The sequence below is a fragment of the Streptosporangium sandarakinum genome (assembly GCF_013409935.1).
Classification (GTDB): domain Bacteria; phylum Actinomycetota; class Actinomycetes; order Streptosporangiales; family Streptosporangiaceae; genus Streptosporangium; species Streptosporangium nondiastaticum.
Genome location: NZ_JACCCO010000003.1, coordinates 690,273 through 803,552, shown reverse-complemented (window position 1 = coordinate 803,552; position 113,280 = coordinate 690,273). Strand labels below are relative to the sequence as shown.

The 113,280-nt window shown below is 72.0% G+C and carries 104 protein-coding genes, 4 tRNA genes and 2 pseudogenes (2 of these 110 running past the window's edge); 48 read left to right on the top strand and 62 right to left on the bottom strand.

Annotated features, from left to right (window positions below; all coding sequences use genetic code 11):
* Positions 1-248: the 5' portion of a glutamine--fructose-6-phosphate transaminase (isomerizing) gene (glmS, locus tag HDA43_RS29985; RefSeq protein WP_179827615.1), read on the bottom strand. 1,573 nt of this gene lie to the left of the window's left edge; only the first 248 of its 1,821 coding nucleotides appear in the window; it begins with the start codon at positions 246-248; the stop codon falls past the left edge of the window.
* A gap of 11 nt (positions 249-259) precedes the next feature.
* Entirely contained in the window at positions 260-535 is a 276-nt protein-coding gene (locus HDA43_RS29980) for a hypothetical protein (RefSeq protein WP_179827613.1), read from the bottom strand.
* Positions 536-686: 151 nt separating this feature from the next.
* On the opposite strand from HDA43_RS29980, the gene HDA43_RS29975 reads away from it, so the two are divergent.
* The 9 genes from HDA43_RS29975 (at position 687) to pcp (ending at position 6,307) form a co-directional block, all read left to right on the top strand.
* Positions 687-2,642, top strand: coding sequence for an N-acetylmuramoyl-L-alanine amidase (locus tag HDA43_RS29975; protein ID WP_179827611.1), 1,956 nt, complete (start codon positions 687-689; stop codon positions 2,640-2,642).
* 163 nt (positions 2,643-2,805) lie between these two features.
* Positions 2,806-2,877: transfer RNA gene (locus HDA43_RS29970), tRNA-Gly, on the top strand.
* Between the two features lie 24 nt (positions 2,878-2,901).
* Positions 2,902-2,972: transfer RNA gene (locus HDA43_RS29965), tRNA-Cys, on the top strand.
* Positions 2,973-3,046: 74 nt separating this feature from the next.
* Positions 3,047-3,118: transfer RNA gene (locus HDA43_RS29960), tRNA-Gly, on the top strand.
* Positions 3,119-3,130: 12 nt separating this feature from the next.
* Positions 3,131-3,202, top strand: a tRNA-Val gene (locus tag HDA43_RS29955).
* Between the two features lie 231 nt (positions 3,203-3,433).
* A complete protein-coding gene (locus HDA43_RS29950) occupies positions 3,434-4,306 on the top strand; it encodes a hypothetical protein (RefSeq protein ID WP_218912683.1) in 873 nt (290 codons plus the stop codon).
* 60 nt (positions 4,307-4,366) lie between these two features.
* Positions 4,367-5,290 carry a hypothetical protein gene (locus HDA43_RS29945; protein WP_312873610.1) on the top strand — a complete coding sequence of 308 codons (924 nt, stop codon included), beginning with the start codon at positions 4,367-4,369 and terminating at the stop codon, positions 5,288-5,290.
* A 22-nt stretch (positions 5,291-5,312) separates the two neighbouring features.
* Positions 5,313-5,690: a thiol-disulfide oxidoreductase DCC family protein gene (locus tag HDA43_RS29940; protein ID WP_179827609.1), complete on the top strand. Its 378-nt coding sequence runs from the start codon at positions 5,313-5,315 to the stop codon at positions 5,688-5,690.
* Entirely contained in the window at positions 5,687-6,307 is a 621-nt protein-coding gene (gene pcp, locus HDA43_RS29935; protein WP_179827607.1) for a pyroglutamyl-peptidase I, read from the top strand. The genes HDA43_RS29940 and pcp overlap by 4 nt, the downstream gene beginning before the upstream one ends.
* Positions 6,308-6,324: 17 nt before the next feature.
* Here pcp and HDA43_RS29930 read toward each other — a convergent pair whose 3' ends face one another.
* Entirely contained in the window at positions 6,325-7,368 is a 1,044-nt protein-coding gene (locus HDA43_RS29930; RefSeq protein WP_179827605.1) for a hypothetical protein, read from the bottom strand.
* 195 nt (positions 7,369-7,563) lie between these two features.
* Positions 7,564-8,997, bottom strand: a complete 1,434-nt coding sequence (locus HDA43_RS29925) for a glutamate--cysteine ligase family protein (protein WP_179827604.1) — start codon at positions 8,995-8,997, stop codon at positions 7,564-7,566.
* A gap of 279 nt (positions 8,998-9,276) precedes the next feature.
* On the opposite strand from HDA43_RS29925, the gene HDA43_RS29920 reads away from it, so the two are divergent.
* Complete coding sequence (locus HDA43_RS29920) at positions 9,277-11,172, top strand: S9 family peptidase (RefSeq protein ID WP_179827603.1); 1,896 nt, start codon at positions 9,277-9,279, stop codon at positions 11,170-11,172.
* A 241-nt stretch (positions 11,173-11,413) separates the two neighbouring features.
* On the opposite strand, the gene HDA43_RS29915 is transcribed toward HDA43_RS29920, so the two are convergent.
* A complete protein-coding gene (locus HDA43_RS29915; RefSeq protein ID WP_179827602.1) occupies positions 11,414-11,992 on the bottom strand; it encodes a TetR/AcrR family transcriptional regulator in 579 nt (192 codons plus the stop codon).
* A gap of 93 nt (positions 11,993-12,085) precedes the next feature.
* Here HDA43_RS29915 and HDA43_RS29910 point away from each other — a divergent pair, with 93 nt between their 5' ends.
* Positions 12,086-12,682, top strand: coding sequence for an MFS transporter (locus HDA43_RS29910; RefSeq protein WP_246424756.1), 597 nt, complete (start codon positions 12,086-12,088; stop codon positions 12,680-12,682).
* 164 nt (positions 12,683-12,846) lie between these two features.
* On the opposite strand, the gene HDA43_RS29905 is transcribed toward HDA43_RS29910, so the two are convergent.
* The 6 genes from HDA43_RS29905 to HDA43_RS29880 form a co-directional block, all read right to left on the bottom strand.
* Positions 12,847-13,785 (bottom strand): MBL fold metallo-hydrolase, encoded by a 939-nt coding sequence (locus tag HDA43_RS29905; RefSeq protein WP_179827601.1) that lies wholly within the window; start codon positions 13,783-13,785, stop codon positions 12,847-12,849.
* Complete coding sequence (locus HDA43_RS29900) at positions 13,782-14,999, bottom strand: Cmx/CmrA family chloramphenicol efflux MFS transporter (RefSeq protein ID WP_179827600.1); 1,218 nt, start codon at positions 14,997-14,999, stop codon at positions 13,782-13,784. Before HDA43_RS29900 ends, HDA43_RS29905 begins: the two co-directional genes overlap by 4 nt.
* A 643-nt stretch (positions 15,000-15,642) precedes the next feature.
* Positions 15,643-16,392: a ZIP family metal transporter gene (locus HDA43_RS29895; RefSeq protein ID WP_179827598.1), complete on the bottom strand. Its 750-nt coding sequence runs from the start codon at positions 16,390-16,392 to the stop codon at positions 15,643-15,645.
* Between the two features lie 102 nt (positions 16,393-16,494).
* Positions 16,495-17,202 carry a polysaccharide lyase beta-sandwich domain-containing protein gene (locus tag HDA43_RS29890; RefSeq protein ID WP_179827596.1) on the bottom strand — a complete coding sequence of 236 codons (708 nt, stop codon included), beginning with the start codon at positions 17,200-17,202 and terminating at the stop codon, positions 16,495-16,497.
* Positions 17,199-18,131: an RNA-guided endonuclease InsQ/TnpB family protein gene (locus tag HDA43_RS29885; RefSeq protein ID WP_179827594.1), complete on the bottom strand. Its 933-nt coding sequence runs from the start codon at positions 18,129-18,131 to the stop codon at positions 17,199-17,201. Before HDA43_RS29885 ends, HDA43_RS29890 begins: the two co-directional genes overlap by 4 nt.
* The gene (locus tag HDA43_RS29880; protein ID WP_179827592.1) at positions 18,082-18,450 is read right to left on the bottom strand and encodes a hypothetical protein; all 369 of its coding nucleotides are present in this window, start codon (positions 18,448-18,450) and stop codon (positions 18,082-18,084) included. Before HDA43_RS29880 ends, HDA43_RS29885 begins: the two co-directional genes overlap by 50 nt.
* A 317-nt stretch (positions 18,451-18,767) precedes the next feature.
* Between HDA43_RS29880 and HDA43_RS29875 the strand changes: the two genes are divergently transcribed.
* Positions 18,768-19,862 (top strand): GntR family transcriptional regulator, encoded by a 1,095-nt coding sequence (locus HDA43_RS29875; RefSeq protein WP_179827590.1) that lies wholly within the window; start codon positions 18,768-18,770, stop codon positions 19,860-19,862.
* Positions 19,855-20,895, top strand: a complete 1,041-nt coding sequence (locus HDA43_RS29870; RefSeq protein ID WP_179827588.1) for a Gfo/Idh/MocA family protein — start codon at positions 19,855-19,857, stop codon at positions 20,893-20,895. Before HDA43_RS29875 ends, HDA43_RS29870 begins: the two co-directional genes overlap by 8 nt.
* 173 nt (positions 20,896-21,068) lie before the next feature.
* On the opposite strand, the gene HDA43_RS29865 is transcribed toward HDA43_RS29870, so the two are convergent.
* The gene (locus HDA43_RS29865; protein ID WP_179827586.1) at positions 21,069-21,941 is read right to left on the bottom strand and encodes an arginase family protein; all 873 of its coding nucleotides are present in this window, start codon (positions 21,939-21,941) and stop codon (positions 21,069-21,071) included.
* A 74-nt stretch (positions 21,942-22,015) separates the two neighbouring features.
* On the opposite strand from HDA43_RS29865, the gene HDA43_RS35550 reads away from it, so the two are divergent.
* The gene (locus tag HDA43_RS35550; RefSeq protein ID WP_179827584.1) at positions 22,016-22,546 is read left to right on the top strand and encodes a CGNR zinc finger domain-containing protein; all 531 of its coding nucleotides are present in this window, start codon (positions 22,016-22,018) and stop codon (positions 22,544-22,546) included.
* Positions 22,547-22,549: 3 nt separating this feature from the next.
* Here the strand turns inward: HDA43_RS35550 and dmpG are convergent, their stop codons facing one another.
* From dmpG to HDA43_RS29815, 9 genes are all read right to left on the bottom strand, one after another.
* Positions 22,550-23,560, bottom strand: a complete 1,011-nt coding sequence (dmpG, locus tag HDA43_RS29855; RefSeq protein ID WP_179827582.1) for a 4-hydroxy-2-oxovalerate aldolase — start codon at positions 23,558-23,560, stop codon at positions 22,550-22,552.
* On the bottom strand, positions 23,557-24,465 hold the full coding sequence (locus HDA43_RS29850; protein WP_179827581.1) for an acetaldehyde dehydrogenase (acetylating): 909 nt from the start codon (positions 24,463-24,465) through the stop codon (positions 23,557-23,559). Before HDA43_RS29850 ends, dmpG begins: the two co-directional genes overlap by 4 nt.
* Entirely contained in the window at positions 24,462-25,772 is a 1,311-nt protein-coding gene (locus tag HDA43_RS29845; RefSeq protein ID WP_179827580.1) for a carboxylesterase family protein, read from the bottom strand. Before HDA43_RS29845 ends, HDA43_RS29850 begins: the two co-directional genes overlap by 4 nt.
* A complete protein-coding gene (locus HDA43_RS29840; protein WP_179827579.1) occupies positions 25,769-26,752 on the bottom strand; it encodes an amidohydrolase family protein in 984 nt (327 codons plus the stop codon). The genes HDA43_RS29845 and HDA43_RS29840 overlap by 4 nt, the downstream gene beginning before the upstream one ends.
* A 115-nt stretch (positions 26,753-26,867) precedes the next feature.
* On the bottom strand, positions 26,868-27,410 hold the full coding sequence (locus tag HDA43_RS29835; RefSeq protein WP_179827578.1) for a 3-hydroxyanthranilate 3,4-dioxygenase: 543 nt from the start codon (positions 27,408-27,410) through the stop codon (positions 26,868-26,870).
* The gene (locus HDA43_RS29830; protein WP_312873609.1) at positions 27,407-27,847 is read right to left on the bottom strand and encodes a RidA family protein; all 441 of its coding nucleotides are present in this window, start codon (positions 27,845-27,847) and stop codon (positions 27,407-27,409) included. The genes HDA43_RS29835 and HDA43_RS29830 overlap by 4 nt, the downstream gene beginning before the upstream one ends.
* 35 nt (positions 27,848-27,882) lie before the next feature.
* Positions 27,883-28,620 carry a 2-keto-4-pentenoate hydratase gene (locus HDA43_RS29825; protein WP_179827577.1) on the bottom strand — a complete coding sequence of 246 codons (738 nt, stop codon included), beginning with the start codon at positions 28,618-28,620 and terminating at the stop codon, positions 27,883-27,885.
* Positions 28,617-29,426 (bottom strand): 2-keto-4-pentenoate hydratase, encoded by an 810-nt coding sequence (locus HDA43_RS29820; protein ID WP_312873608.1) that lies wholly within the window; start codon positions 29,424-29,426, stop codon positions 28,617-28,619. The genes HDA43_RS29825 and HDA43_RS29820 overlap by 4 nt, the downstream gene beginning before the upstream one ends.
* Positions 29,427-29,452: 26 nt before the next feature.
* Positions 29,453-30,886 (bottom strand): 2-hydroxymuconic semialdehyde dehydrogenase, encoded by a 1,434-nt coding sequence (locus HDA43_RS29815; protein WP_179827564.1) that lies wholly within the window; start codon positions 30,884-30,886, stop codon positions 29,453-29,455.
* Positions 30,887-31,061: 175 nt separating this feature from the next.
* Here HDA43_RS29815 and HDA43_RS29810 point away from each other — a divergent pair, with 175 nt between their 5' ends.
* Together HDA43_RS29810 and HDA43_RS29805 are read left to right on the top strand one after the other, a co-directional pair.
* Positions 31,062-32,393, top strand: a complete 1,332-nt coding sequence (locus HDA43_RS29810; protein ID WP_179827562.1) for an MFS transporter — start codon at positions 31,062-31,064, stop codon at positions 32,391-32,393.
* Positions 32,394-32,423: 30 nt separating this feature from the next.
* A complete protein-coding gene (locus HDA43_RS29805; RefSeq protein WP_312873607.1) occupies positions 32,424-33,389 on the top strand; it encodes a LysR substrate-binding domain-containing protein in 966 nt (321 codons plus the stop codon).
* On the opposite strand, the gene HDA43_RS29800 is transcribed toward HDA43_RS29805, so the two are convergent.
* Positions 33,304-33,771, bottom strand: coding sequence for a hypothetical protein (locus HDA43_RS29800; protein WP_179827560.1), 468 nt, complete (start codon positions 33,769-33,771; stop codon positions 33,304-33,306). The two genes, HDA43_RS29805 and HDA43_RS29800, sit on opposite strands and share 86 nt — an antisense overlap.
* Positions 33,772-34,155: 384 nt before the next feature.
* Between HDA43_RS29800 and HDA43_RS29795 the strand changes: the two genes are divergently transcribed.
* Complete coding sequence (locus tag HDA43_RS29795; protein ID WP_179827558.1) at positions 34,156-37,908, top strand: S8 family serine peptidase; 3,753 nt, start codon at positions 34,156-34,158, stop codon at positions 37,906-37,908.
* Between the two features lie 65 nt (positions 37,909-37,973).
* Here the strand turns inward: HDA43_RS29795 and HDA43_RS29790 are convergent, their stop codons facing one another.
* Positions 37,974-38,930 carry a helix-turn-helix domain-containing protein gene (locus HDA43_RS29790; protein WP_246424755.1) on the bottom strand — a complete coding sequence of 319 codons (957 nt, stop codon included), beginning with the start codon at positions 38,928-38,930 and terminating at the stop codon, positions 37,974-37,976.
* 356 nt (positions 38,931-39,286) lie between these two features.
* Here HDA43_RS29790 and HDA43_RS29785 point away from each other — a divergent pair, with 356 nt between their 5' ends.
* On the top strand, positions 39,287-39,835 hold the full coding sequence (locus HDA43_RS29785; protein WP_179827556.1) for a GNAT family N-acetyltransferase: 549 nt from the start codon (positions 39,287-39,289) through the stop codon (positions 39,833-39,835).
* Between the two features lie 119 nt (positions 39,836-39,954).
* A complete protein-coding gene (locus HDA43_RS29780) occupies positions 39,955-40,245 on the top strand; it encodes a YiaA/YiaB family inner membrane protein (protein WP_179827554.1) in 291 nt (96 codons plus the stop codon).
* Between the two features lie 144 nt (positions 40,246-40,389).
* Here HDA43_RS29780 and HDA43_RS29775 read toward each other — a convergent pair whose 3' ends face one another.
* Together HDA43_RS29775 and macS are read right to left on the bottom strand one after the other, a co-directional pair.
* The gene (locus HDA43_RS29775) at positions 40,390-41,040 is read right to left on the bottom strand and encodes a response regulator (RefSeq protein ID WP_179827552.1); all 651 of its coding nucleotides are present in this window, start codon (positions 41,038-41,040) and stop codon (positions 40,390-40,392) included.
* Between the two features lie 115 nt (positions 41,041-41,155).
* Entirely contained in the window at positions 41,156-42,283 is a 1,128-nt protein-coding gene (gene macS / locus HDA43_RS29770) for a MacS family sensor histidine kinase (RefSeq protein WP_179827549.1), read from the bottom strand.
* A 330-nt stretch (positions 42,284-42,613) separates the two neighbouring features.
* Here macS and HDA43_RS29765 point away from each other — a divergent pair, with 330 nt between their 5' ends.
* Both HDA43_RS29765 and helR read left to right on the top strand, forming a co-directional pair.
* On the top strand, positions 42,614-43,849 hold the full coding sequence (locus HDA43_RS29765; protein WP_179827545.1) for a glycosyltransferase: 1,236 nt from the start codon (positions 42,614-42,616) through the stop codon (positions 43,847-43,849).
* 90 nt (positions 43,850-43,939) lie between these two features.
* Entirely contained in the window at positions 43,940-46,087 is a 2,148-nt protein-coding gene (helR, locus tag HDA43_RS29760; protein WP_179827544.1) for an RNA polymerase recycling motor ATPase HelR, read from the top strand.
* A gap of 96 nt (positions 46,088-46,183) precedes the next feature.
* Here helR and HDA43_RS29755 read toward each other — a convergent pair whose 3' ends face one another.
* Positions 46,184-46,843: a DsbA family oxidoreductase gene (locus HDA43_RS29755; protein WP_179827542.1), complete on the bottom strand. Its 660-nt coding sequence runs from the start codon at positions 46,841-46,843 to the stop codon at positions 46,184-46,186.
* 417 nt (positions 46,844-47,260) lie between these two features.
* Here HDA43_RS29755 and cpt point away from each other — a divergent pair, with 417 nt between their 5' ends.
* Positions 47,261-47,791, top strand: coding sequence for a chloramphenicol phosphotransferase CPT (cpt, locus tag HDA43_RS29750; protein ID WP_179828801.1), 531 nt, complete (start codon positions 47,261-47,263; stop codon positions 47,789-47,791).
* Between the two features lie 183 nt (positions 47,792-47,974).
* Here the strand turns inward: cpt and HDA43_RS29745 are convergent, their stop codons facing one another.
* On the bottom strand, positions 47,975-49,429 hold the full coding sequence (locus HDA43_RS29745; protein ID WP_179827540.1) for an OmpA family protein: 1,455 nt from the start codon (positions 49,427-49,429) through the stop codon (positions 47,975-47,977).
* Between HDA43_RS29745 and HDA43_RS29740 the strand changes: the two genes are divergently transcribed.
* Positions 49,416-49,559, top strand: coding sequence for a hypothetical protein (locus HDA43_RS29740; RefSeq protein WP_179827538.1), 144 nt, complete (start codon positions 49,416-49,418; stop codon positions 49,557-49,559). The genes HDA43_RS29745 and HDA43_RS29740 overlap by 14 nt on opposite strands.
* A 157-nt stretch (positions 49,560-49,716) precedes the next feature.
* Here the strand turns inward: HDA43_RS29740 and cutA are convergent, their stop codons facing one another.
* Complete coding sequence (gene cutA, locus HDA43_RS29735) at positions 49,717-50,058, bottom strand: divalent-cation tolerance protein CutA (protein ID WP_312873606.1); 342 nt, start codon at positions 50,056-50,058, stop codon at positions 49,717-49,719.
* A gap of 99 nt (positions 50,059-50,157) precedes the next feature.
* Positions 50,158-50,652 carry a hemerythrin domain-containing protein gene (locus HDA43_RS29730; RefSeq protein WP_179827536.1) on the bottom strand — a complete coding sequence of 165 codons (495 nt, stop codon included), beginning with the start codon at positions 50,650-50,652 and terminating at the stop codon, positions 50,158-50,160.
* Between the two features lie 537 nt (positions 50,653-51,189).
* On the opposite strand from HDA43_RS29730, the gene HDA43_RS36795 reads away from it, so the two are divergent.
* The 6 genes from HDA43_RS36795 to HDA43_RS29700 all read left to right on the top strand — a co-directional run bounded on the left by HDA43_RS36795 (position 51,190) and on the right by HDA43_RS29700 (position 56,205).
* Entirely contained in the window at positions 51,190-51,540 is a 351-nt protein-coding gene (locus tag HDA43_RS36795; RefSeq protein WP_376770530.1) for a trypco2 family protein, read from the top strand.
* A gap of 168 nt (positions 51,541-51,708) precedes the next feature.
* Positions 51,709-52,017, top strand: coding sequence for a hypothetical protein (locus HDA43_RS29725; RefSeq protein ID WP_179827534.1), 309 nt, complete (start codon positions 51,709-51,711; stop codon positions 52,015-52,017).
* A gap of 25 nt (positions 52,018-52,042) precedes the next feature.
* Positions 52,043-53,359: an HlyD family secretion protein gene (locus HDA43_RS29720; RefSeq protein ID WP_179827533.1), complete on the top strand. Its 1,317-nt coding sequence runs from the start codon at positions 52,043-52,045 to the stop codon at positions 53,357-53,359.
* A 64-nt stretch (positions 53,360-53,423) separates the two neighbouring features.
* Positions 53,424-55,082 carry a hypothetical protein gene (locus HDA43_RS29715; protein ID WP_179827531.1) on the top strand — a complete coding sequence of 553 codons (1,659 nt, stop codon included), beginning with the start codon at positions 53,424-53,426 and terminating at the stop codon, positions 55,080-55,082.
* Between the two features lie 105 nt (positions 55,083-55,187).
* On the top strand, positions 55,188-55,508 hold the full coding sequence (locus tag HDA43_RS29710; RefSeq protein ID WP_179827529.1) for a hypothetical protein: 321 nt from the start codon (positions 55,188-55,190) through the stop codon (positions 55,506-55,508).
* Between the two features lie 484 nt (positions 55,509-55,992).
* Positions 55,993-56,205, top strand: a complete 213-nt coding sequence (locus HDA43_RS29700) for a hypothetical protein (RefSeq protein WP_179827528.1) — start codon at positions 55,993-55,995, stop codon at positions 56,203-56,205.
* 146 nt (positions 56,206-56,351) lie between these two features.
* Here the strand turns inward: HDA43_RS29700 and HDA43_RS29695 are convergent, their stop codons facing one another.
* From HDA43_RS29695 to HDA43_RS29685, 3 genes are all read right to left on the bottom strand, one after another.
* Positions 56,352-57,080: a hypothetical protein gene (locus HDA43_RS29695; protein ID WP_179827526.1), complete on the bottom strand. Its 729-nt coding sequence runs from the start codon at positions 57,078-57,080 to the stop codon at positions 56,352-56,354.
* Positions 57,081-57,206: 126 nt separating this feature from the next.
* Positions 57,207-58,538: a helix-turn-helix transcriptional regulator gene (locus HDA43_RS29690; RefSeq protein WP_246424754.1), complete on the bottom strand. Its 1,332-nt coding sequence runs from the start codon at positions 58,536-58,538 to the stop codon at positions 57,207-57,209.
* A gap of 151 nt (positions 58,539-58,689) precedes the next feature.
* Positions 58,690-60,012: a sensor histidine kinase gene (locus HDA43_RS29685; protein ID WP_312873605.1), complete on the bottom strand. Its 1,323-nt coding sequence runs from the start codon at positions 60,010-60,012 to the stop codon at positions 58,690-58,692.
* Positions 60,013-60,490: 478 nt separating this feature from the next.
* Here HDA43_RS29685 and HDA43_RS35545 point away from each other — a divergent pair.
* Positions 60,491-60,595 (top strand): annotated as a pseudogene (locus HDA43_RS35545) (helix-turn-helix domain-containing protein); the annotation flags it as partial.
* Positions 60,596-60,728: 133 nt separating this feature from the next.
* Here HDA43_RS35545 and HDA43_RS29680 read toward each other — a convergent pair.
* Together HDA43_RS29680 and HDA43_RS29675 are read right to left on the bottom strand one after the other, a co-directional pair.
* Positions 60,729-61,562: a class I SAM-dependent methyltransferase gene (locus HDA43_RS29680; RefSeq protein WP_179827522.1), complete on the bottom strand. Its 834-nt coding sequence runs from the start codon at positions 61,560-61,562 to the stop codon at positions 60,729-60,731.
* A 290-nt stretch (positions 61,563-61,852) separates the two neighbouring features.
* Complete coding sequence (locus tag HDA43_RS29675; protein ID WP_179827520.1) at positions 61,853-62,323, bottom strand: NUDIX hydrolase; 471 nt, start codon at positions 62,321-62,323, stop codon at positions 61,853-61,855.
* Positions 62,324-63,155: 832 nt separating this feature from the next.
* On the opposite strand from HDA43_RS29675, the gene HDA43_RS29670 reads away from it, so the two are divergent.
* A complete protein-coding gene (locus HDA43_RS29670; RefSeq protein WP_179827518.1) occupies positions 63,156-64,265 on the top strand; it encodes a PIN domain-containing protein in 1,110 nt (369 codons plus the stop codon).
* Between the two features lie 851 nt (positions 64,266-65,116).
* Here the strand turns inward: HDA43_RS29670 and HDA43_RS29665 are convergent.
* On the bottom strand, positions 65,117-65,578 hold the full coding sequence (locus HDA43_RS29665) for an ATP-binding protein (protein ID WP_179827516.1): 462 nt from the start codon (positions 65,576-65,578) through the stop codon (positions 65,117-65,119).
* 256 nt (positions 65,579-65,834) lie between these two features.
* Here HDA43_RS29665 and HDA43_RS29660 point away from each other — a divergent pair, with 256 nt between their 5' ends.
* Positions 65,835-67,070, top strand: coding sequence for a helix-turn-helix transcriptional regulator (locus tag HDA43_RS29660; protein ID WP_218912681.1), 1,236 nt, complete (start codon positions 65,835-65,837; stop codon positions 67,068-67,070).
* Here HDA43_RS29660 and HDA43_RS29655 read toward each other — a convergent pair.
* Together HDA43_RS29655 and HDA43_RS29650 are read right to left on the bottom strand one after the other, a co-directional pair.
* Positions 67,054-68,469, bottom strand: coding sequence for a replication initiator (locus HDA43_RS29655; protein WP_179827514.1), 1,416 nt, complete (start codon positions 68,467-68,469; stop codon positions 67,054-67,056). The two genes, HDA43_RS29660 and HDA43_RS29655, sit on opposite strands and share 17 nt — an antisense overlap.
* Positions 68,470-69,157: 688 nt before the next feature.
* Positions 69,158-70,678 (bottom strand): recombinase family protein, encoded by a 1,521-nt coding sequence (locus HDA43_RS29650; protein ID WP_179827512.1) that lies wholly within the window; start codon positions 70,676-70,678, stop codon positions 69,158-69,160.
* A 29-nt stretch (positions 70,679-70,707) separates the two neighbouring features.
* On the opposite strand from HDA43_RS29650, the gene HDA43_RS29645 reads away from it, so the two are divergent.
* On the top strand, positions 70,708-71,136 hold the full coding sequence (locus HDA43_RS29645) for an aldo/keto reductase (protein ID WP_246424752.1): 429 nt from the start codon (positions 70,708-70,710) through the stop codon (positions 71,134-71,136).
* A gap of 60 nt (positions 71,137-71,196) precedes the next feature.
* Here HDA43_RS29645 and HDA43_RS29640 read toward each other — a convergent pair whose 3' ends face one another.
* Together HDA43_RS29640 and HDA43_RS29635 are read right to left on the bottom strand one after the other, a co-directional pair.
* Positions 71,197-71,733, bottom strand: coding sequence for a hypothetical protein (locus HDA43_RS29640; protein WP_179827508.1), 537 nt, complete (start codon positions 71,731-71,733; stop codon positions 71,197-71,199).
* A 296-nt stretch (positions 71,734-72,029) separates the two neighbouring features.
* A complete protein-coding gene (locus tag HDA43_RS29635) occupies positions 72,030-73,172 on the bottom strand; it encodes an ROK family protein (protein ID WP_218912680.1) in 1,143 nt (380 codons plus the stop codon).
* A gap of 104 nt (positions 73,173-73,276) precedes the next feature.
* Here HDA43_RS29635 and HDA43_RS29630 point away from each other — a divergent pair, with 104 nt between their 5' ends.
* The 6 genes from HDA43_RS29630 to HDA43_RS29605 all read left to right on the top strand — a co-directional run bounded on the left by HDA43_RS29630 (position 73,277) and on the right by HDA43_RS29605 (position 78,200).
* A complete protein-coding gene (locus HDA43_RS29630; protein WP_179827506.1) occupies positions 73,277-74,005 on the top strand; it encodes an amino acid ABC transporter ATP-binding protein in 729 nt (242 codons plus the stop codon).
* A 21-nt stretch (positions 74,006-74,026) separates the two neighbouring features.
* The gene (locus tag HDA43_RS29625) at positions 74,027-74,944 is read left to right on the top strand and encodes a glutamate ABC transporter substrate-binding protein (RefSeq protein WP_179827504.1); all 918 of its coding nucleotides are present in this window, start codon (positions 74,027-74,029) and stop codon (positions 74,942-74,944) included.
* A complete protein-coding gene (locus tag HDA43_RS29620) occupies positions 74,944-75,588 on the top strand; it encodes an amino acid ABC transporter permease (protein ID WP_179827502.1) in 645 nt (214 codons plus the stop codon). Before HDA43_RS29625 ends, HDA43_RS29620 begins: the two co-directional genes overlap by 1 nt.
* Positions 75,585-76,409 carry an amino acid ABC transporter permease gene (locus tag HDA43_RS29615; RefSeq protein WP_179827500.1) on the top strand — a complete coding sequence of 275 codons (825 nt, stop codon included), beginning with the start codon at positions 75,585-75,587 and terminating at the stop codon, positions 76,407-76,409. The genes HDA43_RS29620 and HDA43_RS29615 overlap by 4 nt, the downstream gene beginning before the upstream one ends.
* Positions 76,410-76,533: 124 nt before the next feature.
* Entirely contained in the window at positions 76,534-77,457 is a 924-nt protein-coding gene (locus HDA43_RS29610; RefSeq protein ID WP_312873669.1) for an asparaginase, read from the top strand.
* Entirely contained in the window at positions 77,454-78,200 is a 747-nt protein-coding gene (locus HDA43_RS29605) for a copper homeostasis protein CutC (protein WP_179827498.1), read from the top strand. The genes HDA43_RS29610 and HDA43_RS29605 overlap by 4 nt, the downstream gene beginning before the upstream one ends.
* A gap of 71 nt (positions 78,201-78,271) precedes the next feature.
* On the opposite strand, the gene HDA43_RS29600 is transcribed toward HDA43_RS29605, so the two are convergent.
* Positions 78,272-79,543 (bottom strand): erythromycin esterase family protein, encoded by a 1,272-nt coding sequence (locus tag HDA43_RS29600; protein ID WP_179827496.1) that lies wholly within the window; start codon positions 79,541-79,543, stop codon positions 78,272-78,274.
* Positions 79,544-80,022: 479 nt separating this feature from the next.
* On the opposite strand from HDA43_RS29600, the gene HDA43_RS29595 reads away from it, so the two are divergent.
* Entirely contained in the window at positions 80,023-80,679 is a 657-nt protein-coding gene (locus tag HDA43_RS29595) for a carboxymuconolactone decarboxylase family protein (protein ID WP_246424751.1), read from the top strand.
* A 436-nt stretch (positions 80,680-81,115) separates the two neighbouring features.
* Here HDA43_RS29595 and HDA43_RS29590 read toward each other — a convergent pair whose 3' ends face one another.
* Complete coding sequence (locus HDA43_RS29590; protein ID WP_179827495.1) at positions 81,116-81,511, bottom strand: nuclear transport factor 2 family protein; 396 nt, start codon at positions 81,509-81,511, stop codon at positions 81,116-81,118.
* A 342-nt stretch (positions 81,512-81,853) separates the two neighbouring features.
* Between HDA43_RS29590 and HDA43_RS29585 the strand changes: the two genes are divergently transcribed.
* Positions 81,854-82,423, top strand: a complete 570-nt coding sequence (locus HDA43_RS29585; RefSeq protein ID WP_179827494.1) for a carboxymuconolactone decarboxylase family protein — start codon at positions 81,854-81,856, stop codon at positions 82,421-82,423.
* Positions 82,420-83,967 (top strand): NAD(P)-binding domain-containing protein, encoded by a 1,548-nt coding sequence (locus HDA43_RS29580; RefSeq protein WP_179827493.1) that lies wholly within the window; start codon positions 82,420-82,422, stop codon positions 83,965-83,967. Before HDA43_RS29585 ends, HDA43_RS29580 begins: the two co-directional genes overlap by 4 nt.
* A gap of 114 nt (positions 83,968-84,081) precedes the next feature.
* Here the strand turns inward: HDA43_RS29580 and HDA43_RS29575 are convergent, their stop codons facing one another.
* From HDA43_RS29575 to HDA43_RS29540, 8 genes are all read right to left on the bottom strand, one after another.
* The gene (locus tag HDA43_RS29575) at positions 84,082-85,218 is read right to left on the bottom strand and encodes a carboxylate-amine ligase (RefSeq protein WP_179827492.1); all 1,137 of its coding nucleotides are present in this window, start codon (positions 85,216-85,218) and stop codon (positions 84,082-84,084) included.
* 124 nt (positions 85,219-85,342) lie between these two features.
* Complete coding sequence (locus HDA43_RS29570) at positions 85,343-85,759, bottom strand: DUF6176 family protein (protein ID WP_179827491.1); 417 nt, start codon at positions 85,757-85,759, stop codon at positions 85,343-85,345.
* Between the two features lie 82 nt (positions 85,760-85,841).
* Entirely contained in the window at positions 85,842-87,353 is a 1,512-nt protein-coding gene (locus tag HDA43_RS29565) for an alpha/beta hydrolase family protein (RefSeq protein ID WP_179827490.1), read from the bottom strand.
* A 58-nt stretch (positions 87,354-87,411) separates the two neighbouring features.
* Complete coding sequence (locus HDA43_RS29560) at positions 87,412-88,119, bottom strand: SRPBCC domain-containing protein (RefSeq protein WP_179827489.1); 708 nt, start codon at positions 88,117-88,119, stop codon at positions 87,412-87,414.
* Positions 88,120-88,171: 52 nt separating this feature from the next.
* On the bottom strand, positions 88,172-89,461 hold the full coding sequence (locus HDA43_RS29555) for an MFS transporter (RefSeq protein WP_179827478.1): 1,290 nt from the start codon (positions 89,459-89,461) through the stop codon (positions 88,172-88,174).
* Entirely contained in the window at positions 89,458-90,921 is a 1,464-nt protein-coding gene (locus HDA43_RS29550; protein ID WP_179827476.1) for a JmjC domain-containing protein, read from the bottom strand. The genes HDA43_RS29555 and HDA43_RS29550 overlap by 4 nt, the downstream gene beginning before the upstream one ends.
* Positions 90,918-92,153: a hypothetical protein gene (locus HDA43_RS29545; RefSeq protein ID WP_179827474.1), complete on the bottom strand. Its 1,236-nt coding sequence runs from the start codon at positions 92,151-92,153 to the stop codon at positions 90,918-90,920. Before HDA43_RS29545 ends, HDA43_RS29550 begins: the two co-directional genes overlap by 4 nt.
* 8 nt (positions 92,154-92,161) lie before the next feature.
* The gene (locus HDA43_RS29540; protein WP_179827472.1) at positions 92,162-93,316 is read right to left on the bottom strand and encodes a YcaO-like family protein; all 1,155 of its coding nucleotides are present in this window, start codon (positions 93,314-93,316) and stop codon (positions 92,162-92,164) included.
* Positions 93,317-93,673: 357 nt separating this feature from the next.
* Here HDA43_RS29540 and polX point away from each other — a divergent pair, with 357 nt between their 5' ends.
* The 3 genes from polX to HDA43_RS29525 all read left to right on the top strand — a co-directional run bounded on the left by polX (position 93,674) and on the right by HDA43_RS29525 (position 98,644).
* Positions 93,674-95,356 (top strand): DNA polymerase/3'-5' exonuclease PolX, encoded by a 1,683-nt coding sequence (gene polX / locus HDA43_RS29535; protein WP_179827470.1) that lies wholly within the window; start codon positions 93,674-93,676, stop codon positions 95,354-95,356.
* 225 nt (positions 95,357-95,581) lie between these two features.
* Positions 95,582-96,721 (top strand): sulfite oxidase, encoded by a 1,140-nt coding sequence (locus tag HDA43_RS29530; protein WP_179827468.1) that lies wholly within the window; start codon positions 95,582-95,584, stop codon positions 96,719-96,721.
* Positions 96,722-97,042: 321 nt separating this feature from the next.
* Positions 97,043-98,644 carry a wax ester/triacylglycerol synthase family O-acyltransferase gene (locus HDA43_RS29525; protein ID WP_179827466.1) on the top strand — a complete coding sequence of 534 codons (1,602 nt, stop codon included), beginning with the start codon at positions 97,043-97,045 and terminating at the stop codon, positions 98,642-98,644.
* 8 nt (positions 98,645-98,652) lie between these two features.
* Here HDA43_RS29525 and HDA43_RS35540 read toward each other — a convergent pair whose 3' ends face one another.
* On the bottom strand, positions 98,653-99,324 hold the full coding sequence (locus tag HDA43_RS35540) for a TetR/AcrR family transcriptional regulator (protein ID WP_312873604.1): 672 nt from the start codon (positions 99,322-99,324) through the stop codon (positions 98,653-98,655).
* Positions 99,325-99,544: 220 nt separating this feature from the next.
* Here HDA43_RS35540 and HDA43_RS29515 point away from each other — a divergent pair, with 220 nt between their 5' ends.
* A complete protein-coding gene (locus tag HDA43_RS29515; protein WP_179827464.1) occupies positions 99,545-100,468 on the top strand; it encodes an aldo/keto reductase in 924 nt (307 codons plus the stop codon).
* A gap of 84 nt (positions 100,469-100,552) precedes the next feature.
* Here HDA43_RS29515 and HDA43_RS29510 read toward each other — a convergent pair whose 3' ends face one another.
* From HDA43_RS29510 to HDA43_RS29470, 9 genes are all read right to left on the bottom strand, one after another.
* Positions 100,553-102,163 carry a monocarboxylic acid transporter gene (locus HDA43_RS29510; RefSeq protein WP_179827463.1) on the bottom strand — a complete coding sequence of 537 codons (1,611 nt, stop codon included), beginning with the start codon at positions 102,161-102,163 and terminating at the stop codon, positions 100,553-100,555.
* Positions 102,160-102,507, bottom strand: coding sequence for a DUF485 domain-containing protein (locus HDA43_RS29505; RefSeq protein WP_179827461.1), 348 nt, complete (start codon positions 102,505-102,507; stop codon positions 102,160-102,162). Before HDA43_RS29505 ends, HDA43_RS29510 begins: the two co-directional genes overlap by 4 nt.
* Before the next feature lie 207 nt (positions 102,508-102,714).
* Complete coding sequence (locus HDA43_RS29500) at positions 102,715-103,839, bottom strand: MFS transporter (protein ID WP_179827459.1); 1,125 nt, start codon at positions 103,837-103,839, stop codon at positions 102,715-102,717.
* 111 nt (positions 103,840-103,950) lie between these two features.
* Complete coding sequence (locus HDA43_RS29495) at positions 103,951-104,229, bottom strand: hypothetical protein (RefSeq protein ID WP_179827458.1); 279 nt, start codon at positions 104,227-104,229, stop codon at positions 103,951-103,953.
* A gap of 462 nt (positions 104,230-104,691) precedes the next feature.
* Positions 104,692-104,844 carry a hypothetical protein gene (locus tag HDA43_RS29490; RefSeq protein ID WP_179827456.1) on the bottom strand — a complete coding sequence of 51 codons (153 nt, stop codon included), beginning with the start codon at positions 104,842-104,844 and terminating at the stop codon, positions 104,692-104,694.
* A 100-nt stretch (positions 104,845-104,944) separates the two neighbouring features.
* Positions 104,945-106,444 carry a sodium/solute symporter gene (locus tag HDA43_RS29485; RefSeq protein ID WP_179827454.1) on the bottom strand — a complete coding sequence of 500 codons (1,500 nt, stop codon included), beginning with the start codon at positions 106,442-106,444 and terminating at the stop codon, positions 104,945-104,947.
* A complete protein-coding gene (locus HDA43_RS29480; protein ID WP_246424749.1) occupies positions 106,441-107,043 on the bottom strand; it encodes a hypothetical protein in 603 nt (200 codons plus the stop codon). The genes HDA43_RS29485 and HDA43_RS29480 overlap by 4 nt, the downstream gene beginning before the upstream one ends.
* Positions 107,040-107,801, bottom strand: coding sequence for a LytR/AlgR family response regulator transcription factor (locus HDA43_RS29475; RefSeq protein ID WP_179827452.1), 762 nt, complete (start codon positions 107,799-107,801; stop codon positions 107,040-107,042). Before HDA43_RS29475 ends, HDA43_RS29480 begins: the two co-directional genes overlap by 4 nt.
* A gap of 118 nt (positions 107,802-107,919) precedes the next feature.
* The gene (locus HDA43_RS29470) at positions 107,920-109,116 is read right to left on the bottom strand and encodes a sensor histidine kinase (protein ID WP_179827450.1); all 1,197 of its coding nucleotides are present in this window, start codon (positions 109,114-109,116) and stop codon (positions 107,920-107,922) included.
* A 216-nt stretch (positions 109,117-109,332) separates the two neighbouring features.
* On the opposite strand from HDA43_RS29470, the gene HDA43_RS29465 reads away from it, so the two are divergent.
* Positions 109,333-109,542, top strand: a complete 210-nt coding sequence (locus HDA43_RS29465; protein WP_179827448.1) for a hypothetical protein — start codon at positions 109,333-109,335, stop codon at positions 109,540-109,542.
* Between the two features lie 185 nt (positions 109,543-109,727).
* A pseudogene (locus HDA43_RS29460) lies at positions 109,728-110,877 on the top strand (RNA-guided endonuclease InsQ/TnpB family protein); the annotation flags it as partial.
* A 288-nt stretch (positions 110,878-111,165) separates the two neighbouring features.
* On the opposite strand, the gene HDA43_RS29455 reads toward HDA43_RS29460, so the two are convergent.
* From HDA43_RS29455 to HDA43_RS36145, 3 genes are all read right to left on the bottom strand, one after another.
* Positions 111,166-111,627 (bottom strand): HIT family protein, encoded by a 462-nt coding sequence (locus tag HDA43_RS29455; RefSeq protein ID WP_179827446.1) that lies wholly within the window; start codon positions 111,625-111,627, stop codon positions 111,166-111,168.
* 35 nt (positions 111,628-111,662) lie between these two features.
* On the bottom strand, positions 111,663-112,235 hold the full coding sequence (locus HDA43_RS29450) for a thioredoxin domain-containing protein (RefSeq protein WP_179827444.1): 573 nt from the start codon (positions 112,233-112,235) through the stop codon (positions 111,663-111,665).
* A gap of 341 nt (positions 112,236-112,576) precedes the next feature.
* Positions 112,577-113,280, bottom strand: partial view of a DUF3618 domain-containing protein gene (locus HDA43_RS36145; RefSeq protein WP_179827442.1) — the 3' portion only. 25 nt of this gene lie beyond the right edge of the window; only the last 704 of its 729 coding nucleotides appear in the window; its start codon lies off the right edge, out of view; its stop codon occupies positions 112,577-112,579.

Below are 113,280 nucleotides of genomic sequence, written 5' to 3'. Positions count from 1 at the left end.
GCGTTGGCGTCGCTGGGCGCGCCGTGGGTGGCCCAGCGGGTGTGCCCGATGCCCAGGGTCCCCTTGAAGCGCGCGGGCACGACGGCGGCCAGGTCGCCCACCCGGCCCTTGACCTTGCGCATCTTCAGGCCCTTGTTGGAGACCACCAGGCCGGCCGAGTCGTAGCCGCGGTGCTCCAGCCGCGCGAGACCCTCCAGCAGAATCGGCGCCGCGTCCTTAGGCCCCACGTAGGCCACGATCCCGCACATGTGTCCGCTCCTTACCCGTAGACGATCCGGCGCAGCTGGCGCAGGGTGAGTTGGGGTGCCGCGACGCGCCGGGCGGGCAGCTCGGCGGCGATCCGGGGGAAGATCTGGTCGTTGACCAGCCCCTTGGCCTTGAGCTCGGCGTGACGGCGCCGGACGAACTCCTCGACGGGCTCGGAGAAGTAGGCCAGCACGTCCGCCACGACCCGCGCCGCCTCGCCCGGGCCGAGGGAGCTCGTCCGGACCAGGTGGGTAATCAGCTCCTCATGGGACTGCCATGCCGCGGCCACAGGGCAGGACCATACGCATAATCAACGTCAATTACCAATTTTCCTGCCCGGTTTCGGGCAGAGATCCCGCCCTCAGCCGTACGGCGCCCGCACCCTGGGACGGTGAGTAGTCTCTCATAACCCTGGGTAGCCAACTGGCCGGAGGAACACCATGCGCCGTCTGACGGGCCCCGCCGTCCTTGCCGCCCTGACCCTGCTGGTCCCGCCGCCCCCGGCGGGAGCGTCGTCCCCGGCCGGCCGGCAGGCGGCCTTCGCCCGGGCCGCGCTGAGGTACGGCGTGCCGGAGAGCGTGCTGCTGGCGGTCTCCTACCTGGAATCCCGGTGGGACGCCCACGACGGCCTGCCCAGCGTGTCGGCGGGTTACGGCCCGATGCACCTGGTCGACCCCTCCGCGGGCGCCATGGCGGCCGCGGCCGCCACGCAACCGGCCGGGGACGCCGGGGACACGGCGCACCCGTCCGGAGACGCGGCCCGGGAGTCCGTCGGGGACGAGCGGGCCGCCGCGCCGCGGGCCGTACCGCCCGCCGACACCCTGCACCGGGCCGCGGAGTTGACCGGCCTCGCCCCCGCCGAGCTCCGCCGGGACCCCTCGGCCAACATCCTGGGCGGCGCCGCGCTGCTGGCCGACCACCAGCGGCGCGCCGGCGGGCGGCCCGGGGCGGACCCGGCGGGCTGGTACGGCGCGGTGGCCCGCTACTCCGGCGCCACGGACGCCGGGACCGCCGCGGCGTTCGCCGACGAGGTGTACGCGACGATCCGTTCCGGCGCCGCGCGGGTGACCGACGACGGCGAGCGGGTGGTCCTGCCCGCCGACCCCGCCGCGACGCCGGAGCGGGGGCCCGGGGAGACCGGACTGCCCGCCGCCCCGGCGTCCACCGCCCCCGACTGCCCGCCCGCCCTGGCCTGCGAGTGGCTCCCGGCCGCCTACCGGCGGCTGAGGAAGGGCGGCCACGGCAACCACGACCGCTACCCGGGGACCCGCCCGATCGACTACATCGTCATCCACGACGGGGAGTCGCCCTACGACGTCATGACCCGGCTGGTCAAGGACCCCACCTACGTGAGCTGGCACTTCACCCTGCGCTCCAGCGACGGCCACATCGCCCAGCACCTGCGGGCCGACGACGTCGGCTGGCACGCGGGCAACTGGTACTTCAACTCCCGCTCCATCGGCCTGGAGCACGAGGGCTACCTCGCCAGGGGGGGCGCCTGGTACACCGAGGCGATGTACCGGGCCTCGGCCCGCCTGGTCCGCTACCTCGCCCGCAAGTACGACGTCCCCTTAGACCGGGCGCACATCCTCGGCCACGACAACGTGCCCGGCGCCACCCCGGCGACGGTGCAGGGCATGCACGAGGACCCCGGCCCCTACTGGGACTGGGACCACTACTTCACGCTGCTCGGCAGCCCGCTGACCGGTGTCCGCGGCCGGGAGGTCTCCCTCGTCTCGGCGGCGGCCGGGGCGCGCCCGGCGAACTCGGCGCGCTCCGTGATGATCAAGCCCGACTACGCCGCCAACACGTCCTTCTTCAGCGGCTGCGCCAAGTCGGGCCGGTGCCGCCGCGGGTCCGGAACGGTCTGGCTGCACGTCCGCCCCTCCCCCGCCTCGCCGCTGGTCCGCGACATCGGCAAGCACCCCACCGGCGCGTCCACCTACAGCGTGTACGACCACGCGGGACGGGCCTCCACCGGCCAGCGTTACGCCTTCGCCGGCCGCCGCGGCGACTGGACCGCGATCTGGTACCTCGGGCAGCGGGCCTGGTTCTACGACCCGGCGGGGGCCCGCAGGTCCGTGCCCGCCTCCGGCCCCCTGGTGACGCCCCGCCCCGGCCTCGCCTCCGTCAAGGTGTACGGCAGGGCCTACCCGGAGGCGTCGGCCTACCCGCCGGGCATACCGGTGCAGCAGCCGGCCCCCCTGCAGTACACCCTCCCGGCCGGGCAGTTCTACAGCCTCGGCCTGACCCGCCGCGCCTCCTACCTCCACACGGGCGGCTTCTCCCCGGCGTCCCACCGCGTCATCGCGGGCCGGACGCGCTACCACCAGATCCAGTTCGGCCACCGGGTCATGTTCGTCCGGGCGGAGGACGTCACGGTGGTGCCCGGCTGAGGGCCGCGCGACAGGGCCCGGGGCGCCCCGGGTCCGGCCGGGAGCCACCCGGAAATCCGCGCTCCGCCCCCCGATCATCGCCTGGTTGTCCCCCGGTTGCGCGCAAGCACGCTCCGGAGGCGCTAGAGTTTTCTCGTGCCCCGGACGACAGGCCGGGGAGCACGCGGAAGTGGCTCAGTGGTAGAGCATCACCTTGCCAAGGTGAGGGTCGCGGGTTCGAATCCCGTCTTCCGCTCGGCAGACCCTCAGGGGTCTGACTGGTGGAGTGGCCGAGAGGCGAGGCAACGGCCTGCAAAGCCGTGTACACGGGTTCAAATCCCGTCTCCACCTCGGCGCGCGGACGCCGGACCCGCGAGGATCCGGTAAAGTAGCGCATGTGTCCCGGCCCGCAAGCCGGGGAGCACGCGGAAGTGGCTCAGTGGTAGAGCATCACCTTGCCAAGGTGAGGGTCGCGGGTTCGAATCCCGTCTTCCGCTCTGGTTTTCCGAGGACGATTAGCTCAGCGGGAGAGCGCTTCCCTGACACGGAAGAGGTCACTGGTTCAATCCCAGTATCGTCCACCGACAGAGATCCCCGGGTCCCCGACCCGGGGATCTCTTCGTTCTCCCGGCCGTTCCCGCCGCCGATCACCCGCTTCGGACCTGCCGTTCCTGCCGTCCCGCCGCGGTTCTCCTTCCGGGTTCCCCGCGTTTCCGGTACGCGCCGGAGATCGGCAGGAGGCAGCATCGGTACATAACCCAGAATCCACTCATCGCTTATGCTCTTTTGACCATCGCGAAAGGGGCGAGCCTGTGCTGCGTGTGGTGGTCGATCCGGAGGTACCCGCGGACGTCGCCGACCTCATGCGGCGGAACGGCCCGCTGCTCTCCCGCTACCGGACCGGCTGGAACCCCGAGCCGAGCGGTCCGCGCGTCCCCGTCGCCGCCCTGATCCCCCTCGGGGCGCTGACGGTCCTGACGGTCCTCGTCACGCTGCTCACCGGCGCGACCGGGCTGTTCCTGGCCACCCTCTGCACCGTCTACCTGATGGTCCTCGCCTGCGTCCACCTCGCCAGGAAGCCCCTGCCGGCCGACTCGGTGGAGCGCGTGCTGTACCGGCACTCGCGGCTGTACCAGGGCCGATTCCTGGTCCTGGAGGACTTCGACGTCCCCTCGCGGGCCCTGCTCGGCCGGGTGCAGCAGGCGATCGACCGCATCATGGGCTCGCGGGTCAACGCCATGGGCATGCTCGACAGCGTGCGCAACTCGGTGATGCTGCCCGCCGAGGAATGGGAGATCGCCCGGCTGCTGACCAAGCTGTCGGCCCTGCGGGCCAGGCACCGCCACCTGGCCCGCGGCGGCCGGACGCCGGAGGTGGCCGCCGCCATGGCGCCGCTGGAGCGGGCGCTGGCCGCCAGCGAGGCCGCCGTCGTCGCCCGCGTCGAGGCCCTGGAGCGCTACGCCCGCCACGTGGCGCGGGCCGACCGCGCGCTGGCGTCGCGGGGGCAGATCGAGGCCCTGCTCGCCCACCTGCCGGAGTACGAGCAGCTCGTCGCGGAGACGGGCGCCGCCCGCTTCTCCGCGCCGGAGATCGGCACCCTGAGCGAGGACGCCGCCCGGCTGCAGCAGGCGCTGCGCGACAGCGTCCGCTCCGCCCACGAGGCGTTCCGGTATCTCGAAGGCTGACCGGCGTCCCGGCGGCCGAGGCGGACGAGACGATCCCCACCGTGCGAAGGGAGTGAGCCCGTGCAGCGGGTGACGGTCGACCCGGAGGTGCCGGCGGAGGTGGCCGAGCTGTTCCGCCGGAACGCCCGGCTGCTGTCCCGGGTCAGGGCCGGCTGGCAGCCCGCCCCCGTACCGGCCCGCGAGGAACGCAAGGCCCGCGCGCCCAAGGTCCGCGTCGTCGTCCTGTCGGGCGTCCTGCTGGGCCTGCTCGCCATGAACATCGGGCGGCTCCCCTTCTTCCTGATCGGGATGCTCGCCTTCGTGGCGCTGATCGGCACGCTCGCCTCCCAGCAGTTCCCCGAGGGCGGCGAGGAGGATGACGACGCCGACGACCACGAGATCGCCCGGCACGCCCACTGGTACGAGGGCCGCTACCTCCTGCCCGAGGACTTCGACGACGCCGCCGGGCCGCTGCTGGAGCGGACCGGGCAGGCCGTCGACACCGTCATGCGCTCGCGGGTCAACGCCCTGGGCATGCTCGACGACGTGCGCAACTCGGTGATGCTGCCCGCCGAGGAGTGGCAGATCGCCCGGCTGCTGGCCAAGCTGTCGGCGCTGCGCGGCGAGCACCGCGACCTGCTGTACGGCGGCGGCACCCCGGAGGTGGCCGCCGCCATGGCGCCGCTGGAGCGGGCGCTGTCCGCCAGCGAGGCCGCCGTCGTCGCCCGCGTCGAGGCCCTGGAACGTTACGCCCGCCATGTGACCGAGGCCGAGCGGGCGCTGCGCGCCCACGAGCAGATCGAGCTGCTGCGGGAGCGCCTCCCCCGCTACGAGGAGCTCCTGGCCGAGACCGGCGCCGACTCGGCGGCCGTACCGGAGATCGACCGGCTGGCCGGGGACGCCGGGCGGCTGGAGCGGGCGCTGCGCGACAGCGTCCGCTCCGCGCACGAGGCGTTCCGCCACCTCGACGGGCCGCCCGGGGACGGGCCGCCCGTTCTCGGATGATTCGTCTGGGTATGGTCACCGCATGACGGAACAACCGGTGCTGGTCTACGACGGCGACTGCGGCTTCTGCACATCCTGCGTCCGGTTCGCCGAGCGCCGGATCGGGCTCCGGGCCCGTGCCGTACCCCTGCAGACGGCCGACCTGGCCGCGCTCGGCGCCACCCGGGAGCGCGCCGAGCACGAGGTGCTGTGGGCCGAGGACGGCAGGCTGTACGGTGGGGCGCAGGCCGTCGCCAGGCTGCTGGTCTCCGCGGGCCCGCCGTGGAGCGCCGCGGGGTCCCTGATGCGCCTCCCCCTGCTGCGGCAGGTGGCGGGGTGGGGCTACCGGCTCGTCTCCGCCAACCGCGGCCGCCTGCCCGGCGGCACCCCCGCCTGCTCCGTACCGGAGGTACACCGATGACCGTCCTGCTCACCGGTTTCGAGCCGTTCGACGGCGACACCGTCAACCCCTCGTGGGAGGCGGTCGGCCTCGTCCCCGGGGTGCGGGCCGTACAGGTGCCGTGCGTGTTCGGCGCGGCGGTGGAGCGGCTGCGGGAGGCCGTCGCCGAACACGACCCCCGGGTGGTCGTCTGCGTCGGGCAGGCCGGCGGCCGGGCCGACGTGACGGTCGAGCGGGTGGCCGTCAACCTCGACGACGCCCGCATCCCCGACAACGCCGGGCGGCAGCCGATCGACGAGCCGGTGGTGCGCGGCGGGCCCGCCGCCTACTTCGCCACGCTGCCGGTGAAGGCGTGCGTGGCCGCGGCCCGGGCCGTCGGGGTGCCGGCGAGCGTGTCGCAGAGCGCCGGGACGTTCGTCTGCAACCACCTCTTCTACGGCCTGATGCACCTGATCGCCACCGAGCGGCCCGACATCCGCGGCGGGTTCGTGCACGTGCCGTTCGCCCCCGGGCAGGTCGCCGACCGGGCCGCGCCGTCCATGCCGCCGGCCCTGGTCGCCGAGGCGCTGACCGCGATCGTGACCGCCGCCTCGTCCATGGACGGCGACCTGCGCCTGGTCGGCGGCTCCCTGCACTGACGGCGCAGGCCCCGGAGTCAGAGCGGAACGCCGTACACCGCGCGGCGGCGCGCGAACTCGGTCACGCTCCACAGCGTCCCGCGCTCGCGGACGCAGGTGAGGTCCTCCGGGCCCACCGGGTAGGACCGCCTGGTGACCGTGTCGCCGGCCACGATCAGGACGCCGTTGCGCGTCGAGCCGGCCGCCTGGCTGAGATACCAGGTGCCGCCGTGGGAGAGCGCGCCCTGGATCCTGGGCTCGGGCAGCAGGTAGGCGTCCTGGGCCGCGGCGACGCCGCCCGCGTCGGCGCGCAGCCCGCCGCCGGGCGCGAGCGGCCAGCGGGCCACCCTGCCGGGCGTGCCGGGGGCGTCGACGTACTCGCCGCCGACCAGGGTGTGCACCGGGCCCGTCCGGTCGACGGAGGCGAAGGAGAACCGGGCGTCGCCCGTCGCGGTCCAGGCGCCGGTCTGCGGCATCACGTAGCGGTAGCCGAAGGCGTTGTAGGTCGCGCCCTTCCTGCCGATGGTGGTCTTGGAGTCGCCGTTCACCTCGTAGATGTGCCGGGTGTCGAAGACGCGCAGGCCGCGGCCGGTGTCGGCGACGTACAGCAGGTCGCCGTACCAGGCGACGCCGCCGGCGTGGATGTCGATGGGGGCGATCCCGCCGTCGGGCCGGGCCGTCACGAGCAGGACGTGCCGGTAGCGCAGCGCCGCGGCGTCGAGGAAGGACAGCCGGACGCCGCGCTCGGGCTCGTTCGCCGGCTTGAAGTACCAGCTCACCACGAACACGTCACCACGGGTCCCTGCGTCGGAGGAGCTGGTCAGGCCCTGCGGGTACCAGTCGGTGGCGGCGTTGTCGGCGTCGTCGAAGCAGTACCAGTCCACCGGCCGGGGCCGCATGCCGGTGAACGCCCCGGCGCCGGACGCCCCCTTCCTGACGGCGACCCGGTTGGCCTTGGCCAGGACGGTGGCGAGGGGCACGCGGTCGAGCCGCTCGCCCAGCGCGCGGGCGCCGGCCGGCAGGTCGCCGTCGTTCCGCCTCAGCTCGAACGGCTCCACGGCCGTGGTCTTCATCGCACTCATGGGGGGGGCGTTCCTCCTCCGGTCGCCGCCGGGCCCGGCGGGTCGAGACGTGGAGTTCACGAGTATGCCGAGATCCGGATCATTCGGAAGCCCCCCTGTCCCGAAGCCCCCTGCCCCGGGGCCCTGACGGCCGGATCCGCGCGCCGCGAGTGGCCTGCCGACGGCCGCGGGGACCCGGAGCGGCGGCGGAGGGCGTCACAGCGGCCAGGTGTGCACCGGCTCCCCGGTCAGCGCCAGCTCCTGGTAGCGGGTCACCATGCGCGCCCGCGCCGCCGGGTCGGTGCCCAGCTCGGCGAGCTTCTCACGCTGCCAGACCGCGCCGGTACGGCGCCGCCCGGCGCGTTCCCGGATGACGTCGAGCGCCCGCTCCGCCTCCCGCGCCTCGACGCCGGCCCGCGCCAGGCCGTCCGCGGCCACGGGCAGCAGGTCCTCGACGAGCCGGTGCGCGGGGACCTCCCCGTCCCGGCCCGGCCAGGACATCGGGGCGTCCAGGCCGCTGATCGCGGCGCGGTAGAAGTTGCGGTAGGCGCCGGCGAAGGGTGACTCGTGCACCGGCTCGTCGGCCATCGCCAGGGTGAGGCCGAGCATGAAGGCGGCGTTGGCCACCATGTCGGCGGGGGTCGGCCCGGCGGGCAGCGCCCGCATCTCCACCCGCAGGTGGCCGCCGTCGGCCGGGTCGTAGACGGGCCGGTTCCACAGCCACACCATGCCCTGGTGCAGCCGGAGCTCGGCCAGCTCCGGGGCCCCGCCCGCGGTGTCCGGGGCGTCGGTGAGCACCGGCACCACCGGCTCGTACTCGCGGACGCACATCTCGAACAGCTCCTCGGCGCCGCCGACCCACCCGGAGCCGAAGGCCACCCGCCGGTCCCTGCGGTCGAGCCGCTCGACGTCGCGGTCGTCGGCCGCCTCCTCGAACAGGGCGATCCTGGTCTCCTCCCACAGCCGCCTGCCCAGGAAGCCGGGCGAGTTGCCGCTGACCGCGAGGACCGGGCCGACGGCGAGCTGGGCGGCGTTGTAGACGCGGGCGAAGTCGGCCGGGGCCGTACGCAGGTGGACCTGCCAGGAGGTGTTGGCGCTCTCCAGGATGACGCCCTCGACCTCCAGTTCCAGCTCCTCGGCGCCGCTGATGCGCACCCGGAACGGCTCGGCGCGCAGCCGGCGCATGCCCCGGGTCATCGCCCGGTAGCGGGCCTCGTCGCTGAGCGCCTCGTGGGTGAAGTCGAACTCGCTGAGGGAGGGCAGGATCCCGATCGCCACGGACCGGCCGCCCTGCGCCGCCGCGGCCTTGTCCACCAGGTCCATGGTCTCGCGCAGCTCGGCGGCCATCGCGGTGAAGGGCCGCCCGGCGAGCGGCAGCGGGGTCAGGTTGACCTCCAGGTTGAACCGGCCCAGCTCCGACACCAGCCGGCCGTCGGCCGCGGCCTCGCGCACCTCCCGGTTGCGGTGGAGCGGCCGCCCGTCGGGGGTGGTGAGGAACAGCTCCAGCTCGGCACCGATGGTCAGCGGGCCCTCGCCGAAGCCGGGCCGGGCCAGCGTCTCACGCAGCGTGGCCACCTGTTCCGCCAGCCGCTCGCCGAAGCGGACGAACTCCGCCTCGGAGAACCGGTCCTTGTCGAGTTGCTGGCCCATCGCACCATCCGATCAGTTGGTCCTCGTGACCCCCTCCTACTCTCCCAGGTGAGGGCTTCTAATCAGCCGAGCGGGTGGGGGATGGATCACAATCCGCGACGGGGGCGGGCGGCTCACCGCGGCCCGGCGGCGTCCGCACCGGCCACCCGCCGGTCACCCGGCGGTCGCATCGGACGGGGACGGGGTCGCGCCGGGTTTCCTTGTCCGCTCCCCGACGACACCGACAAACCACCTCAACGTTCTCCAAATGCGGTGATCGCGGTGATAACGTCCCAGGTCATGCGTCTTGACGACCTCGCCCTGCTGCACGTCCCCGGCAGCATCGCCCTGCACGACGACCTCCTCCTGGTCGACGTCGCCCGCCCCGACCTGGAGGCGGACGCCTACCGCGGAAGCCTGTGGCGGGTGCCGCAGGACGGTCCGCCCGTCCCCTTCACCCACGGCGACCTCGACACCGCCCCCCGCGTCTCCCCCGACGGCGCCTGGGTGGCCTTCCTGCGGGCGAAGGAGGGCGGCCGGCCGCAGCTGCACGTGATGCCCGCCCACGGCGGCGAGCCGCGTCCGATCACCGACCTGCCGCTCGGCGCCGGCGCACCGGTCTGGGCCCCCGACTCCCGCCGGATCGCGTTCGTCGCGCGGGCCCCGGAGGAGGGCCGCTACGGCACCGAAGAGGGCGTGGACGCCGCCGCCGAGGCGCCGCGCCGCATCACCGGCCTGAGCTACCGGCGCGACGGCGTGGGCTTCACCTTCGACCGGCGGTCGGCGCTGTTCGTGGTCAACGCCCTCGCCGACATCCCCCAGCCGGTGCGCCTGACCGACGGCCCCTACGACGTCGACACCCCTGCCTGGACCCCCGACGGCGAGCACCTGCTGGTCTCGGCCCCCCGCGACCTCGACGGCGACAGCCTGCACACCGACCTGTACGCGGTCCCCGCGGCGGGCGGCGCGCCGGTCCTCGTGGTGCGCGGCGAGGGGCGCGCGAGCCACCCGGTGGCGCTTCCCGGCGGGGAGGTGCTCTACCTCGGCACGGCCTTCTCCGGCATCCACTCCGTCGCCCGCAACACCGGCCTCTACCGCGCCCCGCTGCGGACCGGCGGCGAGCCCGCGGCCGGGACGCGCATGACCGAGGAGGAGTCCGTCGACTGCGAGGCGCTGGAACCCGTACCGGTCGAGGACGGCGTCCTGGTGGCGGTGCGCACGCGCGGCGCCACCGAGCTGCTGCTCGTCCCGGCGACCGCCGAGGACATGCCCCTGGAGAAGCTCGGCCGGGTGCTCGGCGAGCGGGCGGCCGTCAGCGCCTTCACCGCGCACGGCGGGCGGATCGTCGCGGTGGTCTCCACGCCCGAGTGCCCCGGCGAGGTGGTCACCCCCGAGGGCAGGCTCGCCGACTTCTCCGGGCCGCTGGCCGGGGTGCGCCCGCTCCAGGAGATCACCGCGGTGGCGCCCGACGGCTACCCGGTCCACGGCTGGCTCGTCCTGCCCGAGGGCGAGGGGCCGCACCCGGTCCTGCTGAACGTGCACGGCGGCCCCTTCTACCACCACGGCTGGGGTTTCTTCGACGAGACCCAGGTCTACGCCGGCGCGGGGTACGCGGTGGTCCTGCCCAACCCGCGCGGCTCGGGCGGGTACGGCCAGGCCCACGGCCAGGCGGTCATCGGAGCCTTCGGCACCGTGGACGTCGATGACGTCCTCGCCCTGCTGGACGCGGCGCTGGAGCGGCCGGAGTGCGACGCCGGGCGGGTGGGCGTGATGGGCGGCTCCTACGGCGGGTTCATGACGAGCTGGCTGGCCGCCCACCACGGGGAGCGGTTCAGGGCCGCCTGGAGTGAGCGGGCGGTCAACGCCTGGGACTCCTTCGCCGGCTCCTCCGACATCGGCTGGTTCTTCGCCGACGCCTACTGCGGCCCCGACCTAGAGGTCCAGCGCGCGATGAGCCCGCTCTACCACGCCGACAAGATCGACATCCCGTTCGCCGTGGTCCACTCCGAGGAGGACTGGCGCTGCCCCGTCGAGCAGGCGCAGCGGATGTACGTCGCCCTGCGCCGCAACGGCGTCCCGGCGGAGTTCCTGCTGTTCCCCGGTGAGGGCCACGAGCTCACCCGCAGCGGCCGCCCCCGGCACCGCATGCAGCGGTTCGAGGCCGTCCTCGAATGGTGGTCGCGCCACCTGTCGTAGGCAGTTCCCGGCGGTTCGTCCCGGCGGAGCCGACGCGGGCCCGCCGGCCGTGGACGCGAAAACGTGTCCACGGCCGGCGGGCCCGCCGTGTCTCGTCACGGCGATGTCCGCCCGCGGCCCCGACCGGTTCGCCCCGCCGCCGCGACCGGTTCGCCCCACCGTCGCCGCCACCGCGACCGCAGCCGCAACCGCAACCGCAACCGCAACCGCGACCGCGACCGCGCGAGGGTGGCCGGCGTGTCTAGCCGGTGAGGACGGACAGGACGGATTTCGTGACCGTGTCCGCGGCCTCCTCCGAGGCGAGGCGGCCCGCGCGCACCTCCTCCGCGGCCCCGTGCAGGATGTACTGCACGACGCTGACCAGCCAGCCGACCGGCAGATCCGCGCGGAAGACGCCCTGGTCCCGGCCGCTGCTGATGAGTTCGGTCATCCGGCGGACGGGCTCGGCGTGAAGCTCGTGCACCCGCCCCGCGGGAAGGACCTCCGCGGCCGCGGCCAGCAGGGCCGCCGACTCCGCCACGACCTCCCAGCTCGACGCCAGCAGGCGGGTGACGGCCCCGCGGGCGTCTCCGGCCAGGTCCACGGCCGCGAGGGTCTCGTCGCCGGCTCGTATCGCGTCCCTCAGGGCGGCCTCGACCAGGTCGGCTCGCGTACGGAAGTGCCCGTACACCGTCATCCGCCCCACCCCCGCGGCACGCGCGATGTCGTCCGTGGTCGCGCTCGGGTCCGCGCTCAGCAGGGTGCGCGCCGCGGAAACGATTCGGGCGATGCTGCGCTCGGCGTCGGCTCGGCGCCTGGGGCGCGCGGATGGTGCGGTCATGTCTCCAGCTTAACCCGTATGCATACATACGAGTTACGGTCTACAGTGAAAGCTCATACATGGTAGTACGAGTTACATGTATGGAGGGCTCCAATGACCCAACCGACGGCGGCGGAGACATCACCCCGTCCCGCCCACCCGGCGAGGTGGCGCATCCTCGGCTTTCTCGGCGTGGCACAGCTCATGCTGATCCTCGACGTCACGGTGGTGGCCATCGCGCTGCCCCACATGGAGACGGACCTGGGGCTCAGCCGCGAGGCGGTGGCCTGGACGGTCAGCGCCTACACCCTCACCTTCGGCGGGCTGATGCCGCTCGGAGGGCGGATCACCGACCTGCTCGGCGCCAAGCGCGTGATGCTCGCCGGCCTGCTGGTCTTCACCGCCGCATCGCTGGTCACCGGCCTGGCCGGCTCCGCGGGCATGCTCGTGGGCGGTCGCGTCGCACAGGGCGTCGGAGCCGCGCTCCTCTCCCCCGCCGCCCTGTCCCTGGTGGTGTCCCTGTTCGACGGGGAGGAGCGGAACAGGGCACTGGGCATCTGGTCGGCGCTCGGCGGCGGTGGCGCCGCGCTCGGCGTCCTCCTGGGCGGCCTGCTCACCGCCGGCCTCGGATGGCCCTGGGTCTTCCGCATCAACGTCCCCATCGGCCTGGTGATCGCCGCGGTGCTCACCCCCGGCCGCCCGGGGCGGTAGGCCGAGGAGTCCGAGGGGTGCACGGCGCCGCCGGCCCCCCGCCTTTCCCGCGCTCCGCGGCGCGGCGGGGTCCGGCACGGGAAACGGGACGGCGGGCGCCGTACCCGGCGAGCCCGCGGCGGTCCGCGTCCCGGGGCGTCCGACCGCCCCGGGACGCGGACCGGTCAGGCCAGGCAGGTCAGCGGCCTGCCGCCGTTGTAGGCGATCATGTCCGACAGCGCCGCGGCGAAGTCGATGGACTCGCCCCGGGGCAGGCCGTCCAGCTCGGCGTAGGCCCGGTGCAGGTTGCCGACGATCCGCTCGGGGTCGAGCAGCCCGCCGTACTCGCCGAGGCCGGTCTCGCGCGCCGCCTCCAGCGGCGTCAGGCCCGCCGACCGGCCCAGCTCGGCGGTGGCCATCACGAACCGCAGGTAGCCCCGCACCCGGTCGATCACCTCCGGCCCGCACACGTCGCCGTGCCCCGGCACGATCGTCCGCGCGCCCAGTGTCTCCAGCTCGTCCAGCGCCTCGATGGACCCCGTCACCGATCCCATCATCACGAACGGCGTGCCCCCGTTGAACACCAGGTCCCCGGCGAACAGCAGCGACCGCTCGGGGATCCACACGATCGAGTCGTTGGTGGTGTGCGCGGGACGGCCGACGTGGCGGACCTCGCAGCGCAGCTCATCGGAGTACAGGGTGACTCCGTCGGCGTAGGTCAGGAAGGGCGGGCTGACCTCCGACCGGCCCCAGTCGACCGCCGTCCAGGCCGTCGTCCGGTACGCGGGGACGCCCTCGGCGAGGATCGTCTCCCGGGTCCGCTCGTGCCCGACGATCGTCGCCTCGGGGAAGGCGAAGTTGCCGAAGGTGTGGTCACCGTGGTGGTGGGTGTTGACCAGCGTCGTCACCGGCAGGCCGGTGACCGACCTGATCGCCTCGCGGTAGGCCAGGGTGCGCCGCTCGGTGGCGCAGGAGTCCACGCAGATCACCCCGTGCCGCCCGACGAGGAAACCGGTGTTGTTGATCCACCAGCTCCCGTCGGGCTGGACGTAGGCGTAGACGCCGTCGGAGACCTCCTCGACGCGGGCGGAGGGCAGCGGATGGTCGTGATGCGATGAGCTCATGACGGGGATTCTCCGCCCTGACGCGCCCGGAGATCACGAAGATCCCCGGAATCGTCCCGGGCGGGCGACCGGCGGCGCCGTACGGCCAGGGCCGCGCCGGCCGTGACGAACGCCAGCGCCACCAGCAGCGCGCTCACCCACAGCGGGGAGCGGTAGCCGAGCCCCGCGCCGATGGCGGCGCCACCCAGCACGGGACCCACGGCCGCGCCCACGTTGAGGGCGGCGGTCGCGAACGAGCCGCCCAGGGAGGGCGCCTCGACGGCCTCGTAGAGCGCCCGGGTGATCAGTGTGGAGCCGACGGCGAAGGACAGCGCGCCCTGGACGAAGACGAGCACGAACACCCAGGCCGGCGCGTCCGCGGTCGCCATGAGAAGCAGCCAGCCCACGGCCAGGGCCAAGCCGCCGGGCACCAGCAGCCGCATCGGCCGCTCGTCCGACACGCGGCCGCCGACGGTCACACCGGCGAACGACCCCAGGCCGAACAGCGCCAGGAAGACCGGGACCCATCCCGGGCCGAACCCGCCGACGTCGGTGACCAGCGGCGCCAGGTAGGTGAAGGCGCAGAAGGTCGCGCCGTTCACGAGCGCGCCCAGCGACAGGGTCACCAGCAGCCGGGGACGGCGCAGCGCCCGCAGCTCCCGTCGCGCGCCGGGCACGGCCGCGTCCGGCGGCGCCGCCGGGACCGAGCGCAGGATCGCGAGGACGGCCGGCGCCGAGACGGCGGCCACCGCCCAGAACGCCGAGCGCCAGCCCCACATCTGGCCGAGCACGGCGCCGGCGGGCACGCCCGCGACGCACGCGAGGGTGACGCCGCCCAGCAGGACGGCGGTGGCCCGGCCCTTGGCGGCGGGCCCGGCCAGGCCGGCCGCCGTCGCGAGGCCCACGGCCAGGAACCCGGCGTTGGCCAGCGCCGCGACGACCCGGGTCGCCAGCAGGACGCCGAAGTCGGTGGTGACCGCCCCGGCGACGTGCACGAGCGTGAAGGCCACCAGGAAGACCAGCAGCGCCCGCCGTCTCGGCCACCGCAGGCTGAGGACGGCCGTCAGCGGCGCGCCGACGATCATTCCCACGGCGAAGGCCGAGGTCAGCGTTCCGGCGGCCGGGACGGAGACTCCCAGGTCACCGGCGATCTCGGGGATGAGCCCCGACAGCATGAACTCGGACGTCCCCTGGGCGAAGACCGCCAGCCCGAGCATGTAGATGACGATTGGCATACGAGAACTCACAACCGTGTCGTGGTCGGAATGGTGCGAAGCGGCTCCGGAGTCCTTCCGGAGCCCCTCCGGAGCGGTTCCGGAAGGACTCCGAAGCGACCTGAAGCGGCTTCGAAGCGATGAGGGCGCGGCGAGCCGCCGCGGCGGCCACGGCCGGGCGCCGCTCGGAGCGGCAGGACCGGCCGGCCGCGCGGGATCACCGCGTGGAAGGACCTGGAAGCACCCGGGGAGGAGGCGTCACCGCGCGTGACCGCGACGGCGGGCACGGCGACGCGGAACCCGGGAGGAGGAAGCCCGTACGACGGATGTTCAGCGGCGGATACGGCGAAGGAGCGCGGCGTCTCGGATGCGACGGCGCTTCAGCACGGGATCACGGTCGGCCACCGAACAACCGGTGGCTAGCGTCTTGACGCCTCGGGGCTGGACATGGACCGCATCCTAGCCCCGCCGCGAACACCCCGTCCATCGCGCCGATCACCCATCGGGGGACCGCCACCGGTCCGGGCGGACGCGGGGTGCGAAGCCCGGCCCGCCGCGCCGCGGCCGTCCGGGCCCACCGGTCCGGGTGGACGCGGGTGCGGGTTCCGGCCGCGATCCCGGCACCCGCGACCACCGCCGCTCCGGTCCCGGACGGGGTGCGGCGTCAGAGACGTTCGATGACGAAGGCGGTGAGGAAGCCGACGGTGGTGATGAGCCCGGTGAGGACATGGGTCCGCTCGAACGCCTCGGGGATCATGGTGTCGGCGATCATCGCGAGGATGGCCCCGGCGGCGACGGCGGTGATGAGCGCGACGGGGGCCGGGGAGGCGTTCTGCAGGGTGAGATAACCGACGCAGGCCGCCGCGGCACTGGCCAGCGCGATGCCGCCCCAGACGCCGAAGACGTACCGGGCGCCGCGGCCGGCCCGCTTCATGCCCGCGGCGCTGGAGAGTCCCTCGGGGACGTTGGAGATGAAGATGGCGGCCAGCACCGCGACGCCGACCTCGCCTCCGTGCAGCAGCGACAGGCCGAGCACGACGGACTCGGGGACGCCGTCGAGCAGTGCCCCGACGGCGATGGCGGCGCCGCTGCCCGGCGACTCGCTCTCACCGGCCTGCTGGTCCCCGGAGCGCTTGCGGTGCCGGGCGCCGTGCCGGGACAGCAGGGCGTTGGCCGCGACGTAGGCCACCGCCCCGGCGAGGAACCCGGTCATGGCCGGGACCAGCCCTCCGGAGCGTTCGGCCTCGTCGACGAGGTCGAACGCCAGCGCGGAGATCAGCACGCCGGCGCCGAAGGCCATGATCGAGGCGATCACCCGGGGCGGCACCCGTACCGTCCAGGCGACCGCCGCCCCGATGACCAGGGCGCCGCCGGCGACCAGCCCCCACAGCCCCGCCTCGACCCACTGCGGCACGGTGCTCTCCGTTCCCGCGCCGGCCGGGCGCCGGCGCGTCCTCGCGTCGAAGGTCGCTACCCACCCTTCAGCGGAGATACCACCCGATCAGCGACCACCCGGTCACGCCTGCCGCAGGCGCGCCTGCACCGGCCGGCCGTCCACGGTCTCGAACCGCACCGCGGTCGCCTCGCCCCGCACCCGCGCCTCGCACGGCTGGTCGCCGTCGGCGCGCCAGCGTCCCCGCAGCGTCACCCGCATCAGGTGCGGGTGGCTCGGGCTGGTCAGCCACGGCCGCGACCAGGGGCTGTAGTGGCCGACGTAGCGGCCGCGCTCGTACTGGTCGGGGTCGATCCCGCCATAGAGCCGCAGGTCGGGGTCGCACACCGCCAGCGCCAGCCCGTCGTCCCCGTCGGCCCTGACGAGCACCATGGAGGGCGTGTCCACTTCGCGCACGGGCCCCTCGGCGTCCTTCAGAGGCGCGGAGACCGCGTAGCCGGTGATCCCGGTGGCCCGGTCGCGCACCACGTGCGCGGCCGTGTCGGCGCGCAGCACGGTGTACGGCGCGGCCGCCGGGTCGTCCATCGCGGCGGCGAAGGCGGCCATCCGCTCGGGGGTGGCGCCGACCACCATCGCGTACTCGTACCCGCCGTCGCGGGGTGAGACGCCGTGCCTGATCCAGGCGGTGGCGAAGTCGCCGGTGATCGGCGCCTCGGTCGCGTTGTCGCGGGAGGTCTGGGCCGGCCGGGTCAGGCCGATCCGCTGCCCGGGTGCCAGGTATTGACGCGCTCCCCGGCCTGAAGGTCGGAGATTCAGCCCGCGCCGCGTCACGCGGCACCTCTGCGGCTTCCTGCTTCGTCGACCTGAGCCACCACGATGGGTGGTCTTACCGGGTCTCCACAGGCGTTTCGCCTGTCCGCCCGTCCGGCGACCAGGATGTTGATCGCCGCGTTCACGTCCCGGTCATGGGCCACCCCGCAGGCGCAGATCCACGACCGGACGGAAAGCGGCATGGTCTCGGCGACGGCCCCGCACGCCGAACACCGCTTCGACGAGGGAAACCACCGATCGATCTTGACCAGTGTCCGCCCGTACCGCTTCGCCTTGTATTCCAGCATCCCGACGAACTGTGACCAGCCCGCGTCGTGGACGCTCCTGGCCAGCTTCGTGCGCGCCAGGCCCCTCACCGACAGGTTCTCCACATGCACCGCTTGGTTGTCGCGGATGATGCTCGCAGAGAGCTTGTGGGCGAAGTACCGCCCGGCCGCGTCCTGGATGACCGTGACGCTGGAGGGCTCCGACGGCAGATCCCGCGACCACCGCACGTCTACGTCGCCGATCTTCGGCAGGCTCAGCCTCCCACCCACCGTGACCGCGAAGCGGGCGTTCCTCGTGAAACGGATCGCCTGTCGGTTGTCCTTCTTCGACCGGAACCGGGGAGCGGCGACCTTCGGCCCCTTGCGCTTACCGGTGACCGGGGCGAAGAAGGCGCGGTAGGCGGCGTTGAGGTCTGCCGAGGCCTGCTGGAGCACCACGGCGGAGACCTCGCCCAGCCAGGAGCGCTGCGGCGTCTTCTTCGCCGCGGTGATGACCCGCTTGGACAACTCCCCGTCCGAGACGTACGGCAGGCCCGCCTCTCGGGCCACCTGGCGAGCGCGCAGCCCGTCGTTGAACACCACCCGCGCGCACCCGAACGCCTTGGCCAGCGCCTCACGCTGGGCGGGCGTCGGATAGAGCCGGTACCGGTAACGAAGCCGCACGGCCCTCATCGTGCCACCCGATCATGACCGAACGCATGGGATCCGGGTGATCCGTGAACACCTCGGCGACCGCGCCAACCCCGCGCACCACCCCGGCGAGCACACCATCGCCGAACGCAGGCGGGACGGCGGTCTCCAGCAGGAAGACCGGCGAGTCCATGGCCAGCGCGCGCCGTTCCAGGTCCCCGGGGCCCCCGGGCGCGGCGTCGCGGGCGGCCGTCCGGCCGGCGGCGGGCGCCGCGCCGGGGAGCGGGAGCACGGCTCCGGCCACGCCCGCCGCGCCGGCCCGGAGCGCGGTCCTGCGAGTGATCTCCACCACGGGTGCCTCCCTGGGATCGGACTGGCCGTATCCAACGGGAGGAAAAACATATGAATAAAGAACTAATCGCCGATTTTTCCGGATCTGTCGTCTGCCGACGCTCGGTGACCCGGGATTTACCGGATTCCTCTTTGAATCATCCGTTGACGACGGGATGAATCCATGATCAGGATGCCGTCATCCCCTTCTCCTCAGACAAGGGGCCCGGATCCCGCAGGAGTGCCCGTTGAACCGCCCCCTCCCCCGCCGCCGGACGCCCGGCCCCCCGTTCCGAGGACCGTCCGGCCCCGGCGCCGCACCGGGCGGCGGGTGACGCCGTGCCCGACTCACGGGAGCTGAAGTTCCGCAAGCTCGCCACCGACCTGCGCACCGCGATCCGCTCGGGCGTCTGGGCGGGCGGCGCGAAGCTGCCCACCGAGCAGGAGCTCGCCAGGGCGCACCGGGTCAGCCTCACCACCGTCCGCCGCGCGGTGGACGAGCTCGTCGCCGAGGGGCTCGTGATCCGGCGGCAGGGGGCGGGCACCTTCGCGGTCCCGCGGACCATGACCGTCCACGGCGGGGCCGCGATGGTCGGCGTGGTCGTGCCGGACACCGCCCTGTACTACCCCAAGGTGCTGGAGGGCGTCGAGGAGGTGCTGACCGCCGCCGGGGCGCGGCTGCTGCTGACCTGCTCCCGCTACCGGCCCGAGGAGGAGGACGCCGCGCTGCGGCGCATGCTCGACTCCGGGGTGGACGGCCTGCTCGTCGTCCCCACCCTGCTGGGCAGCGCCGACCCCGCCGCGCTCGTCCGCCGCCTCGCCGCCCTGCCGGTGCCCACCGTGCTGATCGAGCGCGGCCTGGACGACGGCGACGACCCCAGCGAGCACGTCCGCACCGACCACGTGGCCGGGGCGTACGCGGCCGTGCGCCACCTGGCCTCGCTCGGCCACACCCGCCTCGCCCTGCTGTCCCGCTCGGGCAACCCCACCAGCGCCCCGGTCGGCAGGGGCTTCGCCGCCGCCGTCGCGGGCCTGCGCCTGCGGGCCACCGAGCCGTTCTCCGTCCCGTACGGCGAGTGGGACTCCGAGATCGCCGACGCGCAGGTGCGCCGGGTCGTGGCCGAGGGCGCCACGGCCGTCGTCTGCTTCGGCGACCGCGAGGCCATCATGGTGGTCTCCGCCGCCCGGCGGGCGGGCCTGGCCGTACCGGGCGACCTGGCCGTCGTCTCCTACGACGACGAGATCGCCGAGCTGGCGGAGGTGCCGCTCACCGCCGTCTCCCCGCCCAAGCGGCATCTCGGCCGTCAGGCGGCCGAGCTCCTGCTCCGCCGCCTGGGTGAGCCCGACCTGCCCCGCCATCAGATACGGCTGCGCCCCGGCGTCGTCGTGCGCCGGTCGTGCGGCGCCCACCCGAGGGAGGCCGCCGATGGCTGAGCTGCGTCTGGGACTGGTCGGCGCGGGCGCCGTCGGCGTGCTGCACGCCGAGGCGGCGCCGCGGGTGCCCGGCGTGCGGGTGGGCGCGGTGTGCGACGTGGACCCGGAGGCCGCGCGCCGGGTCGCCGCGCCCCACGGCGCGCCGGTGTACCCGGACCACCGCGCGCTGCTCTCCTCGGGGGAGGTGGACGCGGTGGTGGTCGCCACCCCGCACGCGCTGCACACCGCGATCGTGTGCGACGCCGCCGCCGCCGGACTGCACGTCCTGGTCGAGAAGCCCATGGCCACCTCGCTCGCCGACTGCGACCTGATGATCGCCGCCTGCGCCGCCGCCGGGGTACGGCTGGCCGTCGGGCACGTCCAGCGCTTCCTGCCCGACAAGGCCGCGGCGATGGCGGCCCTGGCGGCCGGAAGGATCGGTGAGCCGCTGATGATGTCCGACCGGCGCGGCTCCGACTACCGGCCCGGCTCGCGGCCCGGCTGGTTCCTCGACCCCGGGCTGTCCGGCGGAGGGGTGTTCATCAACATCGGCGCGCACAGCGTGGACCGGCTGGTGTGGCTGTCGGGCCGGCGGGTCGAGCGGGTGGACGCCTCGACGACCAGCTCCCTGCCCGCCACCGGCCCGGACGGCTTCTCCCCCGTGGAGACCGACGCGCTGGTCAGGCTGACGCTGGCGGGCGGCCTGGCCGCGCAGGTCGCGGTGACCTCCACCGGCCCGCCCGCCCCGCACGACGAGGTCGTCGTCGTCGGCGAGCGCGGCACGCTGTCGATCTCCCCCCACACCGGTACGGCGCTGCGCCGGGACGGCGTGACGGCCTGGCTGCACCGGCCGGGCGGCGACGACGTCCCCGCGGCCTTCGCCGCCCAGCTCGCCGACTTCGCCGGGGCGGTGCGGACCGGCCGGGAACCGGCGGTGACCGGGTCGCACGGGCGGCACGTTCTGGGGGTCGTGCTGGCGGCCTACGCCTCGGCGGCCCGCCGTGCCCCGGTGCCGATCCCGGCGGAGGACATCGGCCCGTCCGGGTCACGTTGAGGACCGCGACGAGTTCATCGACTCCGCCGGCCTCGAAGGACAGGATTCCGAGGTCACCGAAGGCCGTCCGCCGGCGCTCCGGTCACCCCGGGTACGGCACCCGCGCGTCCCAGGGCTCGCCGGGGAGGTCCGAGGACCGATCGCTCACGCGGGTCGAGGTCCACGGGGGACGGTCACGTGAGCGCCGCCACCAGGAGGTCCGCCAGAAGGGCGGCCTGGGCGCCGTCGGGGTCGAGGTCGGGGTCGAAGATCGTCACCTGGAGCCCGGCGGCCCCCGGCATGGCGAGCAGTCCGCGCAGGATCCCGACGAGTTCGTCCGGCGTCATCCCGCCCGGCGCCGGCGAGTCGACCGCCGAGAGGATCTCCGGGTCCAGCACGTCGGCGTCGAGGTGGATCCAGAAGCCGTCGTGCCCCAGCGTCCCGCGCGCCGCCTCCAGCGCCCCCTCGGCGCCGCTCACGCAGGCCAGCCCGCTGCCTTCGATGTCGGCGAGGACCTCGTCCTCCCGCACGCCGATCAGCAGCACGTCCTCGTCGCGCACGTACGGCCGCAGCCCGTCGATGTCCACCAGGTGCGGCTCGCCGCGCCCGGTCACCAGCGCGACGCTCTCCCCGCCGGCCGCCCCGACGTGCGGGGAGTTGCCCAGGTGCCGGAAGTCGGCGTGCGCGTCCAGGTAGGCCAGTCCGTACCGGCCGGTGCGGCGCAGCGCGAGGGCGGGCCCGAGCAGGATCGAGCAGTCCCCGCCCAGCACCACGGGGAAGCCGCCCGACTCCCTGATCGCGGCGATCCGGCCGGCCAGCCGCCGGGTGTACGCCGCGATGGCCTGTCCGTTGCGCACGCCGTCGCCCGGCTGCCAGGTGGCCACGTACCGGGGCGGCACCGCGGCTCCCGCGTCGTCCGCGCCGAGCCGCCGGAGCAGCCCGTGATCGCGCAGTGCCCAGGGTGCCTTGTAAACGCCCGGCACCGTGTCCGGGGCGGGTGGCCGCAGCCCGAGGTTGGAGGGCGCGTCGAGGAGCGTGAGCCGCCTGTCAGTAGTTACCTGCTTCATACACCTGACGCTAGCAGTCGACTCCGGCGTTGTCATGGGTTAAATTGAGTTAAGTCGTTATCGGAGGCGCTCGGATGCGGGAATACGCGGAAACCGGCCTGGTGGCGCTGGACCTGGCCAACACCTGGGACGAATACCTCGACGTCCCCGAGCGCCTTCCGTCCGTGGAGGCGCTCGCCCTGTTCTGCCGGGCGCTGTCGATCCCCGTGCCCGCGCCCCCGACCCCCGCGGACCTCGCCGAGGCCCGCGAGACCCGCGCCCGGCTGCGCGAGATCCTCGCCACGGCGCCCGCCGGCCGCGCCGCCGCCCTCGCCGCCTGGGCCGGCACCCTGCCCCTGCGCCCGGCGATCACCGTGGCCGACGGCCTGCCCCTGCTCCGCCCGGCGCCCGCGGAGGACCGCCTGTCCGTTCTGCTGGCCGCCCGCGCCATCGACGACCTGCTGTCCCTGGCGTCCTCGGGCGAGTGGGAACGCCTGCGCCTGTGCGCCGCCGCCCGCTGCCGCGACGCCTTCCTCGACCGGAGCCGCCCGGGGCGCCGCATGTTCTGCTCCACCCGCTGCGCCAACCGCGCCCACGCCGCCGTCTCACGCGCCCGCCGCCGCTGACCCTCAGCCGTCCCGGGAGGTCCGCAGGTCGAGGGCGATGTCGACGATCATGTCCTCCTGCCCGCCGACCATCCCGCGGCGGCCCGCCTCGACGAGGATGCTCCGGGTGTCCAGCCCGTAGCGGGCCGCGGCGTCCTCCGCGTGGCGCAGGAAGCTGGAGTAGACCCCCGCGTAGCCGAGCGTGAGCGTCTCCCGGTCGACCTGGACGGGCCGGCTCTGCAGCGGCCGGACCAGGTCGTCGGCGGCGTCCATCAGCGCGAAGAGGTCGCAGCCGTGGTCCCAGCCCATCAGGTCGGCCACCGCGACGAACGCCTCCAGCGGGCAGTTGCCCGCGCCGGCGCCCATCCCGGCGAGGGAGGCGTCCACGCGGGTCACGCCGTTCTCCACCGCGACCACCGAGTTGGCGACGCCGAGCCCCAGGTTGTGGTGCGCGTGCACGCCGATCTCGGTGCCGGGGTCGAGGACGTCGCGGTAGGCGCGGGCCCGCTCGCGTACGCCGTCCATGGTGAGACGGCCGCCGGAGTCGGTGACGTAGACGCAGTGCGCGCCGTAGGACTCCATCAGCTTCGCCTGCCGCGCCAGCTCGGCGGGCGGCGCCATGTGCGACATCATGAGGAACCCCGCGACGTCCATGCCGAGCTCGCGGGCGACGCCGATGTGCTGGGCGGCGATGTCGGCCTCCGTGCAGTGGGTCGCCACCCGCACCGACCGCACGCCCAGCGCGTGGGCGCGGCGCAGGTCGGCGACGGTGCCGATGCCGGGCAGCAGCAGCGTGGTCAGCACGGCGCGGGACATGGCCGAGGCTGCGGCCTCGATCCACTCCTCGTCGAGGCACGCCCCGGGGCCGTAGTTGACGCTGCCGCCGGCGAGCCCGTCGCCGTGCGCGATCTCGACCGCGGCGACGCCGGCCCGGTCGAGGGCCCCGGCGATCGCGGCGACCTGCTCGGCGGTGTAGCGGTGGCGGATGGCGTGCATGCCGTCCCGCAGGGTCACGTCCTGCACGTAGAGCTTCATCGGACGGCCGTCCTCTCCGCGACGCGCAGCGCCGCCGACGTCATGATGTCCAGGTTGCCGGCGTACGCGGGCAGGTAGTGGGCGGCGCCCTCGACCTCCAGGAACACCGAGACGAGCATCCCCTCGCCCCCGAGGCCGGCGAGGGGGTCGCCGCCGCCGACGGCGCGGAACTGCACCTCCTGCTTGAGCCGGTAGCCGGGCACGTAGGCGGCGACCTCGGCGACCATCTCCTTCACCGACGCGGTGACCGCGGCCGGGTCGCACTCGGGGACCAGGCAGTACACGGTGTCGCGCATGATGACGGGCGGCTCGGCCGGGTTGAGCACGATGATGGCCTTGCCGCGCCGGGCGCCGCCGACGACCTCCAGGGCGCGCGACGTGGTCTCGGTGAACTCGTCGATGTTGGCGCGGGTCCCGGGGCCGGCCGACCGGGAGGCGATCGAGGCGACGATCTCGGCGTAGGCGACGGGGGCCACGCGCGACACCGCGGCGACGATCGGCACGGTGGCCTGCCCGCCGCAGGTGACCATGTTCACGTTGTCCTCGTCCAGGTGGCGGTCGAGGTTGACGGCCGGGACGACGTAGGGGCCGATCGCCGCGGGCGTCAGGTCGATCAGCCGCCTGCCGTACGGGCGCAGCGCCGCCTCGTTGCGCCGGTGCGCCCCGGCCGAGGTGGCGTCCAGCACCACCGAGACGTCGTCGAAGCAGGGCAGCCCGATCAGGCCCTCTACGCCCTCGTGCGTGGTCGCCACGCCCATGCGGCGGGCCCTGGCCAGGCCGTCGGAGGCGGGGTCGATCCCGGCCATCGCCGCGACCTCCAGCGTCTTCGACGTCCTGATCACCTTGATCATCAGGTCGGTGCCGATGTTGCCCGAGCCGATGATCGCGACCTTGGCTCTGCTCATTCCGTTTCCTCCTCGCCGCGGCAGAACCGGGCGAACTCCTTGGTCATCGAGTCGGCGAGCTCCTCCACCCCGGGCCCCTCCCCGGTCAGGGGGGTGCCGTGGTTGCCGAGGTAGAGGGGCACGTCCACGAGGTGGCAGGCGCCGAGCGCGACGCCGCCGTGGCTCATGGGCGAACGGTGGGCGCACACCAGCAGCCGGGCGGGGCCCCGGTGCGCCCTGACGAGTTCCTCCGCGGGCCGCTGGAAGATCTCCTGGTTCTCCGGGTCGTCGCCGCCGATCGCGGCGAACAGCCGCATCTCCTCGGTCGTGCTCGTCACCAGGAGCGGCACCGGGGCGGCGGCGCCCGACCGGATCGCCTCCATCGGGTGGACGGCCAGCAGGTCGCCGTCCACCACGGGCGCGACCGGCAGCAGCCCGCCCACCGGCGGAACGGCCCGTACGGCCGCGCCCTCGGCGGCCAGCAGGTCGTCCACGGCCGCGCCGACGGGGTCCGCGCCGAGCGCGCGGCCGGCCGCCGAGGTCCAGGCGGCGGCCTCGGCCGGGGTGGCGAAGCCGTACGGCACCGGGCTCATCGCCACGGCCCGGGTGAACAGGCCGGGGGCGCAGGTCATCAGGGCCAGGACGCTGGTGCCGCCCGCCGAGTGGCCGGCGAGGGTCACCCGGTCCGGGTCGCCGCCGAACGCGGAGATGTTGCCGCGCACCCACTCCAGTGCGGCGATCTGGTCGCGCAGGGCGAGGTTGGCCGGGACGGCGTCGTCGTACCGGAACCCGGCGTAGCCGAGCCGGTAGTTCACGGTCACCACGACGAGGCCGTGGTCGCGGGCGAGCGCGGCGCCGTCGTACATGCGCTGCGCGCCGGAGCCGAACACGAACGCGCCGCCGTGCAGGAGCACCAGCACCGGCCGCCGTCCCGCGCACGAGGAGGTCCAGACGTTCAGGTACAGGCAGTCCTCGCGGCCGGTGGACGGGTCGATCTCCAGGCCGGGCACCCAGGCCATCCGGCCGGGCCGCTGCGGCGCGGGCGGGCCGGGGGTGAGGGCGTCGGCGACGCCCCGCCACGGCCGGGCGGGGACGGGGGCGGCGAAGCGGCGGGCCGGGGCCGCGTACCGCACGCCCCTGAACGCGAGGACGCCTCCGGCGTCGAGGCCCCGCAGCGTCCCCAGGGGGGTGTGCGCGAGGGGCGCCGCGCCTCCCCCGGCGGGGGGCCCGCCGGGGGCGTCGCGTCCCGGCGCCGCGGCCGGGGCGGAGGGGCCGCCGGGGACGCCGAGCGTGCCGAGCCCGCCGGGGGCGCCGCTCCGCCCGGTCATGAGTCCAGCCCCAGGAACCTCTTCGCGTTGCCGCCGAGGATCGCGGCCCGCTCCGCGTCGTCGAGGCCGGGGCACTCCCGGACGGTCGAGCCCGGCTCCTGCTCGCCCAGCGGGAAGGGGAAGTCGGTGCCGAGCATGACCCGGTCGGCGCCCATCACGTCGATGAGCAGGCGCAGCGCGCGCGGGTCGAACACCGCCGAGTCGACGTAGAAGCGGTCGGTGTACGCCGAGGGCGGCCTGGGCGAGTCCTTCCGGACGATGTCGCGGTTACGCCAGGCGTTGTCGGCGCGGCCGAGGAGGAAGGCGAAGCTGCCTCCGCCGTGGCAGAAGCAGAGCCGCAGCGACGAGGGCAGCCGCTCGAACGCGCCGGAGAGCATCAGCGACAGGATGCCGAGCTGGGTCTCGGCGCCCATCCCGACCAGCCACGGCAGCATGTAGCGTCCCATGCGGTCCGCGGCGAGCATGTCCCACGGGTGCACGAGCACCGGCATGTCCTCGTCGGCGCAGTGGGCGAGGAACGCGACGATGTCGGGGTCGTCGAGGTTGCGGGGGCCCACGTGGTTGCCGATGTGCACCCCGCGGTGCCCGGCCGCCTTGGCCTTGGTGACCGCCGTGCTCGCCAGCTCCAGGTCCTGCAGCGGGACCTGGCACAGCGGCAGCAGCCGGGCGGGGTCCTGGGCGCAGTAGGCGAGGATGCGGTCGTTGACCATCTCGCACCAGTCGGCGGCGCGGTCGGCGGCGGCGGCGTACCCGAACAGCAGCGGCGTCGAGGAGACCGCCTGCACCCGCACGCCGGAGCGGTCCATCGCCGCAAGGCGCGCCGCGGCGTCCCACAGCTCGGGGGTGACGGGGCGGTAGTCGTCCTCGCCGCTCATCATCATGCCGTCGCGCAGCCAGGGCTCGCCGGCGCCCGCGAGGACCCGGCTCTCCTCCCGGGAGATGCGCGGGAAGACGTGGGCGTGGACGTCGATGACCGTCATGCGGACGCTTCCCCCGATCCCGTGCCCGCCGCGCCGGGCCTCGCGTCCGCCGGGAACGGTGCCGTGCCCGCCGTACCCGTTCCCGTGCCCGCGGGCGGGCGCCCGCTCCGCCCGGTCACCGGACCACCGGCCGCATGTGCTCGGGCCAGTCCCGGCCGGGGTGCGTCGTCCCGCAGTGCGGGCAGGTGCGGTCGCCGTCGTAGAACGCCTGGAAGACGGGGGGCAGGTCCTCGACGATCGACTCCAGCTGCAGCTCGGCGCGGTGGACGCGCCGGTGGCAGTTCACGCAGTACCACTCGAAGGCGTCCAGCTCGCCGCTGGGCCGGGCGTACTCTACGACCAGGCCGATCGAGCCGGGCACCGGGCGCTGCGGGGAGTGCCGCACGTGCGGCGGCAGCAGGAAGACGTCGCCCTCGCGGATCTGCACGTCCACCGGGGGCCTGCCCTCCTCCTCCATCACGCGCAGCACCATGTCGCCCTTGAGCTGGTAGAAGAACTCCTCGATCGGGTCGTCGTGGAAGTCGGTGCGCTGGTTGGGCCCGCCCACGATGGTTACCATCAGGTCGGCGTCCTTCCAGATCTGCACGTTGCCGACGGGCGGCCGGAGCAGGTCCTGGTGCTCGTCGATCCACTTCTGGAGGTTGAAGGGCGGCATCATGCTGCGCTCCTTTGCGGGATGTGGGCGATGCAGGAGATCTCGATGAGCAGGTGCGGGTGCGGGAGCTGGTGGACCGCGACGGTGGTGCGGGCCGGGCCGTTCTCGTCGAAGTACTCCCCGTAGACCTCGTTGTAGCCGCCGAAGTCGTTCATGTTGACCAGGTAGGCCGTCACGCTGACCACGTCCCGCAGGTCCCCGCCCGCCGCGGCGAGCAGGTCGCGGATGTTGTCGATGACCGCCCTGGTCTGCAGGCGGATGTCCAGGTCGGTGGTGCCCATCGCGTCGGCCTTCGCCCCGGCGAAGGTGCCGTCGGGGCGGCGGGAGCTGGTGCCCGAGACGAACACGAGGTCACCGGCCCGCCTGACGTGCGGGAACCTGCCGCGCGGCGCGGCCTTGCCCGGGACCAGCAGCGCGTCGCCGACCGTACTCTCGTTCACCGTATCCTCGTCCTTCTCGTCCGTTCTGTCGGGGCTCACCGGGTGGTCACCTCCACGTGGCCGAGGCCGGCGCCGCTGACCCGGACGTGGGCGCCGGCCGGGAGCGGCACGGCCGCGGTGGCCGCGCCGGCGAGGACGACCCAGCCCGGCTGCAGCTCGATCCCGGCGGCGTGGGCCAGCCGCGCGGCGGCGGTCAGCGACCGCACCGGGTCGCCGAGGATCGCCGCCGACGACCCGCTCGCCACGGGGCGGCCGTCCACCTCCAGCAGCAGGCCGATGTTGCCGACGTCGCGCGGGGAGTGCCAGGGACCGAGGCCGAAGCCGCAGGCCGAGGCGTTGTCGGCGATGACGTCCTCCAGGGTGAAGCTGAAGTTCTCGTAGCGGGAGTCGAGCACCTCGTAGCCCACGGCGACGGCGCCGACGGCGGCGGCCGCGTCGGCGGGGTTGCGCACCGGCCGGTCGAGCAGGAACGCGATCTCCGGTTCGACGCGCGGGTGGATCAGGCCGGAGGTGTCGAGGTGCGACTCGACGAGCATGGCGTCGGTGAGCAGGCCCCAGATGACGTCGTCCACGCCCATCTGGACCATCTTGGCGCGGCTGGTGAAGCCCATCTTGACCCCGATGAGGGTCTCGCCGCGCTCGCGGCGCCGTTCGATCACCGCCCGCTGCACCTCGTAGGCGGCGGGCACGTCCAGCGCGGCCCGGTCGGTGAGCCGGGGCACCGCCCGGCCGGTCAGCGCGGCCTCGTCCAGGATCTCCGCGAGCCGGTTCATGCCCTCTCCTCCGTCTCCTCGGGGGCGAACGCGGCCCGCACGTCGCCGAGCCCGTCGATGCGGGCCTCCAGCACGTCGCCCGGCGCGACCGGGACGACGGGCCCGAGCGCCCCGGTCAGCACGGTGTCCCCGGCGCGGAGCGGGCTGCCGAGCCGGGCCAGCGTGTCGGCCAGCCACACCGCCGCGTGCAGCGGGTGGCCCAGGCAGGCCGCGCCGACGCCGGTCGAGACCTGCTCGCCCCGCCGTTCGACGACCATCCCCGCCAGCCGCAGGTCGACGTCGCCGAGCGCCACCGGGCGGGTGCCGAGGACGTACACGCCCGCGGAGGCGTTGTCGGCGACGGTGTCGGCCAGGGTGATGTCCCAGTCGCGGACGCGGCTGCCGACCACCTCGATCGCGGGCAGCGCGAAGGCCGTCGCGCGGATCACGTCGGCGACCGTGTGCCGCTCGTGCGTCAGGTCACGCTCCAGGACGAGCGCGACCTCCGCCTCGGCGCGGGGCTGCAGGACGGCCCCGGCCGGGATCTCCTCGCCGTCGGGCACGGCCATGTCGGCGAACAGCACCCCGAAGTCCGGGGAGTCCACGCCGAGCTGACGCTGCACCGCCCTGCTGGTCAGCCCGATCTTGCGGCCGACCGGGCGCCGGCCCTCGGCCAGCCACCGCTCGGTGAGCAGGCTCTGCACGGCGTAGGCGGACTCCACGTCGCCGACCAGGTCGCGCACCGGCTCGCACGGGCGGCCGGAGGCGTGGGCCTCCAGCAGCCGGGCCGCGGCGGCCCGCCGCGCCGTCTCCCGCTCCTCTGTCACGGACGAACTCACAGTCACGGACGACCTCATATCTTCACGCACACGTTGACGGGCTCGGAGAAGAAGTCGAGTGAGTACTCGCCTCCCTCGCGCCCGATGCCGGACGCCTTCACCCCGCCGAAGGGGGTGCGCAGGTCCCGCAGGTTCCAGCAGTTGACCCAGACGATGCCGGCCTCGACGCGCGGCGCCACCCGGTGGGCGCGCGACAGGTCGGTGGTCCACACCGTGGCGGCCAGGCCGTACGGGCTGTCGTTGGCCAGCCGGACCGCCTCGTCCTCGTCGTCAAACGGCGCGACGTGGCAGACGGGCCCGAAGATCTCCTCGCGGACCACGCGGGAGCTCTCCGGCAGGCCGGTCAGGACGGTCGGCTCGACGTGGAAGCCGCCGTCGCGCTCGTCGCCGAAGCGGGGCACGCCGCCGCCGGCGACGATCGTGGCGCCCTCCCCGGCGGCGAGGCGGTAGTAGGAGAGCACCTTGTCGCGGTGCTCCGCCGAGATCATGGGGCCGTAGCCGGTCAGCGCCCGCGTCCGCTCGCCCAGGGCGCGCACGAACTCCTCGAAGACGGGTCGCTGCACGTAGACGCGCTCGGTGCACAGGCAGATCTGGCCGGAGTGGGTGAAGGCGGAGCGTACGGTCCCCTCGACCGCCTCCGTCAGGTCGGCGTCGGCGAAGACCAGCGCCGGGTTCTTGCCGCCGAGTTCGAAGGAGACCGGCGTGACGTGGTCGGCGGCGGCGCGCATGATGGCGGCCCCGGTGGCCGACGCGCCGGTGAAGGCGATCGCGTCGATGCCGGCGTGCGAGGTGAGGTACTCCCCCGCCGCGCCCGCGCCGTGGCCGTGGACCAGGTTGAAGGCGCCGGGCGGGAGTCCCGCCGCGTCGATCACCTCGGCGAGCAGGGTGGCGGTGGACGGGGTCTCCTCCGACGGCTTGGCGACGACCGCGTTGCCGGCGGCGAGCGCGGGCGCGACCTTCCAGGTGAGCAGCAGCAGCGGCAGGTTCCACGGCGAGACGACGGCGACCACGCCGAGCGGGCGGCGGACCGTGTAGTTCAGCGCCTGGCCGCTGCCGCTCCACCCCGGGACGCGGGTCTGGTAGGCCCGTTCCGGGCGGCCGTAGGCCAGGTCGGCGTAGGCGCGGAAGTTGCCGACCGCGCGCGGGATGTCCACCGTCGCGGCGAGTTCGCGCGGCTTGCCGGTGTCCGCGGTCTCGGCGTCGACGAACTCGTCGAACCGGGCCTCGATGCCGTCGGCGATCCGGCGCAGGAACGCACACCGCTCCTCGACGCTCGTCCGCCCCCAGTCGCCGCCGAGGGCCGACCGGGCGGCGTTCACCGCCGCGTCGACGGTCTCACGCGACGCTTCGGGGACGGCTCCCACCTGGCGTCCGTCGACGGGTGAGACGAGCGGGAAGGCCGCCCCCTCCGTCGAGAAGGCGCCGTTGACGTAGTGCGCGGGCTTCATGGCGGCCATTGTGCTGCCGATCAGACATAACAGTCCAATACCGCTATCCGGCATTGATATACCATCTCGGTCATATGACGAGACGCATATACCTGGCGCGCATACCGGTATTCGCCCCGGCATAGCACCTGGATGCATCCTCATCGGTACTCCCCGACCGGAAGGCACAGGTGTGATGGACACAGACCGCCGCCAGGCCGCGCGCCGCGTCTCGTGGGCGGCCTTCATCGGCACGACCATCGAGTGGTACGACTTCTTCCTCTACGGCACGGCCGCCGCGCTCATCTTCAACAAACAGTTCTTCCCGGCGATGGACCCGGTCGCCGGGTCCATCGCGGCGTTCGGCACCATGACCGTCGGGTTCCTCGCCCGGCCGCTCGGCGGCGTCATCTTCGGCCACTTCGGCGACCGGATCGGGCGGCGCAACACCCTCGTCGTCTCGCTGATGATCATGGGTCTGGGGACCACGCTGATCGGCCTGCTGCCGACGTACTCCAGCATCGGCATCTGGGCCGCCGTCCTGCTGGTGGTGATGCGCATCGCCCAGGGCGTCGGGCTCGGCGGCGAGCTGGGCGGGGCCGTGGTGCTGACCATGGAGCACGCCCCGAAGGGCCGCCGCGGCCTCTTCGGCGCCTTCCCCATGATGGGCACGCCCGCGGGCATGCTCTGCGCCAACCTCGTCTTCCTCGGCACCTCCTCGCTCCTCGGCGAGGAGAGCTTCACCGCCTGGGGCTGGCGGGTGCCGTTCCTGCTCAGCGTCGTGCTGGTGGGGATCGGCCTCTACCTGCGGCTGCGCATCGAGGAGAGCCCCGACTACGCGAACCTCGTCGAGCGCCGCAAGCCGGTGCGCCTGCCGGTCGCGATCGTGCTGCGCGACCACTGGCGCCAGGTGCTCCACACGATCGGGGTGATCGTCGGCAACAGCTCGGTGGCCTACATCTTCATGGTCTACATCCTCAACTACGGCGAGGCCGAGGTCGGGCTGTCCCGCACCTTCCTGCTGACCTGCGTGATCGGCGGCGCCGCCGTGTGGCTGGCCACCGCGCCGCTGTGGGCGCACCTCGGCGACCGGCACGGCCTGCGGGCGCTCTTCAGCTGGGGCTCGGTGGTCCTGCTGGCCGGCACCGTGGCGTTCCTGCCGATCGTCAACACGGGGAACACCACCCTCATCGCGGTGTTCATGGTGGCGATGGGCGCCGTGCTGGCGGTGACCCACGCGCCCCAGGGCACGCTCACCGCCGGGTTCTTCCCGGTGTCCATCCGCTACTCCGGCACCTCCGTCGCCTACCAGCTCGCCTCGCTGCTGGGCGGCGGCATCACGCCGCTGATCGCCGCCTCGCTCTTCGCCGCCACGGGGACCTCGCTGTCCATCACCGGCTATCTGACCGCCGTGACCGTCATCAGCCTGGTCTCCGCCCTGGTGATCCCCCGCAACGACGCCGAGCGCCTGGACGGCCCCCTCCCGGCGGGCGACGGCCGCCCCGCCGCGGCCGGTATAACGAAATGAGCCGGTTCCGCGGAAGCATATGATGTGGCGGTGATATCGCGCCCGCTGGACCTGCTGAGCGGCCGGCTCAAGCTCAGGCACCTGGTGCTCGTGACGACCATCGCCGAGCAGGGCAGCGTCCTGCGCGCCGCCGAGCGCCTCCACCTGGCGCAGCCCGCCGTGACGCGCGGGCTGCGGGAGGTGGAGCACATCCTCGGGGTGGAGCTGTTCACCCGCGGGCCCCGCGGTGTCACCCCCACCCTCTTCGGCGAGGCGTTCATCGACCACGCGCGCGCCGTACAGGCCGAGCTGCGCCGGGCGGGGGACCGGATCGCCGGTCTCGCCGACGGCGAGACCGGTACCGTCACCGTCGGCACCCTGCTGGCCGCCACCAACGTGCTGCTGCCGCGCTCCATCGCCTCTCTCAAGGCCGAGCGGCCGGGTGTCACCGTGGTCATCCGGGAGGGCACCTTCGACTCGCTCGTCCCCCGCCTGATCGACGGGGAGACCGACCTCATCCTCGGCCGGCTCAACCCCATCGACGACCGGCCGAGCCTGCAGCAGATCCCCCTGTACAACGAGCCCACCCTGCTGGTCGCCCGCGCCGGGCACCCCGCCGAGAGGGCGACCACCCTGCCGGAGCTGCTCGACTACCCCTGGATCCTCCCGCTGGAGCAGACCGCGCTGAAACACGAGCTGGAGCAGGTGTTCCACCGTCAGGGGCTGCCGCTGCCGCGCAACCGGGTCGAGTGCACCTCCATGCCGACGATCCGCTCACTGCTCCTGCAGGCCGACATGATCGCCGCGCTTCCCGCGCTGGTCGTCAGGACCGACGACCGGCTCATGGAGCTGCCGGTGCCGCTGACGTCCGTACGGCGCTCGGTCGGCGTGACGCTCCCCGAGGCCCGCGCCCTCACCCCCGCGGCCAAGATCATGCTCGACCACCTGCGCCACCAGGCGGAGACCCTCCGCCGTGAACTGCCCGCCGACCCCCCGGAGCTCCCGGCGGGGGCGTGAGAGTCCCGGCCTCCCCAGCCCCGAAGACCTCCCCGGTCACGGCCGCGAACAGGCCGGCGACGTCGGCGGCGAAGACCGCCCTCGGCACCCCGAAGCGGCGCAGGGCCGAGCCGTGGTCCCAGACGACGACGGCGCACGCGCCGAGCATCAGCGTCCACCAGGCCGGGCGCACGCCCGCCCGGACCACCGCGGGCAGCGGCCGGAACGACTCCCGCAGCCGGTCGCGGTGGAACGGCACGTGGCGGCGCTCGTCGGCCAGGATCCGTCCGGCCACCTCCGAGGCCAGCCGGTCCCCGCTCCCGTCCCGCACCGCCCGGTAGTAACGGAGGGCGATCACCTCCGCGACCATCAGCACCATCAGCTCCAGCCGGAGCCCCAGCACACGGCGCAGTCGTACGAAGACGGCGTCGCTCCAGTGGCCCGCGATGGTCGGGGCGCCTCGACCCCGCAGGGGAGGTGTGAAGCGATCATTCCGCTTCTGACCTCCCTTCATGATCACATCGCTTCGCCGCAGGCGACCCCCCACCGTCGGCGGACGGACCTCACTCGGCCGGTACGGCCGCGCCCTCTCCCCGGGCGGGGTTCCCGGGCCGGCGGCGTCCACGGCCTCCACGGCCTCCACGACGTCCACGGCCCCTGCCGGAAAGTGGCGACGACCTGACATGTCAGCTGTCCGCCAGGCGCGCTCGTAGCGCCGCCGCCTCCCCCTTGTGAAGCTTTGTTCTGCCGGCGCCGACCCACCTGCCGGCAGAAGGAGAACCCCCCGATGCAAGTCAGACGTAGAACGGCACTACTCAGCGTCCTCGTCGCGACCACGCTCGCCGCCGGCACCGGCAGCGCGTACGGCGACTCACCGGCCCCCGTCCCGGGGGTCACCGGCATACCGGCGTCGTCGACCACCACCGCGCGGGTCACCCTCATCACCGGTGACCAGGTCACCGTGACCGGCCAGACGGGCAAGCCCGTCTCGGTCAACGTGACCCCGTACAACCGCTCTGCCGCCGACATCCTCACCTTCACGGTCGGCACCGACGTGTACGTGATGCCGAGGGAGGCCGAGGCGCTCATCGGCTCCGGCCAGGTCGACAAGCGGCTGTTCAACGTCACCCAGCTGATCGCCCAGGGCTACGACGACGCGCGCAGCGAGTCGATCCCGCTGATCGTGCGGTACTCGGAGCAGGCCGCCAAGAGGTCCGCCGCGCCGAGCGCACCCGACGGCGGCCGGATCACGCGGAACCTGCCCGGCGTCCGCGGAGCGGCCATCACCGCGGACAAGAAGCAGGGCGGCAGGTTCTGGGAGGCCGTCGACGACGACACCGCCGAGGCGGGCACCCCCAAGGCCCGGCTCACCGGCGGCATCCAGCACCTCTGGCTGGACGGCAAGGCGAAGTTGCTGCTCGACAAGAGCGTGCCGCAGATCGGCGCGCCCGGCGCCTGGGCCGCCGGGTACGACGGCACCGGGGTCAAGGTCGCGGTACTGGACACCGGTGTGGACCCCGGCCACCCCGACCTCGCCGGCAAGATCGCCGAAAGCCGCAGCTTCGTCCCCGGTGAGGAGGTGAAGGACGACCACGGCCACGGCACCCACGTCGCCTCCACGATCGCCGGTTCCGGCGCGGCGTCCGGCGGCAAGTACAAGGGCGTGGCGCCCGGCGCCACGCTTCTCGTGGGCAAGGTGCTCACCGGCGACGGCGGCATGGAGTCGTGGATCCTGGAGGGGATGACCTGGGCCGCCCACTCGGGCGCGAAGGTCGTCTCGATGAGCCTCGGCGGCCAGGAAGGCGCCGACGGCACCGACCCGCTGGCGATGGCGGTCAACGAGCTGACCGCCGAGACCGGCGCGCTGTTCACCATCGCCGCGGGGAACAGCGGACCGAGGGCGACCACGGTGGGCTCGCCCGGCGTCGCCGACGCGGCCCTGACCGTCGGCGCGGTCGACTCCGCCGACGAGGTCACCTCCTTCTCCAGCCGCGGCCCCCGCGGGGGCGACGGCGCCCTCAAGCCGGAGATCACCGCCCCCGGCTTCCAGATCGTCGCGGCTCGCGCGACCGGAACCTCCATGGGCACGCCGGTGGGCGAGAGCTACACCGCCGCGAGCGGCACCTCCATGGCCACGCCGCACGTGGCCGGAGCCGCCGCGCTCCTCGCCCAGGCGCACCCGGACTGGACCGCCCCGCGGCTGAAGAGCCAGCTCGTCAGCACGGCGAAGACCACGGCCGGCACGCCGGTGCACTCCCAGGGCGCCGGTCGCGTCGACGTGGGCCGCGCCGTCCGGCAGTCGGTCTCCGGACCGGGCACGGTCGACTTCCGCCTCGCGGACTGGGACTCCGACCGTCCGGTCACCAAGCAGATCGGCTACGTCAACGACGGCGACCAGCCGGTCACCCTCACGCTGTCGGCCAAGGGCGCGGGCGAGGACCTGCCGGCCAAGGCGCTGAGCCTCGGCGCCGAAACGGTGACCGTGCCGGCTCACGGCACCGCCTCGGTGGACGTCACCGTCAACACCGCCGCCGCGGCCGAGGGGGCGCACGGCGCGCACGTCACCGCCGCCTCAGCCGACGGCCAGACGGTCGTGACGACGGCGGTCGGCTTCGTCAGGGACGTGGAGCGCTTCAACGTCACCCTCAAGGTGCTCGACCGGGACGGCAAGCCGTCGACCGGCGTCGCGGCCGTACGTGACTTCAACCTCGGAACGCTGCAGCTGCCGGACGAGTACGCCGTCGGGGAGGACGGCACCCTCGCGTTGCGGCTGCCCCGCGGCGAGCACGCCTTCCAGGCGGAGATCCTCCACTACAGCGCCGAGTGGAACCGCATCTGGGAGTACACCTACGCCGTGGAGCCGGGCACCCTCATCGACTCCGACCGGACCATCGTCTTCGACGGCGGCAAGGCCGGCCCGGTCACCATCGACACCCCGAAGCCGAACCAGACGGACCGGATCCGGCTGGGCCTGACGGTCCGGAACTCGGCCGACACGAACTCGTACGGCCTCGAGCAGTGGCTGAACGGCGAGACGAAGGTGTACTCCGTCCCGTCGCGGAACAACGACCACTTCGAGTCGCGCGTCGCCTGGTCCCTCAGCGCGCCGGAGCTCCAGGCGCGGGTCATCGGCTCCGGTGGAGGGCAGATCGATGCGGCGTACGTCCGGGGCTGGGTCGGCTCGGCCCGCATCGACGGCACGCGGGTACTGCCGGTGGTGAACGCCGGCACCGGCCTGCCGCAGGACTACGCCGGGCGGACCGCGCGGGGTGGCCTGGCACTGGTGAAGCGCAGCGCCGCCCTCACTCCGCAGCAGCAGATCGGCAATGCCGCGGCGGCCGGCGCCGGCGCGATCATCATCTACAACGACAAGCCCGACGACTGGGGTCTCGACTTCTGGACCGCGCAGTCGGCGACCGCGATCCCGGCGATGACCCTCTCGGGCGCGCAGGGCGCCCGGCTGGCGGAGTCGGCGGCCCGTGGCGGGGCCAAGGTCCAGCTCAAGGGGACGGCGACGAGCCCGTACTCCTACGAGCTGCTCAAGTACCGGCGAGGCGGCCTCCCCGCGGACCAGCGGTACCGGGTGCGCGCCGACGAGCTCGCCACGGTCGAGTCGTCCTTCCACGCCTCGGCGCCCGGCACCGAGGGCGGGTACTTCCGGTTGCTGGCCTCGCCGATGCAGATCTCGGCGCCCAGCGTCTTCAACCGGGTCGTCATGCCGCGGTCCGTCACCGAGTTCGTCACGGCCGACGTGAGGACATGGGAGTCGATGCAGGTCGGCCCGGTCTGGCGGGCCGGTGAGGCCGCGCAGCTCACCACTCCGGCGGTGCTCAGGGCCGGCCAGCGGGTCTCCCGCGACTGGAACGGGGCGGTGGTCCGTACGGCGCTGCCGAGTGAGCTGGACCAGGCGGCCGTCCGGGTCGGTGACACCGGCGTGATCTTCGCGAGCGGGTTGCTCGACACGGCGCCCGGCCAGGTGATCACCCGTCGCGCCTTCTCCGACAAGGAGCTGGCCACGGTGTACCGGAACGGCGAGCTGCTCGGGTCCGCGCCTTCGGCGGCCGTCGCCTTCCCGATGACGCCGGAGCGCGCCGAGTACCGGGTGGTGACCGACGCGCAGCGGGACCAGCCGTGGTGGACCACCTCCACCAAGGTGAACACCGACTGGAGGTTCCGCTCCGGGAAGACCGGCGACTCGGCACTGCTGCCGGTCCTGTCGATCGACTACGACCTCGACGTCGACCTGGCCAACAGCGTCCCGGCGAACTCCGCGACCCGGGTGGGGCTCGGCCTGCGGTACCCGAAGGGCATGGACGGCCTGCGGATCACCGAGGCGAAGCTGTGGGCCTCCTACGACGACGGCGCCACCTGGCAGGAGATGAGGCTCGCCGCCAAGGGTGACGCCGCCTTCACCGGCACGATCATGAAGCCCGCGTCCGTGAAGGCGGGCGAGTTCGTCTCGCTGCGGGCGCAGGCCACCGACGCCGACGGCAACACCGTCCTGCAGACCGTGACCCGCGCGTACCGGCTGCGGCACTGACCTGACGGGCCGGGGCGTCTCCGTCCGCACGGCGGACGGGGCGCCCCGGCACCGTCCGGCTCACCTCACGAGGGGATCACGCCGGACCGGGCGGCGTACCAGGCGAGCTGCATGCGGCTGTCGGCTCCGGCCAGCTCCATCAGCCGGCGGATCCTGCGTTGCACGGTGCGTTCGCTGGTGCCGAGCCGGCTGGCCACCGTCTTGTCCGGCATGCCGGACAGCAGATACGTCAGCAGCGTCACATCGACGTCGTCCCAGGCGGAAACCCCCTCGGTCACACTCGTCGCGGTGAGCCGCAACGGCGTCGCGACCTGCCAGACCCGCTCGAAGAGCGCCACCAGCAGGTGGACCAGGGCCTGACCCCGCACCAGGAGGAAGCCCGGCCGGACGCTCGTCTGGTCGGGCAGCATCGGCAGCAGCACCGACTCCCGGTCCACGATGATCATCTTGCTGGGCAGCTCGGTGGCGACCCTGATCTCGTACCCGCCCTTGAGGAACCTGGCGATCTCGGCGGGCGCCCGCGGATCGTCGAGGGCGGCGCGCTCGTACACGTACCGGTAGGTGGCCAGCGCGTTGGTGGAGTCGTCGAGGTTGACGCCGAGCACGTACGGGGGCCGGAAGAAGGCCAGCACCTCCTGCCTGGCGCCGCGCTCCATGTTGTGCAGCCAGGTGGAGAGCTGTTCCGGCGTGGTGAGCGCCTCTATCTCACCCGCGGACGAGACGGCCCCTTTCCGGTAGACCTCCACCAGCTCCGTCAGCCTGCCCTGGACCTGTTGCAGCGCGGCCTGCCGCTGCGCGATCAGCGTGCCGAGCCCGACGTCGGGCGGCACGACCACGTGCGACTCGCCGTCGTCGCGGGTGGCCAGACCGAGCTCGACGAGCCGGGCCACGGCGGCCGTCATGGCCGCCACCGGCACCTCCAGCGCCTCGGCCAGGTCGGAGACGGTCATCCGGCGGCGGCGCAGGAGCTCGACGTAGACGGCCTCCTCCTGGTCGCTGATCCCCAGCCCGTTCAGCATCATTAATCACTTTCTGGCCCAACTGCAACATATGTCCCGGAGTTACTATGCCTCGCGACCGGCCTCGGGAACCATCCAAACGATCAAGCAGCCGACGGGAATGCGGCCGGAGCCCGGCGCCCCGGCCCCGACGGCCCGTTCCATCACTCGCGTACGGATACGCGGTGACGACGAGCACCGCCACCGGCCGGCCGTGCGGCTTCCGACCGGGAAGGGCCCCAGGTTCCTCCCGACCGGCGGCAACGGTTCCGGCACCGCCCGCTGAGCGGCGGCCGGACCACCACGACCCACCCGGAGGTCATCCCAGCGGTGGATCACTCGTGTGGTCCACCACTGCCGACCGGTCCTAGCCTTGGCCCATGCCTGAGATGCCGTCACGGGTTGAGCTGCACCCGCTCACCCTCTCCGACCAGGACGAATTCTGCTCCCTCGTGCGGGCCAGCGCCGAGCTGCACCTGCCGTGGATGCAGCTGCCCGCGACCGCGGATGACTTCCAGGCCTGGATGCGCCGCTTCGACGACGGCACCGACCTCGGTTTTCTGATCCGCGTCCGGGAGACCGGCGCCGCCGCCGGCATGGTGAACATCAACTCGATCATCCGGGGCCGCTACCAGGGCGCCTCACTCGGCTATGCGGCCTTCGCCCCGTCAGCGGGGCGGGGATACATGACCGAAGGACTCACCGCCGTCCTGCGGCACGCGTTCGACGACCTACGGCTCCACCGGCTGGAAGCCAACATTCAGCCGGCCAACGAAGCCTCCCTCGCCCTGGCCCGGCGACTGGGCTTCCGTTACGAGGGGCTGTCGCCCGCCTACCTCTACATCGACGGGGCCTGGCGCGACCATGAGCGCTGGGCGATCACCGCACCGGCTCCCTGGACACCCGATCCGTCCCTTCCCAAGAGGTGAGAGCGCCCAACGCCTCTTGCGGAACACGCCCCGGTGGTCATTCCTCTGGGTCCGGGTACTCAGGCGGGATGGGTAGCCGTACTCAGGCGCGCGACCGGCCGGTGCCCGACCCTGGTGGCATGACCAAGCCAATCCAGCCCGCCATGACCGCCGCCTACTTCGCGCAGTGCGTCATCTCCTTCGGTGTGGCGCTCGGCAGCACGACGCTCGGCATCTTCTACCTGCCGGTCGGCGCCTGGGTCCGCGCCTTCCTCGCGGTCTCCGTGCTCTACACGGTGACGTCGGCCTTCGTCCTGGCCAAGTGCGTGCGCGACCGGCAGGAATTCGACAGCATGTCGAGCCGCGTCGACCAGGCCCGCCTGGACAAGCTGCTCTCCGAGCACGACCCCTACAAGGTCGACGCCATCTGAACCGTCCCGCCGGCTCCGGGCCATCCGCCGACTCAGAGCAGCCCCGCCGGCTCTGAGCCGTCCCGCCCTGAGCAGCCCCGCCGGACGCCCCCACGTCTCGCCGGGCCCCTGCGCTTCGACGCCCCACGTCTCGCCGAGCCCGTCCTACGCCTCGTCGAGTCCCCGCTCGATCGCGTAACGGACGAGATCGACCCGGTTGTGGAGCTGGAGCTTGTTGAGGGTGTTCTGCACGTGGTTCTGCACGGTGCGGTGGCTGATCACCAGCCGTTCGGCGATCTGCCGGTAGGACAGGCCCTTGGCGACGAGGCGCAGCACCTCGGTCTCCCGGTCGGTGAGGCGAGGCTCGTCGCCCGCGGACCTGCGCGTCGCCAGGCGGCGGTACTCGCCGAGCACCAGCCCGGCCAGGCCGGGGGTGAAGACCGGCTCGCCCTCGGCCGTGCGCCGGACGGCGTCGAGGAACTCCTCGCGGCTCGCCGACTTGACCAGGTAGCCGGAGGCACCGGCCTTGACCGCCTCCAGCACGTCCTCGTGCTCACCGCTCGCCGACAGCACCAGCACTCGGGGCGGGTGATCGGACGCGGCCAGCCCCCTGGCCACCTCCACCCCGGGCAGGTCGGGTAGGCGCAGGTCGAGGACGACCACGTCGGGGCGTACGGCGGCGGCGACGCGGAGCGCCTGGCGGCCCTCGCCCGTGGTCGCCACCACCTCGTACCGGGCGTCCTCCAGATCACGGGCGACCGCGTCCCGCCACATCGGATGATCGTCCACCACCATTACCCGCGGAACGCCGGCCATGCCGTAACTGTAAACCGGTCCGCGCCCGTCCGGGCGCCGGGCGGCATGGCAGGCCCGGCCGTCCCGCCCGGCGCGGGCGCATACCCGGAGCATGCGCGCCTGTCAGGGCGCGCGCCTACCCGGAGGCGGGAACGGGGGCGGGGACGACCATCTCGACCTCGGTTCCCTGGCCGGGCACGGACGTGATGCCGACGGTGCCGCCGATGCCGGTGATCCGGCCCCGGATGGACTGCGCGACGCCGAGCCGGCCCTCCGCCTCGGCCTCGGAGAGGCGGCCCGGAAGGATGCCGGGGCCCTCGTCGCGCACCGTGACGGTCACCGAGACGCCGTCGTCCTCGGCGAGGACCCAGGCCCGCGCGTCGTCGCCGCAGTGCCTCCGGACGTTGTCGAGCGCCGCGCCCACGGCCGCGACGACCTCGCGGGCCTGGCCGGCGGGAAGGAGCAGCGGGGTCGCGGGCGCCGACACGGTGACCGTCCTCGTGGTGTACCGGCGCAGACCCGCCCCCACGTCCACTAGGCCCGAACCGCTCCGCCCGGTCGTGTCCGGGCCGCCGCGGACCATCTCGCGCAGTGCCGCCTCCTGCTCCCCGGCCAGCCGTCCCAGCTCGGCCGCCTCCCCGCCGATCTCCAGCCCGCGGCGTTGCACCAGCGCCAGGACCTGGAGGACGGAGTCGTGGATGCCGCGGGCGAGCCGCTCGCGCTCCCGGCCCGCGGCCTCCATCTCGACGGCCCGTTGCAGCCGCTCCTCCGCCTGCCGGGTGAGCCGGGTCACGTGACCGAGGACGGTCCCGGCGAGTACCAGCAGCACGGCTCCGTTGACGGGGACGGAGACGTCGGCCGCGCCCAGGCCGCGCAGCCACAGGTCGCCCAGCGCCAGCACGACCGCCGCGAGCGCGCCGGCCCGCCGCCCGCCGTACACGGCCCAGGCGAGTACGGGCCCGGCGACCCAGGTCGCCGTGATCGGCAGCACACCCGCCGGTCCGGCGCCGGTCTCCTGCACGTACGGCGAGGCCAGCATGCAGCCGAGGGTGACGACGACGTCCGCCACCAGCAGGGGACGGCTCCTCGCGGTCGAGTACGCGACGGTGGTGACGGCGGTCCAGACGGCCATCAGGCCGATGACCGACCAGCCCGCGACGGGATGCCGGTAGCCTCCGGCGCTCGCCAGCAGAAGCGCGGCGTAGCCCAGGGACGCGACGCGGTAGACCGCGATGGCGCGCCAGAACGATCCCTCGATCCCCATACGGCCCCATGAGAGGTGATAGGCGCTGTTCCCGATGATCTGCTCATGATGCCCCACCGCCGCGGACAAGGGGCCGTCCACCGGAATCGCCGGTCCGGGCCGGGGCGTCGCCGTACGCGGCCGGTTCACGAGTCAGGGGGAGGTCGTCCGTCCAGCGCGGAGGACGAGGGGACGACGAGGGCAAAGGGGAGAACCCGCTCCCCGCCACTCCTAACGTATAGCGCACCTGGGGGCTTGCCACAAGACCCGGGTCATGGCGCAGAATCGTCCGCCGAGGCCGGGGACTGGCCGCCGGCCAAGGCCGGGAACTGCGAAAACGGGGGGCACGGAATGCGTGTGTTGCTGTCGACGTACGGGTCGCGCGGGGACGTCGAACCGCTGGTGGGGCTCGCGGTGCGGTTGCGGGAGCTCGGCGCGGAGGTACGGATGTGCGCGCCGCCGGACGAGGAGTTCGCGACGCTGCTGGACGGCGCCGGTGTGCCGCTGGTGCCGTTCGGCCCGTCGGTGCGCGCGCTGGTGACCAGGGAGAGGCCGTCGGCGGCGGACCCGTTCAGGCTCGCGCCCGAGCTGGTCGCCGCGCGGTTCGGCACGCTCGCCGCGGCGGCCGAGGGGTGTGACGCGCTGGTGGCGACCGGCCTGATGCCGTCCGGCGCGCGGTCGGTGGCCGAGAACCTGGGCATCCACTACGTGTACGCGTGCTTCCAGCCGATCGAGCTGCCGTCGCCGCACCTCCCCCCGCCGCCGCGGCCGGGCCGGCCGTTCCCGCCGGACGTGACCGACAACCGGGTGCTGTGGGAGCTGGACGCCCAGAAGGTGAACGCGCTGTACGGCGAGGCGGAGAACACCCATCGGGCGGCGATCGGCCTGCCCCCGCTGGACAACGTCCGCGACCACGCCCTCACCGACCGTCCATGGCTGGCGGCGGACCCGGTCCTGTGCCCGTTGCCGGAGACGCCGGATCTCGACGTGGTGCAGACCGGGGCGTGGATCCTGCCCGACGAACGTCCGCTCCCGGAGGAGCTGGAGGCGTTCCTGGACGCCGGCGCCCCGCCGGTGTACGTGGGCTTCGGCAGCATGCCCATGCGCGGCGTCTCGGTGGACGTCACCCGGGTGGCCGTCGAGGCGGTCCGCGCGCGGGGCCGCCGCGTACTGGTCGGGCGCGGCTGGGCCGGCCTGGCCCTGATCGACGACCTGGACGACTGCTTCGCCGTCGGCGAGGTCAACCACCAGGCGTTGTTCGGACGGGTGGCCGCCGTCGTGCACCACGGCGGCGCGGGCACGACGACGACGGCCGCCCGGGCCGGCGCGCCCCAGGTGGTGGTGCCCCAGATGGCGGACCAGCCGTACTGGGCCGCCCGGGTGGCCGAGCTGGGCGTCGGCGCGGCGCACGACGGCCCGGTTCCGGCCTTCGAGTCCCTGTCGGCCGCGCTCAGGACCGCGCTGGCCCCCGAGACCGGCGAGCGGGCGAGGGCCGTGGCCGCCCAGGTCCGCGCCGACGGGGCGGAGGTGGCCGCGAGGCTGCTGCTCGACGCGGCCGGCCGGGAAAGGCGGCCCGTGCCCGCGTGAACCACGCCCGGATCACCGGGCCGGAATCCAGCACCCGGACACCCCGCCGCGCGTGACGGCCGCATACGACCACCAGATCGGAGCAGATACATGAAACCGCTGGCCACCAGCGCGTTCTACCTTCCCGGCCACCTCTCCCCCAAGGCCGACCCGGCGCTGATCGACGCCGACGAGAAGCACTTCGCGGCCATCGCCGAAAGCCTGGAGCAGACGATCGCCGACCTTTCCGACCGCCTCGACGCCGCGCGCAGGTCGCCCGGCGGCGGGGGCCGGCAGGCGCTGGAACGGGACCTGGAGATCCACCGGCTGTCCGCCCGCCTGCGCATGCTGCGCCGCTTCGGGCTGGACCTGTGCCTCGGGCGCATGGTCGGCGCGGACGACCCCGAGCCCGTGTACGTCGGACGGCTCGGCCTCACCGACCACGCGGGCCGGCGGCTGCTGCTCGACTGGCGCTCTCCCGCAGCCGAGCCGTTCTTCGGAGCCACCCACGCCAACCCGATGGGCCTGGCGAGCCGCCGCAGGTACCGCTGGACCCGCGGCCGGGTCAGCGACTACTGGGAGGAGGTGTTCACCCCGGACGGGCTCGAAGGGCACGCCGCGCTCGACGACCAGTCCGCCTTCATCGCCAGCCTGGGCGGCAACCGGTCGGCCCGGATGCGGGACGTGCTCGGCACCATCCAGGCCGACCAGGACGCCATCATCCGCGCGGGATCGCGCGGCGCCCTCGTCGTCGACGGCGGACCGGGCACGGGCAAGACCGTCGTCGCGCTGCACCGCTCCGCCTACCTCCTCTACTCCGATCCCCGCCTCGGTCACGATCGGGGCGGCGTGCTGTTCGTCGGCCCGCACCAGCCGTACCTGGCCTACGTCGCCGACGTGCTGCCCAGCCTCGGGGAGGAGGGCGTGCAGACCTGCACGCTGCGGGACCTCGTCGCCGAGGGAGCGTCGGCGGCGGCCGAGACCGACCGGGAGGTGGCGCGCCTGAAGTCGTCCGCGGACCTGGTGAAGGCGATCGAGCCGGCCGTACGGTTCTACGAGAACCCGCCCGTCAAGGGGATGACGGTCACGACCCCCTGGGCCGACGTCCGGCTGAGCGCCGAGGACTGGGCCGAGGCGTTCGACGCGCCGGACCCCGGCACCCCGCACAACGAGGCGCGCGATGTGATCTGGGAGGAGCTGCTCACGATCCTGGTGGACAGGCACGACGACGACGTCTCGGCCGACCTCGTCCGCAGGGCGCTGACGCGGGACAGGGAGCTGCTCACGGTCTTCAACCGCGCGTGGCCGCTGATCGACGCGGCCGACCTCGTCGGGGACCTGTGGACGGTGCCCGCCTACCTGCGGCTGTGCGCGCCCTGGCTCAGTCCCGAGGACGTCCGCAGGTTGCAGCGCGAGGACGCCCAGGCGTGGACGGTGTCCGACCTGCCGCTCCTGGACGCGGCACGGCAGCGGCTCGGCGACCCGGAGACGTCACGGCGTAAGCGCCGGCGCGACGCCGCCGTCGCCGCCCAGCGGGAACGCATGGACCGGGTCGTCGACGACCTGATCGAGGCCGACGACTCCGAGATGCTGATGATGTCGATGCTGCGCGGGCAGGACCTGCAGGACGCCCTGGTCGACGAGGCCGCGCTGCCCGGCGCCGACCCGGACCTGCTCGCCGGCCCGTTCGCGCACATCGTCGTGGACGAGGCCCAGGAGCTCACCGACGCGGAGTGGCAGATGCTGCTGCTGCACTGCCCGTCCCGGAGCTTCACCATCGTCGGGGACCGCGCCCAGGCCAGGCACGGGTTCACCGAGTCGTGGCGGGAGCGGCTGGAACGGATCGGGCTCGACCGGATCAGCCTGGCGTCCCTGACCGTCAACTACCGGACGCCGGAGGAGGTCATGGCGGAGGCCGAGCCGGTCATCCGGGCCGCGCTCCCGGACGCCAACGTGCCGACCTCCATCCGCAGCGGCGGCGTCCCCGTCGTCCACGGACCCGCCTCGGAGCTGAACGCGATCCTCGACGCCTGGCTCGCCGAGCACGCCGACGGCATCGCCTGCGTCATCGGCGACCCCACGTTCCAGGCGACGTCCCGCGTCCGGTCGCTGACCCCGGAGCTGGCGAAGGGACTGGAGTTCGACCTGGTCGTCCTCGTCGACCCCGAGAGGTTCGGCGAGGGCATCGAGGGAGCGGTCGACCGCTACGTCGCGATGACCCGCGCGACCCAGCGCCTCGTCATCCTCACGAGCCCCTGACGATCCGTTCCGGACGGCCGGCCGGTACGGAACGCAGGACGACCCACCGGCGGGCTCGCCGTCCGTCCGGGCGTGTTCAACGCGATGCGGCCCCTGTCAGGTGGGTCGGTCGGACCTGGCCGGGACGCCGTGTGAGCCGGTCGGACCGTGCTCCAGCAGCCGCTGCAGATCGGCGACGGGTTGGACCCCGGAGACCGGCGGGCGGCCGTCGATCACCAGGCTGGGCACGCCGGTGACGCCGTGCTCGACCGCGCGGCGCCGGTCGTCACGCATCTGCTCGGCGTAGTCGTCGCCGGCCAGGACGGCACGCACCTCGTCGCCGTCCAGCCCGGCCTCGATGCCCAGGCGCTGCAGGACCTGCGCGTCGGCCACGTTCAGCCCCTCGGTGTGGTAGCCGTGCAACAGCAGTTCCATCATCTGGTCGGCCCGGCCGCGGTCGGCGGCCAGCTTGACCAGCCGGTGCGCGTCGAAGGTGTTCACCGGGCGAGTCAGATGCAGGTTCAGCTCCAGGCCTTCCGCCGCGCCCAGCGACCGGATCCGGGCGATGCGGGCGGGCGCCTGCTCGCCCCACCAGCCGGCCATGGCCTCCGCCGCGGTCGGGCCGGGGATCCGGCCTTCGTCCGGGGCGAGTTCGTAGCCGCGCCAGATGATCTCGACGCGGTCGCGGTCGGCGTGCCGGGCCAATGCGGCCGTCAGCCGTCTTTTGCCGATGTAGCACCAGGGGCACAGCACATCGGCATATATCTCAAGCTTCATGAACGTCCTACCTAATGATCAAGGCTGGTGGAGCGGGGTTCGCCTTACGCCGCGTGTCGAAGCCGTCGACGGTGTGGTCGAGGATCGAGCAAAAACCGGGATCCGTGTTCACGGACACATTCCTCAAGGTCGGATACGGGGGCAGGGCCCCGGTTGCCATCGTGCGACCTCGACCGCGGTTGAGGTCAAATTTTCCCCGGGCGGAGGCGCAGCCGGCCCCGCCCTGCTTCCGGAATGACGGCCGGGCGACGGCCACCCTTGTCGCCCTCTGCCCCGGCGGTCTCCCGCGTGCCCGACCTCACGGGTCAGTACGACCGGTGCCCCGGCCGGGAAGGTTCGCCGGGTTGTGGCAGGGGGCGCCGGGCTCGCGGAAATCCGTTTCGAGCGTTGCCCCGGTGCCTCTACTGTGGCGCGGTGATGACTCAGGTGATCGTTGTCAACGGCGGCTCCAGCTCGGGAAAGTCCGGGATCATTCGGTGTCTGCAGGCGGTCCTGCCCGATCCGTGGCTGGCCGTCGGGACGGACACGCTGGTCGAGGCGATGCCGGCGTCCATGCAGGCGTCGGATGGCGGGATCGAGTTCGCTCCGGACGGAGAGGTGATCGTCGGCCCGGAGTTCCGGACGCTGGAAGCGGCCTGGATCGCGGGGGTCGCCGCGATGGCCCGTGCGGGCGCCCGGGTCATCGTCGACGAGGTCTTCCTCGGCGGGGCGTACTCACAGCAGCGATGGCGGAAAGCCCTGGGTGAGCTGCGGGTGCTGTGGGTCGGCGTCCGGTGTGACGCCGCGGTGGCCGCGGGCCGTGAGGTCGCACGAGGCGATCGGACCATCGGGATGGCCGCGTCCCAGGCGGAAGTGGTCCACCAGGGCGTGACCTACGACCTGGAGGTGGACACCACGCACGCGGAGGCGATGGAGTGCGCACGGACCATCGCCGCGCATGTCGAATGATCGACGGCCCGGCGGTGTGCTGCTGTGACCGCAGCACCGGGACGAGCCAGGCGGCGCCGGTAAGTCGACCGGGTCGTACGGATGCATGGCGACCAGGTGCTCTCCGACACGGGCCGCCCTCGTCGAGGAGCCGGGGCCCGGCGCCGCCGGCGGTGCACCGGCCTGCGGGGAGCCGCCGACCGGTCAGCGTTCGATGGGGATCCTCGGGTAGACGCCTCCGTTGGCCACCTCCAGGGTGATGCTCGTACGGTCGTCAGGCGGGGCGGGATAGTAGACGTAGGCCCTGCTGGTCTCACCCGCGTCCAGGGCGGGCACGTAGTTCTCGACGAACTCCGTGTACATCTTGAGCGGGTGGTAGCGCGCCTTGGTGACCGGATCGACGAGGATGAACGCGCCGAAATCAGAGCCGGCGGAGAACTGGTCGTCCCACCCGGAGAAGGGGATCGGGAACGGGACGAACAGACCGTCGTTGGCCTTGGTAATGTCGAAGGAGGCCACCACGTAGGCGCCGTCACGATAGAGCGGCAGCACGTCCACCTTGAGCTGGTCCACCTGGTTGTGGATCGACCAGGTGAAACCGGCCACCCGCGCTCCTGGATCGGCACGGAAGGGGGCCGGTGCCACGGTGGAGCCGCGTACCTGGTCGGCGGAGGGGCTCGTGGTGGTGGTCACGTCCGGGCCCTGCTGCTTGATGGAGTAGGAGATCTCCACGCGGCGGTTTCTGGCCCGCCCCGCGGGATTGTCGCTGCCGTCCTGCTTCTCGTTCTTGGCGATCGGCTCGCTCTCGCCCTTGCCTTCCGGTCTGTACTGGTAGCCGGTGCCGAGTCTGGCGGCCAGATACTCCTGCACCGCCTTGGCCCGCTTGACCGACAGCGTCTGGTTGTAACCGTCGTCGCCCTTGTCGTCGGTGTGACCGGTGATCGTGATGGGCGGTTTGGCGGGGTCGGCCCGTCGTCTGGTCTCCTCGACCACGTCATCGAGCACGGCTGCCGCCTTCGCGCTCAGACGCGCTTTGTCGAAGGCGAACAGCACGTCGGTGCGCAGGCCGATCGTCTCCTTGTCGCCCGCCTGCGTGGTGCTCCTCACCGGTGTCTCCACCAGTTCGTTCACGTCGGCGACGCCTGACCAGATCTCCCCGTTCGGCACGACGACAGGCCACTGGAACGTGTCGCCGGCCTTCGGCATGTCCGAGGAACCCCGCTCACGGGCGATCGGCTCAGCGGCGCCGTCGGTGACCGGGATGCCGGTCATCGGGCCCATCGGCAGATCGGGCGCGATCGACATCGACTCGGCGGTGGCGGGAAGCGGCGGGAAGTAGACCTCGACCGGGTAGCGCACGCCCGGCACGAAGTCATCGGGATAGTCGGCACCGACCTGGTGGTTCCTGGTACCGAAGGCGTGGCCGTCGCTGTTGTTCTCGCGCAGGGTGAAGTACACCTTCCTGCCGACCGGGTCGAACAGCCTGAACCTGTCGAAGGAGGTCGTCAGATTGCCATAGCCGAAGTCGCCGGAGGTGTTGACGGTCGCCGTGGTCATGATCTCCATGCGTAGCACGGTCAGCTTGGCGTGCCGCTCGATGGCCTTCACCTCGATTCTGAACGGGTTGGCGCTGTAGAAACCGACCATGCCCTCGCTCACATGGCTTCCCGCTGCCGCGACCGGGGTGGAGGACGGCGCCGAAGGTGTGGCGCTGGAAGCGGCGGTGGAGGGCGGCGCCGAGGGGGTAGCGCTGGAAGCGGCGACCGGCGGGGTGCCGCGCACCGGCTGATCCTTCGGTCCGCATGCGCAGGCCAGGGTCGCCGTGACTACAAGAGCGGTCGCTTTCAACAGGCGCATGGCCATGAAGACCTCCCTACCTGACAGGTCAGCACTCCAGGTTATAGATCACCTGTGTGGCACACCTGCAGATCGGCCGAATTCGCCCGTCAACTCGCTGGGCGGAAGGGTTGCTCCGCCGTCTCCGCTGCGATCCAGTTCAGGTAGTCCGGCAGTCCACCTTCGATGGGGACCGCGACGATCTCCGGTGTCTCGTAGGAATGCGTGTCCTTCACCAGGGAGACGAGTTCGTCCAGACGATGCTCGCCGGTCTTCAGCAGAACCAGGAACTCTTCGCTCTTCTCTACTTTTCCTTCCCACCGGTAGAGGGAACTGATCGGCCCGATGATCTGCGCGCACGCCGCGACGCGGTCGTTCACCGCGGCGGTGCAGATCCTCTCCGCCTCTTCACGCGTGCCGGCCGTCACATGCACCTCGAAGGAAGCACCCACGCGGCCAAGCTTACGCGCGCGACGCTTCCACGCTTGTCGAGCGGGTTCCGCCGTTCGACCCTCCGCCGCGGCGAACCGCTCGCGGAGCCGGTCACGATCTCAGGCGCGGGCCGGGGTCGGCTGACCGTCGGCGGTCTGCAGCAGCGTGCCGACCCGGGCCCGGACCGCCTCGATGGCCTCCCAGTCCTCGGTGCTCAGGCCGGCCAGCGCCGCCGGGAAGACCCCGTCCTGCTCCTTGAGGATGTGGGCGCGCAGCAGGTTCAGGGCGTCGAGCAGCCTGAGCGGCCAGCCGGGGTCGGCGGGCGTGCCGTCCGCGGCCTCGCCGAGGACGGCTTCGAGGCGCCGATGCTCCGTTTCCAGCGCGGCGATCTGCTCGGGAAACTCCTCCGCCATGGCGGGGAACAGGCCGTGCTCCTCGACCGCGGTGTGCGGGCCGAGCACCTCGGCGATCCTTCTGGCGATCACGGTCATGGCGTCGGTGTCGCCGGCGGTGTGCGCGCTGCGCACATCTCCGATCAGGTCGACCACCAGATCGTGCTCGCGGGTCAGTTCGCCGATCGTGGTCACGGCCTGGCAGCCGCAGTACTCGCACATGCGCTTGCGATCCTCTGCAGTCCTCGAATGTGTTCCGGGCGGGGATCCGAGGCGACACCCCGGACGCATCCCACATTGCCCGGCCGCCGGATCAGCCGGGCAGGGACCTTGGACCTCTTTTCACGGGTCCCGCGTCATCCATCACTCGGCGTTCCTCAGCCGGGCCGGACAGCCGCGGAAACGGTCTGGTGTGGAAGGAAGCCGACCACCCCGCCCGGGGCGGCAGCGAGGAGGTCGCCGGCCGCCTGCTGTCGAACATCGGATGACCGAGGAACGGCGACCAGGTTGACGTACACGCGAGGCCGGGCATGCGCCTCCATCTCCGGCCCGCTGCCGCTCCGCGGTGGGACGGTGGCACACGGGACGACCAGGAAAGGAATTGACCCCTATGTTCGATGGACAGGAAGGGTTATTTCATATTAGCTGGACTGGCGGGTTCCCCCTCGGTTGGAGTATGTGTGCGCATCTCATGTTGCGCTCACCGGCTCGTCATCCGGCGCTTCGGCGGCTAGCGGCTAAGGAAATCGGAGGACCGTAATGTCTGGATGGCCTGATGGGCGGATCCGCCTGGCAGAGTATTTAGCGGGATTACGCACCGAGCTGAGCAGCGTCGGCACTGAAGCCGACGGGGACGATCTCAAGTTTGACATGGATGCGGCCACACTCGAGGTCGATATTGTTTATTCGCTCGCGCGATCCGAGGAGCCGGAGTTTTGGGTGCTTGCGCCGGCGCAGCAGGAGGCGAAGGAAGAACCGGGATCCACCAACCGGGACAGGCAGCGCCTCACCGTGCGACTAACGCCGCGGCAGGACGCAGTGTGGGGTAGCGAAACGTCTGAACTCGTCTCGGCGACCTTGCCGTGCCCACCTTCGCCGAAAGGTCAATAAGATGGAACAGCAGCGAAACAGCCCGGATCCGACCGGGTTCCGCCGAAGAGCGGACCGTGGTCCTCTAAGCAGATATGCAGTGGGTCGACGGCATTCACCGGCATCCGTATGCTCCACCATCCCCCTCGATCCCGTCTTCGCCTGTCGGAGTGCTTTGCGATGGATGCGATGAAACTCGAAGAGCCCGGAGGCTTTTGGGATTCACCGGCCTACTCGGTCAAAGTGCGTGGACTCAGATACCTCTGGGGCTCAGCCGGGATCACCCAAAATCTAACATTCGAAAAGCCGTTAATCCTCCACGTCGCGAACGATCGCGCGGGAGAGCCGATCACGATCGGAACGCAGGTCGCGGCCGGAGCCAAGACGGTCCTGGGAACGCTTCAGCCAGGTGAATACCTGTCGCTTTCGGTGAACGACATTTCGGGTGTCTACGCCGACTGCGCCCTTGATTCAATCGTGCACTGTTTGGTTCACTGAGAATTCGCGCGAGAGGAACGTCTCAATGGGCATTGCAAACATTATTTCCATGATCGCGCGGCCGGTGCACGGGTCTTACCTATGCTTCGAAATCGGCGGCATTCTGAACACTTGCGACGTCTATTTGGGTGACACCGTTAAAGCTGTTCCGTACGACAGGCTTACCGACTTGGTGAAGGCTTCGGGAACGACCATCGGGGACCCTTCTCGCCTCGCAGGCGATACAAACGGCGTTCTAAGTATCGTTCAGCCGTTCTCGGTGGCATCGCTTCGGAACGAAGACAGGAAGGCTTCCCTGGATAGTGCCGTCAATTCTCGACAAAATATCTACTTCTCGAAGCATGCGAATGCCGACTCCGTGATTTCAACAATCAGGGGGTCTTACGACAAAGGGTCGCCGGCATCGAATCCCAACCTGCTCGATCGGTTAAGCGACCTCGCGAACCAACAACTGGTGGAACTGGACGAGGCTTATAGGACGGACGATCGAACAGGCGTTGTGAAATCGACGACCAGCAGCGCCGAGTCGGCAACCAAAGGTAGAGGCGGTTCGAACCGCGCCAGCAAATTTCACCAGGAAAGCGTGGGCGTAAGGGTCGGCCGTGGAACAAGGCTTCCCCACGTCCTCCCACTCCCGTGGGAGGGACACCCGGACCACATATGGAACGGATATAAGTCAACTCGCTTCACCGCGCCCAGCACGACCGACACCGCGGTGACAACGGGGGTCAACTACGAAGAATCAAATAACTACAGCAATACATCTGGAATGCAGTCCACGACACATGTCGACTACGAATACCGAACCCCTTACATAGAAGCGCACGCGCGCGCTCTCCGCGCGCAAATCAGCCTGACAAATCAGCAATTCGAAGCATATATGTTCTCGCAGAACATACCCTATTTGGAAAAAATCTTTGCAAACGAACTCGAATCGGTAGACAATGATGTCTACCAACTTCAAATCGCGCTGTTGCGGTCGTTTCTCATCTCGCCCATCGAGGGCGTTGTAACCGGTGTCTACAAGGGTCCGGGCGAGGCGGTGAACGCCGGTGAACCCGTGATCCGAGTCGAAGACAACAGCCTCGTCCATCTGTTGGCGAACCTTGTACACGTCGGTCCTATCCCGATTGGAGCGACCGCGACCTTGACAACGATGTTGGCGGGCGCTGGGAATCCGACAACATCCCTGGACGGGACCGTCGTTTCTGTGCGGGGACAGGACAGCGGCACGCGGTGGGAGGTCATCATTAGGGTTGATAACGTTGACGCTGGCGGACTGCACGTTCTTCCGCTTGGCTACGTGTTCGACCCGGAATACACGGACATTTCCATAGCGTAATGTGGTATGACCCGGGGTTTCCTGGCACCGCCCGTAGAGAAGCTTTCGACACGAGGAAGGTCTTATGCCTGGTGAGAGCGATGGCAGCGGGGGCGGCGGTGACGGTGGTACCGGAACAGGAGACCTTGGCGGGGGCGACATCGGCGCCATTCTCGCCTATCTGAACCATCAGAGTTTCGGCGCAGACGGAGACTATACCGGAAACGCAGGCTTCGGCGGCGATAACACCGGCCCCGTTGGCTCCAAGGTGCCAGAAAATGACCAGGATCTCTCGGCAACGCCGATCGATGCCCTGACGACGCCACCGTGGGAAACACGTGGAAGGCCGCAGATGCGGGGCGGCCAGAGCGACCGGCCCTGGGGAATCGAGCCGTACGGCGGCATGGGTGGACGGGTTCTTCTCGCTTTCGTCGGCGAAGAGGTCGACGCCTTTTCCGGCCTGCCCTTTGGCATAGACGATCTCGATCCCTTCACGGGTTTCCCAGCCTCTGATCCTTTCGTCGATGAATGGCCGGCTCGTGCGAGAAACGTGACGACGCCATTCGCGGCTCTTCGGCAGACCAACCTGCTGTCGTCCCCTGATCTGCTGGCCGACAACGATGTGGCGGCTTGCGATTCCAGCCGGACGTCATGCCTGCCGGAGGTGAAGAGCGATGCCAATCAATCCAGCCTTGCAACCTCGATCCAGGCCGACATGGACGAAAGCTATGTCGCGATCCAGGCCTTCATGGAGGGCAGGGCGAAGATCATCGGCGATACCGAAGTCGACATGCAGAAGGTGGCCTCGACCGCCGCGCAGGTGGCGCGCAGCGACGAATACAAGCTCGGATTCATCGTCAGCCAGCTGAGCGACCATCCGCTCGAAATTCGGCACTCCGCTGTTCTCACCGGCCTGGGGCACGTGGTCTGGGGCGGCGTCACGATGACGGCCTCGGGCTTCATCATCTACGGCTCCGGCGGCCTCGCCTTCCCGCTGATTGGCGCAACAGGATTCGCCGCGGGCGCTGGCGAGGCTTCCTCGGGTTTGGCACTGGCCATAAGTGGCGCGGACAGTACCGAAACGGTCCGTATGAGCGGTCAGATCGGCTATGTCCTTGCGCTGACATCGTCGCCCGCCTCGCTGGTATTCGGAACCACCGGACTCGTCCTGAGCGGCGGGGACGTCGACGTATCCCATCGGTTTGCCCTCGCCGGCGGCATCGCGGAAGGAATGACAGCCTTCCGCGGCGATCCTTCCAAGCTCTACTCGACCCTGCTGCCGGGTGTGGGAACGAAGGCTGAAAAAGCCGCCTCCACCCTTCTGGTCAAGGACGTGGCCGCGCTCGGATACACGGCGCGGGGCGAAAGCGTCGGCGTGGTCGCCTCGAAGCTGAACAGAGAGTTCACGAGCGGGGATCTCCTGGCGATCGAAGCCTTCCGAGAGCAAATGGCGAGCACGGGCCGACTCGATCTCGCAGGTAAGGCGGGTCATGCGGCGGCCGGAGCGGCGGAGCGCGGAGTGGATTTCTCCAAATACAGAGGCGCTTTCCAGCAGGAGCTGAAACTTCACGGCCCCTACACACCCATCAATAGCCTCCCACTCGATAAGGCCTGGAACCAGAGCCTCACCTACAGCATCAAGTACCAATTGGAGACCCGCGCCCTTGGAGAGCAGTTGGTTCCTCTTCGATCAGTCAAACATATCTGGATCAGCCCGACCGAGGCCGTCAGATACATACGGTAGCCGAGCACCGGCCGCAACAAACTAGAAGCGCCGCACTTCGACGATTCCGATCGATCCGAATGCTGGCATCGTCCAGTGAGATGAGCAGGGAAAAAGGAGCATGCCGTGTCGCGATCGATTCGAATCATATACCGCAACCAGCAGGGTAGGTTACGAAAGAATTGGAACTGGGATGCAATTACAAAGCGGTCGGCAGTTATTATCACCGCGGCGGAGTGGTCCGCCGGACGGGATCCTTTCGATGAGACAGGCCGGCCAAATCTTGGCGCGGCGAACGTCTATGTGACCAATATTGGCCCTCATGATCCGGAAGGTGGTACCGGCGGCGTCGAGTTTTATCTGCACGTCGATTGGGACAGCCCTTTGCACGTACAGGTGACGATCATCGTTCTCGACCCGATCGAGGATTTTAGGGTTGCAGAATAGGCTGCTTCGGCCCGGCGTGAGCGGTTTCCTGCTCAAGGTCTCGCTGCCCGAGCAGTTCGTAGCGGCGGGCGACGGTCTGCTCGACCCCGCGGACACGCTGAGCAGGAAATATGGAACGCACTGACCGATGTCGACGTCGGCTCGTAGGTGGTGGTCGCGAGACGTCGCTTGGGCAGGGCATGCCGCATGCGTTGCTCCTTGAACGGTGAGACCGCGGCACCCATCGCCGCGGCCTGGCCGGCCCCGATTCCGAAAGTCCGAAATCGCCTCGAATACGGCCTTTCAGTTGATTGACGACGGCAACAGCTCGATCATTAATTGTTCAAGAGTCCACCAAAGCGGAAGCACGATCGGACCAACCTGCTGGTAGGCGACCAAGCGCAGGACGAGGAGCGGCCGACGAGGCACCCACCCTTCCCTACGGATCAGGTGCTCAGGCATCATAAGAGCCGTCCCATGGTTCGTAGAGGCCAAGTCTGTTCGGGTGGAGCTCGGCGTGTTGTCGGCCCTCGAAGGTCTCGATGACGAGGCCGAACACCACGTCGCCGAACTCATGGCGGAAGGGACGGATGACGATGCCGCCATAGCCGACAGTTCGACCCTGCCCCTGACCACATTCCTTGAATGGTCCGAACGCCCCGAGCCGATTACGGCTGGGACGTTATCGGCTGCCGGCCCGCTCTCGGCCTCGCCATGAGTGACGATCAGGTCGCCCGTAGGCGTAGGCGCCCGCTGCCCAGGCGGCCCTCGTAGCCGCAACCGCCACGGCCGACGGTGTCGGCACCCGCAGGCATGACCGGGGCAGGGTCTGCGATCCGGCCCTCCCCACCGGTCCCTACCCCGTCAATGCCTTCCGAGTCCGGCGCGAAGCCCGAACCAGCCGATCGCGGCGATGAGCGCGACCTGGAGCAGGTACCCGGCGGCGACGACCACGGCGCCGAGCGACTCGGTCGGCAGCCCGACGAACACGACGACGTATGCGATGCCCGTGATCGACAGTCGGCGCGGCATCGTCTTCGAGATCAGCGTCCCGATGAGCGCGAACAGCACACCGAGCGCGATGGCGACCTGGGCGCCGATGATCGACGGCAGGAGTCGGTCGAGATGTGCGTTCAGGACGTCGAAGAGCCGCCGGCCCTCCGCCTCCGGCAGTACCGCGGGGTCGGCCGCGTACGCGAACGGCAGCGCCTCGGCGGTGATCGTGAGGGCGAAGAGGATCCCGCCGATCCCGGCCAGCAGGGCGCCGACCAGGTTGAGCACGCCGGCTCTGCCCCGGGCGAGCAGCACGATGAAACCCGCGCAGGCGACCCAGGAGACCGCATACCCGGGACCGCCGAGGTACAGGTTCATCGGCCAGTACGCGTCGCCCAGCGCGCGTACGTCGTCGTACCGGATCGTGCCGTCGAACGGCGGCTCCCAGAACGCGAACCCGGTCCGTCCGGCCAGCGAAACCAGCAGCAGGACGAAGAGCCCGACGAGGGCGACGCGCCGCTGGGCCGAGCGGGCGGGGACCGGCTCGGCGGCTGCGGCGGCCGGGGGGATCACGGTGCCGGGGGGTTCGGATGCGGTCACGGTCGTATGCCTCCTTCGATCGGTGTCAGCGCGGCCCGCGCTGTTCCCCACCGTCACCGCGGGGGCGTCACGCGGGCATCGGCCTCAGCACCTATCTTCGGGAAAGACCAGATCAGCCGGCCTTGCTCAGCCTCTGTGGTCCCGGTTCGCGGCGGTGTGATCCAGCCAGATCCTCGTGGCCCGCACGCGACGATTCGTCTCGGCGTCGGGCGTGAGACCGAGCTTGACGAAGATCGCGCGAAGGTGGGCGTCGACCGTACGCTCGGACACCACGAGCTGGGCCGCGATCCCGGCGTTGCTCGCGCCCTCGGCGAGGACGGCGAGCACCTCGGCCTCGCGTGGGGTCAGGCCGGTGACCGGTACCCCTCCGGTCGGCGCCGCGAGGCCCTTGTCGTTCGGGGCCTGCGGGACCTGCGAAGCCTGCGGGACCTGCGGAGTCAGGATCCGGGTGAGCCGTCCGGTTCCGGTCCAGGCGCCGCCGCCGACGACGGCCGTCACGGCCGCGACGAGGAACGCGACCGAGGTCGCGCCGAGCCGGAGACCGGGGGCCGCGATGATGGTTCCGGTCCCGATCACGGCCAAGGCCGCGCCGGCGAGCCCGGTGCCGCGCACGACGATCGCCACCTGGCGACGCTCGACGCCGCCGCGCGCGGCGATCAGCGCGCAGGCGGTGCTGAACGCCGAGGCTCCGGCGAGAGCGACGAGGAACGCGACCGAGCCCAGCGACGGCTCGACGGCGCCGGGGTCGCGGGCGATGGCAAGCAGGAGGCAGAAGCAGACGGTGAGCGGTGCGGCGGTGGCCCCGGCCGCGGCGATCCCGATCCGCGCGCGGGCGGATCCCTCCGATCCGAGCGCGGCACGCCACAGCGTCACCGGGACGAGCAGGAGGGCCAGGACACCGAGCAGCGTGGCGAAGGCGCCGACCGGCTCGATCACCGTCCGCCAGGACTCCGGCGCGATGGTCGGCAGGCCGGTGAACGGTTCGCTCGCCGTCGTCAGCAGCGCGTTGGCGAGCGTGACCGTGCCGATCGCCACGGCCAGGACCGGGTGCGTCCAGGGTGCCCTCGCGCCGGTCCGGATGGCCGCGGACGCGGTGAGCTGCATGAGGGCGAGCGGCGGGATCCACGCCGAATTCCAGGCGGCGACCGCGAGTGCGGCGGTCGGGTGCCCGGCCGTGACCGCCCACACCGCCCAGGCCGCCAGGACGAGATAGGCGAGCAGGGCGGCGCAGAGCCAGGTCGCGAGCGTGCCGGCCCGCCGGTTGCCCACCCTGGCGAGCCGAGTGGCGGCAACGGCCGCGCCGGTCGCTCCCGCCGCCAGCGCGAGTACGCCGACCGGGTCGGTGACGAACTCGTCGTGGCCGGCCAGCCGGAACGCGAGCAGGGCGGCCACCGCGACGCCTCCGGCGGCCCCGGCCAGGGCCCGGCCCGCGGACGGCGACCGGGCGATGGCGGTCATGCTGGCCTTACCCGCGGCCGGTCACGAGCCGAAGCGGCGTCATGCGCCATACTCTAACGTCCGGCGGATCGGGCGTCGCGGCCTCTCATCAGGTCTTGCCACCAGGACGCCAGGGTTGAGGTGACGGCGGCCGCCGGCCCGGCGGGTGCCGTCACTGTGCTTCGTCACCGGACGGTTCGCGGTACAGGGGCAGGCGCAGTACGAACCGGGCACCTTTGCTGCTGTCCTGGATCGTCAGCGAACCGCCGTAGATCTCGGCGATCTCCCGGGCGATGGGCAAACCCAGCCCGGTGCCCTGCGGATCCCTCTTCTTCGACTCCGCAAGCCTGGAGAAGCGCTCAAAGACCCGTTCCCGGACATCCGGAGGGATCCCCGAACCATCGTCCAGCACCTCCAGCCTCGCCTGTCCGTCCTCCCTCGCCACGAGGACATCGATACGTGTGTCGGCGTGGCGCTCCGCGTTGTTCAGCAGGTTGTTCAGCACGCGACTCAGCCGGACGGGGTTGGCCTGGACGATCACACCCGATTCCAGCCTGGGCACGATGGCCACGCCCGGCATGCGACGGGCGACCTCCCGCCGGGCCAGTTCCGCGAGGTCGATCTGCTTCATGGGCATCGGTGCCCGTGAATCCAGCCGGGACAACTCCAGCAGGTCGTGCACGATGGCGCTGAGCCTCTGAAGATCGTTCAATGCCTCCCGCAGCATCGGCCGCCACTGGTAGTCCTCGGGCTCCTCCAGCGCGACCTCCAGCCGCGCCTGTATCCCGGCGATCGGGTTCCGCAGGTCGTGCGAAGCGTCAGAGACGAACCTGCGCTCCCGGGTGTTGGCCTCCTCCCGCTGCGCGAGCGTTTCGTTGACCGCCTCGGCCAACCGCTGAATGTGCCCTCCGGTCGGCGGAACCGGAACCCGCCGGCTCAGGTCGCCCTTCCCGATCTCCACCACCTCCTTCCGGATACGGTCGACCGGTTCCAACGCCAGCCCGATGGTCCGCCAGGTCCACCAGCCGATCAGCGTCAGCACCGCCGCCCACAGGCCCGCCAGGATCAGCGACAGAACCCATCCCGTGGTCAGCAGCGGCAGAGGAGAAGCCGCCAGGACCATCGCATCCTGCCCGTACACCGAATCCCTGATGCGTACCCCGTACACCCACATGCACCGAACGCCAGGGTTGGAGCACACCTTCCGGTTGATCAACGTGTTCCCGCCGGGAACCACCAGCGCCGGTCTGGCCTGGAGTTCCTCGCTCGCTGCCAGAACCCGTCCGTCCAGCCCCACGACCTGGATCATCGACGCCTCGTCTGTGCCGACAGGGATCGGATTCCGCCGCTCGCCCCGGTCGATGGCATGGACCGTCGCCTCGACCGTCCGCTCGGTCAGGTCCTCGTTCTGATCACTGAACCAGCCCCGGAGCACGACGCCGGCCCCGAAGAGCGCGAGCGCAAGGATCACCGCCGAGACCACGACCGTCAGCACGGTCGCGCGCCCCCGCACCGAGGAACGGATGTCCCGGCGGAAAGCACTGACCCAGGGCTCTCGATTCTTCACCGACCCCCCAGCCGAAGGCGACACTCTGATCATTGGGAACGGTTGCGCGGGTTCGGTGAAATGACCGCGCCTCTGTACTGTCTGGCAAGCCGCCGTGTACACGGCGGAAAAGTCGAGCGTTCCGCCGAATGCCGCCCGCCCCGTCCAGCGACCGGACCGCATCGACCGCCACGTTCAGCACCGGCGTACCGCTCTTGGACGGCACCAGCCGATCGGCTTCCACCGTCATTCGCCGTGACCGTGATCGCGTCGAAACTCCGCGGACTGCCGAAGGTCACCTATAGCTGGCCGCGAACACCCTGGTCCCCGTGCACCAGCCCCGAACCAAACTCGGACAAATACACCCTAACTCCCCGGAAAGTCGCAGGTGAAACCTGGTGTCCGCTCAACATCCCAGGCGATCGGCTCGCCGTGGCGGCGTCTCAACCCCGGCCGGCAGGCCACACTCGTGCTCGTCCACCTGCGCAAAGGCGAGACACTCACCGAAGACGCCACCGGCTTCGGCGTCGGTGGGGGGTGTCAATGCCGGGAGCCTTCCCGATCTCGGTGCCCGTTCAGATCATGGTCACGGCCTGTCTCGCGCTGTTCCTCATCGCAGGGTCGCGGTGGCGTGGCCGCGCGATCTCCGTTCGAGTGGTTCGCGGTCACCCGTGCCCCTGGACGCCCTCGCCTTCCGGGGACGTGACGCCGGACCGGTACCGCCAGACGAATTCCAGCCACGGCGGGGCCACCCCCGTGAAGTGCGGCCAACTGCCCGGTTCCGCACCCGGGTCGTCGCTTCGGACCTCGGACAGGCGCGTCAGCATGAAGCCTTCCTGGATCAGGCCGTTGACGATCCGGCTCAGTGTCTGCGTGTACTCCCTGGGTTGGCGGATGCGGTCACCGGCCGGCTTCCCGCCGTAGACCCAGTCCTGGTCGGGATAGCTGGTCTCGGCCTCGTCGATGTAGGGCTGCCTCAGCGTGTAGCCCTCCCCGTTCCAGGAGTCGTGGGTGAGCCCGGCGAAGAACGGGTTGGCGCACATCAGGTAGTAGTGGCCGCCTTTCCCGACGACCCTCGCGACCTGGCGGAAAACGATCCGGCAGTCCGGGACGAAGGTCAGTGAGTACGGATGCCAGACCAGATCGAATGTGGAGTCGTAGAGGGCGGACAGGTCCCGCATGTCTCCCTGGATCGTGCGGATGCCGACGCCGTAGTGCTCAGCGGCCAAGCGGTCCCGCTCCAACTGCCCGGAGGAGATGTCGAGAACCGTCACGTCAGCTCCGAGCAGGGCGAAGGCCGCGGACTGCTGCCCGCCTCCTCCTGCCAGGCAGAGCACCTTTCGGCCCGCCAGGTCGCGGGGGATGCCCAGCCTGTCCAGGCCGAGATAAGCCTGAGCCTCCTCCGCGTCCAGGTCGAGCCTGGGACGGGTGAACAAAGCGTCCGCCTCCGCAAGGGCTTCCCAGCGTTCCTCGTTGTAGCGGTAGACCTCGTCCCTCACAGCGGACACGCTATCCATCGCCCGGCGGCCGAGGCGAACGATTTGATCGGGCTTTGTTCGTCCGCCGTCCCTCCTTCGTCCACCCCGCTATGAGCTGTCACTTCAGGACGAAAAAGACTGCCTCGACCGCGTTGGAGTTCAGCATGCCCATCCGCCACGTTGCGCCTGTGCCCAGAAGATCAGCCACCCTGACCCGCCTGCTCTGCTGTCCTCGCCACGCGACGGGGATGGCCCAGGCGGTCGCCGTCCTGCAAGCCGTCGAAGATGATCACCGCCCTGGACGAAAACGTTCAGTGCTGGATCAAACCACCGACCGGGACGGGGTCGACATGGCCGGTTGCCGGAAGGGCCTGTGCCAGGGCGAGGCCGACATCGACCAGTGATGACCGGCGAAGGCGCGTAACGTCGGAAATCGGGGTCCAGACCGACTCGACGGTCTCGCCGTTCGGCTCAGGCCGGAGTCGGCCACCGGTGATGCCGACCCGGTAGAAAATGCCGACGTTCTGGTGCTCGGGCAGGCCGGGCAAGCGGTCGGCCGCGGGGATCACTCTCGAATCCACACCCAGCAGGCGTTCGACCACTCCGTCACAACCGGTCTCCTCAGCGACCTCCCGGATGACCGCGTCGAATGGGTCCTCCCCGTGCTCGACCTTCCCACCCGGAAGCGTCCAGTGCCGCTCGCGCTTCGGACCTGCCCAATGGGCGAGCAGCACCCGTCCGTCCTCGATGCACACGGCGTACGCCGCCAGTCGGAAGCTCACCGCCGCACGCTATCCCAACGCCCGAGATCCGCGCATTCATTATTGATCTTGATTGACCGTTCGGCGGAGAACGGGGCAGGTGGCGCCCAGCGGTGGTCCTGCGGTGAACGACCTCGTCATGGTCACGTCCCGGACGGGATGGTGAGCGCCGGCTGAGGAGCGGACGGCCGACCGATGCCCCGGCGGTGGTGCGGTGGGTCCTCCTCCCTTCGACACCGCCGAGATCAATGGCTGGACGAAGTTCGCATCCATGCAGAATCACTACAACAAGCGGTTCGCTTCATGCGGGAAGTTCACCCTGGCCGCCTGACCCCGCTCCCCCACCGACCTCTACGGCGACGAAGCCTCGTTGAGCTGCGGATTCGCTCCCGGGCACACCGCCTCACCCACCCGCCGAAGACATGACGGCCGTCATGCAAGAGCCGATCCGGCGAGGACTTTCACTACATGATCAAGGCCGCCCGCCTGCGGCAGTCGGCGGGCCTCGGGGCGGTCGTCGGCCGCGCTGCGGCTCTTCGGCCGGTCGCGGCCCGCACCGCCCGAGTAGCAAGATACTCAAACGTCACCGGCAACGGTCGTACTGACCACATGATGTGGTCGGAGCAGCCAATTCCCAGTCTCCCCACTTGATCAAATAAAGCCTGAAGCAGGCTACCTCCAGTTGTTGAGATGAAACAGGCAAGGTGCGTCGTGTCGACTTACGCAGACACCGAGGGATTCGAACACCGGGGCTACAGCCAAACATGTGGTCGCCAACCCTCCTTGCCGCTACGATGGCACCTTATATCTTCAGTGTCAGCTTTAGCCATATAACAGCATGCGAGGAACTGCAATGATCCCCACGGCACCCGCCAAAGTGTGTGTCATCGTGGACACAAATATTTGGCGGTCCGAGACTCTATTTAGGACACCTCTTGGAGTGGCCCTACTTTATACGATACGACAAAATGGGGCCAGACTAGGAGTTCCAGAAGTCATTGAGCGAGAAATTCGCAAACAGATCCTGCAGTCTGGCCTAGAAGCCCATGAACGAATGGTTAAATCTGGACGACTGCTGCAGCGCATCCTCAATAGCAGCGTCGATCCAATTATTTCATCCGCATCTCCAGCTCCAAAGATTCGCAGAGCTATCGATGTTCGCCTAGCCGAATTAGAGGGGATGCTCATACGCGTTCCCCTGACGCTGGATCACGTAAGACGTGCTCTGGATAGAGTTGACTCGGCAACACCGCCATCGGGTGGTCGCAAACAGCAGTATAAGGACTGCCTCATTTGGGAGGCTGCCTCTGAGCTTGCCAGCGAATGGATAGTGTACATAGTCAGCCAAGACGGAGCATTCTTTGATGGGTCACATCTCACAAAACCACTCGTCGAAGAGTGCAAGAGGAAAAATGTCATCATCAAAGCATTTCGCTCCCTGCAAGACCTGATTAAAGAGCTTGTTCCTCAAGCTCCTGCCGTTGACTACGAAGCCCTTGAGCAGGTGGTGAGGATAGAAGGTGCGGTCGCCGCCCAGGACAATCTGCGCAGAGAGAGGTGGATGACGCTAGGCGATCTCCAGGATATCAACCTGCAGGTCTTTGCTACAGAGGAACCCGAGAAGCTCAGCGTGATGTTCGAGGCGATTTTTACGCTCTCCGGCAGCCCATCCATGGTTGTCAAAGAAGGATTATCGGGAAAAGCGAAGCGAGTACCTATTGAGAATGAGCCAATCTTGGATCCTTCCATAAGGGTACAAGGATCTTTTCTATACGACACAAGGTCTCGCGAGGCGGCAGATTTTACGAGCAATAAAGCTGACATCTCTTGGGTAGGAGAAGACGGGATTAGGCGCCGCGGAAGTAGCATATATTCCGCAGGAGGAAGCACTACTCTTCTTGCGGGACCTGCCATTACGACAGTGTCAGGGGATGCGGTCTTTCAATTTCAAGATGAAATGTGAACACCGAGGGCAATCGTTAGAACATGGGGTGACAGCAGCACTGACAGCAACGTCCCCACACACCGATGCATCAGCGCCACCGCTCACGCGCCTCTGGTCATGGCCCAGATCAGCCGAGTAGGGTGATTGCTCCGCCTGAAAAGCGGAAGGTCATATTGCCGCGAGGCTTTTGTTCCTCGGACCAGACCGCCCTGCGGTAAGGGTCCCTTTGCCATCGGGTGGCAGGTCTGATCACTGGCCAGGGTGCTGTGTACAACAGTGGGATACAGCAACACCGCCTTACGCGATCACACGCCACCGGCCCGCATTTGCCACGTGACCAGGGCGAGGGACCCTCTACGGTGTGACCGATTCTTGTTTGCAAGCAGGATGTCCGGAGATCAAGTACGGCAGCGCTTCGCGCCGTCGCACGGCGGGGCGTGCCCGCTCCCGCCGCGCGGACATCGGGACCGGGCATGCGGCCTTGGGGGCCGGTCCCGGCCCGCGCCCGCCCGGCGGGAGCGGGTAGACCCCGCCGCCCGCCGTACCGAGTGCCCGCCGTACCGAACCGCACCCGCCGCCTCTGGTACGCGCTGCCGCCGCTGCGACCGCCGGCCCAACCGCTACGCGGCCCCTTCGGGGTGCCTTTGGCATTGCGCCGGCCGTCTCCGCTCCGTACGTCCATCAGGAACACCGGATCATGGAAAGACCAGGGCTGCCGCCCCGCTTCCGGTGCTCGCGCCTGGCGGCACTGCGCTCCGGGTCGGGTTGCCATCGAATGACACGGGTCCAGGTGGTCACGGTCATTGCCGGTCGGGTGCGGCGGCACGACTACGGGGAAGACCGCACCGCCGCACCGGCTCCAAGGGAGATCAGCGGTAGGTGAGCTGCACCCAGACCGCGCGGCCTATCTCCGGGTCGTAGTCGGTTCCCCATGCGCTGGACAGGAAGTCCACCCACGCCAGGCCCCGCCCGCCGAGACTGTCACTGTCGGCGGGGCGCATCTGAGGGACGTTGACCGCTGAACCCTTGTCGATCACCTCGACATGGACCAGGCCGTATCCCAGGCCGACGCCGACCGTGATGATCTCGTCAGGGTGCCCGGAGTCACTGTGAAGAATCGAGTTGGTGACGACCTCGCTCACCAACAGCTCAACCGTCTCCAGAGCCTCCGCCGAGGCCGTGATGTGCGCGCTCAGCAGCTTCCGCACCCAGTGACGCGCGTCTGCCGCCGACTGCGGCACGCCGTAGAAGTCCCGATGATCGAGGAACCGGAGCCCGTTCCAGCGCTGGAGCATCGCTTCGAACGCCTCATAGACGGCTTCCCGGCTCACCGTGTCGCCGCCTTGTGAAGGGGGGCTGGTTGCGCCTGGTCAGCCGGTGTCGCCTCACCCGGCGACGTGGCTTTAGAGTGATCCACGGATCGCACCTCCAGCGTGCGGTCAAGGGACCCGTACGGCGTGTCCGCGCCTGCGGGTCCCGCTTTGTGCAGCCCTCCCATGACATCCCCGAGTCCCCTCCCATCGGCAGTGTGAGTAGGGGAGACTGGGGGAGACAGGCGGACCCTCCGAGTCCCCCGAGGTGCATGCGATGGACGACGTGCCAGCCTGGGCCGTACGGCTACGCGCCGAGCGACGAGGCAAGCTGTGGACGCAGCGAGAGATGGCGAAGCAACTCGCCGACGCCGCTGACGGCCGCACCCGAGCCCGGTTCCCCGAGCGTGAATCCCTGACCCGCATGATCAAGGACTGGGAAGCGGGCAGGCATCAGCCCAAGGACCCCTACCGGGTGCTCTACTGCCGGGTGTTCGGCATGGACGAGTCCGAACTGTTCGGCGACGACCCCGACAGCATGCCTCCCGGCAGCGCCTACCTCGGTGGGGACGAGATCGAAGCCCTGGAACTGGCCCGCCGCGTCGCCGCCAGCGACGTGGGAGCCGAGACGCTCGACCGGCTGGAATCAGCCGTCGATGATCTCGCGATGGCCTATCCGGGGACGCCACCGGCCGAACTGCTGAACCGGGTACGTGAGCACCTGTCCTACGTCTCACATCTTTTCGACGCGAAGAAGACGATCAACGAGCATCGCCGCCTGCTCACGGTCGGCGGCTGGCTGTCATTGCTCGCCTCCACCTGCCACATCGACCTTCGCCAGTTCCGGGCCGCCACGACGTGGCTTCAGACGGCCTCCCAGTTGGCAGAACACGCCGAGCACCCCGAGATCGCAGCATGGTGCCTGGAGACGGAGGCATGGCGAGCGGTCACCACCGGCGACTACCGCCGTGCTTTGACGCTGTCCCAGGGTGCGCAGACCGTCGCACCGCGCGGAAGCTCCGCCTACATCCAGGCGACCGCGCAGGAGGGCCGGGTATGGGCGCGTCTGGGCGCCGGACCGGAGACCCGGGACGCGCTCGCCCGAGTCGACCGGCTCGTCTCCCCCCTGCCGATGCCCGACAGCCCCGAGCACCACTACCGCTACGACCCCACCAAGCGGGACGCCTACGTCGCGACCACCCTGTCATGGCTCGGAGACCCGGCCGCCGAGTCATACGCCCGGCAGGTGCTCAACCGCCTGGAGACGGCCGCCGACGGACCGCCCCGCCCGCGACGGGCGGTATCCGCGCGCCTGGATCTGGCCCTAGCCCTCATCGCAGCCGATAAGCCCGACGAAGCCGGACAGGTCACACTCACCGCTGTGACGAGCGGTTCTCTCGTGCCGTCCAGCTACTGGAGGGCACGCGAGGTGATCAACGCCGTCGAAGCGCACCGTGTGCCCGAGGCCGTAGAGCTACGCGAGGCGTATCGAGCACTCATCGGCCCTCAGTAGGGCTCTCCAGTTCGCGTTCACGGGCGATCCGGCGAGCGGTGGCGATGCGTTGCCGGGCGAGTTCGGCCCACAGGGCTTCCCCGTGCCGCAGGCCGTTTCCGGCGTAGCGCCACTGCGACAGGGTGACCGTCTCCTGTCCGTCCGGGGCGGGAAGGCCGAGGATCGAGCGGGCTTGTTCGGCCCGGTAGTCGGCGCGTGCCTGCCGTAGGTCGCCCAGGGTGATGGAGTAGTGGCGGCTCTTGGTCGAGAAGTGGCCCCGGTAGCCGAGCATGTGCGCCCACTGCCGCAGGGGAAGGTCCCGGTACTCCGGCAGGCGGCCCAGCGCGAAGCAGGTGAGGATCATGCGCCGGGCGTGCTCGGTCACGGCCAGTTCAGTGATGTCTTCGGCCCGGCGGATCGGTCGGTCCACCGTCCCCGCGGACTCCGCCCCCTTGGTCGCGTACTTGGCGACGTAGGCCGCCACCCGCTGATCACTGACCCCGTCCACATCGGCGGAGACGTAGACCGGCCGGACGTCGAGTTGGTCGCCCCACCGCAGCAGGACCGGGGCCGGGCCGTCCGAGGCTGGGACGACGACCTGTCCGGCCGCTTCCCGAATCGCCCGATCGAGCAGAGGAACGGTCGCCCAGTCCGGCGGCCGGTCAGCCGGCCCCTCCGGGCCGTCGAGACGGATCACGGCGTGGAAGTGGACCAGGCCGCGCGCCTGGTACTCGGCGACCTTGGCGTACGACAGGCGCAGCGTACGGCGCAGCGCGGCCCGGCGGACGCCGAGCAGCCGGGCGAGAACGGACGGAAGCGCCTGGGTGAAGCGCCGCCACAACTCCCCCGCGTGGGCGTTCCACAGCACCGCGCCCCGGTAGTCATAGCAGCTCGGGCAGAGCGGTTGCCCGGCTTGCGGGTCGTCGCGCTCGTGACGCCTGCCGCACCCTTCCGGCTCTCCGTGCTCGCACACGGGACGGTTCCGCCGAGGGCGACACGGCAGGGTCACCCCGTTCCGCTCCCGATAGGCATGGACCGCGCCGAAGGACGGAGCGGTGAAGGTGGCGAACACGCGGGGATGGCCGCTGACGCCCTCGGGAACGCCCTTGCCGCCCCGCAGGCCGGAAATGATCAGGTGATAGGTGTCGTCCCGGTAGGTCTCCGAGCAGGCCGCACACCGGGAGGCCCGCCGGTTGCCACAGGCGGTGAGCAGGAAGCCCGTGGGTTCGTCGGCGGTCCGGTAGACGTCCAGGACCTCCCCCGCCCGGGCGTCCACGGTCAGCCGTTCGCCGTGGAGCCGGACGGGTTGGGCACAGCCGCCCGTGGCGTAGATCATGCGCTGCCACCGGGCGAAGTCGGGCATGGCCGCACGGTGCAGCGCGGCCAGCATGTCAGGGGCGAGGGAAGGCGCGTGGTTCATGCGGCGTCCCTCCCGCGCACCTCATCGGGCCGGGAGCCGGCGTCCTGCGTCTCGGCGACGCTGACGCCGAACACGGTGGCGACGCGTCGCCACTTCTCATCGGTCCAGCGGGGGGACCGTGCGGCTTGTCGTCTGCCCCACTCCCGGGCAGACAGGGGTTCAGGGTTCAGGTGGACTCCTTACCTCGTGGGTGGAGCCACCGCCGCGCCTGACGGGCAGGACGTCGCACACCACCGCCGGGGCAGCCCGAAGACAGCCGTCGGCGCGTGGTGCGCAGCAGCGAGAGATCAAAAAATGGAGTGCGGCGAGGAAGTGGATGGCGCGCTCTGTGTGGACACCTACCGCCGGGCCGGGGCCCTCCGACGATCATTGGTGATCATGAGATGTGTTGTGCCCGGATGAAAAATGCGCCTGAGGTGATTCGCCGAGATGTTCGCTGTGTCGTGCCGTGGGGAGGTCGGTGGCTTCTTACGCGATCAGTTCTACATCGGGGTAGACGAGTTCGGCCAGCTTCGAGTTCCTTGGTGATGGTTGTGCGTAGACGTCCGTTGGCGTCCGTGGGTGTCCGTCAGCGTCCGTAGACGTCCGTCCGTCACCGGGGAATCGGCGGCGAAAGAAAGAGGGCTGTCGCCTTTCGGTAAGGCCGACAGCCTTGGAAGAGGCGGAAGACGTCCAGGACGTCCCGTGCTCAGTCCTCACGCCATATCGGTTCCAGAAGGTCAGGGTTGAAGATCTTCTGGCCCCGGCCGATGGGATGGATGATCACAGTGTGCAGCGCCTCCCGGATGTAGGCGCGCTTGGTGGAGATGGGCAGCCCGCCGTCCCTCTCCGGCAGGTACCACCGCCGCCGGATCTCCGCCACGTCCGTGTTGGCTCGTGCCTGCCGCAGTTCGGCGGACGCGGCGAGGTTCGCGCGCTCGGTACGGAGTCGGGCGATCTCCTTTTCCAGGCCGGGCGCGAGTTTGAAGAACAGGTCATTGCTGATCTTTCCGGTGTTCCACTGCCGGGTGAGTTCCTCAAGGCGCTCCTTGGCGCTCTCCAGCTTCGCTTCGCCGTCCCAGGTGGAGCCTTCTGCCGATGCGGCGAAGGACCTCTCTTCGAGCTTGGCCAGCACCGCTTCGGAGACGTACTCGTCCACCAGGTCACCGCGCCGGGAGAGACCTCCGCAGCCACCCTCCGCCTTGCTCCTACACGTGTAGTCGTGGTGCGTCGCGTTCTTCCGCACGTTGACGCGCAGCGGCGTGTTGCAGAGGGTTCCGTCCGGGCGCGGCCGGCCGCAGCGGATGATGGCCGACAGCAGATAGGTGGGGTCCCGGTAGTCCGGCGGATGCGCCTTGCCGATCTCCATGTCCCGGGTGACGAAGTGCCCCTTGCGCGCGTTGAAGACGGCCCGGATCGCGGCCCACTCCTCTTCGGTGATGATCGCGGCCCACTTGCCCCGGATCGGTTCCCCGCCCGCGTCCCGCACGAGTTCCCCGCCGAGTTCCCGTAGTCCGCAGATGCGGGGATTCTTCAGGGCGACCTTGAGCGAGGCCACGGCCCAGTCGTTGCCGAGCGAGGTCTTGACGCCGAGAGCCTGCCACCCTCGGATGATCGAATGGAGCGAGTGACCCGCAAGGAAGTCCTTCGCGGCCTGCCGGAGGAGATCGGCCTCCCTCTCGTTGAGCGTCAGCCGGTCCTCGTTCCACCCGAAGGGGCGCGGCCCTCCTGACGGTCTCCCCTCCTCCGCCCGGGAACGGTGCGAGCGGCGCATACGGCGCTGCATCTTGCGGACTTCCATCTTGGAGATCACGGCTCCGAAGAGCCCCATGCTCTCCACGTCCTCGCTGTAAAGATCCTTGCTGCCCCGCGCGTCGGCGAACACCCGCCCGTCCTGGAAGGTGATCGCCTCTACGAAGCGCTCGTAGTCGCCGGGACGGCGTGCCAGCCGGTCTTCCGCGACGATCACCACGCCCTGAACAGGTGTGCCGTTCGGCAGTTTTCCGGCGCGCAGCGCGCGTAGCATCGCCTCGAAGTCGTCGCGGACGACTCCCTCTTTGGCCGCCGACTTATCGTTGTCGGTGAACTCGTGGACGACGGTCCAGCCGTACCGTTCAGCAGTCTGCCGGTTGACCCTGTGCTGGTCCTGCACGCCGTGTTCGTCGCGCCTCAGGTCGGCGGAGATCCGGGCGTAGGAGACGACGGGGACGGGGGGATTCGACGGGCTCATGTGCACCTCCGGCCAACATCATGCCTGAGATGCAGAGCTATAACCTTCTCTACAGGGAGGAAGAGCGCGAAATGGTGCCGTTCTGCCTCGACCAGGGTGTGGGGATGATCCCGTGGAGCCCGCTGGCCCGGGGTCTGCTCGCCCGCGCGGGCAGGCAGGAGGAACGGGGCACCGCGCGCGCCGGGAGCGACGCGCGCATCGGCGCCCTCTACGGCGACGCGGAGAACGACTCCCAGATCCTCGACCGGGTCGCCGAGGTGGCCCGGGAGCGCGGTGTCGCCCCGGCGAGCGTGGCGTTGTCGTGGCTGCTGCGGCAGCCCGGCGTGGCCGCCCCGATCATCGGCGCGACCAGGGCCGGGCACGTGGACGACGCCGTGGCGGCGGTGGAGGTGGACCTGACGGACAAGGAGGTCGGCTTCCTGGCTGAGCCGTACCGTCCGCGCGCCGTCGCCCTCTGAAGGTGAGCGCCTCCCGCTGAACCCGAGCCGCCGTCCGGCCGCCCCGTGGGCTCCGCGGGTTCAGGCGGCGGCCTGCCGTTCCGCCAGGGTCTGGAAGGTCAGGAGCTGTTTGCGCATCATGAGCAGGTCCCCCCAGGCCAGGGCGCGGCGGCGTGCCTCGTTGAGCGTCCCCCTCTCGGCGCCGAGCAGGGCCTTGACCGTCAGGCGGGTCGCGCCGGAGTCGTCCGTACGGACGTCGTAGGTGAGGGCGAGGTCGCCGAAGAGCCGGCGGCCCGGCCCGGGGAGCATCCGCAGGGTCATGTCCCGGCCGGGGGTGAAGGAGACCAGCTCGAAGATGGTCATGATCCGCTGGCCGGCCGCCAGGTTCTCCGCGCCCGGGGTGAGGGCGCGGGGGCTCCTGCGGCCGAGGTTGTCCAGGAGGTCGTAGCTGTAGGGGGCGACGCGCATCTGGCAGAGCCAGCGGTAGACGACCTCCGGCGGGGCCTGGACCGAGACCGCGCGGAACCACGTGCCGCCGGGGGCCGGGATGCAGTCGTCGCAGGGGTAGGGGCGCGCGGTCTCCTCGGGGCGGACGCCCCAGTGGGTGGGCAGGGCCATCAGCCGAAAACCTCCTTGGGCGACGGCGGAGCCGGATTTCCCGGGTGTCCCGTTCCTCCCGCGAAAGAGGCCATGTCCGCCGCGGGCAGCGTAACAACGGAAGATCGGCCGCGCTCACCGGGGTGGCTCATGTCATCGTCGCGGGGCTCCGGCGGAGGCGTCGAGCCGCGACTCTGTGGCTCCGTGGCTCCGTGGCTCCGGACGAGGAACGGCATGCCGGACGCGCGGGGAACGCACACCGGACGCGCGGGAAGCGGCACGCTGGGCACGCATGCCGGACACGCGGGGAACGGTGGTCAGGCGAGGACGGCGTCCAGGAGCAGGGAGCCCGCGCCGAGCAGCGCGGCGTCGGGGCCGGTGCGGGTGACGGCGATCTCCAGGTCGCGGGTGGCCAGCGGCAGGCACCGTTCGTAGACGGCGGCGCGGACCGCCGAGATGAGCGGCTCGGCGCCGGACAGGCTGCCGCCGACCACGATGGCGTCGGGGTTGATGAAGTTGACCAGGACGGTCAGCACCTCGCCGATGAGGCGGCCGGCGTTCCTGACCAGGGCGGTGGCCTCGGGCACGGCGTCGGCGACGAGCGCCGCGACGTCGGCGGGCCGGTGCACGGCGAAGCCCCGGTCGGCGAGCGCGCCCATCAGCGCGGCGCCGCTGGCGTAGGCCTCCAGGCAGTCGGGGTGGCCGCAGGAGCAAATGGCCGAGGAGTCGGCGCGGACCCGGACGTGGCTGATGTCGCCGGCCGCTCCCCTGCCCCGGTGCAGGCGGCCCTCGACGATCAGGCCGCACCCTATGCCGCTGCCGGCCTTGAGCACCATGAGGTTGTCGCAGCCGGGCCAGGCGCGGGCCTCGCCGACGGCCATGAGGTTGGCGTCGTTCTCGACGAGGACGGGCAGGTCGTAGTGGGCGCCGAGGTGCTCGGCGACGGGGAAGGCGTTCCAGCCCGGCATGCGGGAGGGGGAGACCACCCGGCCGGTGGCCGGGTCGACGGGGCCGGGAACGCTGGTGCCGACGCCGCGTAGCGGGACCCCGGGCGGGGCGTGGGAGCGCAGCAGGTCGTCGAAGGCGGCGGCCATCCAGTCCAGGGTGGTCTCCGGGCCCAGGGCGATGTCGCAGGGGCGTTCCTCGACGACGAGCGGGACGCCGCTGAGGTCGAGCAGGGCCAGGCGGGCGTGGTGGGCGCCGAGGTCCGCGACGGCGAGCAGTCCCGCGGTGGGGCTGACGCGCAGCCGCCGGGGCCGCCGCCCGCCGCGCGAGGTGCCCGCACCCTCCTCGACGAGGAGCGCGGCGTCGAGCAGTTCCTCGACGCGCAGGGAGACGCTGGAGGGCGCCAGCCCGGAGAGGCGGGCCAGTTCGGCGCGTGACTCGGCCTGGCCGGTGGCGACAAGACGCAGGAGGTCGCCCTGGGCGCCCCGCACGGGCAACCTCTCTTTGCCTGTCATGGCAGAAGGAATACCACGGCCTGACTTACTACGGCAATGTGTTGACTTCCGCCAGAATCATCCATTACGTTCCGGCTTGTCTTCGATTTCGAAGGAAGTTGGCGATGATCCAGGTCAAAGGGCTGAACAAATGGTTCGGCGATCACCATGTGCTGCACGACGTCGACCTCGAGGTGGCTCGGGGCGAGGTCGTCGTGGTGATCGGCCCCTCGGGGTCCGGTAAGTCCACGCTGTGCCGCTGCCTCAACCGGCTGGAGAGCGCGGGCTCGGGCGAGATCCTCATCGACGGGGTGCCCGCCCCGGTCGAGGGTCGCGAGCTGGCCCGGCTCCGGGCCGACGTGGGCATGGTCTTCCAGTCCTTCAACCTCTTCCAGCACAAGACCGTGCTGGAGAACGTGATGCTCGCGCCGATGAAGGTGCGCGGCGTCACGCGCGCCGAGGCCGAGCGGACCGGCCGGGAGCTGCTGGCGCGCGTCGGCATCGCCGAGCAGGCCGGCAAGCTGCCCGCGCAGCTGTCGGGCGGTCAGCAGCAGCGCGCGGCGATCGCACGGGCGCTGGCCATGCGGCCCAAGGTGATGCTCTTCGACGAGCCCACCTCGGCGCTCGACCCGGAGATGGTCGGCGAGGTCCTGGACGTGATGGTCGGGCTCGCCGCCGACGGCATGACCATGGTCGTCGTCACCCATGAGATGGGCTTCGCCCGCCGGGCCGCCGACCGGGTGGTGTTCATGGACGGCGGCCGGATCGTCGAGACCGGCGAGCCGAACGCCTTCTTCGAAGCCCCCAAGACGGACCGGGCCAGGGACTTCCTGGCCAAGGTACTCACGCACTGATCGCAAAGGATGGTGGGCCCGATGGTCTCCCTGAAGCGGGTGGCCGCTGTCGCCGCCGTGTCGATGATCGGTCTGTCGGCCTGTTCGGGCACCGACTCGGCCGCCCCGGCGGTGCCGGGCGAGCCCAAGGCCGGTGATCTGCTCGCCGACGCGCCGGTCGCGGCGGCGGCCGACATCCTCCCCGGCTCCACGATGGAGAAGATCAAGAAGCGGGGTGAGCTGATCGTCGGCGGTTCGCTGGACGCTCCGCTGCTGTCGCAGCAGAACCCGGTGAGCGGCGAGGTCGAGGGCTTCGACGCCGACATGGGCAAGGCGCTGGCCAAGTACATCATCGGCGAGCCCAAGGTGAAGATCGTCAACTCGGCGTCGGAGACCCGTGAGGCGCTGCTGGCCAACGGCACCGTCGACGTGGTCTTCCAGACCTACACGATCACCCCGGAGCGGGCCGAGCAGGTGTCCTTCGCCGGGCCGTACTACTCCTCGGGCCTGAGCATCGCGGTGAAGAAGGACACGACCGGCATCACCAAGCCGGAGGACCTCAACGGCAAGACCGTCATCGCGGGCGCCAACACCCCGGCCATCCCCGCGATCAAGAAGGCCGCGCCGCAGGCGAAGATCGTGACGTTCGGCAGCGACCCCGAGTGCGTGCAGGCGCTCAAGCAGGACCGCGGCGTCGCCTACGTCCAGGACGAGACGCTGCTGGTGGCCGACGCGCAGAAGGACCCGTCCATCCAGGTCGTCGGCAAGCCGTTCACCAGCGATCCGTACGGCATCGGCCTCAAGCACGGCGACGACCAGTTCAAGAAGTTCGTCAACGACTGGCTGACCAAGACCCAGGGCTCCGGGCTGTGGCAGCGGATCTGGAAGAACTCCCTCGGCACGGTCGTGCAGGGTGAGGCCCCGGCGCCGCCGCAGATCGGCTCGGTGCCGGGCTCCTGATGTCGGCCGTCCTCGACCACCTGCCCGAGTTCTGGGAGGGGTTGCTGGTCACCCTCCAGCTCACCGCGGCGTCGTTCGCCGGCGCCGCGGCGGTCGGGCTCGTGATCACCGCGATGCGGGTCAGCCCGGTCGGGGTGCTGCGCGCGATCGGCACGGCGTACGTGGAGACCTTCCAGAACCTACCCCTGCTGGTCCTGCTGGTGCTGGCCGTCTTCGGGCTCCCGGAGATCGGGATCAAGGCCGGCCTGCTGACGACGGCCGTCGTGGTGATCGCCCTGTACGAGGCCGCCTACATCGCCGAGGCGTTGCGCTCGGGGGTCAACGCGGTCTCCGCCGGGCAGGGTGAGGCGGCCCGCGCGCTGGGGCTGAGTTTCGGCCAGTCGCTGCGCCACGTGGTGCTGCCGCAGGCGCTGCGCACCGTGATCCAGCCGCTCGGCAACGTCTTCATCGCGCTGACGATGAACACCTCGCTCGCCGCGGCGGTCGGCGTGGTGGACCTGACCGCCGCCGCCAACCGGGTGAACCTCGCGGAGGCCCAGCCCATCCCGATCTTCGTCGGGGCGGGCCTGGCCTACGCGCTGATCGCCGCCTGCGCCGGGTTCGTCACCGGACGGCTCGAACGGCGGCTGGGGATGGTCCGATGAGCAACCTGCTGTTCGACGAGCCCGGCCCCTGTGCCCGCCGCCGGATCCGGATCGCGACCGTGGCGGGGACCGTCGCGGTGCTCGCCCTGCTGGCGCTGGCCGTACGGCAGTTCGCGGCCAACGGGCAGCTCGACGCGGCGCGCTGGCAGCCGTACGCGACCTGGCCGATGTGGCGTTACCTGCTGTCGGGGCTGTGGTCCACGGCGCTGGCGGCGGTCGTCTCGGCCGCGCTGGCGATGGCCGCCGGGCTGGCGCTGGCGCTGGGCCGGCTGTCGCGGCGCCGCTGGGTCCGCCTGCCCGCCGCCGCGTACGTGGAGGCGGTACGGACGATCCCGGCGCTGCTGCTGGTCTACGTCGTGCTGTTCGCGCTGCCCCGCTACGGGCTGGACCTGCCGCTGTTCTGGAAGCTCGTGGTGCCGCTGGCGGTGTCGAACGCGGCGGCGTTCGCCGAGATCTTCCGGGCCGGGATCCTGTCGGTCGAGCGCGGCCAGGGCGAGGCGGGCCTGGCGGTCGGGCTGACCCAGGGCCAGACCATGCGGATGATCGTGCTGCCGCAGGCGGCCCGGCGTGTGCTGCCGTCGATCGTCAGCCAGTCGGTCGGCCTGCTGAAGGACACCTCGCTCGGCTTCGTCGTCAGCTACGCCGAGCTGCTCTACAGCGGCAAGGTCCTGGCGACCTACAACGGCCTGCTGATCCAGACCTACATCGTCGTCGCGCTGATCTACCTGGTGGTCAACGCGTCGCTGTCCAAACTCGCCCGCGTCCTGGAGGCCCGCCGGCCGGGCGTCCGCCCGCCCCGAAGGAGATTCGCCCGTGTGTGAAGCCGCCGCAGACCCGTCCCTGACCGGGTCCGCGTCCGCCGGGAGCCCGCACACCGCCGCGCCCGCCGCGTCCCCCGGGGGCCCGTCCCCGGTCGAACGGTCCGGTTTCGTCGCGCTCGCCGAGGTGGTGCGCTCGGGGTTCGTCGAGAGCGTCCACTACGGCAGCGCCGTGGCCCTGGGGCCCGGCGGCGAGGTCGCCGTCTCCCTGGGCCGGCCGGACGTGCCGGTGCTGCCGCGCTCGTCGGCCAAGCCGTTCCAGGCACTGGCCTGCCTGCTGTCGGGCGCGGCGCTGCGCGGCCCGAGCCTGGCCATCGCCGCCGGCAGCCACACCGGTCAGGACGCGCACGTACGGCTGGTCGCCGAGATGCTCGGCGAGGCCGGGCTCGGGTTCGACGCCCTGGGCTGTCCCGCCGACTGGCCGGAGGACGAGGCCGCCCGGCACGCGTTGATCAGGGCCGGGCAGGGGCCCTCCCGCGAGCGGATGAACTGCTCGGGCAAGCACGCCGCGATGCTCATGGCGGCGGTGGCCTCCGGCTGGGACACCGCCTCCTACCTCGACGCGGGTCATCCGCTGCAGCGGCGGGTCCGCGAGGCGGTCGAGGAGCTGTCGGGCGAGGAGAGCGCCCACGTCGCCGTGGACGGGTGCGGCGCCCCGCTGTTCGGGCTGTCGCTGACCGGGCTGGCCCGGGCGGCGCGGGCCCTGGTGACCGCGCCGGAGGGGGCGGCGCCGCGCGCGGTCGCCGACGCGATGCGCGAGCACCCCGAGTACGTCGGCGGCGCCGGGCACGTCAACACGACGCTGATGCAGGCGCTGCCGGGCGCGGTGGTCAAGGGCGGGGCCGAGGGCGTGCTGGTGGCGGCGCTCGGCAGCGGGCACGCGGCGGCGGTCAAGGTCATCGACGGCAGTCCGCGGGCCACGACGGCGATCGCGCTGGCCGCGCTGCGGGCCGCGGGCGCCGACGTGGCGCCGGCGGCCGGGTTCGAGAACGTTCCGGTGCTCGGCGGCGGCGTCCCCGTCGGCGAGATCCGTATTTTGGGGGAAAAATGAGTCTTAAGTATGAAATCTGCATTGACAGTACGGCGGGCGCGCTGGCGGCCGAGCAGGCCGGGGCGGACCGGGTGGAGCTGTGCTCGGCCCTGTTCGACGGCGGCCTGACCCCCACCCTCGGCACCGTCGAGGCGACCCTGGCCGCGGTCTCCTCGATCCGCGTCCATGTGATCATCCGCCCCCGGGGCGGCGACTTCATCTACGACGAGCACGAGATCGCCGCCATGGAGCGCGACGTGGCCACCATCCGCGACGCGGGCGCGCAGGGCGTGGTGATCGGCGCGCTGACGCCGTCGGGCGAGGTGGACACCGAGGTCGCCAGGCGGCTCATCGGCGCGGCCGGGGACCTGTCGGTCACCTTCCACCGCGCCTTCGACATGACGGCCGACCCGTTCGCCGCCCTGGAGACGCTGGCCGGCCTGGGCGTGGACCGGGTGCTCACCTCCGGCCAGGACACCACGGCGCTGGAGGGCGCGCCGCTGATCGCCTCGCTGGTCGAGCGGGCCGGCGACCGCCTGGTCGTGATGCCGGGCGGCGGCATCACCCCGCGCAACGTCGGCCGCGTGGTCGAGGCGACGGGGGCGCGGGAGATCCACTTCGCGGCGCTGGTGGACGCGCCCAGCCCGGCGACGCACCGCAACCCCCACCCGTTCATGGGCGGCGAGCTGCGCCGGCCCGAGTACGCCCGCCAGGTCACTTCGCCGGGCCTGGTCTCGGAAGTGATCACCGCGGCCGGCGCCTGACGCCGCCGCGCCCCGCCGGGAGCGCCCGGTGAGCCCCGCGGGGCTCACCGGGCGCTTCCGGGCGCCGGATGTCAGACGCCCGTGGGCATGGTCTCCAGCTCGCCCCGGCGCTCCCTCTCCATGTGCAGCGCCTGCAGGGCCGAGGTACGGGTGATCCACAGCAGCGCGTCGTAGCGGTCGCCCATCATGCTGGGCACGTAGTTGCGCCGCTCCCGGATCGGGTCGTAGACCACCCCGACGGCGCGGTGGCCGTGCCAGGTGGTCAGCCAGTGCGCGTCCGGCTGGTCGGAGAAGATGAACAGGGCGCGGTGGTCGAGGTCGGTCGCCGTGTCGCAGAGCAGTCCCTCCAGGCTGTCGCGGGGCGGCGGGGGCAGCGTCATGATCTCCATGGGCGCCCCCCAGGAGGGGGCCGCGACCACCTCGCCGTAGGCGGTGGCGAAGCCGACCAGCACGACGTTCTCCCGGCCGTGGCGCTCCCGGGCGAGCCGGCCGAGGTTGATGATCCCGCCGTGCGCCATGTCGGTGGCCCTGGCGTCGCCGATGTGGGTGTTGTGGGCCCACACGACCGCCTTCGCACCGTCGCCGTGGACGCCCAGCAGGCGGTCGAGGGTGTCGGCCATGTGGGTGTCGCGGATGTTCCACGACTCCGCGCCGCCGTTGATCATCGACCGGTAGTACTCCTCGGCGGTGGCCACCACCTCGGCGTTCTGCCGGGCGTTCAGGGCCTCGGCGGGATCCGCGGCCTCGGTGTGGACGGCCCGCCGGGCCTCGCTCAGCAGGGCGATCACCTCGTCCTCGCACCCCTCGGGCACCAGTCGCGTGCCGTGGGCGTACGCGTGCGGGTCCTCGTTGTACGGCTCGAAGCAGCGGTAGGCCTCCACGGCGTGCTGCGTGTACTCGGGGTGGTGCTCGTGCAGGTAGAGCATGATGGCCCGCAGGGACTCCCACATGCTGTAGACGTCCAGGCCGTAGAAGCCCGCCCGCTCCCCGGCGGGCAGGGCCGCGTTGCGGGCCCGCAGCCAGCGGCAGAAGCGTGAGGTCTCGGCGTTGGCCCACATCCAGGTGGGCCAGCGGCGGTAGGCGTCCAGGACCATCTGCGGGTCCTCCGGCGCACCCCGGGCGAGGGTGACCGAGCGGTGGACGTCCCAGCAGTCCGGCCAGTCGCCCTCCACCGCCACGAAGGAGAAGCCGCGCTCCTCGATGAGGCGGCGGGTCAGCGCGGCCCGCCAGGCGTAGAACTCGTGCGTTCCGTGGGTGGCCTCGCCGAGCAGCACGCACCGGGCGTCGCCGATGCGGTCGAGAAGAGGGTCGAGGTCGGCCGCTTCCGCCAGCGGAAGGGCCATCCCCCGAACCTCATCCGTTTCGTCCATTTTCCAGATCCGTTTCGCTGGGGACCGCCCGGCCTCCGGACGATCCGGGTCTCGTCCTCCCCCTCCGCGCCGGAACGCGGCGGGCGGCGCGCACACCGCCCGGCGTGGTCCCCCTCGTGCGCCCGGGGTCGCGAAGATCGGAGGGCGCCTTCCCCTTCAACCGTTCCCCTTTTGCACGTTTCAACCCACTTTCTGGAGATTTGACGGATTCCAGAAAGATCGGCGAGCCGGTGGATCATCCAGCACCGGCCGCGGGCGGGGCCGTACGGATTGTCAAGCGCCGTTCCGTGACAGGAAACGGCGGGGAACGAGCAGCTTGCTGCCCCGCGGAAGCCTGGAACGGGGCCTTCCGGAAGCGCAGAGTTGTAAATGCGAGAACGCACCGGAAAACCGGAGACAGGGATGAGGGGATGACAGTCCAGACCACTTCCGCGGAAATCGTGGAAATTCCCATGAAGAAGGCGGTGGCGTCCGCGAGAAAAGGCGCCGGAACCGTCGGCGATCCGTTACGGCTGATCCGGTTCACCCGGCCGGGAAAGAAGAGATCCCGCGCCTACATCACGCTCAACTCCGACGAGCCGGGGGTGCGGGGACTGTTCCGGTTCCGCCCGGAGACGGCCCTGCCGCTGAACGCGCTGGTGGACGTGCTGCTGCGCGGGGAGAGCACCCTCACCCAGGGGGAGAGGGAGCTGATCGCGACGTACGTGTCGGCGCGCAACGAGTGCCGGTTCTGCTGCTACACGCACGCCGCCCTGGCGGCCGTCCGGCTGCCCGAGGGAATGCCGCTGGTGCAGGCGGTCTGCGCCGACCCGGAGTCGGCGCCCGTCTCGGCCAAGCTCAAGGCGCTGCTGCGCCTCGCCGGCGCGGTGCAGGAGGGCGGCAGGCACGTCACCGAGGAGCACGTCACGGCCGCCCGTGCCGAGGGCGCGACGGACCTGGAGATCCACGACACGGTGCTGATCGCCGCGGCGTTCTGCATGTTCAACCGCTACGTCGACGGGCTCGGCACCCACGCCCCCGACGACCCGGACGCCTACGCGGCGCGGGCCCGGATGAAGGGGGGTTACGTGACGGTCCTGGCCGAGGCGCTGCGCCAGGCCCAGGCCTGACCGGGCACGGCACGGCCGGCCCCCGCGGGCCGTACGGCCGGGCCGCCCGGAACCGCGGGAAAGAAGGAACGCCCCGGCGGAGGGAGGAGAAAAGGGGAGAGGCGCGAAGGGGATGACGGCGGGAGAAGAAAGGAGAGGCTCTCAGGCGGAAGAGGAGGAGGACGAGCGGAAAAGAAAGGAACGGACGGAGAGAGAAAGGAGAGGAGATTCCGGAAGGAAAGGAGGACGCCGCGGAAGCTCCGAGGGAACGGAGAGGTCCACGCGGATCGGACGGTTCGAGGGGATGACGCCTTCCCCGTCGCCCCCGCCGTCCGCCCGCCCGCGAGACACCGGGAAGGAGACCGCGCGGTGCGGGGGACGTCCGCCACACGTCCCCCGCGCCGCACGCCCCGGGGAGGACCCCCGGGCGAGAGAACCGGAAAGGAGAGGCGGCGCCTCAGGCGAGGAACTCGTCGACCGCGTAGGAGTCCTGCGGGAAGCTCCAGCGTTCGGTGATCCTGCCGTCGGCGACGCGGAAGACGTGCACGCCGCGCTCGTCCAGGACCCTGCCCCCGCGCTCGCCGACGACGCGCAGGACCGCGGCCACCCGGTCGTCGTCGGCCAGGAACGACTCCGGCTCGAACCGCAGCGCCCCCTGGGTGGCCTCGCCGAGCCGCCGGAGGTAGTCGATCACCGCCTCCTTGCCGCGGTGGTCGCCGGCCAGCGCGCCCCGGCCGGGGACGTGGAAGACCACGTCGTCGGCGAGCAGGTTGTCACGGACTTGGTCGAGGTCGTTCTTCGCGAGAGCGTCGTAGGCGCTGCGCACGACGCCGGCGTTGGGGTGTTCGGACATGGCGCTCCTCTTTCGGCAGGGTCGAATTCCCCGAGGTGACGAGGATGAAAAGGGGGGCGCCGGTGACGGTACGTCACTCGGGCAAAAGCGGCAAGAGTCATCAGAAGCACCGCAGGACACCGGCGTCGCCCCGAAAAAGATCCACACCACAACCCAGTTTTAATGACGACCGTAAATGGGTCCGGAAAAACGATGGGAAAGGTGGATAAGACGGGATGGGCCGTTGACATCGCGGCGGGCACGTGCCGATCATGAGGGCGTCCGCCGGACGGAGCGTTCCGCCGGCGGCGCGTGATGCGCCCTGACCACGATGCCCCGACCATGCCGGCACGAGGAGTGTCCATGCCCCACATCGCCCTCCCCACCGACGACCCGGGGATCAGGGGCCTGTTCCGGTTCCGCCCGGAGACCGCGGCCCCGCTGAACGGGCTCGCCGAGATCCTGCTGCGCGGGGACAGCACCCTGTCGCGCGGGGAGCGCGAACTGATCGCGGCCTACGTGTCATCGCTCAACCGCTGCCGCTTCTGCCATTCCTCGCACGCGGCGTTCGCCGCCGCCCAGCTCCCCGAGGGGATGGAGCTGGTGAGGCAGACCTGCGAGAACCCGGCCACCGCGCCGGTCTCGCCGAAGCTGCGGGCGCTGCTGGACATCGCCGCGGCCGTGCAGCGCGGCGGGCAGGAGGTCTCCACCGGGCATGTCACGGCCGCCCGTGCCGAGGGCGCGACGGACCTGGAGATCCACGACACGGTGCTGATCGCCGCGGCGTTCTGCATGTTCAACCGCTACGTCGACGGGCTCGGCACCCACGCCCCCGACGACCCGGCGGTGTACGCGGCGGTGGCCGAGCAGATCGTCACCCACGGTTACGGGAGCACCACCCCCGCCGCCGAGCACTCGGGCCCGCGGCCGTGACGGCGCCCGGCGGGCACTCCCACCGCTACCTGATCGTCGGCGCCGGACCCGGGGGCCTGCAGCTCAGCTACTTCCTGGAGCGTGCCGGCGCCGACTACCTCACGCTGGAGCGCGAGGACGCGCCGGGCGGCTTCTTCCGCCGCTACCCGCGCCACCGCAGGCTGATCTCGCTGAACAAGGTCCACACCGGCCAGGACGACCCGGAGATCGCCCTGCGCTGGGACTGGAACTCCCTGCTCAACGACTCCCCCGACCTGCTGTTCCCCCGCTACTCGCGCGAGTACTTCCCCGGCGCCGGTGACCTGGTGCGCTACCTCGGCGACTTCCAGCGCGAGCACAAGCTCAACGTCGCCTTCGGCGTCTCCGTCGAGCGGATCGTCCGGGAGGAGGACGGGCGCTTCGCCGTACACGCCGGGGGCGAGGTGTTCCGGGCCGAGTGCCTGATCATGGCGACCGGCTGGGGCGGGCCGTACGTGCCGGACATCCCCGGGATCGAGCTGGCCGTCGGCTACGAGGAGATGCCGGTCCGCGGTGAGGACTTCGCCGACCAGCGGGTGCTGATCATCGGCAAGGGCAACTCGGCGTTCGAGACCGCTCAGTCGATGCTCGGCCACGCCGCCGTCATCCACCTGGCCAGCCCCAGCCCGGTACGGCTGGCCTGGACGAGCAAGCATCCGGGCCACGTGCGCGGCCAGTACGGCGCGCTGCTCGACAGCTACTGGTTCAAGACGCTGCACGGCGTGCTGGAGTGCGAGGTCGACCGGATCCGGCGCGTGGGCGACCGGTTCGAGGTGGAGATCACCTACACCCTCGCCGAGGGCGAGCGGGCGACGCTGGAGTACGACCGGGTGCTGCGCTGCACCGGGTTCACCATGGACACCTCGGTCTTCGACGACTCCTGCCGCCCGGACCTCGCCCCGAACGGCCGCATGCCGGCGATCCGCCCCGACTTCCGGTCGGCCAACGTCGACGGCCTGTACTTCGCCGGCACCCTGATGCAGGCCCGCGACTTCAAGCGCGCCTCCTCGGCGTTCATCGACGGCTTCCGCTACAACCTGCGGACCCTGGCCGCCCTGCTGGCCGAACGCTACGAGGGGGTGCCGCTGGAGGAGCGATGGCTGCCGGCCGACGCCGAGACGCTGGCCGGCGACATCCTGGACCGGGTCAACCACAGCTCGGCGCTGTGGACCCAGTTCGAGTACCTCTGCGACGTCTACGTGCTCGACGAGCGGACCGGGCGGGTCCGGCGCCACACCGACCTGCCGGAGGACTACGCGGTCGGCAGGTTCGGCGACGAGGGGCTGTGCCTCACGGTCACCCTGCGGTGGGGGCGGCAGGAGCAGCCCGACGTCTTCGCCATCCGGCGGCACCCGACGCCGGAGCGGGCGCACGAGAGCGCGTTCCTGCACCCGGTCGTGCGGGTGTGGCGGGACGGCGAGCAGGTCGCCGAGCGGCACCTGCTGGAGGACCTGCAGGCCACCTGGCGCGACCCGGTGCGGCACGTGGCGCCGCTGCACGACTTCCTCACCGGGCAACTGCCCTGAGCCCGGCGCCCGGCGCGCCCGGCCGTCCGGAGACCGCCGTCCGGCGCGGCCGGGGCCGCCGGTCCGGTCGGCGTCCCGCCTCCGGCCGGCCGACCCGCGACGCCGTGGGGCCGGTCAGGCGGTGAAGTGCCCGACGAGGTGGTCCACCACGTCGGACGGCAGGCCGCGGCGGGCGTGGACGGCCCGCTGGCGGGCCGCCCCGGTGCCCTCCCCGCCCAGCCGGGCCAGCCGCTCGGTCACCATGTCCAGGTCGCCGGTCAGCTCCAGCGCGGGCCGGATGTGGCGCAGCAGCGCGCCGACCCGGTCGGCGGCGGGGTGCCGCTCACCGGTGAGCGGGTCGATGCCGTGGCCGTCCATGCCGTCGCGGGCCGCCTGCCAGTAGGCGGCGCGCAGCAGCGCCTCCGGCGGACGCGGCCCGGCGTCCCCGTCGCCGACCCGCTCCAGCGCCGTCACCACCAAACCCCTGACCACGGCGGCGAGCAGCGCCGACTCCCCGGCGGTGGCGGGCACGTCGGCCACCCGCACCTCCAGGGTGGGCAGCCGCGCCGAGGGCCGGACGTCCCAGAAGACCGTGCCGGGGTCCACCAGCACCCCGGCGTCCGTCAGGGTGGCGACGAGCCGGTCGAACTCCTCCGGTTCGGCGAAGTACGGCGGCGGCCCGGCGACCGGCCACTTGTTCCAGCACAGCACCCGCCAGGCGGCGTAGCCGGTGTCGCGGCCGGCCCACAGCGGGGAGTTGGCCGTCATCGCGATCAGCACCGGCAGCCACGGCCGCAGGTGGTTGCCCACCAGCACCGCCCGCGCCCGGTCGGGCAGGTGGACGTGGACGTGCCCGGCGCAGATGCTCTGCTCGTCGTGCAGCGTCCGGTAGGCGGCGATGCCGAGGTCGTAACGCGGGTCGTCGACGATCGGCGGCGGGACGACGTCGCCCAGCACGGGCGTTCCCGAGGCGACCACCGCCAGCCCCTCGCGGGCCGCCGCCGAGGCCATGGCCGCCCGCATCTCGCGCAACCGCTCCGCCAGGTCGGCGGAGTCGGCGCAGGGCGGCGTCTTGGCCTCCACCTGGAACCGGATGATCTCGGTGCTCGCTCGCTCCCCCAGGACGGCGGCGGCGCGCTTGGCCACCTCCGCGGCCCGGGGCGTCACGGCCCGCGTGACCGGATCGACGACGAAGTACTCCTCCTCCACCCCCATCAGGGGACGGATCGGGTCGAAGGGTACGGGGGGCGGGGTCTGCGCGGTCGCCGTCATCTCTCGCTCCAGGCCGGGGGTGTGCGGGCGGCGGTGCCACGGTATCGGCCCGGTCCCGGACGCGGCGGCACAATCGGGCGGCACGTCCCCGGACCCGGCGGGTTCTGGGGTTCCCCGGGGGTTTTCAGGGGGTTCCAGGGGCCGCGCCGCCCGCCGGCGGCCGGGAGGGCCGGGCGGCGGGCGGCTCCGCGGACGGGCCGGTGGACAGGTCGGCGGGCGGCTCCGCGGGCACGTCGAGGAGCACCTCGTATTCGGCCACCCCCATGAACGCCGCCGACAGCACCGCCCGGTGGTCCGCGTCGACGGGGTGGGCCGAGTCCCGGAAGGCGGCGATCGACCGCGCCGGGTCCTCCTCCTCCATGACGTAGACCATGAGCGGCCCGTCGGAGGTGGGGACCAGCAGGACGGTCTCGTGCCGCACGCCCTCGTCGACGAAGGTCGCCAGGAGCTCGCCCCTGCGGGGACCGGACAGCTCGGCGAACCACGCGCGCAGCCGGCCCACCTGCTCCGGCCGTACCTTGCTGACGCTCACCCGCAGCATCGTCCATCACCTCTTCCGTCGTGTCCGGTTCCTTCCGTCCCCCGTCCCCCGTCCGTCTCCGGCCGCCGGATGGCCGCGGCGCTCAGCCGAGCCCGTCCAGCCAGGCGAAGAACCGGGGGAAGACCTTCCTGGCGGCGTGGTCGGTGAGCATCCCGTGGCCCTCGCCCTCGATGCCGACCCATTCCGACCCGGCCGGCAGCTCGCCCAGGTGGGCGCGGACCGCGCCGGCGGGGATGCGCGGGTCCTCCTCCCCGTGCGCGACGAAGTGCGGCACGGCGGCGGGCGCCGCGTCCGGCGCGAGGCGGTCACCGGCCGTGCGCAGGAAGGCCCGCACCCCGTCGTGGCCGGAGTCGCCGAGGTCGGTGAACCGCAGGAACCCGCCGAGCAGGAAGACCCCGCGCACCCGGGGGGACAGGCGCGCGACCCGGGCCGCGAGGTAACCCCCGTAGCTCATCCCACCGGCCACGACCGGCCCGGTCGCGACCTGACGCAGTACGGCGAGCACGTCGTCGGCGTCGTCCACTCCGTAGCGGCCGGGCGGCGGCGGGCGCAGCGCCGGGTCCAGCACGTTGCTCCCCCGCACGTTCGGCTGGACGACGCGCCAGCCGGCCAGCGCCAGCGACTCGGCGAAGGGCGACCAGGTCCCCAGGTTCACCCCGTTCGGGCCGCCGTGCAGCAGCAGCACCGTGCCGCGCGCCGTACCGGGCGGGTCGCGCAGCAGGCACGGCAGCGGGCAGCACGGCCCCTGCAGCACGGTGTGGCGCGCGGGCGGGGGCGCCTGGCCGCGGGGCGGGTCGGGCCGCAGCCGCAGCCCTCCCGCGGCGAGCTCGGCGCTCTCCCCCGTCCACAGCCGCCGGGGCTGCCCGGCCGACGTCCAGCTCAGACCGGCGATCCCGTCGCCGGCCAGCACGTCGCCCACCACGGCCGCGCCGGGCCCGGTCAGGCGGCGTCGCGCCCCGGTGCGGGTGTGCCAGGCGTAGGCCGCCCGGCCCGGCCACGTCTCCGCGACCACGACGACCTCCTCCGGTGACAGCCACGGCCCGACGGAGGTCACCGGACCGTCCCAGTGGGAGACGCCGCCGCCGTCCACGCACACCACGCGCCTGGCCGGTCCCCGGCGCAGCAGCACGGCGATCCTGTCGCGGCGCGGCGAGTCCGGCACGACCGCCTCGACCACGGCGCGCGGCGGCAGCAGCACCTCGCCGAGGACCGGGTGGACCACCTTCCCTCCGCGGCCCGCCGGGCCGGGGACCGGGGACGGCTCCCGGCCCGCGGCCGGAACCGGGACCGGGAGCGGGACCGTCTCCTCGCCGAACCGTTCGGCGGCCAGGTCGCGTGACACGTCGGCCGTCAGCCGCTCCCCGTCCCACCGGGGGCGGCGATGCCACCGCGGCCCGGCGGTGAGCGGCGTCCACCGCCCGCCGGTGAGCAGCGCCAGATGGCGGCCGGACCAGGCGTCGGCGCTCACCACCGGCCCGGCCGGGGTGAGCGCGAACGCCGGGCCGTCGCCGTCGAGCTGGGACCGGCGGAACGGGTCCGGCAGCGACGCGGTGATCCGCTCCGTCCGCTCCGGCAGCGGGATGACGTCCGGCATCGTGCCTCCTGTCCATGGCCGTCGGGGGGGCCGTCGGGGTGGCCGGGAGCGCGCTCCGTCAGGACGGCGCGTACCGCTTGGCCCGCAGGACGGCGGGGACGACGCGTTCGCCGATCACCAGGTTCACCCGGTCGCCGGGCCGGTGGTTCTCGACCCACACGTCCAGGTCGTCGAGGCTGTCGAAGAGGAAGTCGTCGGCGGCGCGGATGACGTCGCCGGGGCGCACCCCGGCGACGTCGGCGGGCGCGCCGAGCGCCACGTCCTGCACCAGCATGCCCTCGCCGGCGACGGCTCCGACGGGGATGACCCCCAGCTCGGTGCGGTGCATGGTGTGGTAGTTGTGCGGGGTCTCGTCGAGGTAGTCGCCGAGCAGGTCCAGGAAGTGGTCCCAGTGGTGCAGGAACCCGTCGCGCTCGAACCTGCCGTTGCCCTCCTCGGGGAAGCCGTCCTGCCGGAGCGTCAGGCGGGTACGGCCGGCGTCGTCGTCGGCCAGCTCGAAGACCATGGTCACCTCGGCGTCGCAGGCGATCAGGCCGACGGTCAGCTCCAGCCGGCGGTGCGTCTCCAGGGCGCCGATCCGCCCGGTGTAGGCGGTCGGCCTGCGGGCGCCCGCGTCGTAGAGCCAGCAGAAGGCGGCGCCCGGCCGTTCGGGCATGACGCTGGCGACCACGCCGAGCCAGTGCTCGGCCGCGGCGGGGTCGAAGATGGCCCGCCAGACCTTCTCGCGGGAGTGGTTCAGGACGCGTTCGAAGCTGTTGCCCACCATTGACTGCTCCTTGTCGGTTGCGCGGCGGTTGCGTGGGTCGGTGCGGCGGTGCTCATCCCCGGCCGGCGGCCGGTTCTCCGACCAGCTCGGTGACACGGGATCGGGTGATCGTGGCGGCGGCGAACACGGCGAGCGCCAGCATGATCGCTCCCGCGACGACGAACGACGCGCGCAGGCCGGCGGCCGAGGCGAGGAGGCCCCCCAGCAGCGCGCCGAAGGGCATCCCCCCGTAGGTGACCAGCCGGTGGGCGCCGGTGACCCGGCCCAGGAGGTGGTCGGGCGTGCCGGACTGCCGCAGCGACATCTGGTTGACGTTCCAGATCGCGGCGGCGAACCCGGCCAGGACCTCCGCGGCGCCCGCGGTCCACGCGTCCGGGGCGACCGCGGTGACCAGGCACGCGGCGCCCGCCGCGACCAGGGCGAGGCGGAGGCTGACCGCCGTGCCGAACCACGCGTTGAGCCGGCCGGCCTGCGCGGCGCCGAAGAGGCTGCCGAACGACCCCACGGCCAGCAGCAGGCTGAACCCGAAGGCCCCCAGGCCGAGCTCCTGCTGGGCGAACAGCACGAAGATCGCGGTCTGCGCCAGGCAGGCGACGTTGAACAGGCCCGCCACGGCGGTGATCGACCGCAGCACCGGTTGCCGCCACAGCCAGGAGCAGCCCTCGGCGACGGCCCGCCACAGCCCCGTCTCGCCGTAGACGTTGCGGGAGACGTGGTAGTCGCCGCGCATCCTGCGCAGCAGCGCGGCGCTCAGCAGGAACGACAGCGCGTCGCCGACGAACGGCAGCGCCCGGGAGAAGCCGAACAGCAGCCCGCCGAGGGGAGGCCCGGCGAACGACTCGACGGTGGTCCTGGTCCCCACCAGCCAGGAGTTGGCCCGCCGGATGCGGTCGGGGTCGCCGGAGACGACCTTGGGCAGCACGGCGGTGTTGCTGCTGTCGAAGACGGTGTCGGCGACCGCGATGAGGAAGCCGACGGCCATCAGCAGCCCGATGCTCGCGAAGCCCGCCGCGACGGCCACCGCCAGCACGCCGGTGAGGGCGGCCCGCACCAGGTCCGCCAGCCACATGGCGCGCTTGCGATCCCACCTGTCGGCCATCGCCCCGGCCGGCAGGGCGAACAGCAGCCAGGGCAGCCTCCCGACGACCACCACGGAGGCGACCACCATCGGGTCGGTGGAGAGCGTGGCGGCCAGCAGCGGCAGCGCCGCCGAGGAGATGCCGTTGCCCAGCAGCGACACCGCCGAGGCGCCCCACAGCATGGGGAAGTCCGGCGCCAGGGACAGCGCGCCGGGCCGCCGGGGGGGTCGCGGCGTCCCGGTTCCGGGGATCGTGTCCGTCATCGTCGTCCCTCCTCAGGCCGCCGGTCGTACCGCTCTCCGGATGCCCCGGCGGGCGGCCCGCCGGGTGGTCCGGGTGGCGCGACGGGACCGGTGTCGAACCGCAGCAGGCCGTGCCCGAGGAGCTCGGCCACCAGCCGCCGGCACTCCCCGGCGTCCGGGCCGCCCTCGGCGGCCGCCTCCCGGGCGAGATCGCCCACCCGCCAGGGGCGGCGGCCGAGCAGGCGGCGCAGCAGCGGCTCGCAGCGGGCGTCGAAGTCGTAGCGCAGGCCGCCCGACAGCAGGGTCCGCCGGCGCCCGTCCCCGCCGTGCGCCACCGGCCGGGGGGCGGCCAGGACGACGACGGCGTCCGGCGGGCAGCCGCCGGACAGGTCGGTCACCGCGTGCGGCAGCAGGTGGCGGGGACGAGCCGCGGCCCGCCCGTCCCGCTCGGCGACGTACCGGCCGAACCCCTCGGCGCCGAGCAGCTCGCCGATCCCGCCGAGCAGCCGGGACAGCCGGCCGGCGAGCTCGTCGTCCCACCCGCCGAGCGGCAGGTCGAGCCGGGCGTCGGGGTGGTTCAGCTGCCGGTCGACCGCCCAGCGCAGCAGGTCGCGGACCACCGGCCGCCGGATGCCGAACGTCAGGTGCACGGTGGTGCCGCCGACCGGCCGGACCGCGTGCCAGTGGCCCCGCGGCACGTACAGCGCCTGCCCCTCGGTCAGCTCGAACTGCCGCAGGGGCCGGGGCGGGCACTCGTTGAGGGGGCCGTCGCCCGGCAGCGGCGCGGGACGGCCGACGCCGTACAGCCGCCATTCCTTGCGCCCGTAGACCTGCAGGATGATGCCGTCGTGGTCGTCCCAGTGCGGGTCGAACGCCCCGACCTGTCCCCAGGAGGCGTAGAGGTTGACGAACACCTCGGCGCGCAGGTCGTGTTCGAGCCGCTCGGCCAGCTCCCGCACCGCGGGCACCGCCTCGTCCACCGACCCGAACACCAGCGTCGCGCCCTCGCGCAACCGGGCGTGCAGCTTGGCGCTGGACACCCGCATCGCCGGTTCGCGGCCGACGCCCCGGCCGGGGATCGTCTCCAGGTAGGAGGACGGCGGCAGCGAGGCGTTGCCCCGCGCCACCTGCATCCGCAGCGGCCACGCCCGGTGCCCGTCGAGCAGCCGGTCGAGCTCCGGCCAGGGCAGCAGGTGGTGGAACCGTCCCGGATCACCGGGATCGCCGGGGTCGAGGTGGCAGTCGCGTCCCCAGTACCGGTCGAGGAACTCCGCGACGGGCAGGGTGGTGACGATCTCCTCCAGGGCGTGCCGGCCGCCCGGCTCGGGGTCGCCGGGGCGCAGGCCCTCCAGGTCAGGCAGGGCCTCCAGCGGCCGGACGGTGAGCAGCCCGCCGGTTCCGGGCCGCTCCGGGCCGCGGTCGGCGAGATGCTCACCGGTTCCGGTCTCCTCCGGGGCGGGGGGTCGGCGCGTGCCGGTCATCTTCCCTCCCCGGCCGGGCCCGGGCGGGCGGCCAGGCGGGCGGCCGGGTCGAGGTCGAGGCAGAGCAGGCGGTCCTCCTCGGCGTCGCCGGGGCGTCCCAGCCGTTCGGAGCAGTCGGCCGCGGCGGCGGCGGCCATCGCCCCGCGCAGCGTGCCCGACCCCGCGGCCCGCCGGAACGCCTCGCGGGCGCCCTCCCAGTCGCCGCGTCCGGCGAGGTAGGCGCCGACGGCGTACAGCGGTTCGGGATCGACCGGGTCCAGGGCGCTGAGCTGCGCCACGGCGTCGGCGGGGGCGCTCGCCTCGCCGGTGAGGGTGTCGAGCTTCAGGTGGGCCTCCAGGACCAGCCCCCGGTTCTCCGCCCGGTAGTGGGCCCGCACCGGGTCCGGCGCGCACCGTGCCATGTCCTCGTCGTGGCTCAGCGCCAGGCGCATGTGCTCGACCACCGGCTCGCGGTCGCCGCCGGACAGCTCGTGCAGCGCGGCGGCGCGGTGGTAGCGGCTCGTCACCAGGTGCGCCAGCCAGTCAGGTTCGGCGTCCAGGCCGTCGGCCGCCCGGCGCGCCGCGGCCAGCCACCGGGCCGCCTCCGCGCGGTCGCCGCCGCCGCGGGAGCGGGTGGAGACCAGTTGCAGGGCGGCGAGCGTGCGCAGCGCCGGCCGGGCGGCGTTCTCGGCCAGCCAGCCGAAGACCCGGCCCGGGACGGGCGAGGCGCGGTTGAGCTGGTAGGCGGCCCGGGACGCCTCGTAGGCCAGCTGCTGCGACAGCGGGTCGGCGGCGGCGGTGAGGGTGCCGACGAGGCTGACGACGTGGCGGTGGAAGCCGAGCTGGGTGAGCAGCGCGACCACCACGACCCTGCGGGCCGGCGGCAGCGCCGGCCAGCGCTCCAGCGCGGTCACCAGGGCCTGCCAGCGGGGGGTGCGCAGCCGCCCGGCCAGGCCGGCGGGCCGTTCGCACCGGTGCTCGACGGCCCTGGCCTGCGCCACGACCTGGTAGCGGGAGCTGGTCACCGACACGGTGGCGAACCAGTTGGGCGCCGCCTCTTCGGCCTCCCCGGTGAGCATCCGCGCCAGGTGTACGGCGTGCCGCGACCGCAGCGGGGCCGGGTCGGCGTCGCCCAGGTCGATCCACGCCCGCCAGCGCCGGGCGAGCTCGGCCGTGTCGAGCACCCGCGGCCCGGTGAAGCGGAGCTCCCCGAAGGAGACGGAGTCGTCGCGGTGGTAGGCGAACTTGGGCACGTGACCTCCTAGGCGAGCGGGCACGCCAGGCCGGCGGGCGGGCACGCCAGGCCGGCGGGCGGGGTGAGCGGTTGGAAGACCTCCGAGCCGTGGCACACCACGCGGTGCACCGCGTACGGCCCGACCGAGGGCAGCCGCACTTCGGCGGGCTGGCGGCCGAACAGGGCCTCGGCGGTCTCCAGCAGGCCGGCCGGGGTGACGGGGGCGGTCCGGGGCTCGCCTGCGCCCACGGTCCGCCGCCGCACGAAGTCCAGGTGCCGCGGGCCGGCGGCGGCCGCGGCGAGCCCTCTGTCGCGGTCCCGGTCGCCCGACCGCGCGGAGCCTCCGTCCCGGGCGTCCGGGTACGCGGAGCCTCCGTCCAGGGCGCCCGGCCGCGCCGGGTCCCCGTCACGGGCATGGCCGCCCGGCCGCGTGGAGCCGCGCGGGGCGGAGAGGGCGAGACGGTTGCCCACCGCCTCGTAGACCGCGTGCCGTACGGCGTCGGCGGTGTCCCCCCGGGCGGCGGCGCCGCAGGTCAGCGCGGTGCCGTCGGAGCGGTGCAGGAAGGCCGTCACGACGTCGGGCGACAGCCCCGCCACGCGGAGCGTGCGGAGGGTGACGCCGCCGTCCCGCAGCGCGCCGGTCAGGCCCGGCGGCAGCACGGCGTCGTGCAGGTGGTCCAGCTCCTCGAACCGGATGTCCCCGGTCCGCCAGCCGCGCTCCAGCACGTGCCGCTCGATCACCTCCAGCAGCGCGGCCGTGCGCGCCCGCTCCGGGTCGGCGCCGGCGGCGGTGCCGGCCGACGTCTGCACGCACCAGCGGATCTCCGGCGGCGGAGGGTCCCAGCCGAGGAAGACGGCCTGGGCGGGCACGGCGACCTCCGTACCGTCGCGCATGCCGTGGCCGACCACCCAGGACGTCGGCGGGGAGCCGGCGGCGGCGTGCGCGGCCGGTGCGATCCGGGGCCGGTCGCCGGGGCAGGCCAGGACCGGCAGCGCGCCGGCGGCCGACAGGTGGCTCACGTGCTGGGCGTACTCCCCCGCCGCGCGGCGGGCGGCCCGGCCGGGGTCGGCGTCGCAGGCGCCGCCGCTGACGCCGGCGTCGTCGGCCGTCCAGGCCACGTGCAGGATCCCGCCGACCAGCGGGCGCACGGTGGGCCGCGGCGCGGCGTCGCCCTGGTCCATGGTCTCCCTTTCCCTCAAGCCGGCACACCCGGGGGTCCGGGCGCGGGGGCGTCAACATGGCGACCCGCCCCGCAGCGCCCTCGGATCACGCGCCGCCCGGTCGCGGGGCGGCTACGCTCTCGTCGCGCGGCACGTCAGTACGACTTGTTGCCGAGCACGTCGAACTCCTGCGCCTCTTCGTCGACCTGACCGAGGTCCCAGCTGATCTCCATACCGTTCACCTCCTTCCTCACCTCTCACTTCTTGTCGATCGTGATTCACGGGGTCGGCCGGGTGCACCTTCCGGTGTGCTGGAGCCCGCCAGGGCCGGGCGCGGACGGCCGGGGAAATGTCGGGGCGATCTTCTAAGCTGGGCCCATGGCACGAGCAAACGACGCCGTCGCGGCAGCCCTGGAGGAGTACGCCGAGCTGTTCGCGATGACCGGCGGCGACGCCTTCCGGGTGCGCAGCTACCAGAAGGCGGCCAAGGCGATCGCCGGTTTCCCCGAGGACATCGCGGCCACGGCCGTGCGCTCGGTGCCGGGGGTGGGCGAGGCGATCGCCAAGAAGGTCGAGGAGTTCCTCACCAGGGGCAGCTTCCGCCAGCTCGACGACCTGCGCGGGAAGGTCCCGGAGGGTGTCAGGCGGCTCACCCGCGTCCCCTCGCTGGGGCCGAAGAAGGCGGTCTTCCTCTTCCAGGAGCTGGGCATCGACTCCCCCGAGGCCCTCGCCGAGGCGATCGGGCAGGGGCGGCTGCGGGGCGTCAAGGGCTTCGGCCCCAAGACGGAGGCCAACCTGCTGCACGGCCTGGAGCAGCTGGAGCAGGCCGGCGCCCGGGTGGACATCGGCACCGCCATGGACCTCGCCGAGCAGATCATCGCCTCGCTCGACGCCGAGCGGATCGCCTACGCCGGGTCGCTGCGCCGGATGAAGGAGACCATCGGCGACATCGACATCCTGGCGGTCGGCCCGGAGAGCCTGATGGACGACTTCCGGGGCATGCCGTACGTCGCGGAGGTCATCGCCTCCGGCGAGAAGAAGACCTCGGTCCGCACGACGCAGGGTGTGCAGGTGGACCTGCGGCTGGTCCCGGCCGCCTCGTGGGGCGCGGCCATGCAGTACTTCACCGGCTCCAAGGAGCACAACGTGCACCTGCGGGAGCTGGTGGTGAAGCGGGGCTGGAAGCTGTCGGAGTACGGCCTGTTCGACGGCGACCGGGTGATCGCCGCCGAGCGCGAGGAGGACGTCTACGAGGCGCTCGGCATGCCGTGGATCCCGCCGACGCTGCGCGAGGACGGCGGGGAGATCGACGCGGCGCTCGCCGGGGAGCTGCCGGACCTGGTCACGGTCGCCGACCTGCGGGGCGACCTGCACACCCACACCGACCTGACCGACGGCATCGCCTCCCTCGAGGAGATGGTGGCGGCCGCCGCCGCGCGCGGATACTCCTACTACGCCGTCACCGACCACGCCCCGGACCTGGCGATGCAGCGGATGACCCTGGAGCGGGCGCTGGAGCAGCGCGAGCGGCTGCGCCGCCTGCAGGCGGACTATCCGGACATGCGGCTGCTGCACGGCACCGAGCTGAACATCGGCCCCGACGGGTCGGTGGACTGGCCGGAGGAGGTGCTGGCCGGCTTCGACGTGTGCGTGGCCAGCGTGCACTCCCACTTCACCCAGTCACGCGAGGAGATGACGCGGCGGTTCGTCGCGGCCTGCGAGAACCCGCAGGTCCACATCATCGGCCACCCCACCACCCGCCGGATCGGCCGGCGCCCGCCGGTGGACGCCGACTGGGACGAGGTGTTCCGCGCCGCCGCGCGCACCGGCACCGCGCTGGAGATCGACTCCGCCGCCGAACGCTCCGACCTGCCATCCGACCTCGTACGGCGGGCGCGGCATCATGGGGTGAGGTTCTCCATCGACAGCGACGCCCACTCCGTGCCGGGGCTCGCGGGCCAGCGGTTCGGGGTCGGCGTGGCGCAGCGGGGCTGGCTGAACGCCGACGACGTGATCAACACCTGGCCGCTGGAGCGGCTGCTGGACTTCCTGGGCCGCTGACGGCCGCCCGCCGAGGATGACATGGCTCCCGGGGATGGCACGGTTCCCGGGGATGGCACGTTCCCAGATGGGCATGGTTCCCGGGGAGGACCCGGCCGCCGGGAGCCACACCGGGAGTGACACCGGGAGTGACACGGTGGCGGGAGGTGACACGCCCGTCACGCCCCCTGCACAATTACACGGTTATCTGGTAGGGAATAACTGTAACCGGGGAAGGGGAGCAGCATGCCGTACACGGCCGAGAGCGGGACGGGACAGCGCCACGGAACCCATGGGGACGGCGTACCCGGGATTGTCAAGCCGCTGCCGCCGGAACTGTTCGTCGCGCACGACACCAACGCCGAGACGCGCTGGGAGGCGATGGGCGGCGTCGGCTACCACGTGCCCGCCGAACGCTTCTTCGTGCGCAACCACACCTCCACCCCGATCATCGACGCCGCCACCTGGCGGCTGCGGCTGCACGGCTCCGGCCTGCGCGCGCCCCGCGACTTCGGCTACGCCGAGCTGCTGTCGCTGCCGGCGGTGACGCGGGACGTGATGATCGAATGCGCGGGCAACGGCCGCAGCCTGTTCGCCTCCCAGCAGGGCCAGGAGGTCACCGGCACCCCCTGGCGGCTCGGCGCCGCCGGCGTGGCCCGCTGGCGCGGGGTTCCGCTTTCCACGGTGCTCCGGCTGGCCGGCGTCACCCCCGACGCGGTCGACGTCATGCCGCGCGGCCTCGACCCGCACTACTTCGAGGGAGGCGTCGACTTCGGCAGGGTGCGCAGGCCGATCCCGGTGGCCAAGGCGCTCGACGACGTGATCCTCGCCTACGAGATGAACGGCCGCCCGCTGCCGCCCGACCACGGCTACCCGGTGCGACTGGTCGTGCCGTCCTGGATCGGCCTGGCGTCGATCAAGTGGGTGGGCGACATCGAGGTCTCCGCCTCACCCCTGAGCTCGCCGTGGACCACAGAGTTCTACCGGATGTTCGGCGCCGCCTACCCGCCGCGGGGCGGCGAGCCGCTGAGCACGCAGAACATCAGGAGCGCCTTCGAGCTGGCGTGGGGGGCCAGGCTCGCCGCCGGGCACCCGCACGTGCTGCGCGGCCGCTCATGGTCGGGCGGCGGCCGGATCACCGGGGTGCGGGTGAGCCTGGACGGCGGCGCCACCTGGCGCCCGGCCCAGCTGCACGGCTCGCACCTCGCCCCCGCCTGGGCCCGCTGGCACGTCACCTGGTGCCCCCGCGCCACGGGACCGTACGAGCTGATGGCCAGGGCCACCGACGAGACGGGGGCCGTCCAGCCGGACCGCACCCCGCACAACCGTTTCGGATACCTGTTCGACGCGGTCGTCCGTCATCCGGTGACCGTGGTGAACGCCTGAGCGATGAAAGTCCTTAGCCGTGAACGGCCGGACCGCGAACATCTGAGCGAGAAACGCCGGTGATTTCCACTCCGCAGCGATCACATGGAATTCCCGTACGCAGTTCTTACTCCTTCAAAAGGTCACGGGACATTTCCCTTGGAGCGCGGAGGTATTAGCTGATCAGGCAAGACAAGCCGCCGGAATCCATGGTCGGTCCGCCGGATCCCATCCGGAAAGGACGCCTGGCGTCGCACAGGGGAAACGAGGGGGAAACGAACCGGGGCGATGATGGCCGCACCTGTTCTTTCACCAGCCGTTTTCCGCCGGGAGGGCCGACCGATGCGACAGCTGTCCGCGCTGGACGCGCAGTTCCTGCACGCCGAGTCGGCGACCACCGCGGCTCACCTCGCCGGGGTCGCGATCCTGGACGCCGCCCGCTCCCCCGGCGGCGCCGTGACCCGCGACGACGTCGTCAGGCTGCTGCGCGAGCGGCTGCACCTGGTCCCGGCGCTGCGGCTGCGGCTGGCCGAGGTGCCGTTCGGCCTCGACCGGCCGTACTGGACGGAGGCCGCCGGCCTCGACGTCGCCGACCACGTCCACGAGGTCGTGCTGCCGCTGCCCGGCGACGAGTCCCAGCTCGCCGACGAGATCACCCGCATCCACGAGCGCCGTCTCGACCGGTCGCGCCCGCTGTGGGAGATGCACCTCATCCAGGGGCTGAGCGGCGGCCGGGCCGCCCTGTACACCAAGGTCCACCACTGCGCGGTCGACGGGATGTCGGGCGTGGAGATCCTGGCCTGCCTGCTGGACCTCACGTCCGAGATCCGCCCGGTCCCCGCGCCCGAGCCCCCGGGCCCGCCGCCGCCCGCCCCCGACCCGGGGGAGATGCTGGCCGTGGCCGTGGCCAGGTCGGTCTCCCACCCCGCCAGGGCGCTGCGCTCCCTGGGCCGGCTGGCGGCCGACCTCGACGCGATCCCGCTGCTCGGGGCGCTGCCCGCGGCCCGGGCGGTGGCCGCCGCGGCCCGTTTGATCATCGGCGGCGAGGCCGAGCTGCCGGAGATGCCGCCCCTGGTCGCCCCGCCCACCCCGTTCAACGGCCCGATCAGCGCCCGGCGGCGCTTCTCCTACGGCGCGCTGCCCCTCTCCGAGGTCAAGCGGGTCGCCCGGACCTTCGGGCTCAGCGTCAACGACGTGGTCATGACGCTGTGCGCCTCGGCGCTGCGCTCCTGGCTGCGCGAGCGCGACGTGCTGCCCGCCGAACCGCTGGTCGCCGCGGTCCCGGTCGCGGTCCGTACGGCGGGCGCCCGCGGCGGAGCCCGAGCGGGGGCCGGGGTCGGCAACCGGCTCTCGGCCATGATCGCCCCGCTGGCGACCGACGTCGCCTGCCCCCTGGAGCGGCTGCGGGTCACCGGGGAGGCGATGCGCCGGGCCAAGCGGCGCTTCGCGGCCGCGCCCGCCACCTGGCTGGACGAGCTGTCGGCGGTGCTGCCCGCCCCGGTCACGGCCGTGGCGACCCCGGCGGTCTTCCGGCTGGCCTCGATCGTGCTGCCGCCGATCAACCTGATCGTCTCCAACGTGCCGGGGCCGCAGTTCCCGCTGTACCTGTGCGGCGCCCGGGTCCTGGGCTACTACCCGATGTCGGTGCTGACCGACATGACCGGCGGGGTCAACATCACCTGCTTCTCCTACGACGGCTCGCTCGGCTTCGGCGTGCTGGCCTGCCCGGACCGGGTGGCGGACGTCTGGCGGCTCATGGGCCACCTGCAGGAGGCGATGGACGAGCTGGTCGAGCTGGCCGGAACGGCGGACACCCACCCGGCCCCGCCCACCGAGCCGGCCGCGGTCACGGACCCGCCGGTGGCGGTCGCTGATCCGGTGGCGGTCCCGGACACGGCCACGGCACCGATCCCGGTCACGGTGGCGGTGCCGACGTCGGCCTGAAGCGGGGTTCAGCCCAGGGCGTGGGCGATCAGCTCGGCGACCGCGTCGGGGTCGATGGCGTGCCCGGTGAGCTGGCAGAGGTTCTCCTGGTAGAGGAGCACCGCGGCGAAGGTGACGGCGGCGACCTCCAGCCGGGCGGCGTCGCCCCGCGGGGTCGGCAGCGCCAGCCCCAGGGCGAACCGGGCCCGCCGGATGATCTCTCCGTTCAGGCGGCCCAGCCGCTCGCGGACCGAGCCGTGCGTGTCGGCCTCGCGGAACAGGATGCGGCGCATCGCCGGGGAGGCGCGCAGCGGCAGCCGCCGGGCCAGCTTCGACAGCGTCCCGGCCGCGTCACCGGGGACGGCCTCCACCTCGGGGGCCTCCTCCACGAGCGTGCGTTCGTCGACCAGCGTGACCAGCACGTCGATCTTCCTGGGGAAGTAGTGGAAGACCAGGCCCTTGGGCACGTCGGCGACCCGGGCGATCTCCGCCGTCGAGGTCGCCTCGTAGCCGCCCCCGGCGAACAGCGTCTCGGCGGCGTCGAGAATGCGGGTGCGCGCACCGGGATCGGCACCGTCACGCTCGCGCCCGGACCGCGCACCGGGATCGGCGCCGCCACCCTCGCGCCCGGACCGCGCACCGGGATCGGCGCCGCCACCCTCGCGCCCGGACCCGCCCCGCCGCTGCCTGAAGCCGTTCACACGCCGACCATAACCGCGGGTCCGGCCGGATTTCCATGCCGCCGGAGGGAGATCACCGTACGGCGTGCCGCCCGGCTCCGCCGTACGCGGGAACGCACCGGCCGGCGCGCGGGGGGCCGCGGTGCGGCGGGCGCCGCCGTACGGCCGGCCGCGCGGCACACCGGCCCGGGCCCGGCGGGGCCCCCGAGGCGCGCGGGCAGGAGGCAAATACAGTTGCCACATGAGCTTTTCCGAACTCAACCTCTTCCCGCTCTGCCTGGGCGGCAACGTCTTCGGCTGGACCGCCGGCCGCGAGGACTCCTTCGCCGTTCTGGACGCCTACGCCGAGGCCGGCGGTAACTTCGTCGACACCGCCGACGTGTACTCCGCGTGGGCCCCCGGGCATGCCGGCGGGGAGTCGGAGACCATCATCGGCGAGTGGCTCGACGCCCGCGGCAACCGCGACCGGATCGTGCTGGCCACCAAGGTCGGCATGCTGGGCAGCCGTCCCGGCCTGTCGGCGAAGAACGTCCGCCTGGCCGTCGAGGACTCCCTGCGCAGGCTGCGGACCGATTACATCGACCTGTACTGGGCGCACATCGACGACGCCGACACCCCGCTGGAGGAGACGCTCGGCGTGTTCGGTGAGCTGATCGGCGAGGGCAAGATCCGCAACATCGGCGCCTCCAACTACGGCCCCGAGCGGCTGGCCGAGGCCCTGGACGTCTCCGAGCGCGAGGGCCTGCCCCGCTACGGGGTGCTGCAGCAGCACTACAACCTGGTGGAGCGCGACTACGAAGGGGCGCTGCGCGACGTGGTGGCGGCCCGGGGGCTGACCAGCACGCCGTACCTCGGTCTGGCCCGCGGCTTCCTGACCGGCAAGTACCGGCCCGGGGTCGAGGTGGACAGCCCCCGCGCCGGCGCCGCCGCCCGCTACCTGGAGGAGGAACGGGGCCGCCGGGTGCTCGCCGCGCTGGACGAGGTGGCCGCCGCCCACGACGCCGTCCCGGCCACCGTCGCGCTCGCCTGGCTGGCCGCCCAGCCCACGGTGGCCGCGCCCATCGCCAGCGCCCGCAACGTCGAGCAGCTCAGGCCGCTGCTGGCCGTCGCCGAGCTGGAGCTGACCGACGACGACCTGAAGCTGCTGGACGAGGCGTCCCGCTGACATGCGAGAGGTCCCGAGGCGTCCTCTCCGGACGTCTCGGGACCTCCGCCGGTGCCGCGGGACCCGCCGGGCCCCGCGGCGCGGTCAGTGCTGGGCGGCCTTCTCCGCGCCGACGCCGGTGAGCGAGCGGACCTCGATCTCGGCGTACTTGGTGGCGTTGTGCTCCTTGCTGAGCACGGTTCCGAGGTAGCCGAACAGGAAGCCCAGCGGGATCGAGACCAGGCCGGGGTTGCTCAGCGGGAACCAGGAGAAGTCCGCGCCCGGGATCAGCGAGGTCTCCGCGCCCGACACGACCGGCGAGAAGACCACCAGCAGCAGCGCCGAGGCCAGGCCGCCGTAGATGGCCCAGACGGCGCCGGAGGTGTTGAACCGGCGCCAGAACAGGCTGTAGAGGATCGCCGGCAGGTTGCCCGAGGCGGCGACCGCGAAGGCCAGCGCCACCAGGAACGCCACGTTCTGCTTCTGGGCGAGGATGCCCAGGCCGATGGCGACGGCGCCGATGACGAAGGCGGAGATCCGGGCGACCGCGATCTCCTCCCGGTCGGTGGTCTGGCCGCGCTTGAAGACGTGGGCGTACAGGTCGTGGGCGAAGCTGGAGGAGGAGGCCAGGGTCAGCCCGGCGACGACCGCCAGGATCGTGGCGAAGGCGACCGCGGCGATCACCGCCAGCAGGATCGTGCCGCCCACCTCGCCGAAGACGGCCCGGCCGATCGCCTCGGCGAGCATCGGCGCGGCGGTGTTTCCGGCCTTGTCCTGCGCGGCGATGGCCTTGCCGCCGACCAGCGCCGCCGCGCCGAAGCCCAGCACGAGGGTCAGCAGGTAGAACACGCCGATGATGCCGATGCCCCACAGCACCGACTTGCGGGCCTCCTTGGCGGTGGGGACGGTGTAGAAGCGGATCAGGATGTGCGGCAGGCCCGCGGTGCCCAGCACCAGCGCCAGGCCCAGGCTGATCAGGTCGAGCTTGCCGGCCAGGCCCTGCGCCTCGGTGGCGTACTTGCCGCCTCCGGCGAGGAACGTCTCGGGCTTGCCGCTCTGCGCGGCGGCGTCGCCGAGCAGCCCGGAGAGGTTGAACCCGTACTTGCCGAGCACCAGCAGGGTGATCAGGGTCGCGCCGCCCATGAGCAGCACGGCCTTGACGATCTGCACCCAGGTGGTGCCCTTCATGCCGCCGACGACCACGTAGACGATCATCAGCAGGCCCACGGCGACGATGGTGAGCGCCTTGCCCGCCGGGGAGGTGACGCCGAGCAGCAGGCCGACCAGGGCTCCCGCGCCGACCATCTGGGCCAGCAGGTAGAAGATCGACACCACGATGGTGGAGACGCCCGCCGCGGTGCGCACCGGGCGCGGGCTCATCCGGAAGGCCAGCACGTCGGCCATGGTGAACTTGCCGGAGTTGCGCATCAGCTCGGCGACCAGCAGCAGCGCGACCAGCCAGGCGACCAGGAAGCCGATCGAGTACAGGAAGCCGTCGTAGCCCGACAGCGCGATGGTCCCGGCGATGCCCAGGAAGCTCGCGGCCGACATGTAGTCGCCGCCGATCGCCAGGCCGTTCTGCGCGCCGCTGAAGGACCGGCCGCCGGCGTAGAAGCCCGCGGCGTCCTTGGTGCTGCGGCTGGCCCGGAAGGTGATGCCCAGGGTGATCGCGACGAAGAGCAGGAACAGGATCGTGGACAGCGTCTGGTGGCTCATTCGGTCCCGCCCCTCACGTCGGTCCTGCCCTCCGCCTCGTGGCGGATCTCGTCGGCAAGCGGGTCGAGCTTCCTGGCGGCGTGCCGGGAGTAGGCCCAGGCGATGAGGAACGTCGAGACGAACTGCAGCAGGCCGAAGATCAACGCTACGTTGATGTTGCCGAGGACCTTCGTGCCCATGAAACCGCGGGCCCAGGCCGACAGCGCGACGTACAGCAGGTACCACACCAGGAACACCACGGTCATCGGGAACACCCACGCGCGGAAGCGCCGCCTCAGCTCCTGGAACCGCTCGTCATTCTGGATCTCTTCATATAGCGATGAATCATGTTGTCTGGTGGTCACCGGACCTCCCACGCATGTGATCTGGGTCACCGACAACGTAGGAGGAGGGGTTCTCCGGCGAGGAGACCCGGCGGCGGACTCGTCGCCCAGCCGCCGCCGGACGGCGTTCAACCGGCCCCGGCCCGCGGTGAACGGCCCGATCCCTGCGCCGAACGGTCCGCCGCGCCCCGCCCGGCCCGGCCACCGGCCCCGGACGGCGGGACCCGGTCAGGCGGCGGTCGGGTGCCCGGCCGGGGACCTCATGGACCGGGCCCGCAGGGCGTGCGCCCCGGCCAGGCACACCGTCACCCCCACCACGCCCAGCAGGACGCGGTGGTCGAAGAGCGACACCAGCACCGCCCCCGCCGCCAGGGACGCCAGCTGGACGACGCCGGCGACCGCGTCGAAGGCGGCCGAGACCCTCCCGACCAGGTGACCGGGGCTGCGCCGCTGCGTCAGCGTCGCCTCGGCCACCCCCGCCAGCGTCAGCCCGGCGCCCCCCGTCGCCATCGCGGCGAGCACGACCGCCCCGGCGGGCACCGCCCACAGCAGCACGGCCACGCCGTACAGGGCGATGCCGGCGCCGATCGCGAACAGCTCGCCGCAGCGGGCGATCACCGCCGCCGCGCCCAGACCGCCGATGATCGCGCCGACGCCCATGGCGGTGGAGGTGACCGCGGTGAACTCCGGCGGCCGGCCCAGGCCGTGTTCGATGACCGCGAAGATCAGCGACTCGGTGGCGCCCGCGACCGCGAACATCATGCAGAACGCCGTCACGGTACGGCGCAGCAGCGGATCACCGGCCAGGTGCCGGGCGCCGGCCAGGAACTCGTCCCGTGGCCGGCCCCGCGGCGCGGCCGGCGCCGGCGGCGGCGCGGGCAGCAGCGCGAAGGCCGCGGCCGCCACCATGAAGGTGGCCACGTCGAACAGCACCACCGCGCCGATGCCCCAGGTCGCGTAGACGGCCATGCCGAACAGCGGCCCGACCAGGCGCAGTCCCTGCCGGGCGGTCTGCAGCGCGCCGTTGGCCCCGGCGAGCGACTCCGCCGGCAGGATGGCCTTCAGCAGCCCGCCGAGCGCCCCGGACGTCGCGGCGTACGACAGCCCCATGGCGGCCGCGACCGGGTAGACCAGCCAGAAGGTGTCGCGCCCGGTCACCGCGGCGAGCGGGGTGATCGCCACGGCCGCCAGCAGGCAGGTCGCGACCAGGAACCTCCGGCGGTCCACCCGGTCGATCACATAGCCGATCAGCGGCGACAGGCACAGCGGAACGGTGAAGAAGAACAGGGTCAGCCCGGCGGCGCCGTCGGAGCCGGTGAGCTTCTTGGCCCGCTGGTAAGAATCGCGGCACACGGCCCAAACGAGCGGGTCGCCGCGCCCCGATGCCCGGGCCTGCAGGAGCGGGCCCGAGCGCCGCCAGGCCTACCGGCCGCCCCCGGCCGCGGCGTCGACCGCGGGCCCGGGTCAGCCCATGCCTTCGTCCATGCCGTCGTCAAACGCTTGTTGAAGCTGATCCGGATCAACGTGGATGTAATTGAGGATCTCGTTGTACAGGGCGCCATAGTCGAGGGACCACATGGGGGGTTCCCCTCCGCGGAATTTCCCGTCCGGCTCGTCGTCCGAGTTCTCGTTGCGGTACAGGTCCGCCCAATAACTCTTACCACCGGACTCGTCGACATCGAAGCCCCACACGCTGCGCTTCTCCCAGCCCGCCAGCAGAAACTTGTACGTCGCACCGCTCAAAGTCGTCTCTCCTCGCCTGGCATGTTTTCGCCATGGTCATGGTTGTGCGGTTGGTTCCACCGCACCTGCAAAAACTTTCCCAAGATCCCGCTTTACTACTCCTTACTACTACAGCGAGTGCCGGATCGGCTGCACCAGATGGCCCTCCGCTCGGATCTCTGACCAGGCGCAAAGTAGCTGTGAGTGACCTGGAGTTCCTAGGCGGCTTGACATAAAAGCACTTAGCGAGCAACGCGACCTGCGAAAACGCCTGAACCAGCCTTATCGCGCCGCAGGGTGCCTGACTCATCCCCGAACGCCCGGACCGAAACCCGCCCTCTGCGGGTGACACCGTCGCGCACCGTGACCTGCGGTGACGCCGCTCGTTTGGGCCGTGTGCCGCGATTCTTACCAGCGGGCCATGACGGACGACGCCTCCGTCAGACCGGTCTCACGCTCCCGCTGGGCGCGTGCCACCGGCCGTCAGCGGGCGCCGGTGAGCACGCCGGGCGCGAACCGCACGGAGAAGAACTCATCGAGAAGGAGCGTCTCGGCGGGGCTGAAGGAGAAGGAGGCCTCAAGCTGGAAGCCGTCCTCCCCGGTGAGGCACCGGCCGTTGGAGTTGCTGTTGCCCATCGCACGCTCCCCACCTCGAAACGGACCCTTTTCCGATCATTCCTTCACATGTCATGATCCGCGTCAAGGGCGCCCGGGACGCCGGCCACCCCTGTCGGGATCAGGGGGAACGGGGCCGCCAGTCGCCACGGTCCAGGTTGAGGGTCTCGGGGGTGTGCAGGCGCACCATCGTGCGCGCCACCCCCGGCGGGATGCGGCCCGGCGTCAGCAGCGAGACCACGATCATCACCCCGAAGGCCACCGGCACCGTCCACGCCGCGGGCTGCGCCAGCAACGCCCCGGCCAGCCCGGTGTGCGGGCCGCCGCCGATCGTCAGCAGCACCGCCCCGCCGGCCAGGCCGCCGCCCGCCAGCAACCCGGCCATCGCCCCGGCCGAGGTGAGCCGCCGCCACCAGATGCCCAGCACCAGCAGCGGGCAGAAGGAGGAGGCCGCCACCGCGAAGGCCAGTCCCACCACGTCGGCCACCGGCAGCGTGCGCGCCCACGTCGCCAGGCCCAGCGGCACCGCCACCGCCACCACCGCCGCCGCGCGGAACGAACGGACCCCGCCCCTGAGGATGTCCTGGCCGATCACCCCCGCCACCGACACCGTCAGCCCCGAGGAGGTCGACAGGAACGCCGCGAACGCCCCCGCCGTGACCAGCGCCCCCAGCAGGTCGCCCGCCACTCCCCCGATCACCCGGCCGGGCAGCGCCAGCACCACCGTGTCACCGCCCGCCAACTCTGGGACGTAGACCCGGCCCAGCGCGCCGTAGACCGCCGGAAGCAGGTAGAACACCCCCAGCAGGGTCAGCACCACCAGCGTCGTACGGCGCGCCGCCCGCCCGTCGGGGTTGGTGTAGAACCGCACCAGCACGTGCGGCAGTCCCATCGTGCCCAGGAACGTCGCCAGGATCAGCGAGTACGTCGAGTACAGGCCGTACTCCTTGCCGCTGGCCAGCGGCAGCGCCCAGGTCGCCGCGTCACCCGCGCTCAGGCCCGGGGCGCCGTCCGCCCGCCAGGCCACCAGCAGGAACACCACCGGAACGGCCAGCGCGGTCAGCTTCAGCCAGTACTGGAACGCCTGCACGAAAGTGATCGACCGCATGCCGCCCGACACCACGTTGACCGCCACCACCACCGCCACCAGCGACCCGCCGATCCACTCCGGCGCGCCGGTGATGGCCCGCAGCACCAGGCCCGCGCTCTGGAACTGCGGCATCAGGTACAGCCACCCGATCAGCACCACCAGCACCCCGGCCAGTCGGCGCACCGCCATCGACTCCAGTCGCGCCTCGGCGAAGTCCGGCAGCGTGTAGGCCCCGGAACGGCGCAGCGGCGCCGAGACCAGCACCAGCAGCACCAGGTACCCGCCCGTCCACCCCACCGGCAGCCACAGCATGTCCGCGCCGTAGGTGAGGATCAGCCCGGCGACCCCCAGGAAGCTCGCCGCCGACAGGTACTCCCCGCCGATGGCCGAGGCATTCCACAGCGGCGAGACCGTCCGGGAGGCGACGTAGAAGTCCGAGGTGGTCCGCGACAGCCGCACGCCGAACGTCCCGATCAGCACCGCCGCCAGCATCACCAGGACCACGGCGGTCACCCCGTACGCCGCGTTCACCGGCCACCCGCCCGGTCCGACCCGGGCTCCGCGACCGGGCCCGCGGCCGGATCCGCCCCCGCATCCGGATCACGCCCGCCCGGCCGGTCCACCGGCCCGGTGGAACACCGCTCGTCACGCCCGCCCGGCCGGTCCACCAGCTCGGCGAAGTGCCGCTCGTTGCGTTCGGCCTGCCGTACGTACAGCCACGCCCCGGCCACGAACCCCGGGTAGACCAGCCCCGCCAGCAGCGCCCACGGCACCGGCACCCCGAGAAGATGCGCCGACCCCAGCTCCGGCACCAGCATGAACAGCAGCGGCAACCCGCCGGCCACGCACCCCAGGACCGTGCAGACGAACAAGGCCAGTCGGAACTGCGTCCGCACCAGCGACCTCATGTAGACCTCGCCCAGCCGCGTCTGCTCGTCGATCTCCCGCGTCGCCGGATACCGCGGATGCCGGGCCGCGGTGGTCCGCGGGCTGGTCACCACCTCGCGCCGCGGCCGCGGCCGCTCCCCCTCCCGGCCCTCCCGGCCCACCGCCCGGGTGAACCGCTCGGCCATCCGCCGCCGCGGCTCCGGCTCCTCCTGCGGCTCGGCCTCCCTGCCCTCCCTGCTCATTCGCCCCTGCCCCGGCGGGCCCGGCGCACCAGCAGGTCACGAAGCTCGCGGGTGTGCCGGCGGCTGACCGGGATCTCGCTGCCGCCGACCCGCACCACGCACCGGCCCGACTCGATGTGCAGCTCGTCGATGTGCTTGACCGCCACCAGATGACTGCGGTGCACCCGTACGAACCCCGCCGCCGACCAGCGCTCCTCCAGCGTGGCCAGCGAGATGCGCACCAGATGGCTGCCGGCGGCCGTGTGCAGCCGCGCGTAGTCGCCCTGCGCCTCCACGTAGCGCACCTCGGCGCTGGAGACGAACCGGGTGACGCCCCCCAGCTCCACCGGGATCGTCTCCGGCCCGGCCCGGCCCGCGCCGTCACCGTCCGGCAGCTCCGCCGCCACGCACACCCGCCGGATCGCCTCCGCCAGCCGCTCCGGCCGGACCGGCTTCAGCAGGTAGTCCTCGGCCTTGATCTCGAAGGCGTCGACCGCGTGCTCCTCGTACGCCGTCACGAACACCACCCGCGGCGGGTTGGCGAACTGCGACAGCAGCCTGCCCAGCACCACCCCGTCCAGCCCCCGCATCCGGATGTCCAGGAACACCGCGTCCACCGGCCGCCCCTCGGCGATCGCCCGGTCCAGCACCCGCAACGCGGCCGCGCCGTCCCTGGCCAGGAAGACCTCGCCGATCCGCGGATCGTCCCGCAGCAGGTAGGCCAGATCCTCCAGGGCGGGAAGCTCGTCGTCCACCGCCAGCACACGCAGGCCGGTCACGGTCACCCCTCGACGTCGTTCACATGCGAATCCCTAGAGGGTGATGAACCAGACATCAAGTGTCAACAGTCTCCGCCCGGCGGCGCCCTCCGAGGCGCCGTCCGCCGCGGACCCGGCCTCAGTTGGCCGACACCCCCGGGTGATACTTGGGAACCCGCACGCTGACCTTGGTCCCGGCGCCCCTGCCGGTCTCCACGACCAGCCCGAACTCGTCACCGTAGACCTGACGCAGCCGCTCGTCCACGTTCGCCAGCCCCACCCCGCCGGCTCCGGAACGCTCGTCGGTGTCCCCCGCCAGGATCCGGCGCAGCCGCTCCGGGTCCATCCCGACCCCGTCGTCCTCCACGCTGATCCGGCACTCGGCGCCCGCGTCCTCCGCGATGATCGCGATGCACCCGGTCCCCGGCTTGCTCTCCAGGCCGTGCCGTACCGCGTTCTCCACCAGCGGCTGCAGGCACAGGAACGGCACCGCCACCGCCAGCACCTCCGGGGCGATCCGCAGGGTCACCTGGAGCTGGTCGCCGAACCGGGCCCGCTCCAGGGTGAGGTACCGGTCGATGGAGTGCAGCTCCTCGGCCAGCGTGGTGAACTCCCCGTGCCGCCGGAAGGAGTACCGGGTGAAGTCCGCGAAGTCCAGCAGCAGGTCCCGCGAGCGATCCGGGTCGGACCGCACGAAGCTCGCGATGGTCGTCAGCGAGTTGTAGATGAAGTGCGGGGAGATCTGCGCCCGCAGCGCCCGCACCTCCGCCTCCATCAGCCGCGTCCTGGACCGGTCGAGCTCGGCCAGCTCCAGCTGGGAGTCCACCCAGCTCGCCACCTCGTGGGCCGCCCGGACCAGCCCCGCCGAGGCGTGCCCGCCGTAGGCCGCCAGCGACCCGACCACCCGGCCGTCGGTGGTGAGCGGCACCACCACGGCGAACCTGATCGGGCACTCGGGGATCTCGCACGAGATGACCTCCGGCCCCAGCACCCGGGTACGGCCGCCCGCCAGGGTCCTGGCCGCGTGCCCGAACGCCTCCGGGGCGTGGTGGTCGCCCTCGCCGTCGTAGACCAGCAGCCGCTCCCCGTCGGTGATCGCCAGCGCCGGGGAGCCGAGCAGCTCGCGCAGGTGCCGGGACGCCTTCTGCGCCCCGGCCTCGGTCAGCCCGGCCCGCAGCGGCGGCGCGGCGAGCGAGGCGGTGTGCAGGGTCTCGAACGTGGCCCGCTCGGCCGGGCTGCTGCCCAGCTCCCGCCGGCCGCGCAGCACCCGCCACAGCACCAGCGCCGGGACGCCGACCACGACCGCCACCACCAGCACCGCGACGAGGGGTTCCACCTGCCGGACCCTACCGCCGGGACCGTTGTACGGCCAGCGTTCCTTTACAAGGTAGATCAATACGTTGCCACGGACGGCCGGCAGGCGTACGGCGGTGAGTGCGACTTCACATGGACCTTCGATCCGGCCCTGACCGTCGACGCCCAGTACCTCGTCTACGGCTCCTGATACGGCGGCGTCTTCATCACCAGGCTTGACGCCACCGGCAGGCGCGCGGTGGGCGAGCCGACCATGATCGCCATCGGCAACCCCTTCGAGGGCGGCTATCTGGTCCGCCGCGCCGGCTACTGGTACCTGTTCGCCTCCTCCGCCGACTGCTGCGCGGGCCTGACGACCGGCTACCGAAATGCGGGCCGGTGCTCCGGTCTTCAGGCCGGAGATGAAGGCCCGCGCGGGAGTGCCCGCCAGGGCGCGGGCGTGTCCTGACCTTCCCGGTCTTGCCGCTCGGCCCACCAGGTGTAGGGCACCAGGACGGCGAAGGGCCGGCCGCCCGCGTTCGGCGATGGTGTGCTCGCCGGGGTGGTGGGCGGCGTTGGCGCGGTCGCCGGTGTGTTCACGGATCGCCCGGATTCCCCTACGCCCGGTCATGGCCGGATGGCACGATGATGGCCGTGCGGCTGCGTTACCGGTACCGGCTCTCCCCGGACGCCGCCCGGCGCCCGGCGCCAGGCGCTGGCGCGGGCGTTCGGGTGCGCCCGAGTGGTGTTCGACGACGGGCTGCGCGCACGCCAGGCAGCGCGTGAGGCGGGCCTGCCGTACGTCTCCGACGGGGAGTTGTCCAAGCGGGTCATCACCGAGGCGAAGAAGACGCCGGAACGCGCCTGGCTCGGTGAGGTGTCGGCCGTCCTGCTTCAGCAGGCGCTCGCCGATCTGAACACCGCCTACCGGAATTTCTTCACCTCGGCCGCCGGGAAGCGGAAGGGCCCGAAGGTGGCCCCGCCCCGGTTCCGGTCGCGCAAGGACAACCGGCAGGCCATCCGGTTCACCCGCAACGCCCGGTTCTCGATCACGGCGGGCGGGAGGCTGCGCCTGCCGAAGATCGGGGACGTGCCGGTGCGCTGGTCGCGGACCCTACCGTCGGAGCCGTCCAGCGTCACGGTCATCAAGGACGCGGCAGGCAGGTACTTCGCGTCGTTCGTGGTCGAGACGGCCGACGAGCCGCTACCGGAAACGGTGGCCGAGGTGGGCATCGACCTGGGACTGACGCACTTCGCGGTCACCTCGGACGGCTCGAAGGTGGACAACCCGCGCTTCCTGCGCCGGACGGAGCGCCGCCTGCGCAAAGCGCAGCAGGCCCTCTCCCGGAAAGTGAAGGGGTCGGACAATCGCAAGAAGGCCATTGCCAAGGTCGCGCGGGCGCATGCCCGGGTGGCCGACGCGCGCCGGGACTTCGCCCACAAGCTCTCTGCGAGCATCATTCGCGACAACCAAGCGGTGTACGTGGAGAATCTGTCGGTGAGGGGCCTGGCGCGCACGAGGCTGGCCAAAAGCGTCCACGACGCGGGCTGGTCGCAGTTCACGGCCATGCTGGAGTACAAGGCCGCCCGATACGGCCGCACCTTCGCCAAGATCGACTGCTGGTTCCCGTCGTCGAAGCTCTGCTCGGCATGCGGGACCTTGCAGGACAAGATGCCGCTTTCCGTCCGGTCGTGGACCTGCCCATATGGCATGGTCCACGACCGGGACGTCAACGCGGCGATCAACATCCTGGCCGCCGGACGGGCGGACAGGCGAAACGCCTGTGGAGGGACGGTGAGACCACCGCTTGCGGTGGCACGACCCGGCGAAGCAGGAACCCACTCCAAGCCGCCCGCGTTCTCGGCGGCCTGGCAGGGGAGAATCCCCGCCCTTCAAGGCGGGGAGGACGTCAAAGCGTCTACGCCGGCCGCTCCCGCGACATCACCGGCCCCTACCTCGACCGCCAGGGTGTGCCGCTGAACACCTCCAGGGCCGGTGGCACGATCGTCGGCCCGCCCGCCGCGGATCCGGCCTCCGGGCCGTGCGGCCTCGTCCCCCGCGGGTCCGTTCCCGGGGACCGCCCGCCGGGCTTCAGGCGGACGGCCCCAGGGCCCGGCGGATGCGCTCGGCGTAGGAATCGGCCTCGTCGTCGCCGTCGTAGCGGACGCGGGGCCAGAAGAAGCCGCGCAGGCCGTCCCCGCGGTTGCGGGGGACGACGTGGACGTGCAGGTGCGGCACGCTCTGGCTGATCCGGTTGTTCACCGCCACGAACGTGCCGCCCGCCGCGAGGCCGCGCTCGACGGCGGCGGAGACGGCCCGGACCCGCTCGAAGAACGGGCCGACCAGCGGCGCCGGCAGCTCCGGGAGCGTCTCGACGTGGCGGACGGGCACCACGAGGACGTGCCCCTTGAAGACCGGCCGCCGGTCCAGGAAGGCCGTGGCCACGCCGTCGGAGAGCACCACCGACGCCGGCTGCTCCCCCGCCGCGATGGCGCAGAACGCGCACGCCGCCTCCGCCGCGCCGGAGGCGGCCGCCCCGGAAGTCTCCGCCATCGCCCCAGCATAGAAGGCGGCCCCGGAGGCCCCCGTCAGGAGACGACCTTCGTGGTGACCGTACGGCTGAAGCGGTAGTTGCAGAACTTCGCCCGCGCCTGGGCGCGGGTGTGCCGCCGCGCGTGGTCCTGCGCGTTGAGCCCGTCGAAGCTGTCGAAGCCGAGGGTCGCCCTGGCCTTCCCGTGGGCATTGGCCGGAAGGCGGGCGGAGAGCACGATCCTGCCCTGGTTGGGGATCCTGCCGCGGGTCTCGCACCAGACGCCGTCGGCGTGCCGTCCGCAGGGGAAGGTCGCCAGCCGTTTGCCCGCGGTGTCGAACAGCACCGCCCGTGAGGGCCCGCGGGCCCCCTTGGGGAAGGAGCCGCCCACCCAGTAGGAGCCCCAGTAGGGGGCGAAGGACGGCGTCCAGGTCGTGGAGTAGTCCAGGACGTAGGCGACCTCCCGCCCGGGGGCGGCGCGGGAGGCGCCCCGGACGGTCAGGTCGAAGACGATGAGTGCCTCCCGCTCGCACTTCCTGGCGCTGAGGCAGCCGGCGTCGGCGGGCGACGCCGGGGACAGCGCGGTCGCGACGAGGGTGAGTCCCGCGGCGAGTCCGAGAGCACGGCGCATGTGACCTCCTGGGGGTCAGGCCGGGAGGGCGGGGCCGTACGGTCCCGCCCTCCCGGCGGATATGCCTGCATCGGCACTGAGGACAACGGATGCGGCACCGGAACGGTTCAGCCGGCCCCCGTATCCCGAAGGCGACGGACGCGGGCCCGGGGCGGTCCGGGCGGCTTCCGGGTCCTCCGTGCGCCCCGCGACCCCGTGACGGCGGTCCGCGCCCCGGGTGTCCGGGCGGACGGAAGGGAGAGGGGGTCCGCCGTCCACCCGGAAGCGGCCAGACTACTCCCCGCCGATCAAGGCCGGTCGCGCCCGGGTCCCCGGCGGGACAGGGGGCGCGATCGGTCTCCTCACCACCTGCGCCGTCGCGCGACCATCCGCCGTACGGTCACCCTCCGGGTCCTGCCCCGGTTCTGGCGCAGCGACCGGAACGCGAGCAGGGCCAGGGCCGCCGCCGCCGCGGCCGCCGCGGCGGCCGGCGTCCGGCCCGCGGTGTTCTTGAGCCGGACGGGCGCCCTCTCCTTCACGCGGCCGACCATCTCCGGCGCCGCGCCCCGCGCCCGGCTCACCATCCGGCCGGCGCCCTGCCTGACGCGGGCTTTGACGTCGGTCTTCTGCACCAGGGCCTCCACGGTGTCGCCCAGCTGACGGCGGGAGTTCTCGATGTCGCGGCGCACGGACTCCTTGGTGTCCTTGACCGTGCCCCTGCCACCCCGCGCCGGGGCCCTGCCGCCGGTCATCGTCCCGCCGGGCGCGGTCATGCCGGCCGGTCCCGCGCCCGCCGCGCCCACGCCGCTCGCCGCCGTGCCGGTCCCGACCGCGCCGGACCGGCCGCCGGCGGCGTTCCCCCCGGTGACGCCCTCCACGGTGGCGGACGGCCCGGCGGCGCCGCCGGGCGCCGTCCCGGTGCGCTCGCCCGTCGGGGCGCCGGGAATCGGGAGGTACGGCGTTTTCGGCGGGATGTCCAGCGACTGCCTCTCGTCCGGCGGCACCGGCATGCCGACCGGTTCCCGGCGGGAGCCGGTGGTGCCGGCCTCCGGACGCTCCCGGCCGC

Bases quoted from the DNA above. Each gene is read 5' to 3' on its own strand.
- HDA43_RS29510 (WP_179827463.1), bottom strand. From the start codon at position 102,163: ATGAGCCACCAGACGCTGTCCACGATCCTGTTCCTGCTCTTCGTCGCG.
- HDA43_RS29450 (WP_179827444.1), bottom strand. From the start codon at position 112,235: ATGCGCCGTGCTCTCGGACTCGCCGCGGGACTCACCCTCGTCGCGACC.
- HDA43_RS29925 (WP_179827604.1), bottom strand. From the start codon at position 8,997: ATGGGCCAGCAACTCGACAAGGACCGGTTCTCCGAGGCGGAGTTCGTC.
- HDA43_RS29620 (WP_179827502.1), top strand. From the start codon at position 74,944: ATGTCGGCCGTCCTCGACCACCTGCCCGAGTTCTGGGAGGGGTTGCTG.
- macS (WP_179827549.1), bottom strand. From the start codon at position 42,283: ATGGGGATCGAGGGATCGTTCTGGCGCGCCATCGCGGTCTACCGCGTC.
- HDA43_RS29540 (WP_179827472.1), bottom strand. From the start codon at position 93,316: ATGGACCAGGGCGACGCCGCGCCGCGGCCCACCGTGCGCCCGCTGGTC.
- HDA43_RS29900 (WP_179827600.1), bottom strand. From the start codon at position 14,999: ATGCCAATCGTCATCTACATGCTCGGGCTGGCGGTCTTCGCCCAGGGG.
- HDA43_RS29740 (WP_179827538.1), top strand. From the start codon at position 49,416: ATGCCCTCGCTCACATGGCTTCCCGCTGCCGCGACCGGGGTGGAGGAC.
- HDA43_RS35550 (WP_179827584.1), top strand. From the start codon at position 22,016: ATGCGGGAATACGCGGAAACCGGCCTGGTGGCGCTGGACCTGGCCAAC.
- HDA43_RS29480 (WP_246424749.1), bottom strand. From the start codon at position 107,043: ATGAGCAGGGAGGGCAGGGAGGCCGAGCCGCAGGAGGAGCCGGAGCCG.
- HDA43_RS29905 (WP_179827601.1), bottom strand. From the start codon at position 13,785: ATGAGCTCATCGCATCACGACCATCCGCTGCCCTCCGCCCGCGTCGAG.
- HDA43_RS29595 (WP_246424751.1), top strand. From the start codon at position 80,023: ATGAAGAAGGCGGTGGCGTCCGCGAGAAAAGGCGCCGGAACCGTCGGC.
- HDA43_RS29720 (WP_179827533.1), top strand. From the start codon at position 52,043: ATGGGCATTGCAAACATTATTTCCATGATCGCGCGGCCGGTGCACGGG.
- HDA43_RS29455 (WP_179827446.1), bottom strand. From the start codon at position 111,627: ATGGCGGAGACTTCCGGGGCGGCCGCCTCCGGCGCGGCGGAGGCGGCG.
- HDA43_RS29575 (WP_179827492.1), bottom strand. From the start codon at position 85,218: ATGACGGCGACCGCGCAGACCCCGCCCCCCGTACCCTTCGACCCGATC.
- HDA43_RS29975 (WP_179827611.1), top strand. From the start codon at position 687: ATGCGCCGTCTGACGGGCCCCGCCGTCCTTGCCGCCCTGACCCTGCTG.
- HDA43_RS29790 (WP_246424755.1), bottom strand. From the start codon at position 38,930: ATGATGCTGAACGGGCTGGGGATCAGCGACCAGGAGGAGGCCGTCTAC.
- HDA43_RS29815 (WP_179827564.1), bottom strand. From the start codon at position 30,886: ATGAAGCCCGCGCACTACGTCAACGGCGCCTTCTCGACGGAGGGGGCG.
- HDA43_RS29570 (WP_179827491.1), bottom strand. From the start codon at position 85,759: ATGCTGCGGGTGAGCGTCAGCAAGGTACGGCCGGAGCAGGTGGGCCGG.
- polX (WP_179827470.1), top strand. From the start codon at position 93,674: ATGGCACGAGCAAACGACGCCGTCGCGGCAGCCCTGGAGGAGTACGCC.
- HDA43_RS29755 (WP_179827542.1), bottom strand. From the start codon at position 46,843: ATGAAGCTTGAGATATATGCCGATGTGCTGTGCCCCTGGTGCTACATC.
- HDA43_RS29725 (WP_179827534.1), top strand. From the start codon at position 51,709: ATGAAACTCGAAGAGCCCGGAGGCTTTTGGGATTCACCGGCCTACTCG.
- HDA43_RS29650 (WP_179827512.1), bottom strand. From the start codon at position 70,678: ATGAGCCCGTCGAATCCCCCCGTCCCCGTCGTCTCCTACGCCCGGATC.
- HDA43_RS36795 (WP_376770530.1), top strand. From the start codon at position 51,190: ATGTCTGGATGGCCTGATGGGCGGATCCGCCTGGCAGAGTATTTAGCG.
- HDA43_RS29530 (WP_179827468.1), top strand. From the start codon at position 95,582: ATGCCGTACACGGCCGAGAGCGGGACGGGACAGCGCCACGGAACCCAT.
- HDA43_RS29915 (WP_179827602.1), bottom strand. From the start codon at position 11,992: ATGACCGCACCATCCGCGCGCCCCAGGCGCCGAGCCGACGCCGAGCGC.
- HDA43_RS29600 (WP_179827496.1), bottom strand. From the start codon at position 79,543: ATGGCCCTTCCGCTGGCGGAAGCGGCCGACCTCGACCCTCTTCTCGAC.
- HDA43_RS29795 (WP_179827558.1), top strand. From the start codon at position 34,156: ATGCAAGTCAGACGTAGAACGGCACTACTCAGCGTCCTCGTCGCGACC.
- HDA43_RS29690 (WP_246424754.1), bottom strand. From the start codon at position 58,538: ATGACCGCCATCGCCCGGTCGCCGTCCGCGGGCCGGGCCCTGGCCGGG.
- HDA43_RS29590 (WP_179827495.1), bottom strand. From the start codon at position 81,511: ATGTCCGAACACCCCAACGCCGGCGTCGTGCGCAGCGCCTACGACGCT.
- HDA43_RS29780 (WP_179827554.1), top strand. From the start codon at position 39,955: ATGACCAAGCCAATCCAGCCCGCCATGACCGCCGCCTACTTCGCGCAG.
- HDA43_RS29660 (WP_218912681.1), top strand. From the start codon at position 65,835: ATGGACGACGTGCCAGCCTGGGCCGTACGGCTACGCGCCGAGCGACGA.
- HDA43_RS29605 (WP_179827498.1), top strand. From the start codon at position 77,454: ATGAGTCTTAAGTATGAAATCTGCATTGACAGTACGGCGGGCGCGCTG.
- HDA43_RS29715 (WP_179827531.1), top strand. From the start codon at position 53,424: ATGCCTGGTGAGAGCGATGGCAGCGGGGGCGGCGGTGACGGTGGTACC.
- HDA43_RS29670 (WP_179827518.1), top strand. From the start codon at position 63,156: ATGATCCCCACGGCACCCGCCAAAGTGTGTGTCATCGTGGACACAAAT.
- HDA43_RS29630 (WP_179827506.1), top strand. From the start codon at position 73,277: ATGATCCAGGTCAAAGGGCTGAACAAATGGTTCGGCGATCACCATGTG.
- HDA43_RS29810 (WP_179827562.1), top strand. From the start codon at position 31,062: ATGGACACAGACCGCCGCCAGGCCGCGCGCCGCGTCTCGTGGGCGGCC.
- HDA43_RS29565 (WP_179827490.1), bottom strand. From the start codon at position 87,353: ATGCCGGACGTCATCCCGCTGCCGGAGCGGACGGAGCGGATCACCGCG.
- HDA43_RS29515 (WP_179827464.1), top strand. From the start codon at position 99,545: ATGAGCTTTTCCGAACTCAACCTCTTCCCGCTCTGCCTGGGCGGCAAC.
- HDA43_RS29765 (WP_179827545.1), top strand. From the start codon at position 42,614: ATGCGTGTGTTGCTGTCGACGTACGGGTCGCGCGGGGACGTCGAACCG.
- HDA43_RS29850 (WP_179827581.1), bottom strand. From the start codon at position 24,465: ATGAGCAGAGCCAAGGTCGCGATCATCGGCTCGGGCAACATCGGCACC.
- HDA43_RS29870 (WP_179827588.1), top strand. From the start codon at position 19,855: ATGGCTGAGCTGCGTCTGGGACTGGTCGGCGCGGGCGCCGTCGGCGTG.
- cpt (WP_179828801.1), top strand. From the start codon at position 47,261: ATGACTCAGGTGATCGTTGTCAACGGCGGCTCCAGCTCGGGAAAGTCC.
- HDA43_RS29730 (WP_179827536.1), bottom strand. From the start codon at position 50,652: ATGTGCGAGTACTGCGGCTGCCAGGCCGTGACCACGATCGGCGAACTG.
- HDA43_RS29865 (WP_179827586.1), bottom strand. From the start codon at position 21,941: ATGAAGCAGGTAACTACTGACAGGCGGCTCACGCTCCTCGACGCGCCC.
- HDA43_RS29490 (WP_179827456.1), bottom strand. From the start codon at position 104,844: ATGGGCAACAGCAACTCCAACGGCCGGTGCCTCACCGGGGAGGACGGC.
- HDA43_RS29525 (WP_179827466.1), top strand. From the start codon at position 97,043: ATGCGACAGCTGTCCGCGCTGGACGCGCAGTTCCTGCACGCCGAGTCG.
- HDA43_RS29845 (WP_179827580.1), bottom strand. From the start codon at position 25,772: ATGACCGGGCGGAGCGGCGCCCCCGGCGGGCTCGGCACGCTCGGCGTC.
- dmpG (WP_179827582.1), bottom strand. From the start codon at position 23,560: ATGAAGCTCTACGTGCAGGACGTGACCCTGCGGGACGGCATGCACGCC.
- HDA43_RS29930 (WP_179827605.1), bottom strand. From the start codon at position 7,368: ATGAGTGCGATGAAGACCACGGCCGTGGAGCCGTTCGAGCTGAGGCGG.
- HDA43_RS29555 (WP_179827478.1), bottom strand. From the start codon at position 89,461: ATGACGGACACGATCCCCGGAACCGGGACGCCGCGACCCCCCCGGCGG.
- HDA43_RS29640 (WP_179827508.1), bottom strand. From the start codon at position 71,733: ATGGCCCTGCCCACCCACTGGGGCGTCCGCCCCGAGGAGACCGCGCGC.
- HDA43_RS29940 (WP_179827609.1), top strand. From the start codon at position 5,313: ATGACGGAACAACCGGTGCTGGTCTACGACGGCGACTGCGGCTTCTGC.
- HDA43_RS29775 (WP_179827552.1), bottom strand. From the start codon at position 41,040: ATGGCCGGCGTTCCGCGGGTAATGGTGGTGGACGATCATCCGATGTGG.
- HDA43_RS29785 (WP_179827556.1), top strand. From the start codon at position 39,287: ATGCCTGAGATGCCGTCACGGGTTGAGCTGCACCCGCTCACCCTCTCC.
- HDA43_RS29550 (WP_179827476.1), bottom strand. From the start codon at position 90,921: ATGACCGGCACGCGCCGACCCCCCGCCCCGGAGGAGACCGGAACCGGT.
- HDA43_RS29655 (WP_179827514.1), bottom strand. From the start codon at position 68,469: ATGAACCACGCGCCTTCCCTCGCCCCTGACATGCTGGCCGCGCTGCAC.
- pcp (WP_179827607.1), top strand. From the start codon at position 5,687: ATGACCGTCCTGCTCACCGGTTTCGAGCCGTTCGACGGCGACACCGTC.
- HDA43_RS29835 (WP_179827578.1), bottom strand. From the start codon at position 27,410: ATGATGCCGCCCTTCAACCTCCAGAAGTGGATCGACGAGCACCAGGAC.
- HDA43_RS29615 (WP_179827500.1), top strand. From the start codon at position 75,585: ATGAGCAACCTGCTGTTCGACGAGCCCGGCCCCTGTGCCCGCCGCCGG.
- HDA43_RS29560 (WP_179827489.1), bottom strand. From the start codon at position 88,119: ATGGTGGGCAACAGCTTCGAACGCGTCCTGAACCACTCCCGCGAGAAG.
- HDA43_RS29825 (WP_179827577.1), bottom strand. From the start codon at position 28,620: ATGAACCGGCTCGCGGAGATCCTGGACGAGGCCGCGCTGACCGGCCGG.
- helR (WP_179827544.1), top strand. From the start codon at position 43,940: ATGAAACCGCTGGCCACCAGCGCGTTCTACCTTCCCGGCCACCTCTCC.
- HDA43_RS29920 (WP_179827603.1), top strand. From the start codon at position 9,277: ATGCGTCTTGACGACCTCGCCCTGCTGCACGTCCCCGGCAGCATCGCC.
- HDA43_RS29635 (WP_218912680.1), bottom strand. From the start codon at position 73,172: ATGACAGGCAAAGAGAGGTTGCCCGTGCGGGGCGCCCAGGGCGACCTC.
- HDA43_RS29910 (WP_246424756.1), top strand. From the start codon at position 12,086: ATGACCCAACCGACGGCGGCGGAGACATCACCCCGTCCCGCCCACCCG.
- HDA43_RS29625 (WP_179827504.1), top strand. From the start codon at position 74,027: ATGGTCTCCCTGAAGCGGGTGGCCGCTGTCGCCGCCGTGTCGATGATC.
- HDA43_RS29840 (WP_179827579.1), bottom strand. From the start codon at position 26,752: ATGACGGTCATCGACGTCCACGCCCACGTCTTCCCGCGCATCTCCCGG.
- HDA43_RS29585 (WP_179827494.1), top strand. From the start codon at position 81,854: ATGCCCCACATCGCCCTCCCCACCGACGACCCGGGGATCAGGGGCCTG.
- HDA43_RS29645 (WP_246424752.1), top strand. From the start codon at position 70,708: ATGCAGAGCTATAACCTTCTCTACAGGGAGGAAGAGCGCGAAATGGTG.